Genomic DNA, 113051 nt, shown 5'->3' with positions numbered 1-113051 from the left:
AACCGCCGCTGGGCGAGCCGGGCGGGTCGCCGCTCACCGGTGAGATGCGCGCGTTGGTCGGCGCCGGCAAGCACTCCGAGGCGGCCGCGCACTTTCTGGCCGCGATCGGGGTGCCCGAGGAGTACGCGACGCCCGAGCCCGGGCTGGTCGCGGTCGCGCCGACGCTCGTCTACGACTGCGTGCTCGGCGACCAGACCTCGTTAGAGCTGATCGGACGCGTCAACACGAAAACGCTGGTCATCGACAGCGAGGGCACCACCGGGCCGCTGCCGGGCTGGGCGGTGGCGATCGTCGGGGCGCTGCCCGACGGTCGCCACCTCAGCCTGCCCGGCAGTTGGCACGGCGTCGACGATGCCGATCTGACCGGGGCGTTGCGCGCGTTCTACGCCCAGAGCTGACCGTCGAGCGCCTCTTCGGCCTCCGCGAGGGTGCCGCCGTAGGCGCCGGTCGTCAGGTACTTCCAGCCGCCGTCGGCGATCACGAAGGCGACGTCCGCGCGGGTGCCCTCCTTGACCGCCTGGTGTGCGACGGCCAACGCCGCGTGCAGGATCGCGCCGCTGGAGAAACCCGCGAAGATGCCTTCGACCTCGACGAGCTGCCGGGTACGCAGCACCGCGTCCTGGGTGCCGACGGAGAACCGGCGGGTCAGCACCGAGGCGTCGTAGAGCTCCGGCACGTAGCCCTCGTCGATGTTGCGCAGCCCGTAGACCAGCTCGCCGTAGCGCGGCTCGGCGGCGATGATCTCGATGCCGGGCACTTTCTCGCGCAGGTAGCGGCCGGTGCCCATGAGCGTGCCCGTCGTGCCCAGGCCCGCGACGAAGTGCGTGATCGTCGGCAGGTCCCGGAGCAGCTCCGGGCCCGTGGTCTCGTAGTGGGCACGGGCGTTGTCGGGGTTGCCGTACTGGAAGAGCATCACCCAGTCCGGGTGTTCGGCGGCGATCTGCTTCGCCTTCGCCACCGCCTGGTTGGAGCCGCCGGCGGCCGGCGAGAAGATGATCTCCGCGCCGTACATCCGGAGCAGTTGGGCGCGCTCGGCGGAGACGTTCTCCGGCATCACGCAGACCAACCGGTAGCCACGCAGCTTGGCGACCATGGCCAGGGAGATGCCGGTGTTGCCGCTGGTGGGCTCCAGGATCGTGTCGCCCGGGCGGAGCCGGCCGGCGCGTTCGGCCTCGCGGACCATGAACAGCGCCGCCCGGTCCTTGATGCTCCCGGTCGGGTTGCGATCTTCGAGCTTGGCCCACAGCCGGACCGGCGGCGCGCCTTCCGGCACCGCCGGGGACAGCCTGGGCAGGCCGACCAGCGGGGTGTCACCCGCCGCTTCGAGCAGGCTCTCGTACCGCGACATTGGCGGTCGCCCCTAGCGGACGGGCGCCGTCGAGCGGCCGAGCATGGCGGCCGCGGCGGCGAACCCGAAGGCACCACCCGCGACGGCGGGCAGGATCGTCACGTTGTCGCCGTCATTGAGCTTGGCGTCGAGCGAGCCGAGGAAGCGCACGTCTTCGTCGTTGACGTAGATGTTGACGAAGCGGTGCAGGCCGCCCTGCTCGGTGATCAGCCGGCCACGCAGGCCCGAGTACTTGCTGTCGAGGTCGGTCAGCAGCGCGCTCAGCGTGTCGCCGGCGCCCTCGACGGACTTCGCGCCGCCGGTGTACGTGCGCAGGATGGTGGGGATGCGGACTTCGATAGCCATGATCAGTGCTCCTGGGAAGAACGAGAAGAACGACGGACGGATGGTCGGACGGCAGCGGGGGTCAGCGGCCGGGCGAACACTCGTAGTCGACCGTCGTCGGGCTCTGCCCGAACATGTATGACTGGACGGCGTGCGGATCCACGGTGGGCTCAACGATCCGGACCGGCTCTTCGGTTACGACACCGTCGACGATGCGGTAGGAGCGCAGCTCTTCCGAATCCGGCTCGCGCGTCGAGACCAGTAGGTAGTGGGCGCCGGGCTCGCCTGCGAAGGAGACGTCGGTGCGCGACGGGTAGGCCTCGGTCGCGGTGTGCGAGTGGTAGATGACGACCGGCTCTTCGTCGTTGTCGTCCATCTCGCGCCAGACCCGGAGCTGCTCCATCGAGTCGAACTCGTAGAACGTCATCGACCGGGCCGCGTTGTCCATGGGGATGAGGCGGACCGGCTTGTCGCTGCCCGCCGGGCCGGCGACCACGCCGCACGCCTCGTCGGGATGGTCGCGGCGTGCGTGGGCGATGATCGCGTCGATGATCGACCGGTCGATGCTCAGCACGTACCCAAGCTTACCGTCTGCGTGGCCTGTGCCGGGACGTGGTCGCGGTCACGATGGTCACTCCGTGAGTGCGGTGAGCAACGATTCCTGGAGATATCCCAGGTACGCGTAAACGGAGAGCTGGAAGACCCGGGAGGACGAGGGGTCGGACAGCACCGCGTCGTCGAGCTCCTCGCCGAGGTCGGTCTCGGCGCTGATGTCGAGCCGGACGCCCATCGCCAGCCGGGCGTCGTTGAGCGCCCGCAGCCAGGCCTCGGCGGCCTCCTCGTCGAGCCGGACCTCACCGCCGGAGCTGCTGGGCAGCGCGGCCAGGATGGCGCCGGCCGCGTCGATCTTGCCCGTCTTGAGGTCGCCCTCGGTGAAGCGCCGGAACTCGGCCGAGTCGTCGCTGTTGGTCGGGTAGACGTCGGGGAAGAGCCGGTCGACCACCGGGTCGCCGTGGTCGAACCCGTCGGTCAGCAGGCCGACGACCTCGGTCGCGACCTTTCGCAGCACCCGAACCTCGTCGGGGGCGAAGGTCGCCACACAGTGTTTTCCATAGCGCCGGAACATGGGTCAGGGCTGCTCGACCGTCGCCCACAGGCCGTAACCGTGCAGGCACGACGCGTCGTATTCCATCCGCTCGCGGGCACCGTGCGAAACCGCGGCGCGGCCCTTGTTGTGCACATCGAGCATGAGGGACTGGGCCTTGTCGAAGGTGTAGCCGAACTGCTTCTGGAACACCCAGGTCACATAGGTCATCAGGTTGACCGGGTCATCGTGGACAACAGTGATCCACGGACGGTCGGTTGCCGGCAGGGTCTCGACGTCCGGCGACTGCACGGGAGTCGTCTGCGGGGCTGCCACACCGCCATCGTACGAGCAAATCGACGCACCGACGACCGCCACATGCGCCCCAATAGCCCTCATCTGTCGTGGGCTGCGGAAAGGCGCTGTTTCATGACTGGGGCCGGGCTGCGTCGGGCCCAGGTGCCGCCTGGCCGCACGGTGGCTTTACCCGGATACAACACCGGTATCCGGGCAAAGCCACCGCACACCCAGACAACACCTGAACTCCGCCTCGCCTCGACCCCAGTCATGAAACAGCGCCTATGCCAGCAAAATCCCGTGGTCGATCGCTTCCGCGAGCACCCCGTTGAGCGCCCGGTGGGTCGCGTCGAGGCGGCGGGAGACCTCGCGGAGGAGCTCGAGCTCGACTCCGCGGATCGACCGCTGCGCCCAGGAGCGGGCCCGGTTGGTGTCGGCGGCGCCGGCCGTGCGCCACTGCCCGTAGCAGCCGCCGGCCAGCCCGACGCCCACCGACGGGAGGATCGTGCGGCCGACCTCGACCGGGTAGGCCGCCAGCCCGGCCACCGCGCCGCCGCCGGCGACCGTGGCCACCCCGGCGGTGCTCGTGATCAGCAGGACCTTGTCGAGGTCGCGGGCGTTGCGGTCGTCGGCGAGCGCGCGGCGGACGCCCGCCGCCACCCGGCGCCGGACGCCCTCGTCGGGCTCGGCGCCGAAGACCTGGGTGACCGACTCCTTGAGCAGGTGGTCGACGGTCGCGTCGCACTCGGCGACGGCCTTGAGCGACAGCGCGTGCATCTCGCGGTCGAGCGTCTCGGGCAGCCCGGCCGGGCCGGTGCCGAAGACGATCTCCTGGACGCAGCGCAGGTGGATGTTGGCGAGTTCGATGGCCAGGCGCTGCCGGACGAGCTGCGTCTCGGTGCGCGCGGCCGTCTCTAGTCGCTCGGCCCAGTCGGACTCGTGGATGCCCTCGGCGACCCGGACGGTGCGCATCGCGTTCGGCGGCACCGGCGGGTTGCTGCTGGCGCGACTCATGCCCTCGTCGGCCGCCCACTCGGTGAGCGCGCGGCGCAGGAAGGCGGTGTCGCCGGCGGCCGGGTCGACCGCGAACCAGGGCGCGTCGGCCAGCGCCGGGATGGCGGTGGCGATCGCGAGCCGCTGCGCCTCGACCGCACCGGCGGCCGGGTCGTCGTCGCCGAGGCCGGGCGCGATCTCGCCCAGCGCGAGCAGGTCGAGCTCGTCGAGCGCGTCGGTGCTGAGAGCGGGCGCCGCGGCGAACCAGGTGCCGTCGGCGCGCGGCGTGACGACGAAGAAGACCGCGGCGTTGGTGTGCGCGACCTCGCCGAGGATGTCGAGCTCGAAGCGGCCGGGCAGTTGGCCGGCGCTCAGCACGTACATCACCGCGCCGCCGCGCTCGACGGCGTCGTGCAGGACCCGGCTGCCGGCGACGCCGAGGGTCTCGGTGTCGGGGGCGTCGACGAGGGCGAAGTGGCGCAGCAGCGGGTCGGGCAGGGTGAGCTCGACCCGGCGCGGCGGGCGGGCCGCGGCCGGCTCGTCGACCGGCGCGATCGTGCGGAACGGGTGTGCCTTGCGCGCGCCGGGCAGGTAGGAGCAGATGTCCTTGCCGTGGCCGTGGTGGACCACGAGGTAGCTGGCGGCCGGCACGTCGAGCAGCGGGCCGACGGAGCCGACCAGAGCGGCGACCACGTCGCTGCGGCCGCTGCCGCGGGCACCGAGGGCCACGACGGCCATCGGCTCGTCCGGGATCGGCTCGAGCTCGGGACCACCCATCCGGCCGGCGCGCCGCTGCAGCGGCAGGGAGATGACCTCTGCCCCGGTCAGCCGATCGAGCGTGTCTGAGCCCATGCCTGCGCCTCCTGGTCCGACTGCGCGCGGGCGATCACCGTCCGCGTTCCATTGAGCACCGGAACGCTATGCGAACCGCCACCTAACATGACAGGTGCGCCACTACTCAATGCCGACTTCGCGGGCTACTCAACTTCAACCCGTTACGGGGAGTACCCATCGCCATTACTCTCTATATGCTGCGGTGATGAGTCCGTGGAGATTTGTCGGCCGTGCCGCAGAGCTCAACCGTCTCATCTCGACCGCCACTGACGGAAGTGGAAGAGGCCTCATATTTAGTGGCAGTGCGGGCATCGGCAAGAGCCGCCTGCTCCGCGAGGGAGTCTCCCAGCTTCCCACTGATCGACTGGCCGTCTGGACCGCCTCGGCCAACATCGCGACCGCCTCGCTTCCGTTCGGCGGGCTGGCCCAGGTGCTGCCCACCGACCAGCCACCGGGCCTGACCGCGGCGGGCCTGTTGCGCTGGGCCGTCGAGGCGCTCAACCAGCAGGCCGCCGGTCGCCCGATCGTGCTCGCGATCGACGACGCACACCTGCTCGACCCGTCGTCGGCCGCGCTGGTCTACCTGATGGCCCGCGACGAGGGCGCGACCGTGCTGGCCACCTTGCGCAGCGGCGAGCAGTTCCCGCACCCGATCCGCGCACTGTGGACCGACGACCTGGTCGAGCTGGTCGAGATCGAGCCGATGTCCGTCGACGACACCAACCTGCTGCTCGTGCAGATGCTCGAGGGCAACGTCGACAACGCCAGCGCGGATCGGCTGTGGCGCCTTTCCGAGGGCAACGCCCTGCTGCTCCGCGAGCTCGTGCTGGCGGCCAAGCAGGCGGGCGAGTTCACCAAGTCGTTCGGTGTGCACCGGTGGACGGGCCGGCTCGAGCTCGCACCCAGCCTGACCGACCTGATCGACACCCGGATCGGGCAGCTCACGCCGGGCGTACGCACGGTGGTCGAGCTCGCCGCGCTCGGCGAGCCGATCGGCATCGACCTGCTGATCAAGGCGACCGACGCGGCCGATGTCGAGATCGCCGAGGAGCGCCAGCTGATCCGGGTGGTCGAGAGCGACCGCCGGTCGAACGTCCGGCTCTCCCACCCGCTCTACGGCGAGGTGGTCCGCCGGCGCTGCCCCGTGACCCGCAAGCGCCGGCTCGAGGCACAGCTCGCCGACCTGGTCGAAGACGTCGGCGCCCGGCGCCGCGACGACCTGATGCGGGTCGCGGTCTGGCGGCTCGATTCGGGCACCGCGCAGGACCCGATGCAGCTGCTGATGGCCGGCGCGCAGGCGTTCGCCGGTTTCGACGTGCCGCTGGCCACGCGGCTGGCCCGGGCCGCACTCGACGCGGGTGGCGGGTTCGGCGCGGCCGAGCTGCTCGCCACGATGATGATGTTCGGCGACCAGCCCGCCGAGGCGCTCACCGTGCTCGACTCTGTCGACGAGCACGCCACGTCCAACCACCTCCGGGCGCGCTGGCTCGTGGTCCGCGGCCTCGTCCGCAACTGGGGCCTTTCCCGCGAGTCGACGCCCGACGAGCTGGCCGTCGAGGCCAAGGCCCTGCCCGACCCGGCCGACCAGGCCCGGGTCCGGTCGTTCGAGGCGATCATGCGGCTGCACAAGCTGGAGACGGCCGAGGCGCTGCGGATCGCCCGCTCGATCCTCGACCGCCCGGCCGCGCCGGTCTCCGCCCGCGGCCTCGCGCAGTGCATGATCGCCCACCTCCAGGCGGCGCAGGGTGAGGCGCGGGCCAGCGAGCGCGCGGTGGCCAGCGTGCAGGCCGACGCGCCGCTGTGGCGCACCGACATGCCCTACCTCCAGCTCGCCCTCGAGCTGGCCCGCGGCACCCGGCTGGCGATCGCCGGTGACCTGGCCGGCATCGACGCGATCGTCGCCGACGAGTTCGCCGACCTGGCCGACGCCGGCGACTTCCGGCTCGGCTCCGGCTACCTGGCGATCCTGCGTGCCCAGGCGGCCCGCCTGCGCGGCCAGACCAGCGAGGCGCTGCGCACCAGCCTGCAGGCCTGCGCGGCGCTGGCGACCAGCCGGATCTACGCCGGGCTGGCCCACGCCGAGCGGGCCCAGGCACACGCGCTGCGCGGCGAGGCCGACGAGGCCCGCGCGGCGATGGCCGACTCCGACGAGGCGCACTCGCCGATCATGGCGATCCTCTACCCGTGGCGCGAGCAGGCCCGGGCCGCCGTCCTCGCCGTCGGCGACGACCTGCCGGGCGCTGCCGACGTGCTCCGCGAGCTGGTCTGGCGGCTCCGCGGCGACGGCTTCGCGGGCCACGAGGTGCTGGCGCTGCACGACCTGGTCCGGTTGGGCCGGGCGGGCGAGGCACTGCGCTGGCCGGACGACCATGATCCGGGCCAGACCGTCGCGGACCGGCTCGCCGAGCTGGCCAGCACGCTCGACGGCGACCTGCCAGGCATCATGTCGGCGCACGCCCAGGCGGCCGCCCGCCGGTCCGGCTCCGACCTGATGATCGCCGCCGACTTCTTCAAGGCCAAGGGCCTCTGGGTGTACGCGGCCGAGGCGGCCGCCGGTGCCGCCGGCCGGTTCCGCGAGTCCCGGGCGGCCGACGCCACCAACGCCACGCGGCTGATGGGCGAGCTGCTCAGTCACTGCGACATGCTCCGTACCCCCGCGTTGGGGTTGTCCCGACCCGCCCTGACCGACCGCGAGCGACAGATCGCCCGGTTGGCGGCGTCCGGCGTGTCGAGCCGGGACATCGCCAGCGAGTTCTTCCTGTCGACGCGCACGGTCGAGAACCACCTCCAGCGCGTCTACGCGAAGCTCGGCGTCGCGGGCCGGGGCGAGCTCGGCCCCGCATTGCGGATGGTTCCCGACAGCTGACGGTGTCCGGCCTAGGGTGGTGGGATGACCATGGGCCACCCCGCCTTGCTGACCGACCACTACGAGCTGACGATGGTCAGTGCCGCGCTCAAGGACGGCACCGCCGACCGGCAGTCCGTCTTCGAGGTGTTCGCGCGGCGACTGCCACCGGGCCGGCGCTACGGCGTGGTCGCCGGCACCGGGCGGCTGATCGACCTGATCCGCGAGTTCCGGTTCTCCACCGAGGAGATCGACTACCTGCTGGAACGGTCGGTCGTCGACGAGCAGACGGCCGCCTGGCTCGCCGCTTTCCGCTTCCAGGGCGACATCGAGGGGTACGCCGAGGGCGAGCTGTTCTTCCCCGGCTCGCCGATCCTCACCGTCTCCGGGACGTTCGTCGAGTGCGTGATGTTGGAGACACTGGCCCTGTCGGTGCTCAACCACGACAGCGCGATCGCGGCGGCGGCGGCCCGCATGGTCACCGCTGCCCGCGGCCGGGCGCTGATCGAGATGGGCTCGCGCCGGGCGCACGAGGAGGCGGCGGTGGCCGCGACGCGGGCCGCGTACCTGGCCGGCTTCTCCTCCACCTCCAACCTGGCCGCCGGCATGCGGTACGGGATCCCGACCGCCGGCACCGCCGCGCACGCGTTCACGCTGCTGCACGACGACGAGGCCACGGCGTTCGCCGCACAGGTCGCTGCGCTGGGCAAGAGCACCACGCTGCTCGTCGACACCTACGACATCGCGCAGGGCATCCGCACCGCGATCGCGGTGGCCGGGCCCGACCTGCGGGCGATCCGGATCGACTCGGGCGACCTCTCCGTGCTGGCCCACCACTCCCGCGAGCTGCTCGACTCGCTGGGCGCCACCGAGACCAAGATCATCGTTTCCGGGGACCTCGACGAGTACTCGATCGCCGCGCTCGCCGCCGAGCCCGTCGACATCTACGGCGCCGGCACGTCCGTGGTCACCGGCTCGGGCGCGCCGACCGCCGGCCTGGTCTACAAGCTGGTCGAGGTCGACGGGCGGCCGGTGGTGAAGCGCTCCGAACACAAGGCCACGATCGGCGGGCGCAAGACCGCGGTACGCCGCCACAAGCCGACCGGCACGGCCACCGAGGAGATCGTGGTCTCCCAGGGAGCGCCCGAGCAGCGCACCGGCGACCGGCTGCTCCAGCGCCCGTACGTCGTCGGCGGAGAGCCCGTCGACCTGCCGTCGCTGGCCGACTCCCGGGAGCACCTGCGGCAGGGATTGATCTCGATCCCGTGGGAGGGGCTCAAGCTGTCGGCGGGCGATCCGGCGGTCCCGGTCACTGTCGTACCCGCGAGTTAGTGTTCTGCTCATGACCCGCGCTCTGATCATCGTCGACACGCAGAACGACTTCTGCGAAGGTGGCACGCTGGCCGTGGCCGGTGGGGCAGGCGTGGCGTCCGAGATCACCCGCGCCCTGGCCGGCCAGCCCGACCGGTGGGCGCACGTGATCGCCACCAAGGACTTCCACGTCGACCCGGGCGCCCACTTCAGCGACCACCCCGACTACGTCACCACCTGGCCCACGCACACCGTGGCCGGCACGCCGGGCTCCGACTTCCACCCCAACCTGGCGACCGACCGCATCGAGGCCGTCTTCAAGAAGGGCCAGCACGCGGCCGCCTACAGCGGTTTCGAGGGCCACACCGACGACGGCGCCGGCATGGCGACCTGGCTGCACGACCGCGACGTCGACGAGGTCGAGGTGGTGGGTCTGGCCACCGACCACTGCGTCCGGGCGACCAGCCTCGACGCGGCCCGCCTGGGCTTCAAGACCACCGTGCTGCTCGACCTCACCGCCGGCGTCCTGCCGGAGACCACCGAGGTCGCGCTCGAGCGACTACGCGAGGCGGGCGTCACGCTCGTCGGCAGTCCCGTGCTCAAACCCGCGTGAGGCTCGCCCCCTACCGGTCCGTCCTGGCACTGCCCGGCGTCCGCCCGCTCATCCTCGTCGCCATCCTGGCCCGCATCCCGTCGGTCGCCGCGGCCGTGACCCTGACCCTGCACGTGGTCGAGGAGCTCCACCGGGGCTACTTCGCCGCGGGCCTGGTCGCCACCGCGTCCACGATCGGCGCGGCGGTCGGCGCACCGCTGCTCGGCCGCATGGTCGACCGGCGGGGCCTGCGCCCGGTGCTCGCGGTCTGCACGATCGCCGAGGGTGTGTGGTGGTCGGTGGCGGGCTCGTTGCCGTACCCGCTGCTGCTCGGGCTGGCCCTGGCCGCCGGGGTGCTGACGCTGCCGGTGTTCTCGGTGGTCCGACAGTCCCTGGCCGCGCTGGTGCCGCCCGACCGGCGCCGCCCGGCGTACGCCCTCGACTCGATGTCCGTCGAGCTGTCCTTCATGGTCGGCCCGGCGCTGGCCGTCCTGATGGCGACGACGGTGTCGCCGCACGCCACGATGTGGGCGATCGGCGCGGGCGTGGTGCTGGCGGGCAGCGCGCTTTTCGTCTTCAACCCACCGGTCCGCGCGGAGTCGGAGGTCGCTTCGGGCCCGGTGCCGCCGCGGCGGTCCTGGCTGACGCCGCGAATGATCGCGATCCTGGCCATCGCGGCCGCGACGACGCTGATGCTGGGCGGCACCGACGTGACGGTGGTCGCGGTCCTCCGCGAAGCCGACCAGATCAGCTGGACCGGCGTGGTGCTGGCCCTGTGGGGCGTCTACTCACTGATCGGCGGGTTCGTCTACGGGTCACTGAGCCGAGCGCCGTCGCTGGTGGTCCTGCTGGGTGCGTTGGGGCTTGGCACGGCGTTGGTCGCGCTGGCGGGTCCGCAGTGGTTCCTGCTGGCCTTGGTCCTGGTGCCCGCCGGGGCGTTGTGCGCCCCGACGCTGGCGGCCGCGGCCGACGCGGTCTCCCACCTGGCACCGCCATCGGTCCGCGGCGAGGCGATGGGGTTGCACGGCTCGGCGATCACGGTCGGGTTGGCACTGGGCGCTCCCTTGGCTGGGTGGGTCATCGACCTTTCGTCGCCGCGCTGGGGTTTCGTGGCCACGGGGGTCGTGGGGTTGCTGGTCGCCGTGGCCGTGCTGCCGGTCTATCTGTCGCGCCGCCGGCCACCGGCGTCCGGGGTGCCCGCGCAGCGGGGGGCCGAACCGGCGCTGGTCGTCGCGGAGTAAGGCCGGGCGGGCGTTCGCGTTTTGGATCGCTGCGTGGCCAGGGACTGGCACCGGCCACTACGGAGGCGCGGGTCGGGGCCGCACGGACCGGGACCGCACGGACCGGGACCGCACGAGCCGCACGGACCGGGACCGCAAGGGCCGCACGGACCGGGACCGCACGGACCGGGACCGCACGGACCGGGACCGCACGAGCCGCACGGGCCGGGACCGCACAAGTCGCACGGCGTCTTGTGTTCCGGGTCGGTCAGGCCGACGAGACCAATCAACCACCGCTTCCGCGAAGGCCGGCTACACCAGCGCGAAGGCCACGCCGTTGGCCTGCGGATCGGCGATGACGCGCGCGGCCAGCAACGAGACCGGCGCCGCCGCGGGTCTGGGTGCGCGGGCCGGTGTTCGAAACGGCACACAACGCACGGCGGAGGAACGTTACGGGTTCGGTAGTAGAGCAGGCGGCCTGCTGACTACGCAGGTTTCGAGTCAGCCGTTGCTCTGTCTTGGTCCGGGTGGTCGGTCGCCGGGCGGCGGGAGACGGCGCGGAACTTCGCCGGCGGCATGCCGAAGCGGACCACGAAGGCCTGCCGCAACGCTTCGACCGAGCCGAAGCCCGTGCGGGCCGCCACCTCGGGCATCGGGAGGTCGGTCGAGTCAAGCAACCGCGCCGCCGCGTCGACGCGGGCCGCGCGGACGAAGCGGGCCGGTGGGTCGCCTAGCGCGCGCAGGAACAGCCTGGTCAGATGGCGGGCGCTCACCCCGACCGCGTCGGCCAGGCGCGCCGTGGACAGGTCCGTGTCCAGGTGGCTGACCACGTGGTCGACGGCTCGGCGGACCAGGTCGTTCTCGGGGGCGGGCGGGGCCACGTACACGCTCATCTGTGCCTGGTTGCCCGGTCTTTGCAGGTACGTGACCAGGTCTCGGGCGACCTGGCGCGACAACTCGGGGCCGTGGTCCTCCTCGACGAACGCCAGCGTCAGGTCCAGGCCGCTGGTGACGCCGGCGGCGGTGGCCATGCGGCCCTCGCGGATGAAGATCGGTGCGGGGTCGACGCGGACGTCGCGATAGCGGCTCGCCAGTCGCGGCGCGAACCGCCAGTGGGTGGTCGCGCGGTGACCGTCCAGCAGGCCGGTCGCGGCGAGGACCGTCGCGCCGGTGCAGACCGACGCGATCCGGCGGCTCTCCCGGGCCAGCCGGCGCACGTGGGCGACCACCAGGGCGTTGTCCGCCGCCGCCTCGTGGCCGAAACCGCCCGAGACGATCACGGTGTCCAGCGGGCCGGTTAGTCGCTCCAGGGCCAGCTCCGCCTGCAGCACCAGGCCGCTGTCGCAGCGGATCGGGTGGCCGCCGGGGGTGGCCAGCGAGACGCGATAGCCCGGTCGGAGCTGGCCGATCGCGTTGGCCAGCCCGAAGGTCGACGTGACGCAGGCGATGTCGAGCAGCTCGGCACCGTCGTACCCGACCATCACGATGTGACGAGGCTCCATATCCCTGACCTTAGGCCGCCGATCCCAGGGAATCGGACCTGTCGATCGCGTACCGTTTCCGCCGCGCGGGCCCGCTGGCACGGTCGGGGTCATGACTTCCACGACGACCGACCAGAACCCGTCGCTGCTGCGGTGGCTGGCCCGGCGATGGCCCACCCTGGCCGCGATCCCGTTGGTCGCGGTGACGCTGTACGGCCTCGACGACGTACGCGGCCTGGCTTTCCTGCTCGTCCTCTGTCCGCTCGCCTATCTGGTGCCCGCATCGTTCAGCCGTCCGGGCATCACCTGGCCGGCCGTGCTGATCGGCGCCGTCGCGGTCGGGCCGTTGCGGATCTTCGAGCTGAACGTGGCGTACGCGCTGCTGGTCGCGTCCGTCGTCTTCGTGGTGCTGGGTACCGTGCGGCGGGCGCCCGGCTTCGGCCTTCAGGTGGTCGCCGCCGTGCTGTTCGCCGCCGTGGCGGTGATCGCCATCGAGGCCGGATCGCTGGTGTTCGGAGGGGTGCTGATCTCGCTCGGGCTGCTCGCGCACGCGGCCTGGGACGCCTATCACCACAGGGTCAACAGAGTCGTGCCTCGCTCGTACGCCGAATGGTGTTTCGTCGTTGACGTGATCCTCGGTGTTGCGGCGATCGTGCTGATCGTCTGAACGAAAGAAGCGGCGCGCCGACCCGTGTCTGGGCCTGCGCGCCGCTTCTTTCGTTCGAGCGCTAGCTAGCGGTCGACGTTGCTCGCGGTGTCTTCCTGGTAGCTGGCGCCGCCGTCGGACTCGGTGGTCAGCGGTTTGGCGCCGCCTTCCGGCGGGCCGGCTACCGAGCGGCCGGCGGCTAGCTCCGGGAACTTCAGGTCGAACGCGGGGCGCTCGGACCGGATCCGCGGCATCTTGTCGAAGTTGCGCAGCGGCGGCGGGGACGAGGTCGCCCACTCCAGCGAGTTGCCGTAGCCCCACGGGTCGTCGGCCAGCACGACCGGCCCGGCCTTGTAGGACTTCCAGATGTTGTAGAGGAACGGCAGCGTCGAGATGCCCAGGACGAAGGCGCCGATCGTGGAGATCTCGTTGAGCGTGGTGAAGCCGTCGTCCGGCCGGTAGTCCGCGTACCGCCGGGGCATGCCTTCCGCGCCCAGCCAGTGCTGCACCAGGAAGGTGGTGTGGAAGCCGATGAACGTCAGCCAGAAGTGGATCTTGCCCAGGCGCTCGTCGAGCATGCGGCCGAACATCTTCGGGAACCAGAAGTAGATGCCCGAGTAGACGGCGAACACGATCGTGCCGAAGAGCACGTAGTGGAAGTGCGCGACGACGAAGTACGTGTCGGAGACGTGGAAGTCGATCGGCGGGCTGGCGAGCAGGACGCCGGTGAGACCGCCGAAGAGGAACGTCACCAGGAAGCCGATCGCGAACAGCATCGGAGTCTCGAAGCTGATCTGGCCGCGCCACATCGTGCCGATCCAGTTGAAGAACTTCATGCCCGTGGGTACGGCGATCAGGAAGCTCAGGAAGCTGAAGAACGGCAGCAGCACCTGGCCGGTCGCGAACATGTGGTGCGCCCACACGCTCATCGAAAGCGCCGCGATCGCGATGGTCGCGCCGACCAGGCCCTTGTAGCCGAAGACCGGCTTGCGGGAGAAGACCGGGATGACCTCGCTGATGATGCCGAAGAACGGCAGCGCGACGATATAGACCTCGGGATGGCCGAAGAACCAGAACAGATGCTGCCAGAGCATGGGTCCGCCGGTCGCCGCGTCGTACACGTGCGCACCGAGGATGCGGTCTGCCGCCAGCGCGAACAGCGCCGCCGCCAGCAGCGGGAAGACCATGATGACCAGCAGGCTGGTGACCAGGATGTTCCAGGTGAAGATCGGCATCCGGAACATCGTCATGCCCGGGGCACGCAGCGTCAGGATCGTGGTGATCATGTTGACACCACCGAGGATCGTGCCCAGACCGGAGATGGCCAGACCGACGATCCACATGTTGGCGCCGACACCCGGCGTGTGCTCGACACTGCTCAGCGGCGCGTAGGCGAACCAGCCGAAGTCAGCGGCGCCGCCCGGGGTGAAGAAGCCGCCGAGCGCGATCGAGCCGCCGAACGCGTACAGCCAGTAGGCGAAGCTGTTCAGGCGCGGGAACGAGACGTCCGGGGCGCCGATCTGCAACGGCACCACGAAGTTCGCGAACGCGAACACGATCGGCGTCGCGAAGAACAGCAGCATGATCGTGCCGTGCATCGTGAACAGCTGGTTGTACTGCTCCGGCGACAGGAACTGCATGCCGGGCCGAGCGAGCTCGGCGCGCATCAGCAGCGCCATCAACCCGCCGATGAGGAAGAACGCGAAGCTCGTGACCATGTACATGATCCCGATCTGCTTCGCATCGGTCGTGCGCAGCAGGCGCGCGAAGGCCGAGCCCTTCACCGGCTGGCGGACCGGCCAGGGCCGGGTCACGATCGGCTTCGGTGCAACGGTGGTCACCACAGGCCTCCGCAATCGTCGTTTGTGTCGGAGGCAGAATAGTCCTCGCATCTGCGGGTTCCCGCGCTGGGTGGTGAGAACCTCTCTTGACACCCGCGCTGGCCGGAGCGGGTCGGGGCTCCGTTAGGGACGCTTCCCGGGTTGCCCGGAAAGTCGGTCACGGAACGCGGGCGAAAGATCACAGATCTGACGCACCAGGGTGTACGGGGGCCTAGATCCGCGTCAGCTCGGCCTTGTCGGTGGCTGCCGTCTCGCGCGGGGCGGGTCGCTTCCCCTGGACCACGTGGACCGGGAACCGCCGTCGTCGACCAGCCTCGCACCGGAGCGCTGACTCGCGTCCAAGCGCCGGCTCACCTCCAACCCCGGCTCCCACCCAAGGGCTGGCTCGCGCCAGAGCGCCGGCTCGCATCCAAACCCCGGCTCGCATCCAAACCCCGGCTCGCATCCAAACCCCGGCTCGCGTCGGGTCGCTTGGTCCTTAGACCGGATCGACCAGGAGGCGGTAGTGCTCCCGGAAGATGCGGCCGCCTCGGCCGCGGAGAAGCGGGTCGCGCAGGGCCGGCGTGACGTCGCGGGTGCGGTCGCGGTCGCGGGTGCGGTCCAGGACCCATTTCGTGCGGGGGCGGCGGCGGCTCTCGTAGCGGCGGAGTGCCTCGGGCACCGACCCCGCGTTGCCGAGTGCCTCGGCCAGGACCACCGCGTCTTCGAGCGCCATGGCCGCGCCCTCGGACAGGGTCGGCGACGTGGCGTGCGCGGCGTCGCCGACGAGGAGCGCCGGGCCACGCGACCAGCACGCGATCTCGACCTCGTCGGTAAGCGCGACCTGCACCTTGTCGACCGCGTCGAGGATGTCCGGCACCGGCGGGCCGAAGTCGGCGAACACCTCGCGGAGCCGCGCCAGCGGGTCGGCCGGTGCGCTCGTGCCGGGCTCGTCGGCGTAGAGATAGAGGCGTCCGTCACCCATCGGCATGACGATGAAGGCCGAACGAAGGCCGAGCAGGGCGGTCCACTCGGCGATCGCGGGCCCACCGGAGACGACGCTGCGGTAGACGACCTGGCCGACCGGGCGGGCCGGCCCGCCTAACGCGGCGAGGGCGCGCACCGCCGACTTGCGGCCGTCCGCGCCGACCACCAGGTCGTACGACGAGATCGAGCCGTCACCGAACGTGGCGCGCGCGGAGCCGTCGGTGTCGACGTCGAGGCGGGCCAGGGGGGTGTCGTAGCGGACCTCACCGTCGACGGACGCGAGCAGCACGCGCTGCAGTTCGCCGCGAGACAGGGCACGGCACTCGCCCACGCCCGCCCAGAGCTTGCCGAGGTCGACCTCGCAGAGCTCGCTGCCGCTCTCGTCGAGGAAGCGTTGTCGCTCGACCACGTCACCGAGTGGCTGGACCGGGTCTTCGAGGCCGAGGTCACGCAGGGCCCGCGCGGCGTTGCCCGGCAGGAAGATCCCGGCGCCGGGAACGGTGGTGGCGGGCAGCTTCTCGACGACGTCGGGGCGGTAGCCAGCCAGGCGGAGCGCCCGGGCCACAGCGAGACCAGCGATGCCGGCGCCGACGACGAGGACGCGCAGCGTAGACGGGAGCATGTGGACGAAGCCTCCGAGGCGGTCGAGGGGCCACCCAATGAAGCCAGAACATTACTCGCTGTCGGGACCTCTATCTATCCCCTTGGACGTAGACTAGTGTCGATGGAAGCGCTCCCATCTCCTCCCTCGTCCCCGGAAGGAGCAGCATGCGCAGACTTGTCCGCGCCGCCGTGACCGTCGCTCTGGTCGCGACCGCCGCGCTGGTCGTGGCGTCGCCGGCCCAGGCCGACACGCTGATCTGCGAGCAGTACGGATCGACCACCATCCAGGGCCGGTACGTGGTGCAGAACAACCGCTGGGGCTCCAGCGCTCAGCAGTGCGTCAACGTCACCGACACCGGCTTCAGCATCACCACCCAGCAGGGCTCGGCGGCCACGAACGGCGCGCCGCTGTCGTACCCGTCGGTGTTCCTGGGCTGCCACTACACCAACTGCTCGCCCGGAACGAACCTGCCGATGCAGGTCAGCCGGATCAGCAGCGCCACCTCGTCGATCAACTACGTGTTTGCCGGCGGCACCTACAACGCGTCGTACGACATCTGGCTCGACCCTTCCCCCCGCACCGACGGGGTCAACCAGATGGAAATCATGATCTGGTTCAACCGGCAGGGCCCGATCCAGCCGATCGGCGGCCCGGTCGGCTCGGCGACGGTGGGCGGCCGGACGTGGGAGGTCTGGCAGGGCAGCAACGGAGCAAACAACGTCCTGTCGTACGTGGCACCGTCGCCGATCAATTCGTGGAACTTCAGCGTGCTGGACTTCATCGCCGACGTGCGGTCGCGCGGGGCGATCACCAATTCGTGGTACCTGACCAGCATCCAGGCGGGCTTCGAACCGTGGAACGGCGGCGTCGGGCTCGGCGTGAGCGCGTTCTCGGCCGCGGTGAACGGCGGCGGCACCGGGCCGGGCCCGGACTCACAGGCGCCGACGACACCGGGCCAGCCGACCGCGGGCACCGTCACCGCGTCGAGCGTCGCGCTCTCGTGGGCAGCGTCCACCGACAACGTCGGCGTCACCGGGTACGACGTCTATCGCCAGCAGGGCACCGGCACGGCGACGCTGGCCGGCAGCACGTCCGGCACGTCTTTCACGGCGAGCGGGCTCTCCGCGAGCACGACCTACACCTTCACCGTGCGCGCCCGTGACGCCGCCGGCAACGTCTCCGCCACGTCGCCCGGCCGCACCGCGACCACCCTGGCGGGATCCGGTGGAGGCGGCTCCGGTTGCCGCGTCCGCTACGCGGCCAACCCGTGGAGCAACGGCTTCACCGCGGACGTAACGGTGACCAACACCGGCACGAGCACCGTGAACGGCTGGACGCTGACCTACAACCTCCCCTCCGGCCAGACGATCACGAACAGCTGGAACGCCACCGTGACCACGAACGGGTCGGCGGTGACCGCGCGCAACCTGACCTGGAACGGAACCCTGGCCCCCGGGGCGAGCACCACCTTCGGTTATCAGGGCACACACGGCGGCGGTTATGTGTCTCCGTCTTCGTTCGCGCTCAATGGCTCAGCCTGCGCCGTGGGTTAGCCGATCGATAGTGCCGGTCGCGGGCGCGCCGTCGTGGTGGACACCGCCACGGCGAGCCGCGCCCGAGACCGGCGCGGCAAACCGCGCCCGGGACCGGCACCACAAAACGCCGCCCAAGACCAGCGCGGCAGCGCTCCCCGAAACCCGCGCGGCGAACTCGGCCCAAGACCGGCGCCACGAATTGCCGCCCAAGCCGGCGCCATCAACGCCGCCGAAGACCAGCGCCGCAAACGCCGCCCCGATGCGAGCACGCAACCCCGCCCGAGGCCAGCGCGGCGAACTCGGCCCAAACTGCGCCGCTGCGCCGCCCAGGACCGGCCCCGCTCGTACCGCCCGGGACCGGTGTCGCGAACGCCGCTCGTTGCCGGTGCGGCGGACATTCCTTAGCTGATCTGTCCGCGTCAGACCCGAATCACGGCATCCTCCCCATCCGGTTGCGCCGCGGGTTATCCCGTGGCGGCGTGGTAGGCCTCGGTCAGCCAGGCGCGGACCTGGTCGTCGACGTCGCGGACGGCGGTTAGGGCCACCACGTTTGCCACCAGGTCGGCGGACTTCGGCAGTATGCGACGTATCCGTGCGTCGTCGATCGAATGCGGCAGCACCAGCATCAGGTCGACGGCCCGGGCGCGCGGGCGGACCTCCGCCAGCGTGCGCTCGGTCTTGAGGAAGACGCCGACCTTCACGGCGTCGGTGTGGACGGGCCCGAGCTCTTCGGTGTGCGCCAGGATGGCGTCGAAGATCTGACGCCATTCGGGCCGGTGTGGGGCGAAGGTCTCGTCGATCGTGCCGGCCGGCACACACACGTGCGACTGGTTGGCGGGGCCGAACTCGCGCTCACACGACGGACAGGTCCACCTGCTCATCGCCGTTCACCTCCCGGCGGGCCAGGGCCACCGCGACGCCGTCGAGCAGCAGGCGTAGGCCCGACTCGAAGACCGCCTCGATGTCGTAGTCGAAGCCCTGCTCGGCGACGAAGCGCAGACCGGCGGACCGCTCCGGTGGAGCCGCGCCGAGGACGGCCTCGATCTCGCCGCCGTGGATGTCGGCCCACTCGTCGTTGGTGACGCCGGTGTCGGCGCGAGCCCGTAGCTCGGAATCGAGGCTCATGGCACTGGATCGCACATGGCCGAAGACCGATAGGTGGATGTGCATCATCTCGTCGACGCCGAACCCCAGTGTGTGCAAGGTGTCGAGACTCCACTCCGAATAGGGCAGCAGGTTGGGTAGCAGCTGCGGACGCGTCAGCGACAACGGGTCGGCGGCCCACGGGTGCGCGGCGAACGCCCGCCACATCTGGCGCGCCGCCGCTTCCAGCCGGTCGCGCCAGTGCTCAGGGCGGTCGGCGGGCAGCGGCGCCTCGCCGAAAACGGCATCGATCATGGCGAGGATCAGCTCGTCTTTGCCCGGGACGTGCCGGTAGAGGGACATCGTGGCCACGCCCAGATCGGCGGCCACCCGCCGCATCGTCAACATCGACAGGCCCTCGGCATCGGCGATCGCGACGGCCGAGCGGACGACCCGTTCGCGACTGAGCTCCCCGTCGGCTGACCGGCGCAGCCGCGGTGCGGCCGGACCATGGAAACCGCCGGCGTGCGGCGGGACCTCGGGCTGGACGACCATCTCGACGGGCGGAGCACTGCGCTCGATGACGACACTGCCGGCGCCCGACCTGGTCTCCACCAGCCCGGCGTCGCGTAGCGCGCCGATCACCTTGGTCGCCGTCGCCATCGCCACGCCCCAGTCGCGAGTGATCTCGCGCGTCGACGGGATGCGGTCGCCGGGCGCGAGGTCGCCGCGAGCTATGCGCTCCCGGATCTCGGCCGCGATCCGCCGGTAGGGCGCTTCTTCCACCATGACCCTCGATCCTCCTTTGCACTAGTGCGTGATGAGCGTACCACCGGCGTGGCTAGTGCGCTATACAACGTACGCATCCCGATGTACGTTGTACGCAGCACATCGCGACCGGGAGGCACCGACATGAACGTCCTCATCTCAGGAGCAGGCATCGGCGGGCTCGCACTGGCCCACTGGCTCGGCCGGCACGGCATCGACGCGACCGTCGTCGAGCGCGCGCCCGCCCTTCGCTCGGGCGGCCAGGCCATCGACATCCGCGGCGCCGCGCGCACCGTCGTCGAGCGGATGGGCATTCTCGATGCCATCCGGGCCAAACACACCGGCACCCACGGCATCATGTACGTCGATCGTCGCGGCGCCCCGGTCGCGCGCATGTCGGGCGACGACTTCGGCGACTCCGGCGGAGTGGTGGCCGAGATCGAGATCCTTCGCGACGACCTGGTCCGCATCCTGCACGACGCCGCACCCGCGGCCGAATACCTCTTCGACGACCACATCACCGCACTGCACGACGGCGCCGACGGCATCACCGCCACGTTTCACCGGGCGCCGCCGCGCACCTTCGACGCGGTGGTCGGCGCCGACGGCCTGCGCTCCGGCGTACGCGCGCTCGCCTTCCGCCACAACCGCCAGCCCGTACGCGACCTCGGGATGTACGTGTCCTACTTCCCCGCGCACACCTCGCTCGACCTGGCCGGCTGGGAGGTGATGTACAACCTCCCGGCGGGCAACGGGGTCGGCGGGCGCGTGCTGCTGCTCTATCCCGTCGGCAACGACGGCGAGGTGCGCGCGATGTTCTCCTGGTGGGCGCCGGCGCTCGGCCACGACCGCCGCGACCAGGTGGAGCAGAAGGCGTTGCTGGCGCAGGTGTTCGCCGACGAGGGCTGGGAGATCCCACACCTCTTGGACCAGATGTGGCGAGCCGACGACTTCTACTTCAGCCGCTCCGCCGCCGCCCAACTCGACCACTGGTCACAGGGGCGCGCAACCCTGCTCGGCGACGCCGCGTTCGCCGGCTCGATCGGCATGGGCACGAGCATGGCCCTGGTCGGTGCCTACGTGCTGGCCGGCGAGCTCGCCACGGCGGCAGACCCGATCGCGGCGTTCCGCGCCTACGAGTCGGGCATGCGCGACTACGTCACCCGCAACCTCAAGCGCCCACCCGGCGGCGACCGTGGCTTCGCGCCGGGCTCCCGCGCCGGCATCTGGATGCGCAACCAGGTCATCCGCACGATGACCAAGCTCCCGGGAAAGGCCGCACTCACCGGCAACCTACAGTCGGCGGCCAACGCCATCACGCTGAACGACTACCCCATGACCCGAGACCCAATGAAGACGCAATGACGCACCGGGGCCGGAGGTCAGAGGGTCTGCCGCGACTGCGTGGCCCGACCGGGCACCCACACGACAGCCGACACGGCGCGACGCCGCCATGCCCGGTCCGCGCAGCGTGCAGCGCGGACCGGGCGGAGGCCAGCGCTGCCGGCGCCGCAGCCCAGGCGGGCCGGAGGGCGGCCCGTTCCGCGGACCCACGCGCAGGCCAGCGTCGCGCGCTCCGCAGACCCCGACGGAGGCCAGGCCAACACGCTTCGCAGACGTCGGGGCGGCGCGCCGCAGACCGAGGCGGTGGTCAGCGTGGCCCAGTGCGCGGACCCGCGCGGAGGCCAGCTGGCGCGCTCCGCGGTCCTGGACCGAGGCAAGGCCGGCACGCTCCGCGGACCCAGGCGCAGGCCGACGTCCTGCGCTGGACGGACCCGGGCGCGGGTCGGGGTGGCGAGGTTACTGGCCCATCGCGTCGATGGCGGCGATCTCTTCGTCGGAGAGCTCGAAGCCGAAGACGTCCGCGTTCGATCGGATGCGGGCTGGCGTCACCGACTTCGGGATGCACACGATTCCATGTTGGATGTGCCAGCGGACGACTACCTGGGCCGGGGAGACGCGGTGGGTTTCGGCGATGCGGTTGAGCACCGGGTCGCCCAGGCGGGTGGTTTTGAATGGGCTGTAGCCCTCGAGCACTACGCCGCGCTCGTGGTGACCCTGGACTTCCGCGGTGTCCCAGAGTCTCGGGCCCCATTTGATCTGGTTGACCGCCGGCGCTTCGCCCGTTGCGGCGATCAGTTCGTCGATCTGGGCCAGCGAGTAGTTGCTGACCCCGATCGCGCGGGTTTGGCCGGCGTCGCGGATCTCGATCATGCGGTGCCAGGTGTCGACCAGGCCGCCGCGGGATGGTGGCCAGTGGATGAGCCAGAGGTCCAGTTGGTCGACGCCGAGCATCTGGCGGCTCTCGTCGATCGTGCGTTGTTCTCGGCCGACCCGCTCGGCGGGGAGTTTTGTGGTGATGAAGATGTCCTCGCGCGGCACGCCGCTGTCGGCGATCGCTCGGCCGACCAGGTCCTCGTTGCCGTACGCGGTGGCTGTGTCGATCATCCGATATCCGGCCTCGATCGCCACGGTCACGGCCCGGTGCGCGCTTTCTCCGTGTGCCTGCCACGTGCCGAAGCCGAGCAGCGGCATCCGTACGTCGCCGGGCAGCGTGACGGTTGGTTGCGCGGTCGATGAGCTCATGAGCTTCCCTACCCGTTCATCAGGTTGGCATGCCGTCCGCGGCGATGCGCGGCGCCGGGTCATCCCCGACAATATGACCATGGCCGACCGGCTGGACGAATACCGGCGCAAGCGTGATGCGGGACGCACCCCTGAACCCGTGCCGGCGAAAGCACCACGGCAGTCGGGTCCGGGCAACCGGTTCGTCATCCAGCAGCACCATGCTCGGGCGCTGCACTGGGATCTGCGGCTCGAGCGCGACGGCGTGCTGGTGTCCTGGGCCGTGCCCCGCGGGTTACCTCGCGACCAGGTGCGCAACCACCTCGCCGTGCACACCGAAGACCACCCGATGGAGTACCTCGACTTCCACGGCGACATCCCGGCCGGCGAGTACGGCGGTGGGCGGATGACGGTGTTCGACACCGGCACGTACGAGACGGAGAAGTGGAAGCCGGACGAGGTCATGTTCACGCTGCGCGGCCAGCGGGCGTCGGGGCGCTACGTGCTGTTCCGCACCGCGCGGCCCGAGCCCGGCAAGCGCGAAGAGTGGATGATCCGCCGCATGTCGCCGCCGGCCGACGCGTGGGAGCCGTTGCCCGACCTGGTCCGGCCCTCCCGGCCGACTCCCGCCGACGCGCTTCCCACACCTGACGACGACTGGGCCTTCGAGATGTGGTGGGACGGCACGCGCGCGGTCGCCTACGTCTCCGGTGGGCGGGTGCGCCTCACCTCGATCTCCGACCAGGACATCAGTGCCAGCTACCCGGCGGTCCGCGAGCTCGGGGCGGCCCTGGCACCCACCGAGGCGGTGCTCGACGGTGAGATCGTCGCGTTCGACCGGCAGGGCCGGGTCCGACCTGCCCCGAAGACCGTCAACGGACGCCGACCACCGCCGGGGCTGGTCGTCAGCTACCTCGTCTACGACCTGCTCTGGCTGGAGGGACGGCACACGACCGACCTGCCGTACGCCCAGCGGCGCGAACTGCTCGACGGCCTGGCGCTGTCCGGCCCGGCCTGGCAGACGCCCCCGACCTTCCACGGCGGCGGCGAGTTCGCCCTCGCCGCCGCCCAGGAACAGGGCCTGCCCGGTGTCATCGCCAAACGCTTAAACGCCGGCTACACACCAGGCCGCCGCACCAACGACTGGCTACGCGTCGACACCGGCTAGAGACCGCCGACGCCGACTACCGCGGCCCGCGAGCCACGACCGGCGACGCCGACTACCGCGGCCGGCGAGCCACGGCCGCCGGCGCGGATGACCGCCGACCGCCGCTAAACCGTCGACACCAGGGACCGTCGACTCGAAATGACCGCCGACGGCCAGCTAGCGAAGCTGAACGCCTACGCCGGTGGTTCGTCCTGGCCGCTTTCCTCCAGCCGGTCGGCCTCCTCCTTCGTCCGATGGATCGCGTCCGCGGCGTGCTCCGGTGGGCCGTACACCGTGTAGAGCACCAAGGGGTTGGGGCCGGTGTTGACGAAGTTGTGCTTGGTGCCGGCGGGCACGAAGACCAGATCGCCGGGGTTGACTGCCTTCTTCTCGCCGGCCACCCGCGCCTCGCCCACGCCGCTGACGAAGGTCAACAGCTGGTCGGTGGTCTCGTGCACCTCCTCACCGATCTCCCCGTTCGGCGGGATGGTCATGATGACGAGCTGTGTGTGCTTGCCCGTGGCCAGTACCCGGCGGAAGTCGGGGCTCTGGTCGGCCACCGCGGCTATCGTGAAGTGCTCCATGCCCCATCCATACCCGTTCGATTAATGGCGCGAACGAGGTTTGGCGCATCCATTCACCGGGCAGTCGACTTCCTAACCAGGTCCCTGTCGATGTACCGCTCGCGGGCTGCATCGGTGGGAGACGGTCAAGACTCCCGACCGCGGCGGGCATCGGCGCCGCGGTGCGGGAGTTTTAACGTCCGCCGTTCGGCTCATGGACCCTCGTCGTTCCCCGCGCTTCACTACAGCAGGGGCGCAATGATGCGATGACCAGCAGGGGCGAGGTCGGCAACCGGCCGGCGGCGGGCACCGGCCCGGCCGGTCGGCACGCGCGCGTCATCGAGATCGAGCGCGACACCGACTGGCAGCCGCCCGAACCACGCCCCTGGCGCACGCGCACCCGGGTGGCCGCGGCCGCCGCCGTGGGGTGCGCCGTCGCCGCGACCGTCTACTTCGCCGGCGTCGTGCGGCCCGACTCCCTCGAACCCGTCTTCGTGCGGGCAGGTACGGCCGAGGCGATGGCGCTGGACAGCGGCCGCGCCTACGTCTCCGGCAACAACACGGTGCGCGCCTACCGGCTCAGCGACGGCACGCAGCTCTGGTCGCGGCGGGTCGTCGGCCTCGCGTCGCTCTTCGTCCTCGCGGGTGACCGGCTCGGCATCGCCACCGTCGACGTCGGTCAGCGCCCCACGGTGGAGGTGCTCGACGCCGCGACCGGCGCGGTCCGCTGGCAACGGCAGACCCGCTTCGTCGGCCGCACCGGCGACGTGCTCGTCGTCAACGGGCCCATGGACGGTGACGCGATACCGCTGCGCGGGCTGGCGGTCGCCGACGGCACCCCACTCTGGACGGTCGAGATGGAGCCGACCGCGGTGGTCGCCGGCGTGGCCGGGCCGTTGCACTCCGACCAGGTCGAGGTGGTGGCGGACCGGCTCCGGATACGCGACCTGAACAGCGGCAAGATCGTCGCCGAGGTGCCGCGGCAGACCACCGCGGCGACGGTCAGCGCCACCGTCGCCGGCAATACCGCGATCGTTGTCGACGACGAGAACATGATCTCCGCGTACGACGCGGGTGACGGCCGGCGGCTCTGGCGTCGGCCCATCCCCCTCATCGGGATCTTCTCCGGGTTCGGCGACTGCGGCCGCTACGTCTGCCACCTCAACGACCGGGGCACGGTCGCGCTGGACCGGCTGACCGGCCGGCAGGCCTGGAAGGTCGGCGAGCGTTACGTGTCGGTGCCGGTCGACGACCAGCACATGTTCGTCGCGGAGACATTCGTGGGCTTCGACGGACCAGGCGCGGTGGTCCTCGATCCCCGCAACGGCCAGGTCCGCGCGAACCCGGCGCCGTGGCGGCCGCTCGGCGTCATCGACGGTTCGGAACTTCTGGTCTGGCGGTACGACGGCCCGCGCCAACAGCTCATCGGGCTGTTCGACGCGCGCACGGCGCGTACCCGCGTGATCGGTCGTTCCGAGGACTGGACCACGTCCCCGAACTGTGTGACGAGCGTCGCACACGTGTTGTGCGCGGGCCCTTTCAGCTTCGGCGTCTGGCCGCGCTGACCCCCGGACAGGTGAAAACGGGCCTGTCCCTCAAAGGAAGGACAAAGTGGAGACACCGGGCTCCTGCCTGCAATTATCGCATTTCCCGTGTCTTCCCCTCTGGAGCGTCATGAACAGCCAGTCGCTGGCGGCCGAGTTCGCGAACCGTACGTCCGGCTTCTGGTCCTACATGACTCGCGAGGCCCTGGCCGACTGGGTGGTCCGGGCCGATGGCGAACCGCAGCCGTTCGGCGCACTCCCGTCCGCGGGACCACGGCTGCCGGGCCTGATCCGGGCGATCAACGACGCCGACGCGAAGAGCCTGCGCGAGGTCGCCCTCGGCATCGCCGGCATCATCATCCGCACCACGATCCCGGCCGCCGCCGAGTCCGCGGGTCAGCACTGGCTGCTCACCCCGTACGCGAATGGCGCCGAACGCTGGTTCCGGCTGACCGTCGGCATGTGCTGGGCGGCCGAAATCAGCTACTTCGACGACGGCCGGATCACCACCATCTTCCGGATGGCCGACACCCCGGTCAGCCGGGCTCTCGCCGAGGGCTCGCTGCGCGCCGAGGACCTCAACAAGTTCGGCATCACCCGGCGCACCGACGGGCTGCGCACGTTCGCCGAGGACGCGACCGTCTACCACTGCCCCGACATCGACGGCCTGCTGTGGTTCCTCGACCAGCCCGCGGTCGGCGAGGCGATCCGGCTGATGAACGCCCGCCTGGTCGCCACCGGCCAGTTCGCGTGGCAGAAGAGCTACGACCCGGAACTGGCCGAGGAAGCCTGGGCCGCGGCCGAGGCGCTGTCCCTGCCCGACCCGGCGGACCTGGCCATTCCAGCCCTGGACGAGACGCACGGGTACGGGAGCCGCGAGGCGCTAGGAGCGTTCCCGGAGTGGCAGGCCGCCGGCGCGGAAGCGCACGAGGCCGCCCGGGACGAGCGCGACCGCCTGCTCGTCCTGCTGATGACCAAGCTCAACGACATCGACATCAAGCCGTTCCAGCCCACCCGCCCCCGGGCCGACCTGGCCTGGCGCACCCCGGACGGCCGGTTGCACGTCGTGGAGGCCCGCACCACGCTGGGTCCGAGCGAGACCGACCGGCTGCGGCTGGGTCTCGGCCAGATCCTCGACTACCGGCACCGCCTCGACGCCGACGGCCGCACCCAGGCGTACCTGCTGGTCACGAAGCTCGAAGACCGGGCCTGGCACGAGATCTGCGCGGCCGCGAACGTCCGCCTTCTGGTCGCCACCGAAAGCGACACCTGGCGGCTCGACTAGCGTCACCCCTCATGGACCAGGACCTGGCGGCCCTGGAACGCCAAGAGCGAGCGGGGCACGTTGATCTACTCGACGGACGACGAGACCCGCGAGTATCTCGCGGGTCTCGTGCGTGCCGTGCGGTCGGCCGACGTGCGTTACGCGTCCGGCCTGTAGTCGCCGCGGCTGGTGGCGTCCACGAAGGACTGCCAGGCCGTGCGGCTGAAGGTTAGGACGGGGCCGGTCTTGTCTTTCGAGTCGCGGACGCCGATCTCGCTGTCCAGCGTTGCCCATTCGACGCATCCGCCGTTGGCACCGCTATAAGTCGACTTCGTCCAGGTGACTGCTTCGTCACTCATTGTACAACTCCTCCGAGAGCGCCCGGATTGCGCGAGTCGATTGTGCACGGTCGTACGCTCGCTCGGAAGCGCTTCGCCAGATTGACTCGTACATATCCACCTCTCGGGTCTTGTCGAGGTAGAGAGCGCCGGTCGGGCCGTCGCTGTAGACCGTTGGTGGCTCGGGATCGCGGCCGCGTTGTTCGGGGAAGTCGAGAATGGCGAAACCGCCCGTCGATGCCCAATGGTGTAGACCGACGGAGAGCGGCAGATAACGCACGGTGACATTTGGCCGCTCATTCGCCTCGGCGAGATACCGAATCTGCCCGACCATCGCCTCGCGGTCCTGGATCGGGCGACGCAACACCGCCTCGCTCAGGATGACCTCCAGCGACGGCGCCGCGGGCACGCGCCGGACCAGCAGGTTCTGCCGCTCCATCCGGACCGCCAACCGCTTTTCCTGCTCCTCCGGCCCCAACTCCGGATGGTCCAGGGCGATCACCTCACGCGTATAGGCCTTCGTCTGCAAAAGGCCCGGCACGATGTCGGTCTGCAGATAGCGAATCCGGCTCGCCGCCGACTCCAGGCCGACGTACAACTCGAACCAACTCGGCAGTGCGTCCCCGTACGACTGCCACCAGCCCTTCGATTTGGTTTCGCGGGCGAGCGCCACCAGCGCTGTCGTCAGATCGTCGGACGCACCGTAAAGCTCGCACATCGCCTTGACGTCGAGGGCGCGCATGCCTACTGTTCCGTTTTCGATGCGCCAGATTCGGGGCGTCGACCATTCCAATGCGTCCGCCGCCGCTTTGACCGTGACCTGGGCCTCTTCGCGAGCCCTTCTCAGATATCGGCCGAGTTGCCGGCGTGGAACGGTCGAACCGTGGTCTTCGGTCGGCATGTTCGTTCCTCCCCGACACAGCGATTCCGTAGTGGACACCAGCAGATCATTGCGTCTTCGTACCGCGTGGGCGGAATTCTGCTCCGCAACATTGCGTTTGGGAAGGCTCAAGCCCAACATTCAACACATGACCAGTCGGAAGCGGCGAAATCCACCGGCGGGCCGGGGGCAATCATGATCGACGCTGGCAATGTGATCGAATGCCCGCCGGGCACCTGGAAGTTCACCGGTTCACCGCACACCTTGTTCCTCCGCGTGGAAAAGGTGCGCGACGACCTGTCGGGCTTCTACGACGGCGAGGTCTGGCTCGAAGGCCAGCAGCTGGCCCGCGACGGCACGCCGCTCGGCCGGCTTCAGGCGCTGGTCACCGTGGAACGGATCCGGGTGCTCCAGCCATAGCGGGAGCGAAAGCCACGGCGCCCCGGCGGCGGAACAGCATCAGCGACAGCCCTGCGGCGCCGATGGCCAGCAGCCCGGCCACGTACCAGGCCAGGTCGTAGTTGCCGAGCTGGTCGCGCACGATGCCCGCCGCCGACGCCGCCACCGCGGCGCCGATCTGGTGTGACGCGAACACCCAGCCGAACACGACGGCGCCGCGATCGCCGAAGTACTCGCGGCACAGCGCCACCGTCGGCGGCACCGTCGCGACCCAGTCCAGCCCGTAGAACAGGATGAACACCACCATCGACGGGCGCACGACGTCGCCGAACAGCGCCGGCAGCAGCAGCAGCGAGCCGCCGCGCAGCGCGTAGTAGGCGCCGAGCAGGATCCGGCTGTCGAACCGGTCGGTCAGCCAACCCGAGGCGATCGTGCCGGCGATGTCGAACAGGCCGACCAGCGCGAGCAGCGACGCGGCGGTCGTCTCGGTCATGCCGTGGTCGTGCGCCGCCGGGATGAAGTGGGTACCGACGAGGCCGTTGGTGGTCGCGCCACAGATCGCGAAGCCCCCGGCGAGCAGCCAGAACGCGCGGGTCCGGGACGCGTCGCGCAGCGCACCGAGCGCGCGCCGGGCGGCGCCGCCGGCCGGCACCGGCGGCACGACCTCGGTCGCGCCGTAGGCGGGCAGCCCGAGGTCGCTCGGGTGGTCACGCAACAGCCACAGCACCAGGGGTACGACGGTCAGCGCGGCGCCGGCGACCACCAGCGAGGCGGTACGCCAGCTCGACTGCTCGATCAGGTACGCGAGGACCGGCAGAAAGATCAACTGGCCGGTCGCACCGCCGGCGGTGAGCACGCCGGTGACCAGGCCCCGGCGCTTGACGAACCAACGGCCGGTGACCGTGGCCACGAACGCCAGCGCCATCGAGCCCGTGCCGACGCCGACCAGCACGCCCCAGAGCAGGATCAGCTCGAAACTGGTGCGCATGAACACCGTCAGCCCGCTGCCCAGCGAGACCAGCACCAGCGCGGCCGCGACCACCCGGCGGATGCCGAACCGGTCCATCAGCGCGGCCGCGAACGGCGCGGTGAGGCCGAAGAGCAGCAGGTTGACCGACACGGCGGCGGAGATCGTCGCCAGCTGCCAGCCGAACTCCTCGTGCAGCGGGTGGAGCATGACGCTGGGCGTGGCCCGGAACCCGGCCGCGCCGATCAACGCGACGAAGGCGACGGCGGCCACGAGCCAGGCAGGATGAACGAGACGGCGCACGAGAAAGAGCATGAGCGATCCCGGGTACGCTCCGCGAGTGGCCCGACAGCCATCATGCGCAATAATTCGGCCATGACCCATCGCATCGCCGTCCTCGCCGTCGACCACGTGGTCGGCCTCGACCTCGGCACCCCCGCGCAGGTCTTCGGCACCGCCCGCGACGACGCCGGCCAGCACTTCTACGAGGTGGGCATGTGCACCGCGGGTGGGCGGCCGGTCCGCTGCACCGCCGGCTACACCGTGCACCCCGACCACGACCTGGCGCTGACCGAGACGGCCGACACGGTGATCGTGCCCGGCATCCATGACGGGCCGGCGCTGACGTCCGGCACCCTGGATCCCGAGATCACCGACGCGCTCCGGGCGGCCCACGCCCGCGGTGCCCGGGTCATGTCGATCTGCACCGGCTCGTTCGTGCTGGCCGCCGCCGGCTTGCTCGACGGACGCAAGGCCACCACGCATTGGGCGTACGCGGATCGGTTCCGCCGTTTCCACCCCGCCGTCGACCTGGACCCGGACGTGCTGTTCGTCGACGACGGCGACATCCTCACCTCGGCCGGGGTGGCCGCCGGGATCGACCTCTGCCTGCACGTGATCCGCCGGGACCACGGCTCGGCAGTGGCCAACACCGCCGCCCGGCGCTGCGTGGTGCCGCCCTGGCGCGACGGCGGCCAGGCGCAGTTCATCGAACGGCCGCTGCCGGCCGGCGACGGCGCGGCGTCCACGGCGGCGACCCGCTCCTGGACGCTCCAACGGCTCGACGAGCCGGTGACGCTGGCCGCGATGGCCGCGCACGCCAACATGAGTGTGCGGACGTTCACCCGGCGGTTCCGCGAGGAGACCGGGTTGAGCCCGGCCCGCTGGCTGTTGCAGCAGCGCACCGACCACGCGCGGCGGCTCCTGGAGACCACGGTGCTGGCCGTCGACCAGGTGGCCCGGCACGCCGGCTTCGGCACGGCAGCGGCGTTGCGGCAACAACTGCACGCGGCGATCGGTGTGTCCCCGACCACGTACCGTCGCACGTTCCGCCATCCCACTGGCGAGAGAGTGCCACGATAGGCGACTATGCCTGCCATGCAACCGCAGGAGCGACCGGGCGGCCGGGTGTACGGCGGCCCCGGCTACGGCGACCCGACCGCGCCGGCCAGTGCGGCCCCCGAACCCACCAGCGGCGGAGCCGTCTACGGCGGCCCCACCAGCAGCGGCCCCACGAGCGGCGGCCCGACCTACGGCACCCCGAGCAGCCCGGGGCCCACGTACGGCAGCCCGACCAGTGGCGGCCCGGTCTACGACAGCGCCATGGGCAGCGGCCCGACCTACGGCAGCCCCACGAGCGGCGGACCCACCTACGGCACCCCGACCAGCCCCGGGCCCGCCTACGGCAGCCCCACCAGTGGCGCGCCTAACTACGGCACACCCACCAGTGGCGGGCCGACTTACGGCTCCCCCACCAGCGGCGGACCCACCTACGGCAGCCCCACCAGCGGCGGACCCACTTACGGCGGGTCAGGCCCGACCTACGGCGGACCTCCGGCCGGCGGCCCGGTCTACGGCGGCGGAGCTAGCGGCGGCGGCCGGTCCGCCCGCGGCGGCCGCCCCGGCACCCCGCCGCCCGCCCGCGACCCGATGATGATCGGCGCGGTGGCGATCGGTGCCATCGGAATCCTCCTCGGCATCCTGTTCGCGACCGGCGTCTTCGCCAGCGACGACGCACCGCCACCACCGGCGACCCCACCGGCCACCGCGCCGGCCTCGCCGCCCCCGACCACCGCCGGCGGCTAAGCGGCGAGGCCGCCCCGGCAGCAGGGGGCGGTTACGCAGCCTGGATCCGCGACTACAAGGCGGCCAAGCCGCCCGACTCCGCGACCAGAGGACACGGGCCAAGCCGCGCGGCCCGCGTCACAAAGCGCTCAGGCCGCGCGGCAAAGCGCGAACCGCGCATCTCCGCGACCGCGGAGCGCACGCTGAGCCGTCCGGCTTCGCGACCACCAAGGGCGGTGCCAGACCGCGCGGCTCAGCCGTGCCGCACGGCGACCCGCAGCGGCGGCTAAGCCGCCCGGCTCCCCCGGCGGCCGCGGCGGGCGCGGATGTAGTCCGAGACGACGTACGCGCCGAGGTCGTCGGACGACGGGGTGAAGACCCGGCCTCCGCTGCGGCGGGCCACCGCGTCCACGAACCGGCGCAGTCCGGCGTCCTCGCCCAGCATGAACAGGTTGAGGGTGGCGCCGTACCGGGTCAGCCGGTCGACCTCCCGTACCGTCGCCGTGATCGTTTCTCGGGTCGGGGGCCACCGGAACACCGGATAGCCGTCCTCGTCCACGTGCGCGGTCGGCTCGCCGTCGGTGACCACGAGTACGACCGGCTCGGCGCCGGGGTGTTTGCGCAGGTGCCGGCCCGCCTGGCGGAGCGCGTCGTGCAGGTTGGTGCCCTGTTCGTAGTCGGGCTCGATCGCGGCCAGCTCCGCCTGCGACAGCGTCGCCGCCGAGCGGCCGAAACCGATGATCTGCAGGGCGTCCTGCGGGAACCGGGTCGCCACCAGGTGCGAGAGGGCCAGCGCGGTCTGCTTCATCGGGCCCCAGCGGCCCTCGGAGACCATGGAGAACGACAGGTCGACGCAGAGCGCCACCGCAGCCGAGGCGCGGCGCTCGGTCTCCACGACCTCGAAGTCCTCGACCTCCAGCGAGACCGGTACGCCCGCGCCGCGCCGGGCCACCGCCCGCGTCACCGTGCGGACGACGTCCAGCGGCTGCTCGTCGCCGTACTCCCAGGCCCGGGAGGCCCCGGTCACCTCCCCCGCCGCGCCGGCGGAGCGCAGGTCGTGCTGCCCGCGCGGGCCGGCCGTGAGGTCGGCGAACACCCGGCGCAGAGCGGTGCCGCCGAGCCGGCGCAACGCCTTCGGCGAGAACGTCAGACCCTCGGCGGTACGCGTGACCCACCCCTGCCGCCGCATCTCGCGCTCGAGCTCCTGCAGCCGGCGCACGTCGTCGGCCGCCGAGCGCCCAAGAGCCCGCGACACCGCTTCAACGTCGACGTCGTCGAGGGTCGCGCCCGGATGCTCCTGGCCGAGCTGGTCGATCAGGTCGTCCAGCTCGCCGATCTCCTCCAGCGCACCGGTCGCCTCGCCGTACCCGAGCGGCTCCTCCCCCCGCATCTTCTCCCGGCGGTCCCAGGCCAGATCCGGGCGCAGCGCGCGCAGGTTGTCGTTGAGCGCGCCCATCTCGCGGGCCAGGTCGCCGTTGCCCAACGCCTGCTGCATCAGGGAGGCCAGCTCGTCGCGCTGCTGCGGCGACAACGACCGCATGAGCCGCTCGCCGGCCGCCGCCCGCCGCGCCAACGCGTCGACCAGCTCGTCGACAGTGGAAGGCTGCTCCGGGAAGTAGTCGCCGTGCCGGCGCATGAACTCCGCGAACTGGTCGGTCGTGTCCTCGCCCCGAGCGTGTGCGGCGAGCAGGGCGTTGAGGTCGCGCATCATCTCCGCGACGGCCTGCTGGGCGGCCGGGTCCTGGAGCGACTCGCGCATGCCACGGAACCGCTGCTCGACCACCTCACGCCGCAGCCCGTCGAGGATCTCCTGATAACGCTGCCGACCCTCTTCGCTGGCCCACTGGTAGTCGGACAGCTCCTCGACAGCCCGCGCGGTCGACCGGGGCAAATTGTCCAGAACCGCCTCGTTGAAGCGAGCCGCGTCGTCGTCCCGCGAAGCCAGCGCCTCCCGTTCCGCGGCCAGAGCCTGATCCAGCAGCTGCTGCGCCCGCGTCACCGCCCCGTCGAGCTGCCCCCGGCGCATCGCGTCCCGGCGCATCCGGCGCGCCCGCGCCTGAAGGTCGTCGAGGCCACCGACGGAGCCGGGACCGCGCCGCAACAGGTTGCGCAACGCCTCCCGCAGCGACCCGCCCTCCAAGACCTCGGCGCCGACATCATCGACGGCCGCGCGCACGTCGTAGGGCGGTGCCAACGGATCAGGACCGCCCGACCACGCCCCATACCGGTTGCGCTTCATTCGCGGCTGCCGTACATCGTGCGTCCCTCGCCGCTGACCTTGGACATCCGGCGGGTCAGGTGCAGCCCCTCGAGTACGAACTCGACGCCGGCGGCCGCCTCGCCGCGGGTCGGCGCGTCGCCCAGACCCAGCCGGTCGAGCACCTTGGCCAGCCCGGGCAGCGTGCCGACCTGGCGGAGGATCTCGTCGGCCGGCACCAGCTCGCCGGTCTCCACGATCTCGCCCTCGGCGACCAGGTTGACGAAGCTCGACAGGTCGAGCCCGGCCAGCCGGGCGCGGAACGTCTCGGCGGTCGCGGTGCGCAGCAGGTGGCCGAGGATCTCGATCTCCCGGCCCTCCTCGCCGCTCTCGAACTCGACCTTGCCGCGCAGCGTGCTGGTCACCGACTCGGCGTCGCCGATCCGGGCCACCGCCTCGTCCGCACCGAGGCCGAGCAGGCCGGAGCGGCGCAGCGCGGCGGCGGCGACCGTCTCGGCCGCCGCGATCGGGAACCGCGCGGAGACACCGGACCGGGCGTCGACCGACGGCGACTCACGGACCGCACGGGCGAACCGAACCACGACCTCGAGCACGTGATCGGGTACGGCGGCCACCAGCGCGGCCTCCTGGCGGACCAGGTCGAGCTCGAGGTCGAGCTCCAGCGGGTAGTGCGTGCGGATCTCGGCACCGAACCGGTCCTTGAGCGGCGTGATGATCCGCCCACGGTTGGTGTAGTCCTCGGGGTTGGCACTGGCCACCAGCAGCACGTCGAGGGGCAGCCGGAGCTGGTAGCCGCGGATCTGGATGTCCCGCTCCTCCAGCACGTTGAGCAGGCTCACCTGGATCCGCTCGGCGAGGTCGGGCAGCTCGTTGACGGCGAAGATGCCCCGGTTGGTGCGCGGCACGAGTCCGAAGTGGATGGTCTCGGGGTCACCGAGGGTGCGGCCTTGGGCGACCCGGATCGGGTCGACGTCGCCGACCAGGTCACCGACGCTGGTGTCCGGCGTGGCCAGCTTCTCGCCGTAGCGCATCGAGCGGTGCAGCCAGGCGACCGGTGCCTCGTCGCCGGATTCGGCGGCAGCGCGGCGGGACGACGGGGTCAATGGATGCAGCGGGTGTTCGTTGAGCTCCGAGCCGGGAATCACCGGGGTCCACTCGTCGAGCAGGTCCACCAGCGACCGGATCAACCGGGTCTTGCCCTGGCCGCGCTCGCCCAGCAGCACCATGTCGTGACCGGCCAGAATGGCCCGCTCGACCTCGGGCAGCACCGTCTGGTCGTAGCCGACGATGCCGGGAAAACGGGATTGGCCGGTGCGCATCCGCTCCAGCAGGTTGGCCCGGAGCTCTTCCTTGACCGTCCGATACGTGTAGCCGGCGGCCCGCAACTCCCCGACCGTGCGAGGCAGGTTCTCTGTCACCCGACCGACGCTATCTCGCGATCGTGTCGCGGCGTTTTCGCTCCGAGCGAACACCGGCTGGACACCGCGCGACGCGTGTAACTAGTGTGACGAATATGAGTCCTTACCTTGACGCATCGGCCTGGCAGGAGAGTTGGGACCGCCAACAAGAGGCGTTCCTCCCGGACCGCGAGGAGCGGTTCACCGCGATGCTGGACATCGTCGAGGCCGTCGCCGGCCCGGCGCCCCGGGTGCTCGACCTGGCCGGCGGCACGGGTTCGATCTCGCTGCGGACGCTCCGCCGCTTCCCCCGGGGCACCACCACCCTGGTCGACATCGACCCGGTGCTGCTCACCATCGCCCGCGCGAGCCTCGACGACCGCACGGCGATCGTGACCACGGACCTGCGCGACCCGGCCTGGACCGGGGCCCTGCCGCACGACGGCTATGACGCCGTGTTGAGCGCCACCGCCCTGCACTGGCTCGACGAGGACCGCCTGGCCGCCCTCTACGGCGAGATCGCCCACGTGCTCCGGCCCGGCGGCGTGGTGATCAACGCCGACCACATGCCCGACGAGGGGCTGCCCGGCCTCAGCAAGACCCTGCGCGACCGGGCCCGCGAGCGCCGCAACGCCCGCTATGCCGCCGGCGCCGCCACGTCCTGGCCGGGCTGGTGGGACCTGGTGAGCAGGGACGAGGTCCTGGCGGCGCCGTACGCCGAGCGCAAGAAGATCTTCTCCAGCACGGAGCACCACGACTGGACCCCGCCGGCGACCTGGCACGAGGCCGTTCTGCGCGAGGCGGGTTTCACCGAGGTAGGCCTGGCCTGGCGCGGCGGCACCGACGCCGCCGTGGTCGCGGTCCGCTAGGGGATCGCGCGGGTACGCTGCCGGGCCGCCTCGTACAGCACGATCGTGGCGGCCGCGGCCGCGTTGAGCGACGAGGCCGCGCCGCCGATCGGGATCCGCACCATCGCGTCGGCGGCCTGCCGCCAGGCGCTGCTCAGCCCCTGCGTCTCGTTGCCGACCAGCAGCAGGGTCGGCCCGCGCAGGTCGGCGTCGGCCACGTCGACCGTGGCCCGCTCGTCGGTGCCGACCTTCCGCAGGGGCGCCGCCCAGTCCAGCACGTCCGCGGCCCCGCCCATCCGCACCACCGGCAACGCGAAGATCGATCCGGTGCTGGCCCGCACCGCCCGCGGGTCGTACGGGTCGGCCGCGTGCCCGCTGACGATCAGCCCCTCGGCACCGAAGGCGTCCGCCGACCGGATCAGCGTGCCGAGGTTGCCGGGCGAGGTCGGCCGGTCGAACACCACGTAGAGCGGCGCGCCCGCCCGGTCCGGGACGTGGTGGCCCAGCCGGTCCAGCCGGTCCGGCGGCAGCCCGACCACGGCGACGAGCTCCGCCTCCTCCTTCTCACCCAGCTCGGCCAGCAGCGAAGGATCCATCTCGACCGGCTCGGGCACCTTGTCGAGTAGCGCCGCCGCCCACTCGGAGAGCCGGCGCCCGGCCGGGAAGATCAACTGCCGGACCTCCCAGCCGTGCTCGACCGCGAGGCTGATCGGGCGTACCCCCTGCACCAGGAACTCACCCGCCCGGTGCCGCTTGCTCCGGTTGGTCAGCAGCGCCAGCCACTGCTGGAACGTCGCGTTCCGCGTCGTGATCTTCACGCGTCCACCTCATTCCGCACGGCGCTGTGTTTACCATCGTCGGACTCGGAGAGGTGGCGAAGTGGGTATTCCGGAGCGTGCGCGCGTCGTGGTGATCGGCGGTGGGGTGATCGGCACGTCGGTCGCGTACCACCTGGCCGCGGCCGGCTGGACCGACGTCGTGCTGCTCGAACGGGACAAACTGACCTCGGGCACCACCTGGCACGCGGCCGGGCTCATGGTCACCTTCGGCTCGCTGTCGGAGACCTCGACCGAGATGCGCAAATACACCCGCGACCTGTACGCCCGGCTGGAGGCCGAGACCGGCCAGGCGACCGGGCTCAAGCAGGTCGGGTTCATCGAGGTGGCCGCCGACGCGGACCGGCTCGAGGAATATCGCCGGGTCTCCGCCTTCAACCGCTACTGCGGCATCGACGTGCAGGAGATCAGCCCCGGCGAGGTCAAGGAGCTGTTCCCGCTCGCCAACACCGCCGACCTGCTGGCCGGTTTCTACGTCGCCGACGACGGCCGGGCCAACCCCGTCGACGTCGCGATGGCCCTGGCCAAGGGCGCCCGGCTGCGCGGGGCGACGATCATCGAGGGCGTTCCGGTCACCGGCGTGCTGCGCGACGGCAAGACCGTGACCGGGGTACGCACGCCGCAGGGCGACATCGAGGCCGAGTACGTCGTCAACTGCGCCGGCATGTGGGCGCGCCAGCTCGGCGAGCAGGCCGGCGTGAACATCCCGCTGCAGGCCGCCGAGCACTACTACCTGATCACCGAGCCGATCGACGGCGTGTCCGGCGACCTGCCGGTGCTGGAGGACCCGTCGTCGTACGGCTACTACCGCGAGGAGGGCGCCGGCCTGATGGTCGGGCTCTTCGAGGCGGAGTGCGCGCCGTGGCACGTCGACCGGGTGCCGGAGACGTTCTCGTTCGGCACGATCCCGCCCGACTGGGACCGGATGGCGCCCTATCTCGAAAAGGCGATGGCCCGCGTGCCAATCACCGGCGAGGTGGGCGTGCGTACCTTCTTCTGCGGCCCCGAGTCGTTCACCCCGGACCTCTCGCCGGTCTTCGGCGAGGCGCCCGAGTTGCGCAACTACTTCGTCGCGGCCGGGCTCAACTCGATCGGCATCCTGACCGGCGGCGGGATCGGCCGGGCGCTGGCCCAGTGGATCGTCGACGGACGGCCGGACGTGGACGTGACGGGAATGAACATCGACCGCCTGGAGCGCTATCAGTCCACACCGGACTATCGCGCGACGCGTACCGTCGAGTCATTGGGCAAGGTCTACGCCACCCACTTCCCCGGCCTGTCGATGAAGACCGCGCGCGGCGCGAAGCTCTCGCCCGTCCATGCGCGACTGGTCGAGCAACGCGCCTACTTCCGCGACGTGAGCGGTTGGGAAGGCGCCGACTGGTACGCGCCGGAAGGCCTTGAGGCGCGCGTCGAAAAGCTGTCCTGGGGCCGGCAGAACTGGTTCCCCTACTGGGCCGACGAGCACCGGGCCGCCCGCGAGGGCGTGATCCTGATGGACATGTCGTTCATGTCCAAATACCTGGTGCAGGGCGACGAGGCGGGCGCCGCGCTCGACCACCTCTCGGCCGGGGCGGTCAACGGCGAAACGGGCCGGATCACGTACACCCAGTGGCTCAACGAGGGCGGCACCCTGGAAGCCGACCTCACCGTCACGAAGCTGGCAGACGACCGGTTCTGGGTGGTCGCCTCGGACACGGCCCACCGGCACGCGCTGTCCATGATGGAGCGGGCGTTCGCCGGCCGGCACGCCTTCGTCACGGACGTCACCGGCGGCTATGCCCAGCTCAACATCCAGGGGCCGCGCTCGCGCGAGTTGCTCCAGTCGGTGACCAGTGCCGACCTGTCCAACGAGGTGTTCCCGTTCCGCACCGCGCGCGAGATCGACCTCGGCTTCGCGCGGGTGCTGTGCGTCCGGATCACCTACCTGGGTGAGCTCGGCTACGAGCTCTACATCCCGGCGGAGCAGGCCAACCACGTGTACGACCGGCTGACCGCGGCCGGCGCGGCGGTGGGTCTGCGGCACGCCGGCCTGAAGGCGTTGTCCAGTCTGCGGATGGAGAAGGGCTACCGGGACTACGGCCACGACATCGACAACACGGACTCGGTGCTGGAGGCCGGCCTCGGCTTCGCGGTCGCCCTGGACAAGCCGGGCGGCTTCGTCGGCCGCGACGCGGTGCTGGCCCGCAAGGCCGCCGGCCCGCTGAGCCGCCGGCTGGTCCAGGTGCTGCTGACCGACCCGGAACCGCTGATGTTCCACGGCGAGATCGTCCGCCGCGACGGTGTCCCGGTGGGCTACATCCGGGCGGCCTCGTACGGCTTCACCCTGGGCGGCGCGGTCGGCCTGGCGATGCTGGACCGCCCGGACGGCGCGGCCCTGGACCAGGCGTGGCTGGACAGCGGCGAGTGGACGGTCGAGGTAGCCGACCGCATCGCCCCGGCCCGCTGCTCCCTACGCCCCCTCTACGACCCGAAGAACACCCGCATCCACCTGTAGGGCGGCAAGGCGGGCGGCGGCCTCGGCGGCGTCGCCCGCCAGGAGTGCGGTGCGGTCGAGCCTGGCCTCGACCGCCGACCGCAACTCAGGGACCGCGATCAGTAGCCCACCCGCCAACACGATCGGACCGTCGCCCGGTGGCAGCGCGAGCAGGGTCGCGGCCAGCCGGTCGGCTCCGTCTTCGAGGATCGTGGCAGCAGCGGGGTCACCAAGACGGACTGCCTCGAAGACCAAGGGGGCCAGGGCGGCCATCTTGTCGCGGGCCAGGGCGTAGAAGGCGCTGACGAAGCCTTCCGGGCCGGTGCCGCCGACCGCGGCGTGCACCGAAGAGACCAGGGCGCCGCCGGTGCCGGCGTGCAGGGCGTGTGCCGTGTGCCGGGCCGCAGCCACGCCGAACCAGAAGCCCGAGCCCTCGTCGCCGAGCAGCCAGCCGATGCCGTCGACCCTCCGGCCGACCGTCCAGTCAACGATCTCGCAGGCGATGGCGCCCGTGCCCGCGATCAGCACCGATCCGGTCGGCACGTCACCCGCGCCCGAGGCGTAGGCCACCACGGCGTCGCCGACCGTGCGCAACGGCACCGGCACGCCGGTCGAAGACCATGCCGACGCGTAGGCCGCAGCGCCCTCCGCCGTGGTCAGCCGGCTGTAGCCGGCCACACCGACCACCGCACCGACCACGTCCGTGGGGTCGAGCCCGGCGAGGGCATCACGCACCGCACCGACCAGGGCGGCCGCCGCCTCGGCCGGTGGGCGGGCGACCGGGTTGCCTGGCCCACCGCGGCCGCGGCCGACCACCGCACCGTCCAGTGTGGTCACCACGACGCGGGTGCTCGTGCCGCCGCAGTCCCCGCCGATCACCAACGTCACGAGACACATGCTGCGCGACCCGCGCCGTCAAGACAAGAGTCTATGTCAAACATCTTGACGCGAGTGCCTCAGTGACAATAATTTTGTTCATCACCGAGCGACAGCGAAAGGAATGACCGCATGGCCGAGACCGGGCTGCTGGGCCGGGTGCGCACCGAGCTGCCGACGCTCCCCGACGCCCTCCAGCGGGTGGCCGAGCAGATCCTCGGCGAACCCGAGGAGACGGCGCGGACGACGATCGTCGACCTCGCCGAGCGTGCCGGCACGTCGACCGCGACCATCACCCGGTTCTGCCGGTTGTTCGGCTACCGGGGCTACGCCGAGCTGCGGGTCGCGGTCGCCACCGAGACCGGCCGCGCGGCACAGGCCCGCTGGGACACCGACATCGACCACGAGATCACCCCGGACGCGCCGCTGGACCGGGTGCTCGACGTGGTCGCCAGCGCGGACGCCCGGGCCATCCAGGACACCGCGGGCCGGGTCGACCTGGCCGCGGTCGAGCGGGTCGCGGCCGCGGTCGCCACGGCGCAGCGGGTCGAGCTGTTCGGCCTGGGGAGCTCCGGCAACGCCGCCCGGGAGATGGCGTTCCGGCTCGAGCGGATCCGGGTGCCCTGCTGGCACCGCTCCGACCCGCACACCGCGCTGACCAACGCCGCGTTGCTCGGGCCGGGCGACGTCGCGATCGGGCTGTCGCACAGCGGCCGGACCCGCGAGGTGATCGAGGTGCTCAGCGAGGCGGCCGACCACGGCGCGCTCACCGTGGCGATCACCTCGTTCCCGCGGTCGCCGCTGTCCGAGGTCGCCGATGTCGTGATGACCACCGCCGTGCAGGAGACCACGTTCCGGCTCGCCGCCCTGTCGGCGTTGCACAGCCAACTGCTCGTGCTCGACCTGATCTACGTCGCCGTCGCGCAACGCACCTACGAACGCACCACCGAGGCGTTCGAGGTGACCGCCCGCGCGGTCGACGCGCACCGCCTGCCCCGCAAGCGCACCAGAACACCGGAGGGATCATGACGATCGGCGCCGAAAGCTATCTCGCGGCCGTCCAGGCCGCGATCGACCAGGTCGCGACCACCCAGGGCGACGCGGTACGCCAAGCCGCCGACCTCGTCACCGAAGCGCTGCGGGCCGGCGGGGTGGTGCAGGCGTTCGGTGCCGGCCATTCCGAGGCGCTGGCGATGGAGATCGCGGGCCGGGCCGGCGGCCTGGTGCCCAGCAACAAGATCGCGCTGCGCGACCTGGTGCTGTTCGGCGGTGCCGACCCGGCCGTGCTGAACGACCCGTTCCTGGAGCGCGACCCGACGGTGGCCCGGCGCCTCTACGAGCTCGCGCCGGTCAAGCCCGACGACATCTTCGTGATCGCCTCGAACTCCGGCATCAACGGCGTGGTGGTCGAGCTGGCCCGGCTGGTCAAGGAGAACGGGCACCGCCTGATCGCGGTCACGTCGCTGGCCCACACCATGGTGGTCGAGCCCAAGCACCCGTCCGGAGCACGGCTGGCCGACCTGGCCGACGTGGTGCTCGACAATGCCGCGCCGTTCGGTGACGCGGCGATCCAACTAGGCGACACCCAGGTCAGGACCGGCGCGATCTCCTCGGTCACCGGCGCGCTGCTAGCGCAACAGCTCGTGTGCGAGGTGGTCGCCCGGATCGTCGCGGCGGGCGAAACGCCACCGATCTACATCTCGTACAACGTGCCCGGCGGCGACGAACACAACAGACAGCTTGAAGCGCGGTACGCCGGGCGCATCCGGCGTACCGCCTCTTAACCAGGAAGGTGAGGACACGCCAATGAACCCCTCTTCCCAGCTCAGACGGTACCCGACCCGGCGCGCCGTGCTGGGTGCGGCGGTGGCCGGTGCGGCCCTGCCGGTGCTCGGCGGATGCGTCACCGGAGGGAACGACGACGCGAACGAAGCCGCCGCGGGGACGAAGACCGCGGACAACCCGCTCGGCGTGCCCGACAAGACCCCGCTCGAGGTGGTCATCTTCAAGGGCGGCTACGGCGACGAGTACGCGGTGAACGCGGAGTCGCTCTACCAGCAGCGCCACCGGGGCGCCACCGTCGACCACAAGGGCATCCAGAAGGTCGGCGAGGCGCTGCAGCCGAGGTTCGTCGCCGACACCCCGCCCGACGTGGTCGACAACACCGGCGCCGGCCGGCTCGACCTGGCGACGCTCGTCGGAGCCGGCAAGCTGAGCGACCTGGCCGATCTGCTCGACGCACCCTCGCTCGACGACCCGGCCAAGAAGGTCCGCGACACGCTGCTGCCGGGCGTGGTCGACGACGGCACGTTCGACGACAAGGTCCAGACGCTCAACTTCACGTACACCGTCTGGGGTCTCTGGTATTCGAAGCCGTTGTTCGACAAGAACGGCTGGACGTTCCCGACCACCTGGGACGCGATGCTGGCACTCTGCGACCAGATCAAGAAGTCCGGCGTCGCGCCGTGGACCTACCAGGGGAAGTACCCGGAATACCTGAACGACCCGCTGCTCGCGATGGCGGCCAAGGCGGGCGGGCCCGACCTGGTCAAGGCCGTCGACAACCTCGAACCCAACGCCTGGAAGCAGCCGGGCCTGGTCGACGCCGCCACCGCGATCGCCGAGCTGGCCGGCAAGGGCTACATCCTGTCCGGCAGCGAGGCGCTGTCGCACACCGAGGCGCAGGCGGCATGGTCGCAGAGCCAGGTCGCGATCATCCCTTGTGGATCGTGGCTGGAGGCCGAGCAGAAGGGCATCACGCCCGCCGGGTTCGACATGGTGATGGCGCCGGCGCCCGCGCTCTCGGGGAGCGACAAGCTGCCACAGACCGCGCTCCAGGCCGCCAGCAGCGAGTCGTTCATCGTGCCGGCCAAGGCCAAGAACCCGCGCGGCGGCCTCGAGTTCCTGCGCATCCTGTTCTCCACCACCGCGGCCAAGCGGTTCGCCGAGCTCAACAGCACGATGCCGAGCGTGGCCGGCGCGCTGGAAGGGCTGACCCTGAGCAGCGGCCTGGGTTCGGTGAAGACGGCGGTCGACGCGGCCGGCCCCAACACCTTCACCTACCGGTTCCGGACCTGGTACGCGCCGCTCGCCAAGGCCGTCGACGACGCCACCGGCGAGCTCGCCACCCGGCGGATCACGCCGGCGCAGTGGTCCGACCGGGTGCAGAAGGCGGCCGACGCCGTCGCCACCGACACCGCGGTCAAGAAGTACCAGCGGTAGCGATGTCCCACGACCGGCACGGCCGATACCGCTTCCTCGCGGGCGCGATCCTGCCCGCGCTGGCGTTGTACGCGGTGTTCGTGCTCTCCCCGTACGCGCAGGCGTTCTATCTGTCGCTGACCGACTGGACCGGCGTGTCCGGCCAGGTGAACTTCGTCGGTCTCGACAACTTCACCCGCCTCGTGGGCGATCCGCTGTTCCTGGCGGCGTTGCGCAACAACGGGTTGATGCTCCTCGTCGTGCCGGTGGTCACCATCGCGCTCGGGCTGCTGCTGGCGGTCCTGGTCACGTTCGGGGGGCGCCGCGGTTCGGCGATCCGTGGCGCCTCGACCTACCAGACCGCGTACTTCTTCCCGCAGCTGTTGTCCCTGCCGATCATCGCGCTGCTCTGGCAGTTCGTGTACCACCCCAACGACGGGCTGCTCAACGGCCTCCTCCGCGGGATCGGACTGGGCGGCCTGGCCCGCACCTGGCTCGGCGACCCGCACCTCGCGCTGTGGGCGGTGATGGCGGTGCTGGTCTGGTCGTCGGTCGGCTTCTACATGGTGCTGTTCGCGGCCGCGATGGCGGCGATACCCACCGAGATCATCGAGGCTGCGGTGCTGGACGGGGCAGGCAAGCTGGCCACCCTGTGGCGGATCGTGCTGCCGCTGCTGCGCGACACCGTGCAGGTGGCCTTCGTCTACCTCGGCGTGCTCGCGCTCGACGGGTTCGCGGTCGTGCAGGTGATGACCGTGGGCCCGGGCGGTCCCGACAACGCCACCGAGGTGATCGGGTTGGGGCTCTACCGCAACGCGTTCACGTTCTCCAAGTTCGGCTACGCGGCCGCGATGGGCGTGGCCCTGTTCTTCCTCACCCTCACCCTCGCCGTGCTGGCGATGCGGGCGGGCCGGCGCGACAAGGTGGAGCTGGCATGAGGCGCGCGCACGCGTTCTTGGTCGCCTGGGCGGCGGTGGTCACGCTTCCCCTGCTCTGGGCCGTGGTCAGCTCGCTCAAGACCGATCGGGAGATCCTCACCTCGCCCTGGTCGCTCCCGGCGACGCCGCACTTCGACAACTGGTCGCGAGCCTGGAACCAGGCGGAGATCGGGCGGTACTTCGGCAACAGCGCGCTCGTGGTCGGCGGCGCGCTGCTGCTGACCATGTTGTTCGGGGCCACCACCGCGTACGCCCTGGCCCGCTATCCGTTCCGTGGCAACAGGTTGCTCTACTTCGGGTTCGTCGCCGGCATGCTGTTCCCGGTGTTCCTGGCCCTGGTGCCGCTGTTCTTCGTGGTCAAGCAGCTCGGCCTGCTCGGCACGTACCCCGGGCTGATCCTGGTCTACACCGCGTACGCGTTGCCGTTCACCATCTTCTTCCTGCACGCGTTCTTCCGCACGCTGCCCACGGCACTGGCCGAGGCCGCGTTCCTCGACGGCTGCTCGCACTGGGGTGTGTTCTTCCGGGTGATGCTCCCGCTGGCCCGCCCCGGCCTCGTCACCGTCGCCATCTTCAACTTCCTGGGCCTGTGGAACCAGTACCTGCTGCCGCTGGTGCTCAACCCGGACCCGGACCGCTACGTCCTGGCCCAAGGGCTCGCCGCGCTGTCGGTGAGCCAGGGCTACCGCTCCGACTGGAGCGGCCTGTTCGCCGGCCTGACCATCGCGATGCTCCCGGTGCTGGCCGCCTACGTCATCTTCCAACGGCAGATCAGATCCGGCCTGACCGCGGGGGCGGTCAGGTAACGCCCCGGCTCAACCCGCGCGCAACGCAGCGCGTACCCCCTTGTTCGCTTCTGTCCTTTGAGGAGGAAGCTCATGTCCCGTGTCCCCAAACTGCTAGGGGCAGCCGCGGCGGCCAGCCTGTTGGTGGCTGGCATCGCCGCCGTCAGCGCCGCCGGACCCGCCGCCGCCGCACCGTGCGGCGCGCTGTTCGACGACTTCACCTACTCGTCGTCGAGCGACCCGGCGATCGCCGCCCGCAACTGGACCGTCCGCACCAACACCGGCGGCCCCGGCGTGCCCGGCGCCGCCTGGCCGGCGTCGAACATCACCTTCCCGACCGTCGACGGCCAGAAGGTGCTCCAGCTCGCCGCCGCCACCGACGGCACGGCCGGCGGCACCTCGCATGCCGAGCTGTTCCATCAGCGCAAGTTCTTCGAAGGCACGTACGCCGCCCGCGTGAAGTTCGCCGACGCACCGGTGTCGGGCAACGACGGCGACCACCTGGTGGAGACGTTCTTCACCATCACCCCGCTGGAACGCGACCTCGACCCGAACTACGGCGAGATCGACTTCGAGTACCTGCCCAACGGCGGGTGGGGCGAGCAGGGCCCGATCTTCTACCAGACCACCTGGGAGACGTACCAGAACGAGCCCTGGCAGGCCGTCAACACCCACACCGAGCAGCGGCAGAGCTTCAACGGCTGGCACAACCTGCAGTTCAACGTCTCGGCCGGGCGGGTCAAGTACTACGTCGACGGCGTGCAGGTGGCCGACCACGGCGACCAGTACTACCCCGAGACCAACATGTCGATCAACTTCAACCTGTGGTTCATCGACCTGGCCACGCACACCGGCGGCCGCGCGGTCTACAACCAGCAGGTCGACTGGCTCTACTACGCGGGCAGCGAGGCGCTGACGCCGGCGCAGGTCGCCACCCGGGTGTCCGGGCTGCGCTCGGCCGGCACCGCGCACACGGACACGGTCGGCAACGGCACCTGCCCCACCAACCCACCGACCCAGAACCCGACGAACCCGCCCACGAATCCACCCACGCAGAACCCCACCAACCCGCCGACGCAGAACCCGGTCAACTGCTCCGGCGCGCCCGCCTGGAACTGGGGCACGGTCTACCTCGAAGGCCAGCGGGTGAAGCACCCGAACCGGCAGGGCCAGCTCCGGCTCTGGCAGGCCAACTGGTGGACGCAGGGCTCCGAGCCCGGTTGGACCGCGCAATGGCGGGACCTCGGCCCCTGCTGAGTACGCGATCATGGTGGTCATGACGACTGCCACGGTCTACGCGAAGTTCGCGGCGGGTGAGGCGCACGGCGTCTCACCCGCCTACGAACGGCTGTCCAACGCGGTCTCCACGGACGACGAGCTGCTCGCGCTGCTCGATCAGCTCCCGGAGGCCAAACGCCAGCCCAACCTGCTCTTCGGCGTCGTGCGCTGGCTGGGCGGCCCCGTCGAGGATCCCGAGACCTTCCGGGCGTACGTGTTGGCGAACTGGCCGACGATCGAGCCGGCGATGCGGTCCCGGGCGACGCAGACGAACGAAGCCGGCCGGTGTGCGGTGCTGCTGCCCGTGCTGGCCTCCCTGCCTCAGCCGCTCGCCCTGCTGGAGGTCGGCGCGTCGGCCGGGCTCTGCCTCTACCCGGACCGGTACGCCTACCGCTACGGCGACCAGGCGGTCGGCAACGGCGATCCGGTGCTGGACTGCGCCGCCACCGGCATCACCGTGCCGGCCGCGCTGCCGGAGGTGGTCTGGCGGGCCGGCCTCGACCTGAACCCGCTCGACGTGACCGATCCGGAGGACGTGGCCTGGCTCGACGCCTTGATCTGGCCGGAGCACCAGCACCGCCGCGACCGCCTGCGCGCCGCGGCCGCGGTGGCCGCCGCCGACCCGCCGCTGCTGGTCCGCGGCGACCTGGTCGACGACCTGCCGGCGCTGGCCGCCCAGGCGCCGGCGGACGCGACGTTGGTGGTCTTCCACAGCGCCGTTCTCTACCAGGTGCCCCGGCCGCGCCGCGAAGCGTTCGTCGACGTGGTGCGCGGGCTGCCCGGTCATTGGCTGGCCGTGGAGGAGCCCTGGGTGCTCGGCCTCGACGACCTGCCCGCGCCGCCGACCGACGGGTTCCACAACGTGCTCACCCTGGACGGCACGCCACTGGCCTACTCCCGCGGGCACGGCCAGGCGATGACCTGGTTCGGGGTCACACCCTGATCCGTACCCCCTGCGCGAACGCGCCGCTGTGCAGTTCGAGCGTGGTCGGGTCGGCGGCGGCCGGCAGCGACCAGGAGAGCTGCGCCAGCAGCCGGTGCCCGGGCACGACCGGTGCGTCGAACACGTCCCGGCCGCCGTTGAGGGCCCGGGTCGCCATCACGTCCGTCGACACGGGCGCCTCGCCGGCGACCGCCAGCCGTTGCAGCGACGGGTGCCAGTACTCGGGCGCCGCGCTGTGGTTGGTCATCCCGACGACCGCCGTGCAGCGCTGCCCGCCGCCCGCCGGTGCGCAGGTGAAGCTGTACGCCGTGAACTCGAACGCGTTCTCTCGCAGCGGTGTGCCGAGCGCGCCGGTGACCACCGGGCCCAGCCAGCCGGACGCGGGTGTGCGCTGCGCTCCGGCGGCCGTCGCGGCCAGCCTGGGCACCGCCAGTGCCGCGGCCAGCACGCCGAGCCCGACCAGCAGGACGATCGCGGTCAGCACGGCGACGCCGGCCCGGCCCTTGTCGCTGAGGGCCGCGACCCGACGCGCCGCGCGTGGCCAGCCGTACCGGGCGAACAGGACGGACGCGACGACCAGCAGCGTGGCGAGGGCCGGCAGCCACCAGAGCTGCCACCGGTTCTCCTGGCTCGCGGTCGCGCCCGGGTCCGCGGGCGTCCAGACCGACGCGGAGCAGTCGACCGGTTGGCCGGCCAGGCCGACGTAGGCGCACGCCGCACCGGAGATCGACGCACCCTGGGAAGGCGCGACCGTCGTGGTGAGCGTCGTGCTCTCGTACGGTCCAAGATGGACGGTCCAGACGAGCTCGCTCGGCGACCCCGGACCGGGCGAACCGCCCGGCCCGGGTGCCGGGCTCGTGGCCGTCACGCGGGCACCGTCCGGCACGCTCTGCCGGACCGTCAGGTCAGTGGGCGCCTCGGTGCGGTTGCGCACCACGACGCGATACTCGGCTTCCTGGCTGCCGTCGCTGGTCATCGCCACGTCCACCTGGCTGGCGTCGGGCTGGGCCGCGGCGGGCGCCGCCGTGAAGGGCAGCGTTGGTGCCAGGAGCGCGAGGGACAAGGCAGTACGAAGCATGGCCGATCTCCCCCCGTTTTCCACGGTAGGAAGATCACCAGGCCGTCCGGCGCGAACCCCGGATCCGGGCCCCGGACGCCGGGCCCGGGTTACTCTGCCAGCGTCTTCACGGCCGAGCGCTCGGCGCCGATCGGCTGGTAGCCCAGCCACTCGTTGATCGCCAGCATCGGCTTGTTGACCTCGTCGTTGCCGGTGTATCCCGCCGTGAACCCGGCGTCCCGTGCCGCCCGGAATGCGACCGATTTGGCGATCTTGGCCAGGCCCCGACCCCGGTAGGCACGCCGGGTGCCGGTGCCGGTCGACATGAACCGCCCGGACTCGCGGTCGGCGTAAAGATAGGTCATGGTCGCCGGCACGCCGTCGACCAGCACGACCAGGCTCAGGTCGTGGTCGACGTTGGGGTCGTGCCAGATGTCCTCGAACCAGTCGTCGTATTCGACCTTGTCGAACGGGGTGTCGGACGGCTCGTCGAGCATCGACTCACTGTCGACGGCGAACACCGCCTCCGGACCGATCTCCGCGAAGCTGGCGGTGGTGACGTCGGCCGGGATCGCCGGCGCCGGCGGCAGGTCGGCGAGCAGCAGCCGCTGGTAGCGGGCCTCGTGGTTGAGCGTGTAGCCGTGCTTCTCGACGAACCGCAGCGTGGCGGGCTCGTCGACGGCGTAGCCGACCACCTTGCGGCCACCGACCGAGCGCAGGTGCGCCTCGGCCGCTGCCAGCAGCGCGGTGCCGATGCCCCGGCCGCGGGCGTCCGGCCGCACGATGACCGCGGTGCCGGCCGCGCCCTCCTCCGAGGTCCAGATGTTGAGGTCGGCCCGGGCGAAGCCGGCCAGGCCGCGCTCGTCGTCGACCGCGAACAACGCGCCCTTGGCGTTGCGGGCCGAGAGCGCCCAGCCGTGCCGGAGCCCGGCCGGTGTGTTGACCTGCCAGGGGAAGACCTGGGCGCGGATCGCGAGAAGCGGAGCCGCGTCGTCGGGGGTGCCGGGCCGGACGGTCGTCATGCGACCTGTCTACCAGTGGGCGCAACCGGATTCCGAGGTGGCACGATCGCCGGCATGGACATCTCCGTCACCCTCGCACCGGTCGACGCCGACAACTGGCGCGCGGTCGCCGGGCTATCCGTGAGCCCGGCACAACGTGCCTGGGTCGCCGAGCCGGCGTACTACCTCGCGCTCTGCCACTACAGCCCGGTCGGTTGGCGCCCGCTGGCCATCACCACCACCGACGGCGGCGTCGTCGGCTTCCTGATGTGGGCCATCGACCCGGACGACGGCGCGGCCTGGCTCGGCGGCATCACGGTCGACGCCGCGCACCAGGGCAAGGGCTACGGGCGGGCGGCGGTCAGTGCGGCCCTGGCCGAGATCGACGCGCCGAGCTTCGCGCTCTCCTATCAGCCGGACAACACCGCGGCCCGCGCGTTGTACGCGAGCCTGGGCTTCGCGGAGACGGGCGAGCAGGAGGACGACGAAGTGGTCGCCCGCCGACCGAAGTAGCCGCTCAGTCCGAGGCGTCGTGGGCCAGTAGGGCCAACTGGATGCGGTTGGTCAGGTCCAGCTTCGTCAGCGCACTGGACAGGTGGGCCTTGACGGTGCCGACCGACATGTAGAGCCGCTCGGCGATGTCGCCGTTGGACAGCCCTTCGGCGACCGCCGCGGCCACCGCGCGCTCGCGCTCGGAGAGCACCGCCAGCCGTTCCCGGGCCCGGTCGCGGCGCGTGCTGCCGGCCCGGTCACCGCCGGCGGCCACGTGGTCGATCAGCGTGCGCGCGACGCTCGGCGAGAGCACCGGCTCGCCGGCCGCCGCGCGCCGCACCGCCTCGACGATCTGCTCCGGCGGTGTGTGCTTGAGCAGGAAGCCGGCCGCACCCGCGCGCAGCGCCTCGACCACCGTGGCGTCGGCGTCGAAGGTGGTGAGCACGATGACCGCCGGACCGCGGCCGAGCGCCCGGGTAGCCGTGATCCCGTCGACCACCGGCATCCGCACGTCCATCAGCACCACATCCGGCTGCGTGCGGCGCACCTGGTCCGGCACCGACGAACCGTCGACAGCCTCACCGACCACCTCGATGTCGGGCGCGCCACCGAGCATCAGCCGCAACCCGGCCCGCACCAGGGCGTCATCGTCGACGAGCAGCACCCGCACCGGTCGGCTCATGCCGGCCACGGTAGCCGGGTGACCAGTCGGAAGCTGCCCCCGTCCGGGCCGTGCTCCAGCGTGCCTCCGTCGAGGGCGACCCGCTCGGCGAGCCCCGCCAGCCCGACACCGGCGCCGGGTATGGCGCTTACCGGCGCACCGCCGACCGGCAACGGGTTGCGCACCACGGCCACCACGCCGTTGCCGGGCGTGCCGGTGACCGAGACCTCGACCGCCGTACCCGGTGCGTGCTTGCGGGCGTTCGTCAGTCCTTCTTGGACGGTGCGGTAGACGGTGCGCTGCACCGCGCCGCGCAGGCTCTCGGTCGGCTCGCACTCGACGGTGACGGTGACCCGCTGCCCCACCGCCTCCGCGTCGGCGACCAGCCGTTCGATGTCACCGATCTGGGGCTGCGGCGGCCCGACGTCGCCGGGATCCGGTGCCTCGTCACCGGTGCGCAGCACCGCCAGCACGTCACCGAGCTCCACCAGCGCGCGCCGGGCGTTGCCGTGGATGACGTCGATGGCGGCACCGACGTCGGAGGCGTCCAGTGGTCGCCCGGCACCGGCCTCGGCCTGGGCACTGCGGTAGGACAGCGCCCCGGCGTGCACCGAGATCAGCGAGATGCGGTGGGCGAGCGTGTCGTGCATCTCCCGGGCGATCCGCTCCCGTTCCGCCCGGCGCGCGTCGGCCAGCCGCCGGTCGTGGTCGCGCGCCGCCCATTCGGCGTCGCGGCGGAGGCTGACCACGACCTGCCGGCGGAACCGGATGGCCATCCCCGAGACCAGCGGTGTGACGAACATCAGGAACACGATCACCACCATCGCCTGCCACGCGACGTTCGGCGGCGGGTGAGCGAAGCTGAACCAGAGCGACGGCACCAGAAAGGCGTCCGCCACGAGCACCGCGGCTAGCCAGCCCTTGTGCACGGCGACGGTGAGCACGACGACCAGCGCGGCACCCAAGGTGCTGTCGCCGATCAGGTACGCCATGAAGACCACGCCGGCCACCACGAACGGGAACCGCCGCCGCCACCACAGCGCGACGCAGGCGGCGAGGCTGACGAACGGGTCGGCCGTGTGGAACCACTGCGGCACCGCGTCGCCGTAGTACGGCGCCCCGCCGGAGTCGGCCACCAGGAAGCCGAGCGCGAAGACGAACAGCGCCGCGTCGGCCACCCAGTCCCGGACGGTGCGCCGCCGGCGTGGCTCGTCGACCGAGACCCCGGCCAGCTCCGCGGGCAGCAGCCACCGCGGCGAACGGAAGGATTTCGGCCGGGTCGCGCTCATGCCGCGAGGGTACGACGCCCGCCGCGCGTCGCTCGACCAGTAATCCTGGCCGACCGGCCAAGCGCGCTAGCCGATGGATAGCTGCGCGGCTTGCGACCGTCCCCCACCCTGTGCGCATGGGGGAACTCGGACTGTTTCCACCTCGACACCGCGTCGCGCCCAAGGCCGTGCTCTGGTGGACGGTGCGCGACGTGATCAGCGCCGTCGTGCCGCTCGCCGCGGGGCTCGTCGTCTTCGCCTTCGTCGAGTCCTGGCGACCCTGGCTCGGCCCGCTGCTGGTGGCACTGGCCATTGTCGACGTCGTGCACGCCGCCGTCGTGCCCTCCCTGCGCTACCGGGTGCACCGGTGGGAGGCCACGGACGACGCGGTCTACGCCCTGTCCGGCTGGTTCGTCCGCGAGTGGCGCGTCGCGCCGCTGTCCCGCATCCAGACCGTCGACGCCACCCGCGGCCCGCTGCAACGGTGGCTCGGCCTGGCGACCGTGACCGTGACCACCGCGTCGGCGAGCGGGCCGGTCCAGCTGGTCGCGCTGCCAGACGCGGAGGCGACCGAGTTGGCGGCCCGACTCACCGCGATCGTCGGCCGCACGGCCGGTGACGCGACGTGACCTGGCAGCGGCTCGACCGCAAGGTGATCGCGGTCGACCTGGTGCGGGCCGCGGTCTCCCTGGTGCCGACGGCCATCGCGGCGGGCGTGCTGGGCCTGGACCCGGGCGATGCCTGGCCGGCGCTCGTGGTGGCGGTGGTCGGCGTGCTGCGGGCGGCGGCCGACCTGGCCCGCTGGGCCACGACCCGCTACCGGATCACCCCTGACCGGGTCGAGGTGCGCAGCGGGCTGTTCGTCCGCAACGAGCGCTGGATCGCCCGTGACCGGATCCGCAGCGTCGGCAGCGACGCGCGGCTGACCCACCGGCTGTTCGGGCTGCGGGTGGTCACCGTCGGCGCCGGGCTGACCGGTGTAGCCGGCGCGACGGCCGCCCTGCGGATCGACGCGGTGTCGGCGGCCACGGCACAGCGCCTGCACGAGATGCTCGACGCGACGGCCATACCGAGCGAGGAGCCGGACAAACCCACCGGCCACCTGTTGGCCCAGTTCGAGCCGCACTGGGTCCTCTACAACGTCCTCAGCATCTGGGTCGTCTTCGCTGGTGCGGGCCTGACCTGGGGCGGCTACTGGCTGGGCCGGCTGTTCGGCTACGACGCGCTCGACCACGCCCGCGACCTGGCCGGCGGCGCGCACACCGGGTGGCTCATCGCGCTCGGCGCCGTGGGTTTCCTCCTCCTCGGCTGCGGCGGGCTGGTCGTCGGTTTTTCGTCACGAGCCACTGGAACTTCCGGCTGAGCAGGAACGCCGTGCCCCGCGGCCCGGTCTCCGTCGCCCGCGCGGTCGCCGCCGAGATCCTGCGCACCGACGCGCTGACCCGGGCGCTGCGCCCGGCCCCGCCCGCCGCGCTGCGCCGCCGGTTGGTGCGGGCGCTGCTGTTGACCGCGATCGCTACGGCCGTCGCGGTCATCGCCGGCGGGCCGTCGTTCGCGTGGGTCTTCCCCGCCCTGCTGGTGGTCACCACGGCCGGCGCCGTCCTGGCGTACCGCAGCCTGGGCCAGGCCGTGCACGACGGCTATCTGGTGGTCCGCTCGGGCGTGGCCACCCGGCAGACGGCCGCGCTGCGCCGCGACGCGGTGATCGGCTGGCGGGTCAAGCAGTCGTTCTTCCAACGCCGGCTCGGGCTGGCCACGGTGATCGCGACGACTGCGGCCGGGCAGGGCGCCTACACCGCGTACGACCTCGCGGCCGGAGAGGTCGCGAGCCTAGTGGAGGGCGCCGGAGAGCAGGGCCAGCCCTTCCTCGATCGCGGGCGGGTCGAGGGTGGCGTACCCGAAGATCAGTCCCTCGGGACCGGGACCGAGCCGGTAACGACCGACGCCGCCGACGCCGACCCCGGCGGAGCGGCCGGCGGCGACGACCTCGTCCTCGGTGAGCCCGGGCGGCAGCCAGGCGACCAGGTGCAGGCCGGCCGCCACGCCGGCGGGGCGGAACCCGGGTAGGTGCCGAGCCAGACCGGCCAGCAGCGCGTCCCGTCGGCGCCGGTAGACGGGACGCATCCGGCGCAGGTGCCGGTCGAACTCGCCGTGCGCGAGGAAATCGGCCAGCGCGAGCTGGTCGACGGCGGACGAGCCCCGGTCCGCCCGCACCTTGGCCGCGGCGAGCTCGTCGACCAGCCAGGCCGGCGGGACGAGCCAGCCGATCCGCAGCCCGGGTGCGAGGGTCTTGCTCGCCGTGCCCGCGTAGACCACCCGGTCGGGCCCGAGGCCCTGCAGGGCTCCGACCGGCGCGCGGTCGTAGCGGTGCTCGGCGTCGTAGTCGTCCTCCACCACGACGGCGTCGTGCTCCCGGGCCCAGCGCAGCACCGCCGCCCGGGCCGGGGGCGGCAGCACGCCGCCGGTCGGCCACTGGTGTGACGGGGTCAGCACCAGCGCGTTCGCCGACACCCCGGCCAGGGCGGCGACGTCGACGCCGTCGGGGCCGACCGGCACCCCGACCACCTCGAGGCCGGCGGCTCGGGCGTGCTCCCGGGCGTCGTCGTCGGCCGACGGGTCCTCGACGGCGATCCGCCGGGCGCCGCGCCGGGCGAGCACCTGGACGACCAGCGCGATGCCCTGGGCGAAACCGCTGGTGACGACCACATTGGACGGTGCGGCGTTCGTGCCGCGCACGCGGTTGAGATAGTCGGCCAGGGCGAGCCGCAGCTCCGGCACACCGCCGCCGCTCGCGTAGCCGAACCGGTCGTCGGGCGCCTGGGTCAGCACCCGCCGCAGCGACCGCAGCCAGGCAGCGCGCGGGAAGTGCGCGACGTCGGCCCGGCCGTACCCGAAGTCGATCCGCACCTCGGGCGGCACCCGCACCGGCGCCTGGGGCGGCGCGGGCGACGGGCCCGCCGCGACAGTGGTGTATCCGCCGGGCCGGCTGCTGAGGTAGCCCTCGGCGACGAGTTGCTGGTAGGCCTCGACGACGATGCCACGGGACACGCCGAGGTCGGCCGCGAGCGTCCGGGTGGGCGGCACGGAGGCCCCCAACGGCAGCCGGCCCGAGCGGACTCCCTCGCGGATCGCCGTCTCGATCTGGCGGTGCAGCGCGACCGGGGCCGCCCGGTCGAGCGGAATCAGCAGGTCGCTCGCGGCGCCGGAATTGGTCCAGGATCCCACCATGGAATCGGAGCTTATTCTCAGTACCGATTCTTGGCACCGTGAGTGACATGACGACGACATCCCTCACCGGTCAGGTCCTCCACCCCAGCGACGCCGGCTACGACGAAGCCCGTTCCGTCTGGAACGCGATGGTCGACCGCCGGCCCGCCCTGATCGTGCGCTGCGGCACGGTCACCGACGTGGTCAACGCCGTCCGCCACGCCCGCGAGCGCGACCTGGAGATCGGTGTCCGGTGCGGTGGCCACAGCGTGCTCGGGCTCGCGGTGCCGGCTGACGGACTGATGATCGACCTGACGCCGATGGGCGGCGTGACCGTGGACCCGGGCACCCGCCGGGCCCGCGTGCAGGGCGGCGCCCTGCTCGGTGCGCTCGACCGGGCGGCCCAGCGCTTCGGCCTGGCCACCACGGCCGGCAACGTGTCACACACGGGCGTCGGCGGCCTCACCCTCGGCGGCGGCATGGGCTGGCTGGCCCGGCGGTACGGGCTGTCCTGCGACAACGTCGTGTCGTACGAGGTGGTCACCGCCGACGGAGCCGTGGTCACCGCGAGCCGCACCGAGCACCCGGAGCTGTTCTGGGGCCTGCGGGGCGGCGGAGGCAACTTCGGCATCGTGACCTCGTTCGAGTTCCAGCTCCACGAGGTCGGCACCCGAGCCCTGCTCGCCAGCTACCTGTTCGATCCGGCCGACGGTGCCGCGGTGCTGGAAGGCTGGCGGGAGCTCAGCGCTGCCGCGCCCCGGGAAGCCACCTACCAGGCCACGGTCGGCGCCGACGGGGTCGACGTCGGCTTCGTCTGGGTCGGCGACCCCGAGCGCGGGCGCCGGCTCACCCGGGAGCTGGCCGGGCTCGGTCGCGCCCGCCGGGAGACGGTGCGCGAGCTGTCCTATCTGGAGCTCCAGACGATCGACGACGCGGTCGACGGACACCATTTCCGCCGCTACTGGAAGGGCCTCTACCTCGACCGGCTGCCCGCCGAGGCGGCGGCCGCGCTGGTCGAGCGCGGCGGCGGCGCCGAGGCGCTGCGGCCGGCGATGTCGCTGCAGGCCTACGGCGGCGCGATCCAGGACGTGCCGGACGACGACGCGGCGTACGGCCAGCGCGGAACGCTCTTCGAGCTCGTCGCGGCGGCCCGCTGGGACGACCCTGCCGAAGACGCCGACCGGATGGCGGCCGCCCGGACCGCGGTCGCACCGCTGACGCCGTACTCCAGCGGGATGTATCTCAACACCCTCAGCGACGAGGGCGCCGCCGGCGTCCGGCGGGCCTTCCCCGCGGCGAAGCTGGCGCGGCTGGCCGCCCTGAAGCGGACCTGGGACCCGGCCAACGTCTTCCACCTGAACCAGAACATCGCCCCGGCCTGACGCGAATCCATCACTTGGCACTACCCGTCAATTCGGGATGACCGATCTTCGATCGAAACCGATAGATTCCCCGGAAACTCACAAGGTTCGATGGGGAGGATCACTTGTCCCGACTACGACGGATGACGCTGGGCGTCGTCGCCGCCCTGGCGATGGTGGCCACCGGCGCCGGCCCGGCCAGCGCTTCACCAGACCCGGTGCCGACCGGCCCCGACCAGATCGTCGGCGGCACGCCGGCCGCGGCGGGCGAGTTCCCGTGGATGGTGCGGCTGTCCATGGGCTGCGGTGGAGCGATGTACACGCCCAGCCTGGTGCTCACGGCCGCGCACTGCGTTGGCGCCACCGGCAACAACACGTCGATCACGGCGACCTGGGGCGTCATCGACCTGCAGGACCCGACCCGGACCACCCGCACCTCCAACTACGTCTACCGGGCCCCCGGCTACAACGGCAACGGCAAGGACTGGGCGCTGATCCGGCTGTCCAGCCCGATCACCGCCAGCCCCCTGTTGAAGATCGCCACCGACACCTCGCTGCACAACGGCTCGTTCACCGTGGCCGGCTGGGGCGCGGCCACGCAGGGCGGCGGCCAGCAGCGTTTCCTGCGCAAGGCGACGGTGCCGTTCATCAGCGACGCCACGTGCGCGGCGCAGGGCGGCAGCTACAGCGGCCTGATCGCCAACGAGGAGATCTGCGCCGGCATCCTGCCCGGCGGCGGCATCGACACCTGCCAAGGTGACTCCGGCGGCCCGATGTTCAAGCGGAACGCCAGCAACGAGTGGGTGCAGGTCGGCATCACGTCGTGGGGCATCGGCTGCGCCCAGCCGAACGCGCCCGGCGTCTACACCGAGGTGCGCTACTTCGCGGCCGACATCCTCGCGGCGGCGATCTCCCTGGGCGGTGGCCCGCCCGGTGGCGGCGTAGCGGTCGGCAACCCGGGCAACCGGTCCTCGACCGTCGGCACCGCGGTCTCCGCGACGCACACCGCATCCGGTGGCACCGCGCCGTACACCTGGTCCGCGACCGGCCTTCCCCCGGGCCTGTCGATCTCGTCGTCCACCGGCACCGTCACCGGCACCCCGACGACCGCCGGCTCCTACAGCGTCACGGTCACGGCGACCGCCTCGGCCGGCGGATCGGGCAGCACGTCCTACACCTGGACGGTCAACCCGGTCGGCAGTTGCGGCGCGATCACCAACGGCACCGACCTGACGATCCCGGACCTGTCCACGGTGGAGAGCACGATCACCGTGTCGGGGTGCTCCGGCAACGCCTCGAGCGCGTCGACGGCCGAGGTGCACATCGTGCACACGTACCGCGGTGACCTGGTCGTCACGCTGGTCGCCCCGGACGGCAGCCTCTACACGCTGGCCAACCGCACCGGTGGCAGCGCCGACAACATCGACCAGGTCTTCACGGTCAACCTGTCGAGCGAGGCCCGCAACGGCGCCTGGAAGCTGCGGGTACGCGACGCGGCGTCGGCCGACACCGGCTACCTCAACTCCTGGACGCTGACCCTCTGATCAACTTAAGATGGCAGGGTGACTGCCGGGTCGGCCCTTCTGACAGGGCCCGCTGAGATCGGTTACCCGGCCATCTCTTGATCGCGCCGCGGGCCCGCGGCCCGCCGGCGCACCTCCTCCACCGCTTTCGCAGGCGTGTTTCGAGAGGAGGTGAATTCCGACATGTCTGTTACCGACGCGGCCTGGTCCGCGTTCGTCGCCCGCTACGCGGTCGGCTCGGTCGTCCACGGCGACGTGGTGAGCGTCGTGCCGTTCGGCGCGTTCGTCCGCATCGGCGAGGTCGACGGCTTCGCGCCGCTGCGCGAGTGGCCGGCCCCGCTCGAGGAGGGCGCGATCGTCCCGGTGCGCATCGCCGCCATCGACCCGGACGCCCGGCGCTTCGCCGTGCATCCGGCGTGATCGAGGTTGTCCGGGGGTGGGCCCGCCCCCGGAAAAACCTCAGCTGCCCGGATAGCGGGTCGTCCACTCGTCGTCGGTGTGCAGGTCGGCCCCGTGCAGGAACTCGCTCGCCAGGTCGTCCGCCACGGCCGCGATCGTGGCCCGGCCCTCCAGGCGCGACACCCAGTCCGCCGGCAGGGCCGTTTCGCCGTGCCACGCGCCGAGCAGGTTGCCGGCGATCGCCGCGGTCGAGTCGCTGTCACCCGAGTGGTTGGCCGCGACCAGCAGCGCGCGCCGCACGTCGGTGGGGTGGGCCAGCGCCGCGTAGACGGCGATCGCCAGCGCCTCCTCGGCCACCCAGCCGCCGCCGAGCGTCTCCACCCGTTCCGGGGTCGCCGCCCGGTCCAGCGTCAGCGCCTGTTCCAGGGCCGCGGTGACCTCCTCGTGCTTCGGCCAGCGCCGGAGCAACTCCAGGGTTCCCTCGATCGCCGCGGCCAACCCCAGATCGGCGAGCACGAGCCGGTGCGTGATCGCCGCGAACGCGCCCGCCGCCAGATAGCCCGACGGATGTCCGTGGGTCTGCACCGCGCACTCGACCGCGGCACCGAACGCCTCCTCCACGGTCCATCGTGGATTCAGGCCGAACGGTGCCGACCGCATCACCGCGCCGCAGCCCTTGGAGTCCGGGTTCGCCGGGTCGGCGGGAGTGCCCATCCGCCCCGACTGCAGGCCCGAGAGGCAGGCGTTGCCAGGCGCGCGGCGGGCGTACAGGAACGCGTGACCGGCCAGCCAGCCGTCGGCGTCATCCGGCGGACCGGACCGGTGTTGGGTGTCGAGCCAACGCAGATAGGCCCGGTAGACGACAAGAGCGACATCCTTGCCGCGGACGTCCGCCCGGATCAGCCCTTCGGCGGTGAACAGCGTCATCTGCGTGTCGTCGGTGATCAGTGCGGGATCGCCGAGCAGGTCGACCAACCCGTCCGCGCCGAATCGTTCCCGAATCCGGTGCGTAGAAAGGAATTCCACCGGATTGCCCAGTGCGTCCCCGATCGCGCCGCCCAGCAGACACCCGCGTACCCGTGACCGATATGACATCCGATTGATCCTAGATATCGAGGTAGTTGCTGCCAGGCACGGAATTGACGCGGCGGTGGTAGCGTCTGCCCGGCTGGCCGCCCCCAGAGCGACCGGACCGTTACCGGGGAGGGTATGGATGGGACTCACCGCGGAGGAGAGCGGCCGGATCGCGGCGCTGCTCGACACCCATGCCGACAAGTTGACGGCGAGCTGGACCGACACGATCGCGGTCTCCCTGCGCGGCCGGCTGACCAGGGCCGAGCTGCTCAAGCAGGTGCAGGATCTGCACCGGGCGACCCTCGACGCACTGCGCTCCGGCGACTTCGACCTGGCCGCCGCCGGCTCGGGCGCCCTGCGCGCCGCGCTCGTCGACCTGTCGCGCAGCCGCGCCCGTCAAGGCTTCAGCGCCTCCGAGACGGCGATCACCGTGTTCGGCCTGAAGAAGGCGCTCTTCGACGTGGTCGACACGCGCGGAGCCGACCCGCAGGTGCTCGCGGACCTGATCGCGGCCGGGCTGATGATCGACGACCTGGGCCTGTTCACCTTCGAGACCTACGCCAAGACCCGCGAGGAGCTGATCGCCGACCAGGCCGAGCAGCTTCTGGAGCTGGCCACCCCGGTGGTCAAGCTGTGGGAGGGCGTCGTCGCGATCCCGCTGGTCGGCACGCTCGACTCGGCGCGCGCCCAGGTCGTCATGGAACGGCTGCTGGAAACCCTGGTCGAGACCAGCTCGCCGTACGCCATCATCGACATCACCGGTGTGCCCGCCGTCGACACCCAGGTCGCGCAGCACATCCTGAAGACCGTGGTGGCGGCCCGGCTGATGGGCGCCGAGTGCATCATCTCCGGCATCCGCCCGCAGATCGCGCAGACGATCGTCGCCCTCGGCATCGAGTTCGGCGACATCGCCACGAAGGCGACACTGGCCGACGCGCTGCGCCACGCCCTGCGCATGATCGAGGCGAGCCGCAAGGGCAGGAGCAACTGATGGAACGCGTCCCGGTCCTCAAGATCGGTGACATCCTGCTCGTCTCGATCCAGGTCGACATGCAGGACCAGACCGCGCTGGCGCTCCAGGAGGACCTCGCCGACCGGATCGTCGCGACCGGTTGCCACGGCGTGATCATCGACATCACCGCGCTCGACATCGTCGACTCGTTCGTCGGCCGGATGCTCTCCTCGATCGCCGCGATCTCCCGGGTGCTCGACGCGGAGACGGTGGTGGTCGGGATGCGGCCCGCCGTGGCGATCACGCTGGTCGAGCTCGGCCTCTCGCTGGACGGCATCCGCACCGCGCTGAACGTCGAGCGGGGCATGGAGCTGCTGGCCCAGTCCAGGGCGGACGAACCCGACCTGGGTCTCGACCTGGGTCTCGACCTGGCCGACCTCGACAGCTTCGGCCCGACGGCGACGCCGTGACGACGGACGTCGGGCTCGGCGAGCCGCAGGTCGTCACCATCGCCGCCGACGAGGACGTGGTCCGCGTGCGCCAGCTGGTGCGCACCGTCGCGGTCGCGGCGAAGCTGTCGCTGGTCGACCAGACCAAGCTGGTCACCGCCGCGAGCGAGCTGGCCCGCAACACTTTGGTGTACGGCGGGGGCGGCGGGGCCGAGGTGACCGTGGTCGACGGCGGCCGGCGCAGGGGCATCCGGATCGTGTTCAGCGACGACGGACCCGGCATCGCGGACCTCGACCTGGCCCTGACCGACGGCTACACCACCGGCGGCGGGCTCGGCCTCGGGCTCAGCGGAGCACGCCGGCTCGTCGACGAGTTCGACATCGACACGGCGGCCGGCCAGGGCACCCGGATCACCGTCACGAAATGGGCGCGGTAACGGTGACCCGCGACAGCGGGCTCGTCGACGGCGGACTCTGGTTCCGGCTCGAGGAGCCCAGCGCGGTCAGCGCGGTCCGCCACGCGGCACAGGATCTCGGCGCCGAGGTCGGGCTCGACGCCAACCAGGTCGGCGGGCTCGGCATCCTCGCCACGGAACTGGCGAGCAACCTCGTGAAGCACGCCGACGACGGTCGGTTGCTGGTGCGGCCGGTGCGCTCCGGCGACCTCGCGGGCGTCGAGCTGGTCGCGGTCGACGCCGGGCCCGGGATGGGCGACGTCACGCGGTCGGCCCGGGACGGCCACTCCACCGCCGGCACGCTGGGCATCGGTCTCGGCGCGATCGCCCGCCAGGCCGGCTGGCTCGACATGAGCTCGTTCGCGGGCCGCGGCACCGTCTCCGTCGCCCAGGTCTGGCCCGGTCCCGCCCCGGCCCCCGCCCGGGCGGCCGCCGTCAGCCGGGCGATGAGCGGCGAAGAGGTCTGCGGCGACGGTTACGCCACGCGCGCCGCCGACGGCCACACCCAGGTGCTGGTCTGCGACGGACTCGGGCACGGGCCGTTGGCGGCAGCCGCGACCGCTGCCGTGGTGCAGGCGTTCCACACCGCGCCGGCCGGGCCACCGGCAGCGGTGGTCGAGCATCTGCACCGCTCCGTGCGGCACACGAGGGGCGCCGCCGTCGCGGTCGCCCAACTCGACGACGAACAGGTCCGGTACGCCGGTCTCGGCAACGTCTCCGGCTTCCTCGTCGACGACACCACCCGGCGCGGCCTGGTCTCGCTGCCCGGCATCGCCGGACACCAGCGGCGCGCGGTCCGCGAGTTCAGCTATCCCGCGTCCCCGGGTGCCCTGCTGGTCATGCACTCCGACGGCGTGGTCGACCGGTGGAGCCTCGACGACTACCCCGGCCTGCGCGGACGTTCGCCGCAGGTGATCGCCGCCACCCTCGTACGCGATGCCGGCGTGCGCCGCGACGACGCGTGCGTGCTGGTGGCGAGGGCCGGCCGATGACAACCCGCCTGCAGCACCTCGCGCTGCGTTCCGAATCCGATGTGTTCGTGGCCCGCCAGCGAGCCCGCGAGGTGGCGGCGGCGGTCGGCCTGGAGCATCAGGACCAGGTGCGGCTCGCGACCGCGCTCAGCGAGGTCGGCCGCACCCTGTTCACCGACCACGGCGGACCAGCGGCGACCGCCGCCGAAGTGTGGTTTGCGGTCGACGATGGGAAACTTCAGGTGGAGGTCGTCGCGATCGGCCCGGGCCAGGCGGCGCAGCTGCCCAGTCTCGGCCGGCTGGTCGACAGCCTGACGATCGACGACGGACCGACGACGACGGTGGTGCGGATGAGCCGGCGGATCCCGGGCGGGGTGGAGCTGACGCCCGACCGCCTCGACCGCATCCGGGCCGATCTGGCCGCGTCCGCCCCGCGTACGCCGCTCGACGAGATGGCGGAGCAGAACGAGCAACTGCTCACCGCACTCGAGGAGACCCGCGCCCACCGCGACGACCTGGCCCGGCTCAACGCCGAGCTGGAAGAGACCAACCGCGGCGTACTGGCGCTCTACACCCAGCTCTCCGACGAGCTGGAGGAGACCAACCGCGGCGTGGTCGCGCTCTACGCCGAGCTGGACGAGCGGTCCGCGCAGCTCCGGGCGGCCAGCGAGGCGAAGACCCGGTTCCTGGCCAACGTCAGCCACGAGCTGCGCGCACCGGTCACTGCCGTGATCGGGCTGGCCCGGCTGCTGGACGACCCGGAGTCGGACCCGCTGACCGACGACCAGGCCCGCCAGGTGGCCCTGATCCGCAGCTCTTCCGACGACCTGCTGCGCCTGGTCAACGACCTGCTCGACCTGGCCAAGGCCGAGTCGGGCACGATCGAGCCGGACTGGTCCGATGTGGACCTGCGCCTGCTGTTCAGCCAACTGCGCGGCACCGTGCGGGCGATGGCCACCGGCGCCGTCGAGCTGGTCGTGAGCGACCCCGAGCCGCCCGCGACGATCCGCTCCGACGAGGTGCTGCTCGCCCAGGTGCTGCGCAACCTGCTGCACAACGGGCTCAAGTTCACCGCCGCCGGCGAGGTGCGGATGTCCGCCGAGCAGCACGGCGACGACTGGCTGATCCGGGTCGTCGACACCGGCGTCGGCATCCCTTCCGAGCTGCAGGACCGGATCTTCGAGGAGTTCTACCAGGTGCCCGGCCGATCGCCGACCGGGGCCAAGGGCACCGGCCTCGGGCTGCCGTACGCCCGCCGCCTGGTCACCCTGCTCGGCGGCGCCATGAGCGTGATCAGCGAGCCCGGGGCGGGCAGCACGTTCACCATCCAGCTGCCGGCTGCGAGACCCGATGGAACATCCTGAGTCCGCCACCGCGCTGGTCGTCGACGACAGCGACGCCAAGCGCTATCTGCTGGTCCGCTGGCTGACCCGGGCCGGGCTCACCGTGGTCGAGGCCGACAGCGGCGCGGCCGCGCTGGAGCGGATCGAGCACGGCGACATCGACCTGGTCGTGCTCGACGTGCGGCTCGGCGACATGAGCGGCTTCGAGGTGGCCGAGCGGATCAAGTCGCATCCGGCGCTGGCGGCGACCCCGGTCATCCACGTGTCGGCGCACGCCGTCGACGTCGCCGACCGGGCCCAGGGGCTGACCCGCGGCGCCGACGCGTACCTGGCCGAGCCGATCGAGCCCGACGAGCTGATCGCGACCGCGCACGCGGTGCTCCGCTACTACCGGGCCCGGCGACAGGCGGAGACGCTGGCCGCGGGACTGACCCGGCTGGCCGAGACGACGGTCGCGGTGAACTCGGCCCGCACCCTCACGGAGCTGTTGACCGCGGCCGCGCTCGGGGCGGCCGAGATCTTCGCCAGCGGCGCGGTGGTGGCCGCGGACACGGTCACCGCGGGCAGCTCCGCCGGCGACCGCCTGGTGGCCGCCGTCCCCGGCCCGGCGGGCACCCCGGTCATCCAGGAATGGCCCGCCGCGGCCGTCCTGGTGCCGGTCGGTGCCCTGGTCCGCAGCGACCCGCGGGACCAGTGGCCGCAACTCGACTGGCCGGGCGACGAGGTCGCGGTCGGCACCGCCCGGATCCGCGCCGACCGCCCGCCGCTGCACGTCGCCGTCCCCGCCGCGGCCCTGCGCGACCAGGCCGACGTGCTGCGGCTGCTGGTGCAGGCGGTGGCCGCCGCGGTCGAGGCACAGCGGACGTACGACGAGGAGCACCGGATCGCGCTCACCCTCCAGCGCAGCCTGTTGCCGCAACGGATTCCCGCGGTGCCGGGCTACGATCTCGCGGTCCGCTACGTGCCCGCCAGCGCCCAGACCGAGGTCGGCGGCGACTTCTACGAGCTGACGATGATCGGTGGGCAGTTGCTGGCCGCGATCGGCGACGTCACCGGCCACTCCCTCTACGCCGCCACGGTCATGGCCGAGCTGCGGCACGCGGTCCGGGCGTACGCGGTCGAGGGCCATCAACCGGCGGCCCTGCTGGCGCTGACCGACCGGTTGCTCCGCAAGCTGCTGCCGGGCGAGCTGGCCACCATCTGCGTGCTGATGCTCGACCCGGTGACCGGCCGGATCCGCCTGGCCAACGCCGGCCACCCGCCACCGGTGCTGGTCGTTGACGGCACGGCGACGTTCGTCGAGCACCCGGCACCGCTGCTCGGCATCGACGCGCCCCGCCCCGGCGACCTCGACCTGGTCCTCCCACCGGGCGGCACGCTCGTCCTCTACACGGACGGCCTGATCGAGCGCCGAACCCACGACATCGACCACGGCCTGGCCGAGCTCGCGACGGCCGCCATCGAGGTGAACCCGGACCTGGACCGCTACGCCGACCATCTGCTGGCCCTGGCCACTCCCCCGGTCGGCGACGACATCGCGGTGGTCGCCCTACACCGCCGCTGAGCGCCCCCCCCCAACAGGTAGGAGGCGCTCAGCGGAACGGCGCTAGCGCAGGCCGTTACGGATCGCGACGTGGATCAGCAGCCGGGGGTTGTCGGTGACGATGCCGTCGACGCCCAGGTCGATCACCCGCTGCATGACGGCCGGATCGTCCACGGTGTACGGCACGACCTTGAGCTTGTCGCGCCGCTGGAGCACCGGGACATCGGGGCCGAAGTAGTAGCTCGGGTCCTGGCGCAGGTACCAGTCGGAGTTGACGACCGTGCCCTGCGTCGGGTCGTGCACCTGCCAGTTGGCGGAGACCGTGCCGGCGCCCGCGGCGCGGACCAGCTTGCCGAGGTCGCGGTACTTCCACCAGTCCAGGCCGCCGGTCCACGGGCTCTTGACCGACTTGTCGCCGTAGACCGCCTGCAGCGAGCACTCGTCGGCGAGCGAGGCGCACTCGGCCGAGCCGTACTGCCAGACCAGGGCGACCGTCTCGATCTTCTGGTCGAGCTCGCGCGCCCGGATGATCGTGCGCCAGTCGAACGACTGGATCGTGACCCGGTCCTCGAAGCGGGCCTTCTGGATCGCCTTGACCAACTTGGCGGTGAACGGGCCGAACGCCTCGGTGTCGTTCGCGGTGGGGCTGATCTTGGTCTCGATGTTCATCCGGACGTCGGGCCGATCGCTGCCCTTGACGAGCGCGAACACCTCGTCGAGCGTCGGGATCCGGGCACCGGGCACGGCCACCTGGTCGGGCAGCTCGGGCAACGTCTTCGTGCCGCAGTCGATCGTCTTGATCTGGGCCAGGGTCAGGTCGTGCACGAGCTTGCCGACGTACGGGAACATCTTGTCGCGCGGCTTGACCGGTGCGGTGTCGACGCAGTGCGAGCCGTTGATCGTCCGGTCGTGCAGCACGACCAACTTGCCGTCCTTCGTGACGCCGGTGTCCAGCTCGAGCGTGGAGATCGCCTTGTTGGACAGCGCCTGGGCGAACGCCGGCAGGGTGTTCTCCGGCAGGTCGGCCCGGCCGCCGCGGTGCGCCTGCACGTCGAACGGCGACGCGTACGCCTTGGGCAGCTTGAACCGCAGTTGACCGAGCAGGGTGCGCAGCCGGTCCGGGTAGTCGGTGATGATGCCGTCGACGCCATCGTCGATCAGCTTGGTCATCGTGGGCACGTCGTCGACGGTCCACGGGATGACCTTGATGCCGTTCCTGTGCGCGTGGTCGACCATTGCCTTGGTGACGTACGGCTTGTAGTTGGCGTCGGTCACCTTGCCGTTCTGCGGGTCGCCGTGCACCGGCGAGAACGCGGAGGCCCCGAAGCTCTTGATCGCCTTGATCGGGTCGCCACCGAAGTCGTCAATGTCGAGCCCGCCCAGCCACGGCGACTTGCCGGGCTGCCCGGTCTGGTTCATCGCGGGGTTGCCCAGGGCGACCAGCGGCAAGCGCGGCTCGACCTGGCGCATCCGCATCAGCGAGCCCCAGTCGAAGCTCTGGATGGTGACCTGGCCGAGCAGGCCGGCGGCGCGCACCTCGCGGGCGGTCACCTGCACGAACTGTTCGCGTGGCGCGGTCTCGGACGGCGCGCCCGCCTCGACCTTGGTCTCGACGTTGAGCTTGACGTCGCGCGCCTGGTAGCGGTTGACCAGCGCGAAGACCTCGCTGAGCAGCGGCATCCGCGCACCCGGCACCACCACCTGGCCAGGGAAGTCGCGCTGGGCCAGGCTGCCGCAGTCGAGCGTGCGCACCTGGGCCAGCGACAGCGTGTTGATGTACTTCCCGATGTACGGGAACTTCGGGTCACCGGGGAACGCCGGCGCGGTGTCCGCGCACTTCGCACCAGTGGTCTTGCGGTCGTGGGTGACCACCGCCTGCCCGTCCTCGGTGATCTGCACATCGAGCTCCAGCGTGGAGACGCCGAGCTGGAGCGCGTTGCCGAACGATGCGAGGGTGTTCTCCACCCGCAGGCCGATGCCGCCGCGGTGCGCCTGCAGGTCGAAGGTCTTGGTGGGCTTGGCCGAAGCGGGGGCGGTGCCGGCGGTCAGACCGGCCACCCCGCTGAGGGCCACGGTGGCGGCGAGTGCCGTCACGGCACGTCGTTGCCATCGGGACATGGCGTATTCCTCCTGAGATCGGTGGTCCGCCGATCCTGGAGGCCGGTCACGGCCCGCGAGCGTGCAAGAGATGAACTTACGGGAATGTCTGGCGGATGAGTCGCCGCAGGTCTTCCATCGGGTCGTCCTTGCCCGCGGGGGATCTCGGCCCGGAGCACCGCCGGGTCGTTGCCGAGCTCGACGCCGGGTCGCACGCCGGGCGGGGCGATCCGGTCGAAGTTGACCAGGAACTGGCTGGCGGACTCCATCGCCGCCGACAGGTTGCCGTCCTCGAGCGTGGCCAACCGGTCCAGATCGGCATCGGGTACGGCGAGGGACAGCTCAACGGCCACACCCAGCGAGGGCACAACCGGATTAGTGGGGCTTTCCCTACCGTCGATACGCCCGCTCACGGCAATGACCCCGGGCCGGTGCGCGGGCGATCGTAAGAGGCACAACCCAAACGCGAAGGGGTGCCAGCCATGCAGCGCAGCAACTTCTCCCGTCGTTCGGTGCTCGCCGGTGCGGTCGGGCTGGCCGCCGGGGCGGCGGTCGGCACCGGGCGGGCCAGCGCGACGCCGCGGGAGCGGTCCGCCGCCGACCGGGTGACCGCCATCACGCACGTGACCGTCATCGACGCGACCGGTGCGCCCGCACAGCGGGACATGACGGTGCTGCTGCGCGACGGGCGCATTCTGGCCGTCGAGCCGAGCCGCCGCGTGGGCGTGCCACCCGGCGCGGACGTCATCGACGGGCGCGGCAAGTTCCTCATTCCGGGCCTGGCCAACATGCACAACCACACGTTCGACGGCGAGGCGATCGAGCCGCCGCTGAACATCGCCAACGGCATCACCACCGTCCGCGAGATGAGCGCCAACGCGGACGTCACCCGGTGGAACCACGAGGTTGAGGCGGGCACCCGGCTCGGACCCCGGTGGACCATCGGCAGCCCGATCGTCGACGGATCGCCGTCGCTGTGGGAGGGGCTCGGTGCGCCGTACATCGCGGTCGCCACGCCGGCGGAGGCGCGGGCCACCGTCCGCGCGCAGAAGGCCGCGGGCGCCGACTTCGTGAAGGTCTACACTCGACTGTCGCGCGCGTCGTTCTACGCGATCGCCGACGAGGCGCGCCGGCAACGGATTCCGTTCCTCGGGCACGTCTCCGACTTCGTGCAGCTGACCGAGGCCAGCGACGCCGGGCTGGCCAGCGTCGAACACCTCTTCCAGGTCTGGTACGACACGTCCAGCCGCGAGGACGAGCTGCGCCGCGCCATCACGTCGGTGCCGATCGCCGGCGGCGAATACAACGGCTGGCTCAACAAGATGCACCCGTACGAGTACGCCGCCGCCCGCAGTTTCGACCGGCACAAGGCGGCCGGCGTCTTCGCGCGGCTGGCCCGCAACGGCACCCGGGTCACCCCGACGCTGGTGCTGCACACGTTCACCGACCTGCCCGGCGACACACCCATGAACGATCCGCGCTATGCCTACGTCCCGGCCACCACGCAGGAGTTCTGGCAGTACGCCCTGGACATGATCTACCTGGACGGCCGTACGCCGGAACAGGACGCCCGTGGCCGGGAGATCTTCGAGCGCCGGCTGCGCCTCGTGCACGACCTCGACCGCGCCGGCGTGCCGCTGATGGCGGGCACCGACAACGGCACCGCCTACCTGGTGCCCGGCTTCAGCCTGCACGACGAGCTGGCCCGGCTGTCCCAGGCCGGCCTCTCGAACATGCGGGTGCTGCAGACCGCCACGCTGGAGCCGGCCCGCTACCTCGGCGCCCGCGACCGCGGCACGATCGAACGCGGCAACGTCGCCGACCTGGTGCTGCTGGACGCGGACCCGTTGCGCGACATCCGCAACACGACCCGGATCAACTCGGTCGTCGTCGGTGGCCGGGTGATCGACCCCGCGGCCCGCCAAGCGATGCTCGACAAGGTCCGGAAGGCGGCCGCGGCAGCGGTGCCCGGTTCCGCGGTGACCGCCGCCCGGTGCGCCTGCTGACCTATGCCGGCTCCTCGACGTGCGAGACCCGCCGGCCTTCGTACACGGCATTCTGGCCGGCGGGGAAGCAACCCAGGAGGAAATACCGGGTCCATAGGCTCCAGAGGAGATGCCACTGGTCCCCGGTGACGTCCGCCGCTTCCGCCGGCAGGCCCAGCTTCGCGGCCGCGTCGGCGGGGACGACGGTGTTGTGCGTGGACACCTCGTCGATCAGCGGCCGCTTGAGCGCGGCGGTCAGCTGGTCGATCAGGTCCTCACCGCGGCCGGTGCAGCAGCTGAGGGCTTCGCGGACGAGGCCCTCCGACCGTTGGATCGCGCTGCGGGCCTGCTCGACCATCAACAGGTTGACGTCGCTCAGCAGCGCGGCGAACAGCGGATAGGTGTCGGGGGCCGCCTTGATCCGCGCCTCGGCCTCCGCCACGGCCGCGACGATCTCGCGGGCGCTGACGAGGCTCCGCCTGATCTGGAACTGCGGGTCGACGGGACCCAGGTCGCCGGCGGGCCCCATCAGGATGCGATCCGCACCGAGACAGATCAGGGTCGCGGCGGATTTCGCCAGGTCGGGCACGATCACCGTGAGCTGGCTGCACCGGGTCCTGATGGACCGCACCATCCGCACCGCCGCCTCGCCGTCGCCGCCGGGCGAGGCGATCATCAGGTGCAGCGGCCGACCGACCTCCGCGTCGAACAACAACTCTTCGAGATAGGTGACGTTCGCCGCGAAAATGGCGTCGATCATAACGATCAGCGTTACGCCGTACCGGTCCTCGTATTCGCCGATCAGCGCCTGGCGGGCATAGCGTTCCGAATGTTGCGCGACAAAGAGCGGCGAACGGGACGGCTTGAGGCTTGCCGCAAGCTGAGGTCTTTGCCAAGTGTCAGTCATCTTCCTCCCCCATCACCTTCGTTGCCGACGATCCGTGCCATGTCCCCCGTACGGGGACCAGGCACCTCGGACAACGAGTCGGCCGATGCCGTGTTGCGCGCGATTTGTGCGACATCCCCATCGCGATGCGCGAGAATCATCCGAGCACGAACGGGCTACGCCGTTCGGGGGAGAACGCCACCTTCGCGGGTTCTGGATTTTGCGTGACCGTGCGCTTAGATTCGAGAGAGCCGCCGGCCCGATCGGGAGAGGCAAGCGCAAATGGACGCTTATGCCGTCATGTTGGCGACTCAGGCCGCGGCAGCGGTCATTTCCCAGATGCCCACGCACAATTGGCGAAAGACGAAAACGGCGGTTGTCCATCTGTTCGATCGCACGTCTGCCGGCGAGCGGGCCGCGATAACCGAGGAGCTGGACGAGATGCGCGAACAGCTTCTCCGCTCGGGCAACTCCATCGGCCTGAAATCGGGACTGCTTTTCGAATGCACAAGGAGGTTCGGCCAACTGTTGGAGGCCGACGACGCCGCCGCCGACGGGTTGCGGCAGATCCTGGACGACATCAGCGGCGAAAGCCCGGACGCCCCCTACGCGCTGCTGCACCGCGCGACCTACGGCCAGCACCTGGACGCCGAATCCACCGTTGCCGTGACCGGCTCGTTCAGCCAGTTCATCCGCGGCATCAACCGCGACGGCTGACCGCATGGACGCCCTCACCTGTTACGCGCTCGCGTCCGCGATCGGCGGAGCGGTCGGTGCGGCCGAACTGGCCAGCCGATACCGCGACGACCCCGGTCGTTCGCTGATCCGCCCGGCCGCCCTGCTCTACGTCCTCATCAACTGCGCGGCCAGCGCCTCCGCCCTCGCGATCATCCGCATCTTCGGCTGGACCTTCGGGCAGACGGGCCAGGCGCAGGATCTGGTGCGCGTGCTCGTCGGCGGGCTCGGCGCCGTGGCACTGTTCCGCACCAAGCTGTTCGCCGGCTCCGAGCGCGGGTCGACCGTCAACTGGAGCCCGAGCGGCCTGCTCGACCGGCTGCTCGCGATCAGCGACCGCCAGGTCGACCGGGCCCAGGCCAAACGCCGCAGCATGATCGCGAAGCGGATGATGCCGAAGGTCTCGTTCGACAAGGCTTACGGCGTCCTGCCCGCCTTCGCGCTCAACCTCCTGGAAGGCGCCTCGAAGGAAGAGCAGCAGCGCCTGTCCGCGGACGTCGTCGCGCTGGTCGACGACAAGACGCTGGACGACGCCGCGAAGGCCATGCTGCTCGGTGTCGCGGTGATGCGGGTGACCGGCGTCCATCTGTTCGTCCAGGCGATCGACGGCCTGGGGCCGATCATCGCCAACGACCCCGTCCCGCGACCCGACCGCCCGCCGCCCGAGGTCGACCCGGTCGCCGCCGTCGTCCGGCAGCCGGCGCCGCGCCCGTCCGCCTGACAGCTTCCCTGCCTGGGGTCATCCGTCCATTCGGATGACCCCTCGCTTGTGTGCCCGTGCCATCATCCTGAGGAACATTCATGGGGGTGGTTTCGACAGGTGGGCGACTTCATCGACACGGCGCTGGGCTTTCCATCCGTGGTGTTCACCGTCCTGCTCGCGGTCGTCGTCTGCTACTGGATCGTCGTGCTGGCGGGCGGTCTCGACACCGAGACCGACGGTGGGCTCGACGGCATTCTCGACCGGCTCGGGCTCGGTGGCACACCGGCCACCGTCGTGTTGTCCATTGTGGTGGCTGTTGCCTGGTTCGCGAGCCTGGTTGGCACGGTTCTGTTGCCCGACAACGCCTTCCTCGACATCCTGGTGCTGATCGCCAGCCTGGCCGTCGCCTGGGCGGCCGCGAACCAGCTCCGCCGCCCGCTGCGCCGGTTCTTCCCGACCGCGCCCGAGGCGTCCCGGCACGACTTCGTCGGTCGGGAATGCGTGATCCGCACCGGCCGGGTCGGCGTCGACTTCGGTCAGGCCGAGGTGCATGCCGCCGACGGATCGTCGGCCATCGTGCAGGTGCGCCAGACGGGCGCCGACACCTTCGCCCTCGGCACGCGGGCGGTCATCTACGACTACGACTCCGCCGGCGAGTTCTTCTGGGTCGTGCCGGCCGACCTCTCGAATCGATCGAAGGACCGTTGATGGACGTCATCTCGCTCGGGTTCCTCGTCCTCGTCGTGGTGCTCATAATCGTCCTCCTGGGCCTGCTGCTGTTGGTCAGCCGGCTGTTCCGGAAGGTCGAGCAGGGCAAGGCGCTGATCATCTCGAAGACCCGCAAGGTCGACGTCACCTTCACCGGCGCCGTGGTGCTGCCGGTGTTCCACAAGTCCGAGATCATGGACATCTCGGTGAAGACCATCGACATCGAGCGGTTCGGCAACGACGGCCTCATCTGTCAGGACAACATCCGGGCCGACATCAAAATCACCTTCTTCGTGCGCGTCAACAAGACCGCCGAAGACGTGGTGAAGGTGGCCCAGGCGATCGGCACCGCGCGCGCCAGCGACCAGGAGACGCTCCAGGAGCTGTTCAGCGCCAAGTTCTCCGAGGCGCTCAAGACGGTCGGCAAGCAGCTCGACTTCGTCGACCTCTACACCAAGCGCAACGAGTTCCGCGACCGCATCATCGCCGTCATCGGCACCGACCTCAATGGATACTCGCTCGAGGACGCCGCGATCGACGTGCTGGAGCAGACCCCGCTCGACCAGCTCGACCCCCGCAACATCCTCGACGCGCAGGGCATCCGGAAGATCACCGAGCTGACCGCCGCCGAGAACGTACGCACCAACGAGTTCCGGCGCAACGAGGAGAAGGAGATCACGCGGCAGAACGTCGACGCGAAGGAAGCCATCCTCGAACTGCAGCGGCGCCAGGCCGACGCGGAGATCAAGCAGAAGCGCGAGATCGACACCATCCGCGCCCGCGAGGAGGCCGAGACCGAGCTGGTCCGGGCCGAGCAACGGCTGCGCTACAACGCCGCGAACCTGCGCACCGACGAGCAGCTCGGCGTCCAGCGGGAGAACCAGGCGCGCGAGATCGCGGTCGCGGAGAAGAACCGGGAGCGGGTCATCGCGATCGAGACCGAGCGGATCGAGAAGGACCGCATGCTCGAGGTGATCGGCCGCGAACGCGAGACCGAGCTCTCGACGATCGCCAAGAACAAAGAGGTCGAGGCCGAGAAGCGGGCGATCGCCGAGGTCATCCGCGAGCGCATCGCCGTCGAGAAGACCGTCGCCGAGCAGGAGGAGCACATCAAGCGGCTCCGCGTGGTCGAAGAGGCCGAGCGGCTGCGCCAGTCGACCATCATCCAGGCCGAGGCGATGGCCCAGGAGAACCTGGTCAAGGACATCAAGGCGGCCGAGGCGGCGGAAACCGCGGCCAAGCACAAGGCGCGCGAGCAGCTCGTCCTGGCCGAGGCCCGGCAGCAGGCCGCCGAGCTGGACACCCGCGCGAAGATCCGGCTCGCCGAGGGCGCCCAGGCCGAGGCGGCCGCGACCGGGCTGGCCGACGTCCAGGTGCGCGAGCGCGACGCCGAGGCGATCGAGAAGGTCGGCCGGGCCGAAGCGGTGGTCGAGCGCGAGAAGGCGATCGCGGCGGCCGAGGGCATGCGCGAGAAGCTCAAGGGTGAGGCCGAGGGCCTGACCGAGAAGGCGGCCGCGATGGCCGCGCTCGACGACGCGACCCGCGAGCACGAGGAGTTCCGCCTGCGGCTGGAGGCCGAGAAGGAGATCCGGCTGGCCGGCATCGACGTGCAGCGGCAGGTGGCCGAGGCGCAGGCCGAGCTCATCGGCAAGGGGCTGGAGAAGGCCGACATCGACATCGTCGGTGGCGACAGCATCTTCTTCGACCGGCTCATCGGCGCGATCTCGACGGGCAAGAGCGTCGACGGCTTCGTCAGCAACTCGACGGTCGCCACCTCGCTGGCCGGCCCGTGGCTGGACGGCTCGTCCAGCTTCGCCGACGACCTGGGCAAGCTACTCGGCAAGGTGAACACCGCCGACATCACCAACCTGTCGCTGTCGGCCTTCCTGCTCCAGCAGATCAAGGCGGGTGGCAACGACGCCGGCAAACTGCGCGAGCTGCTGACGACCGCGGAGAAGCTCGGTGTCGCCGACGCGCCGCTGGCCGCGCTCAACTCGTCGGCCGCCCGTGGCTGAGGCAACCACCACGAGTCTGGACGCCGGCACCTACGAGGTGCTGAGCGCCCGGCTCGCGGCTAGGTCCGCCGAGCTGGCCAGCCGCGCGGAGGAGCTCAACGCCCGGCGGCTGGCCGAGTTCGGCAGCACCGAGCTCCGCCTGGTCGGCACCGACCGGGTCCGCACCGAGCACAACTGCGTGCCGCGCGACATCGTCCCGGCCGCCGGCGTGATGCTGTTCGGCTACAACGTGTTCCTCGGCCTCAAACCCGAGACCGCGGTCGGCGACGTGTTCTCGCTGCACCGGTTCCTGCGCGACGGCGACGCGTTCCGGTTCGACGACGTGCCCTCCGCCGAGGTGCCCGGGCTGCTCGACGACGAGACGTTCCAACGCGACTTCGCCGAGCTGTACCGCTACTACAAAGAGACCCGGCTGGCCACGCTGCGCGAGGTCGACGGGAAACTGCTCGCCGTGTTCCAGACCGGCCCGCGGCCCGAGGACATCCGCGTGCTGCGCTGGGCGCTGGCCGCCGACGGGTCCGTCGAATACGTCGACAACCGCGGCGAGCGGGACCACGTCTTCCCGCCCAGCCACGACCTGGAGTGGGTGGAGACCACCCGCGACGACCACGTGCTGGGCCGGCACCCGCACATCTCGATCGCGGGCGAGCTGTTCGTGGAGACGGTCGGAGGCGACCTCACCCTCAAGGTCGAGGACAACACCGAGTCCGGCGAGGGCATCTACGCGGAGCCCGTCGAGCAGCCGCTGCAGAGCCTGGCCGACGCCGACGTGCACTGGGCCCGGGTCGGCCCGCTGATCCTGCTGCGCGTCCGCCCGTACAAGGAAAGCGCCTGGCGCCATCTGGTCTTCAACACCCGGACCAAGGGCGTGGTCCGGCTCGACGGCATCGGGCAGTCCTGCCAGCGGCTGCCGGAGGACCACGGCATCATCTTCCCGGGCGGCTACTACCTGACCACCGGTGTGGTGAAGACGTTCGAGACCGACACCTCCGACCTGGTCTTCGAGCGCCTGATCCGGTCGCCCAACGGCGAGGACGTGCTGTTCGTCTTCCACGCCGTCGTCGAGGGACGCAGCCTTCTCCTGCCGTACAACGTGATCCGCAAAGAGGTCGCCACCCCGCTCGCCTGCCACGGCTACTCGCTGTTCGACGACGGCACGCTGGTGGTCTTCCGGGCCACCTCCGACGAGCCGACCCGCGTACATCCGATGCAGGTGTGGCAAACCCCGTTCCGGTCCGACGCGTACGCCGCCCGCCAGCCGGCCGGCACCGGCCCGCTGGCCCGGGTCGGCAACGCCGATCTCGTCCGCGGCATCTCCGACGCACTCTCGGTGGCCACGATGGTCGGCGAGATGCAGCCGTCGGTGCCGGTGTTCGAGGCGCTGATCGCCGCGTGCGTCCGGGTCTTCGACCACTACCACTGGCTGGGCGAGGCGGAGCTGTGCGACCTGCGCACCCCGCTCGCCGAGGTACGCGCGACCGCCGAGCAGGTGCTCGACGAGTACGAGCGGGTCCAGGCCCTCACCGCCGCCGCCGGCAAAGCGCTGGAGGGCGCCGCCGCCGACCTGGCCTCCCTGCTGCGCCGGGTCAACGGCGAGACGCCGGCCAGCACCGACGGCTGGATCACCCAGCTCGCCGACCTGCGCCGCGCCCAGGGACACCTGGAGACGCTGCGCGAGCTCCGCTACGTCGACCTGGCCCGGATCGACGCGCTGGGCGCGGAGCTGTCCGACCAGCTCGACGCCACGGCCCGGCGCGCGGTCGGGTTCCTGGAACGCCCCGACGCCTTCGCCAACTACCAGGCCGAGGTCGAGGGGCTCACCACCGAGGGCGCGCAGGTGCCCACCGTCGCCGCCGCCGGGCCCGTCGGCGAGCGGCTCACCGAGCAAGCCGACGCGCTGCGCCTGGTGACCGACGTGGTCGGCACGCTCGACATCGCCGACGCGACCGTGCGCACCGCGATCCTGGAACGGATCGGCGAGGTGCTCGGCGCGGTCAACCGGGCCCGGGCCACCCTCGACGCGCGCCGCCGCGAGCTGGCCGCCGTCGAGGGCCGGGCCGGCTTCGCGGCCGAGTTCGCCCTGCTCAACCAGGCGGTGACCGGCGCGCTGGCCGCCAGCGACACCCCCGAGGCGTGCGACGACCAGCTCGGTCGCCTGTTGCTCCAGGTGGAGGTCCTGGAGTCGCGTTACGGCGAGTTCGACGACTTCCTCACCGAGCTGTCGACCAAGCGCACCGACGTCTACGAGGCGTTCTCGGCCCGCAAGCAGGCGCTGGTCGACGACCGCTCGCGGCGGGCCGACCGGCTGGTCGAGTCGGCGGACCGGATCCTCACCAGCGTCCGCCGCCGGGCGTCCACGATGGACACGCTCGACGACGTCAACACGTACTTCGCCGGCGACCCGATGGTGGCCAAGCTCCGGTCGGTCGCCGACGAGCTGCGCGCGCTGGGCGACGCCGTACGCGGTGAAGAGCTGGACGGCCGGGTCAAGGCCACGCGACAGGAGGCCGGCCGGGCCCTGCGCGACCGCATCGACCTGTTCCGCGACGGCGGCGAGACGATCCAGCTCGGCCGGCACCGGTTCGCCGTCAACACCCAGGCGATCGAGCTGGCCCTAGTGCCGCACGACGGCGCCATGGCGGTGGCGGTCACCGGCACCGACTTCCGCGCGCCCGTCGACGACCCGCGATTCCTCACCACCAAGGAGTTCTGGGACCAGCCTCTGGTCTCGGAATCCCCGGAGGTCAGCCGCGCCGAGTTTCTCGCCACGTCGATCCTGGCCACCGCCGACCTCGACGCGCTGCACGCGGCCGCCGCCGGTGGCACGCTGGCCGACCTGGTGCGGCGGGCGGCCGAGGAGCGCATCGACGAGGGCTACGAGCGCGGGATCCACGACGCCGACGCGACCGCGATCCTGGACGCGCTGCTGCGCCTGCACACCGGCGCGGGCCTGCTGCGCTATCCGCCGGCGGCCCGGGCGGCGGCCCAGCTCTTCTGGGCCTACGGCGCTTCCGAGGCAAATAGGCCACTGTGGACCCGCCGCGCCGCCTCGCTCGCCCGCGCCCGCGCGGTCTTCGGCGGCTCGCCGGCGATTGACGACCTCCAGGCCGAGCTGACGGCCGCGATCACCGCCTTCACCGCCGCGCCCGGGCTGCCGGACCACCCGCTGGCCGGTGAGTATCTGTTCGAGGAGCTGGCGGCGGGCAACGGCTTCGGCACCAGCGCGGCTGCCCGGTCCCTGCTGGCCGGCTTCCGCAAGGCGCTGGGTCGCCCGCGCGCCCGCGAGCTCGACGAAGACCTGCGCGCGCTCGGCCCGGACCTGGCCGCCCGGCACCAGCTCGTCGAGGCGTGGTTGGCCGCATACGCCGGACAGACCGACTTTCTGGCCGAGGCGGTGGCGGTCGAGCTGTGCGACCTCCCGCGCTACGACTCGTCGGCCGAGCTGACGGCGACCGTCGAGGGCCTGCTCGGCACCCACCCCCGGATCACCGAGCGGCGGCTGACGTTGCGGCTGGACGAGGCGCTGGCCCGCACCGAGGAGTTCCGGACCAACCGGGTTCCGGCCTACCGGGCGTACCAGCGGCTCCGGGCCCAGGTCGCCGAGGACGCCGGCCGCCGGCTGCGGCTCGACGAGCACAAGCCGCGGGTGATGTCCGGCTTCGTGCGCAACCGCCTGCTCGACGAGGTCTACCTGCCGCTGATCGCCGACAACCTGGCCCGCCAGGTGGGCGCGGCCGGCGACGCCAAGCGCGTCGACCAGTCGGGCCTGCTGCTGCTGATCTCCCCGCCCGGCTACGGCAAGACCACGCTCATGGAATATGTGGCGAGCCGGCTCGGCCTGGTGTTCGTCAAGGTCAACGGCCCGGCCCTGGGCACGGCGGTGACGTCGGTCGACCCGGCGTCGGCACCGGACGCGACCGCGCGGCAGGAGGTCGAGAAGATCTCGTTCGCGCTGGAGATGGGCAGCAACGTGCTGCTCTACCTCGACGACATCCAGCACACCTCCCCGGAGCTGCTCCAGAAGTTCATCTCGCTGTGCGACGGGCAGCGCCGGATGGAAGGCGTTTGGGACGGCCGCACCCGCACCTACGACCTGCGCGGCAAGCGGTTCGCGGTGTGCATGGCCGGCAACCCGTACACCGAGTCCGGCCGGCGCTTCCGGGTGCCCGACATGCTGGCCAACCGCGCCGACGTCTGGAACCTGGGCGACGTGCTGTCGGGCCGGGACGAGCTGTTCGCGCTCAGCTACGTCGAGAACGCGCTGACCGCGAACCCGGTGCTGGCCCCGCTGTCCACGAGGGACAGAGGCGACGTCGAGCTGCTGGTGCGGATGGCCCGGGGCGACACCTCCGTGCTGCCCGACCAGCTCGCACATCCGTACCCGGCGGTCGAGCTCACCCAGATCCGCTCGGTGCTGGCCAAGCTGCTCCGCGTGCGCGACGTGGTGCTGTCGGTCAACCGGGCGTACATCGCCTCGGCCGGCCAGGACGACGCGGCGCGCACCGAGCCGCCGTTCCTGCTCCAGGGCTCGTACCGCAACATGAACAAGCTCGCCGAGCGCATCCTGCCGGTGATGAACGACGACGAGCTGGAGGCGGTCCTCGACGACCACTACGTCGGCGAGGCGCAGACCCTGGCCGCCGCGGCCGAGGCCAACCTGCTCAAGCTGGCCTCGCTGCGCGGACGGCTGACCTCCGACCAGGCGACCCGGTGGTCGGAGGTCAAGGCGGCGTACCTGCGGCAGCGCGCCCTCGGGGGCGCCGACGACGACCCGATGTCGCGCGCGGTCGGCGCCGTCGGCCTGGTCGCCGACCGCATCGGCGAAGTCGAAGCCGCGCTCAACCGGCTAGGCGACAAACCCTAACGCCAGACCTGCTCCGCCACCCGGCGGAAGTTGCCGCCCAGGATGCCCGTGACGGCGTCCGCCGGGTAGCCGCGGTCCAGCAGGGCCTGTTCCACCCGGAGCAGGTCCTCCGGCGGCATGATCTTGATCGGGCCGTAGCGCCGGTACGGCTCCGGGAACAGCTCCGGGTTCAGGGCCATCTCCCGGTTGAGGTCCTCGAGGTCGAAGGAGTAGTCCGAGGCGACGCCGACGTGGTCGGGGCCGATCAGGTCCACCGCGTAGTCGATGTGCCGCACCATCGCCTCCACGCTGGCGTCGTTCGGACCCAGGAAGACGCCGACGCCGGCGATGCCGACCACCCCGCCGGTCTCCGCGCACGCCCGGGCCTGGTCGTCGGTGATGTTGCGCTCGTGCTCCCACAGCGCCCGCATGCACGAGTGGCTGTAGACCATCGGGGCCTGGGTCACCGACGCCAGGTCGAGCCCCGTGCGGGTGCTGCAGTGCGAGCCGTCGACCACCATCCCGACCGCGTTCATCTCCCGGACCAGGTCCCGCCCGTACGCGGTGAGCCCCTCGTCGACCTCGTCCATGCAGCCCGAGCCGGCCGCGTTACGCAGGTTGTAGGTCGGCAACAGCGTGCGTACGCCGAGGTCGTAGAACTCCTTCACCCGCTCCAGCCGCCCACCGAGCGGCCCCGAGTCCTCCAGGTCGAAGGCCACGCCGATCTGCCCGGCGCGGGTCGCGTCGTCGATGTCGGCCACTCCGTGGACGAGCGTGAGCTGGTCGTGCTCGGTCACCCCGCGCCGCCAGGTGTGCAGGAGCTCGAAGACGAGCTCCGTGGAGTGCGGCGAGAAACCGACGTTCACCGACACGTACGCGCCGCCGGGCCGCTCGTAGCGGGTCAGCTCGTCGAGGTCGGCCTCGGGCACCAGCGGGAGGCAGCAGTGTTGCTCCCAGAGCAGCCGTTGATCCATCTCCGCATCATGCCTCAGCCGGCCGCGTTGAACCGACGCACCGCCAACGGCGCGAAGACCGCCGTCAGCAACGCGCAGCCGAGCAGCAGCCAGCCCAGGGACGCTCCGGGCGCCGTGCCGGCCATCAGCGCCCGGACCGCGCTGACCAGGTGGCTGACCGGGTTGACGTCGACGAACGCCTGGAGCCAACCGGGCAACGTCGCGGGCGTGGTGAAGATGTTGCTGAAGAACGACAGTGGGTAGAGCACCGCCTGGGTCAGGGCGAGCACCGCCCCGGGGGTCTTGATGGTGAGGGCCAGCAGCGTCCAGAGCCAGGAGAGGCTGACCGCGAACAGCAGCACGAGCAGCACCGCGCCCAGCACCCCGGCGACACCGCCGGCCGGCCGGAAGCCGAGCGCGAGCCCCAGCACGATCACCACGACCGAGGCCAGCGCATAGCGGACCAGGTCGCCGATCAGGGCGCCCGTCAGCACGGCACCGGGGCGGATCGACAGCGTGCGGAACCGGTCGTACACGCCGGTGGCGATGTCGACGCTGAGCGCGGCGCCGGTGGTGCCGGTGGTGACGAGCAGGGTCATCACCAGGATGCCGGGCACCAGATAGCCGATGTACGCGTCGATCGAGCCGCCGACCGCCCCGCCGAACAGGAAGCTGAAGATCAGCGTGAACACGACCGGGTGCACAGCGACGTCGAGGAGCTGGATGGGCGTCCGGCGGAACTTCTTGAGCGCGCGGCCACCGAACGCGAGCGTGGCGGTCATGCGACCTTCTCCTTCGTGGTCAGGGCGAGGAAGACCTCGTCGAGGGTGGGCTGGCCGAGGGCGAACTCGGCGACCTCGATGCCGGCCCAGGACAGCTCGGCCAGCGCCGCCGCCGCACCGCCGGCCGCCTCGGCCCGCGCGGTGAGCCCGGCCGGATCGCCGTCGACCGGCACCGCCGCGCCCAATGCCCGGGCCAGCAGGGCCAGCCCGGCCTCCCGATCCCCCGGGTCGCGCAACCGCACGTGCAGCGTGCCGCCGCCGATGGAGGACTTCAGCTCGCTGTTGGTGCCCGCGGCGACCAGCCGCCCGTGGTCGATGACGGCGATCCGGTCGGCGAGCTGGTCCGCCTCGTCCAGATACTGCGTGGTGAGCAGCACGGTGGCGCCGTCGGCGACGAGCCCGCGCACCACCCGCCACACCTCGCTCCGGCTGCGCGGGTCCAAGCCGGTCGTGGGCTCGTCGAGGAAGAGCAGGTCCGGCCGCACGACCAGGCCGGCGGCCAGGTCGAGCCGCCGGCGCATGCCGCCGGAGTAGGTCCGGACCAGCCGGTCGCCGTCGTCCGCCAGGTCGAAGGCGGCCAACAGCTCGTCGGCACGGGTCGCGGTGGCGGCCCGGGTCAGCTTGTGCAGCCGGCCGAGCAGGGTCAGGTTCTCGCGGCCGGTCAGCGTCTCGTCGACCGAGGCGTACTGGCCGGTCAGGCTGATCCGGCCGCGGACCGCGGCCGGCTCCGCGACCACGTCGTGGCCGAACACCCGCGCCTGGCCGGCGTCCGGGCGCAGCAACGTGGCCAGCATCCGGATCGTGGTGGTCTTGCCCGCCCCGTTCGGGCCGAGAAACCCGTAGACGGAGCCGGTCGGAACGGTCAGGTCGATGCCGTCGACCGCCCGGGTCGCGCCGAAGGCCTTGACCAGCCCCGACGCCTCGACAGCGTGCATGGTCGTCTCCCTATCCCTAGAGTCGGACTCTAGTGTTGCACTCTAGTTGGGATGCCCGTCAAGGTGTGCACCGGGAATGCGGGGGAAAGAGCAGGTCTAGCGCGCGGGAGGAGGCACGCCATGCAAGCCGAGGTAGGTGACCGACTCGTCGTCGAGGGCATCCACGTGGGTGATCCGCGGCGACTCGGTGAGATCGTCGAGGTGCGGCATTCCGACGGGAGCCCGCCGTACCTGGTCCGCTGGCCGGACGGCACCGAAGGGCTGGTGTTCCCGGGCACGGAGGCCCATGTGGAGCACCAGAAGAGCTGATCAGCCGCTGACCGCGGCCGCCAGCGGGGCAGGAGTCTCGTCGCGGTCGAGCTCGCGCCAGGTCCGCCGGAAGACCAGCGGGAGCAGGGTGACCCCCAGATAGAGAAACGCCGAGAGCAACAGTCCCGGCGTACGCCCCAGCGTGTCCAGCACCAGGCCGCCGAGCAGCCCACCCAGCGGTATCCCGGCCCAGGCGAGCGACCCGGTGAAGCCGAACACCCGGGCGTGCAGGTCAGGCGGCACCCGCTCGAACATCGCGCTGCTGATGATGGGGTTGATCGACGCCGACATCGCGCCGGCCCAGACGCAGATGCCGAGCAACAGGGGCAGGCTGGTGGTCAGCGCCATGCCGAACAGCAGCGGCGACCCGGCCAGCAGCAGCGAGAGCGCGAAGGTGGCGTAGCGCGGCAGGCGCGGCCCCAGCCAGGCGAACGCCATCGAACCCAGCACCGCGCCCAGGCCGTACGCGCCGGCGATCGTGCCCAGCAGCGACGGGTCGTCGAAGACCTGCTTGATCCAGGCCGGCACGTACACCGCCATCGTCGCCTGGTCGATCAGGTTGGCGAACAGCAGCAGCGCGGAGATGGCCAGCAGCAGGCGATCGGTGCGGACGTAGCGCAGCCCGACCCGCAACGACTCCAGGTAGCCGTCGGTGGTCTCCTGCCGCGGCGCGGACGGCACCGCGACCGCGATGAGCGCCGCCGCCAGCAGCGCGGAGGCGGCGTCCAGCAGCAGCACGTTCACCGCGCCCAGCAACGTGATCAGCAACCCGGCGGCCGGCGTGCCGAGCAGGAACGAGAGCCGCTCGACGCCGGCGTACAGCGAGGTCACCCGCTCCAGCGGCGCGCCGCTCGCGGCGACCAGGTCGGGCACCATCAGCCGCTTGGCCGCGTCCGTGATGCTCTGGACGGCGCCGAGCACGGCGACGATCACCAGCAGGGCGGCGAACGGCAGCCCGGCGCTATGGCTGAGCGCCGGCGCGGCGGCGAGGACGGCGGCACTGGCCAACCCACCGGCCACGGCGCAGCGCTTGCGGCCGAGCCGGTCGATCCACGGCGCACCCGCGATCTTCACCAGCACGTAGCAGCCGGTCTGCGCGAACGCGACCAGGCCGACCCGGGTCAGCGAGCCGCTGGAGTCGAGGACGAGCCAGGGCAGCGCCAGCATGGTCATCTTGTTGCCGGCCAGCGACGCGCCCTCGGCGACCAGGAACGCCACCAACGGTCGCCGCCTCACCTGCCCCATGAGTAACGACCCAACCGCCATCCCGCCGCGTACGCAACCTGTCGCGATTTCATTAGTTGACTCTAACTATTTGGTGATGGATAGTTGAAGCTAACTAATGGAGGTGCTTTGGTGGCTGCGAAGCGGAAGGTCGGCAACCTGCTGGCGCTGGCGGTGCTGTCCTACCTGACGATGGGGCCGAAGCACCCCTACGAGCTGTCGCGGACGCTGCGCGACAACGGCGACGACCGGAGCATCCGGTTCAACCACGGCTCGCTCTACATGGTGATCGCGCAGCTGGCCAAGGCCGGCTTCGTCGCCGAGCAGGAGACCACCCGTGCGGGCCAGCGTCCCGAGCGCACGGTCTACGCGATCACCGACGCCGGCCGTGCGGAGCTGCACGACTGGCTGCGCGAGCTCGTCGGCGAGCCCGACCACGAATACCCGCACTTCGTCGCCGCGCTCTCGCTGATCGCGGCGCTGCCACCCGACGAGGCGGTCGCCCTGCTCCGGCAGCGCCTGGTGCGCCTGGGTTCGCTGCGGTCGTCGACCCGAACGCTGGTCGACGGCGCCCTCGCATCGGGGCTGCATCCGCTGTTCCTCGTCGAGGAGGACTACCGCGCCGCGCTGCTCGACGCCGAAATCGCGTTCGTCGAGCGGTTCATCGGCCAGATCACCGATCCGGAGACGGGCTGGGGTCCGCAATGGGCCGCGTTCCACACAGGACAGAAGGGGTACGAGTCATGATTCGCACCGCACTGGTCATCGGTGGTGGCATCGCCGGGCCGGCCACCGCCATGGCGCTGCGCAAGGCCGGCATCGACGCCACCGTCTACGAGGCTGCTACTACACCGCGCGGCGGCGCGTTCCTCACGCTGGCGCCCAACGGGGTCGACGCGCTCCGGGTGCTCGACGCCGAGGAGTCCGCCCTCGCCAACGCCTTCCCGACCCCGGGCATCACGCTGCGCAGCACCACGGGCAAGGTGCTCGGCTCGTCCAGCACGGGCGGGTCGCGCAGCTTCACCCTCCGGCGCAGCGATCTCTACCGTGGCCTGTCTGCCTCGGCCGCTGAGCGCGACATCCCGGCGTTGACGGGCAAGCGGTTCGTGGGCCTCTCCGAGACCGCGACCGGCGTGGAGGCCTCGTTCGCCGACGGCACCACCGCGACGGCTGACGTGCTGATCGGCGCCGACGGCATCCACTCCGCGGTCCGCCGGGCCATCGAGCCGACCGCCCCGCCGCCGGCCTACGCCGGGCTGGTCGGCAACGGCGGCTTCGCCCCACCGGTCTCGGCGGTCACCGCTGCCCCGGGCCACTACGAGATGATCTTCGGCCGGCGGGCGTTCTTCGGCTACCTGGTCGCACCGGGCGACGAGATCTGGTGGTTCGCCAACGTGCCGCACCGCCCCGAACCGACCCGCGCCGAACTGGCCGCGGTCGACTGGCGGTCCCGGCTGCGCGAGCTGTTCGCCGACGACGAAGGGCCCGCACTCCCGATCATCGACGCCACGCCGGAGTTCGTGCCGATGGACCCCATCTCGTCGGTCCGTGGCCTGCGCTCCTGGCACTCCAACCGGGTCGTGCTGGTCGGCGACGCCGCACACGCTCCGACGCCGACCTCGGGCCAGGGCGCCTCACTGTCCATCGAGGATGGTCTGGTGCTGGCCAAGTGCCTGCGCGACCACGCGTCGCCGGCGGACGCGTTCGCCCGCTACGAGGCGGCCCGCCGCCCGCGCGTCGAAGCCATCATCAAGGCGGCCGCCCGCAGCAACAGCTCGAAGGCGGCGGGCCCGGTCGGCCGGGTGATCCGCGACGCGGTGCTACCCACGATCCTGCGCCTGGCCGCCAACAGCGCGGCCCAACGCAAGGTCTTCGACTACCACGTCGACTGGGCAACGGCGGCCTAAACCGCGTCCATCGCGGCGAGCAGGTCTCGGCAGGCCTGCTCGCAGGCGCGGCAGGCGTCCGCGCAGATGCCGCAGTGTTCGTGCATCTCGGCGTGCAAGCCGCACTCCTGGGCGCAGGCGGAGCAGGCGATGACGCAGGCCTGCAGCATCGCGCGGCCGATCGTCGCGTCGTAGCCGGTGTGCCGCGACAGCACGCGTGCAGTCGTCGCGCAGACGTCCGCGCAGTCGAGGTTCGTGCGGATGCACCTGACCAGCTCGGCCACGTCGGGCTCGCTCAGGCAGGCGTCCGCGCACGCGGTGCACGCCTCCGCGCAGTCGTCGAGGATGTCGATGGTGGCCGCCAACTGAATCCGATCCAGGCTGATCGCCTGCGGGTAGGTCTCCAGCATCGGCAGCGTGGACGTTGTCATGATCGCCTCCTGGACGCGTTCGGACACGTGCCGCATTCCCGCATCCGCCCAGGTCATACCTGGCGGCCAGGGTCAAGGGCGGGGCCGGCGCCCGAACGCGACCACCATCGCCAACGCCAGTCCGGCGATGCCGACGAGAATGCCCGCCGCCGCGGCGCTCACGGCCAACCCCAGCGCGAGGCCGCCGACGACGGCGACCGCGACGCAGATCGCCGCGGTTACCCACTGGGCGCGCGTCAGCGCCACCGAGCCTGGACGGATTGACCAGCGCTGCTTCGAACCCATGCCCGTCGATGTGCCCTGACGGCTCAGGTCTCAATCATCGGGTCGCGGCGGCCGCGCGTTCCATCAGGAGGTTGCGTTCCTGGCGGGTGGGTGCCAGGCCCGCCGCCCGTTCCAGCTCTTCGGCCGCCTCGGTTCGGCGGCCCAGGCGGAGCAGCAGGTCGCCGCGGATCGCGCCGTACAGGTGGTAGCGGCCCAGCCGCGGATCAGCGCCCAGCTCGTCGACCGCGTCCAGGGCCGCCTGTGGGCCGTCCACCTGCAGCAGGACGACCGCGCGGTTCAACCGCACGACCGGCGACGGGGCGAGCTGGGACAGGGCGTCGTACAAAGCCAGGATCGCCACCCAGTCGGTGTCGGCGAAGCTTGGCGCGCGAGCGTGGCAGGCGGCGATCGCGGCCTGCACCGTGTACGGACCGAGGGGCTTGCGCAGCCGGCGGGCGCGGGCCAGGGCGGTCAGGCCGTGTGCGATCAGCGTGCGGTCCCAGCGCGACCGGTCCTGGTCCTCCAGCAACACCGCCTCCCCCGACGGGCCGGTCCGGGCGGCGAACCGCGACGCCTGCAGCTCCATCAGGGCGACCAGACCGTGCACCTCGGGCTCGGCGGGCATCAACGCGGCCAACACCCGGCCGAAGCGCATCGCCTGCTCGGCCAGGTCGCGACGGATCCAGTCGTCGCCTGAGGTCGCCGCGTGGCCCTCGGTGAAGATCAGGTAGACGACCTCCAGCACGGCGCTGAGGCGGGCCGGCAGGTCGTCCGGGTCTGGCAGCGCGAACGGGACCTCGGCCTCGGCCAACGTGCGCTTGGCCCGGGAGATCCGCTGGCCGATCGTGGCCGACGGCAGCAGGAACGCGCGGCCGATCTCGTCGGTGCTCAAGCCGCCGACCATCCGCAGCGTCAGCGCAGCCCGGGACTCCTGGGCCAGCACCGGGTGGCAGGCCACGAACACCAGGGAGAGCAGCTCCTCGTCGGTCGCGGCGGCGGCGCCGGCCTCGTCGTCCACCGCCAGCAGGGCGTACTTCTGGTCGCGTACCCCCTCTCGACGAATCATGTCGATCGCCCGGCGGCGGGCCGTGGTGAGCAACCACCCGGCCGGCTCGTCCGGGACGCCGTCGCGCGGCCACTGTTCGAGCGCCGCCAGGTAGGCGTCCTGCGCGAAGTCCTCGGCCAGCCCGACGTCGTTGACGAGCCGGGTGAGGGAGGCGACCAGCCGCCCGGAATGCATCCGCCACACCGCTTCGACGGTCCGCCGTGCGTCCATGTCGCCCCTCCCCCCGCTCTTTCTCTAGCTGAGGTCCGCGAAGTCGGCCTCGTCGTAGTAGGGCCGGATCTCCAGCACCGCGCGCACGCCGAGGTCGGGGTCGCTCGGGCACTGCCGCGCCCACTCCACGGCCTCTTCCATCGAGCTGACCTGCCACACCCAGTACCCGGCGATGATCTCCTTGGACTCGGTGAACGGGCCGTCGACGACCGACGTCGTGCCGCCCTCGAAGACGATCTGCCGACCATCGGAGCTGGGCCGCAGCCCGCCGCCGTCCAGCATGATGCCGGCCTTGATCAGCTTGTCGTTGTACTCGCCCATCGTCTTCAGCATCTCCGCGGTCGGGGCGATCTTGCCCTCGTCGGCGCCGGTCCCCTTGATCATGACCATGACCTTCACGATGTTTCCTCCTGTGTCTCGGGCCGCCATCGCGACCCTCTTCTACCCGGTGGTCGAACGGGGAGACGCCGTTTTCGACAGCACCTCAGATTAATTTCGGGCTCCCTCCTGGGAGGGAGGCGCGGGCGGTCGGGCGCGACGGATACTGCCAGCGTGGTCGAGCAGGCGCGCCGGGCCGTCCGGCAGGTGACGGACGCCGCGTACCGCCTGCCGCCGCTGGTCATCGACTCGATCATCGCCCTGCTCTGCTATCTCGCGACGATCGCCTCGCCGGTGGTCGACGGCGAGGACACCTTCACCATGTACGTCTTCGCGGCGCTGAGCTCGCTGCCCCTGGCCTGGCGGCGCCGCTGGCCCGTCCCGGTCACCCTCGTCACCGGCTGCGCCACGGCGTTCCTCGCCGTCAACGACCTCATCAAAGAGGTCCCGTTCGGACAGCTCGTGGCCACCTACACGTTCGCGTCGCTGGCGAGCCCGGCCTGGCGGGCGTTCGGCATCGTCGGCACGATCGTCGGGTTGACCATCTCGCTGACGCCGAAGAACAGCATCCTGCCGGTGAGCGCCTCGGTGATCCTGTTCGGCGGCGCGTACGCGCTCGGCGCCATCGCCCGCTCCCGGCGCGGCCTGATCGCCAACCTGGAGGCCCGCGCCGAGCAGTTGGCCGCCGACTACGCCCAGGCCGCGGCCCGCGAACGCGAGCGGATCGCCCGCGACATGCACGACATCGTGGCCCACTCGGTGAGCCTGATCGTCGTGCAGGCCGAGGCCGGCCCGGTGGTGGTGCGCCGCGACCCGGCCCGGGCCGAGCAGGTGTTCGACGCGATCGCCGACGCCGGCCGGGACGCGCTCACCCAACTGCGGCGCACGCTGGGCGTGCTGCGGTCGGAGCCGGCCACCCGGACACCGCAACCCGGGCTCGACGCCATTCCGCCGCTGGTCGAGCAGGCCCGGGTGGCGGGCCTCGCGGTAACCCTCGACGAGGCCGGCGACCGGCGGCCGATCCCCGCGGACACCGCCGTCGCCGCGTACCGGGTCGTGCAGGAGGCACTGACCAATGTGGTCCGACATGCCCGCGCCGCCCGGGTCGAGGTGCTGCTGCGTTGGTCCGACCAGGCGCTGGTGCTGGAGGTCCGTGACGACGGCCGCGGCCCGAGCCGGCGGCCGGGCGGCACCGGCGGACACGGTCTGATCGGCATGCGGGAGCGGGTGGCCGCGTGCGGCGGGACGCTGCTGACCGGCGCCGCGACGGATGGCCCCGGGTTCCGGGTGCACGCTACGCTGCCCGTCGTGGAGTCGGTCGTAGTCCGTGGCTGAACCGATCCGCGTGCTCGTCGCCGACGACCAGGAGCTGGTCCGGGGCGGGTTCGCGCTCATCCTCGACGCCCAGCCCGACATCACCGTGGTCGGCGAGGCCGCCGACGGCGCGCAGGCGATCGACGCAGCGGCCCGGCTGCGTCCCGACGTGGTGCTGATGGACGTCCGGATGCCGCACGTCGACGGCATCGCGGCCACCGCCCGGATCTGCGCCGCGTCCGACACCCGAGTGCTCGTGCTGACCACCTTCGACCTCGACGAGTACGTCTACGACGCGCTGCGGGCCGGCGCGAGCGGCTTCCTGCTCAAAGACATGCGCCGCGACGACCTGGTCAACGCGGTGCGGGTGGTGGCCGGCGGCGAGGCCTTGCTGGCCCCGACGGTGACCCGGCGGCTGATCGCTGACGTGGTGGCGCGGGCCGCCGCCCCGCGCCGGGGCTTCGCTGACGCCCGGCTGGCCGCGCTCACCGCTCGGGAGACCGAGACGCTCAAGGCGGTCGCCCGCGGACTGTCCAACGCGGAGATCGCCGCCGAGTTCTACGTCACCGAGCACACCGTCAAGACGCACGTCAGCAACCTGCTCACGAAGCTCGCCCTGCGCGACCGGGTGCAGGCGGTAGTCCTCGCGTACGAGGCCGGACTGGTGGTTCCTCGCTCCGGCGAGTGAGCCGGAGTCCACTCCGGACGGCGATCCCCTTTTTTCGCGTTCGGCGTTGGATTTCGTCTATGACAACCTCACTCGCCCGCTTCTCCGTACGCCGTCCCGTCATCGTGCTGGTGATCTGGCTGGCCGTCGTCGCAGCCGGCTTCACCGTCGGTGTCGGCGTCTTCGAGCGCCTCGTCGGTGACGTCGGCGTGGTGCCCGGCAGCGAGTCGGACCGCGCTTCCGACCGACGCGACGCGCTGGCTCCGGCGCCCGAGGAGATCACCGCGATCGTCACCGGGATCTCCGCCACCGACCCCGCCGTGCTGGCCGCGGTCGACCGGGTCGGTGCGGACCTGGCGGCCATGCCGGGAGTGGCCGAGGTCAGTCCGCCGGTGGCCGCTCCGGACACCGGACGAGCGCTCCTGTTCACCGTCACGATGGACCTCGGCGACGACGCGGACGACGTCGCGGCGCAGGCCGCCTCCACCATCCGCGCCGGCCTTTCCGATGGCACCGTGACCGTGTCGGGCGGCTCGCTGAGCGAGGACGAGTTCAGCGAACAGGCGGCCAGCGACGTGGCCCGGGCTGAGATCTTCAGTACGCCGGTCATGCTGCTGCTCCTGCTGATCGTCTTCGGCGGCCTGCTCGCCGCCGGGCTGCCGCTGCTGATCGCGGTGGTCGGGGTCGGCGGCACGTTCGGCGTGCTGTTCGCGTTCAGCCAGGTGACCGACGTGTCCGTGTACTCGATCCAGATCGTCACGATGCTCGCCGTCGGCCTGGCCGTCGACTACGCGCTGCTGGTCGTCTACCGGTTCCGCGAGGAGCGGGCGGTGGACGCCGCGGTCGACGGCGCAGTGCTGCGGACGGCCGCGACCGCCGGGCGTACCGTGCTGTTCTCCGGCCTGACCGTCGCGGTCGCGCTGGCCGGGCTGACCGTCTTCCCGGACCCGTTCCTGCGCTCCATGGGCATTGCCGGCACGGCGGTCGTGGTGCTCGATCTGCTGGCCGCGCTGACCCTGCTGCCGGCCCTGCTCGCCCTGTTCGGCAAGCGGATCAAGCCGCGGGCGCCGCGCCCGGCCGGTGTCGGGGTGTTCGCCCGGCTCGCCCGGCTCGTGCAGCGCCGCCCGGCCGTGACCGCGTTGACGGTCCTCGTCGCCATGCTGTTCCTCGCGATCCCGGTGCTCGACATGCGGTTGTCCGGCGGCGATGCCCGCCTGCTGCCGGCGAGCACGCAAACCCGCGCCCTCTACGACGAGCTGGTCGTCCACTACCCCGACGAGGTCCGCCCGGACGAGGTCTCCGCCGTGGTCGCCGCCGCGCCCGACAGCCCCGCCGTCACCACCCTGCGGGATCGGATCCAGACCATGCCGGGCGTACGCGAGGTCGAGGTGCGCCCGATCGGCGACGAGTCGTTGGTCCAGGCGGACGTCGACCAGGAGCACCAGGACGCGGTGGCGACCGCCGTGCGCGATCTGCCCGTCGACAGCCTCGTCGGTGGCGACGCGGCCCGGCTCATCGACTACCGCGCCATGCTGGGCGAGCGGATGCCGTGGGCGATCGCGCTGGTGCTGCTCGGCACCCTGCTCCTGCTGTTCCTGTTCACCGGCTCGATCATCCTGCCGATCAAGGCGGTGCTGACCAACCTGCTCAGCATCGGCGCCGCCCTGGGCGCGGTCGTCTGGGTCTTCCAGTGGGGCAACCTGGGCCTGCCGGAGCTGGACGGCACGAACCTGACGGTGCCGGTCCTGGTCGCGGCGATCGCCTTCGGCCTGTCGGTCGACTACGAGGTGTTCCTGCTGTCGCGGATGCGCGAACGCTGGCTGGCCGGCGCCTCACCGGAGACCGCGGTCGCCGAGGGCCTGCAACTGACGGGCCGGATCGTGACCGCGGCGGCCCTGCTGCTGGCCATCGTCTTCGCCGGCTTCGTAGCGGGCGGCTTCGTCCCGATCCGCTCGGTAGGCCTGGGCCTGGTGCTGGCAGTCCTACTGGACGCGACGATCGTCCGCATGCTCCTGGTCCCGGCAACGATGACCCTGCTGGGCCGCTACAGCTGGTGGGCGCCGGCCTGGCTGGCCCGCCTCCACACCCGCTTCGGCGTCACGGAGTCCGCGCCCGAAGCGGCTCCCACGCCGTCGTTGGCGCTGACCCGCTGAACATCCGGTGCCGGGGTGCCCGCACACGGGGGCGGGCACCCCGGCACCGGTCACGTCGTCGGGCCCAACCGGTAGCGGCCGTCGGGGTCGCGGGCTATCCGCCCCCGCTCCTGACCGAACTCGAGGCCGTACCGCAAGCGGCTCTCGATCTTCTCGGTCAGCCGACGGTAGCCGAGCCGCTCGAGGGTCGCGCGCAGCAGATCCTGCTCGGCCCGTCGAGCGGATGCCAGCGCGTGACACACGGCGTTGACGATCTCTTCGGGTGCGATCTCGTCGAAGTCGCGGTCCGAGCTGTTGCGGGCCCGACGGAAGCCGCGCCAAGCCTCCGGATCCAATGTGGATGGCCAAGCGAACGTGCCGATCGGGTGTACCCGCAGCGTCCCCGGATCGACCAGGGCCAGCACCGAGGCCCGGCGGTCCGCGTTCGTCTTGTGCAGGTCGAAACACTTGAGGGTGAGCCGGGCCAGCCGGTGTTGCTCGACAGGGCCCTCGGTGGCGATCACCTCACGCAGGACGGCTCGGACGGCCGCTTGCACCCGCGCGCTGCTTCGCACAACGTCCAGGTCGGTCGTGTCACCCACCAGTGTCGGCTCGTACGGCTGGAAAGACATGGGTTCGACCGCGACCTCTGCGGGCGACTGAGTCGGGGTCGGCCCGCGCCGCTCGCTGACGATCGCGCGCACCTGCTCGCCGCTGAACGGGTCGGCTACGGGCGTGCTGGGTTCCGGCTGCTCCTCGGCTGCCGCTGCCTCCAAGGCAGCCCGGGCCGCCGCGGCCAGCTGTGCCTCGGCGGCCGTCCGCGCCTCCGCGGCCGCCCGGGCCTGCGCACCCACCGCGCGCTCGACCGCGGCGTCGACACGGTCGAGAATCGCGGCCCGGTCGCGGACCCACGCCGGCAGCCAGAAGCGCACCAGCTCCGGCCAACCCATGATGCCGCGCAGGTACGCGGGCGCGCTGTCGCGATCAGCGACGGTCGGGCGGGCGCTCCACTGCGGCCCATCGAGGATGACCGCGACCTGCCAACGCGGGGCGCCGGGGACGCGCACCGCGATGTCGACCGTGAAGTCGGACAGGCCGTGCCCGGTGATCACCTCGTGGCCACGCGTCCGGATCGCGGCGGCGACCTCTTCCCTGATCCGGTCCCGGCGCTGCCGGCGGGTCGACGACAGGTCACCCAGCCGGTCCACGCCGGACGCGGCCAGCTCGCAGTACGCCCGTAGATGGCGGGTGCCGATCGCCGTGGTCCTGGCGAGGTCGATGTCGCCGGGGTCGAACGACGAGAACAGCACGACCTGCCTGCGCGCCCGCGTGATGGCGACGTTAAGCCGTCGTTCGCCACCGGTCTGGCTGAGCGGACCGAAGTTGAGCGGCAACTTGCCCGTCTCCGGATTAGTGGAGAAGGCCAGCGAGAACAGGATCACGTCCCGCTCGTCGCCCTGCACGTTCTCGAGGTTCTTGACGAAGATGGGTTCGGTCTCGTCCTCGGACATGCGCTCCCGCACGAGCGGGTCCGTGCTGTCCTCGAGCAGGTCGAGGATGAGGTCGCGTTGCTGCACGTTGAAGGTCACGACGCCGATCGAGTCGGCGCGGGTCGCTGGTTCCCGCAGCCGGCGCACGATCTCCGCCACGACCTCCCGCGCCTCCACCGCGTTGGTGCGCGACTCACCTCGGTCGAACTGACCGTCGACGCGGCGCCAGCGCACACCGGCATCAGGATCGGCACCCGGCGAGGGAAGGCTCGAAAGCTTGTTGTCGTAGTAGTAGCGGTTGGAGAACGCGATCAGCGACTCGTCCCTACTCCGGTAGTGCCACGAGAGCCACCGCTGGGGCAGGCCGGACTCGACTGCCTCGCTCAGGATGCTGTCGAGGTCCTCGGGCACCGGACCGCTGTCGGGTGCGTCCTCCTCCTCTCCGTGGGAAGCCTGCATGACGGTGGTGGGCGGCATCTGCTTCGAGTCGCCGACCACCACCACCGAGGTGCCGCGCCCCATCGCGCCGATAGCCTCCGCCACCCGGATCTGCGACGCCTCGTCGAACACGACCAGGTCGAATCTGGCGGCGTCCGGCGCGAGGAAGTGCCCGGCCGAGGCCGGGCTGACCAGCACGCAGGGCGTCAGCGCGAGGACAATATCGGGGTAGGACTGGAACAGCTCCCGGAATGACCTGCCGCCCCGCTTGCGACGCAGTTCGGCGGTGAAGTCCGCGACGCGCCCACGACGTTCGTGCGGATTGAACGGCCGTCGCCGCACGAGGACCGACGGCAGGTGCTCCGGAAGCGCGGCACGAAGCCGGGCGGCGACCGTCTCGAACTGGTCGATGTGGGTGTCGTGCAACTGCGCGTCGAAGTACTCGACCTCACCGGCCCGCAGGCGTTCCGCGAGGGCCGTGGTCGCGACGCCGCGCCGGTACGCCTCCTCGGCCTCGTCAGGATCGATCACGCCACGCAGCAACTGCGTGCGGAACTCGGTCAACCCGGCCTCGGCGAGAACATCGGCGTGCGCGAGTGCGGCACCCCATCGTTGCACCGGAAGCAGACCGTCGGTTTTGAGTGCCGCGAGCCAGCTCGAGCCGTCTCGCTGCCAGGCCTCGTGCCAGCCGGATTCGCCCGCCCAGAAGGCGAACTCGGCGGGGCCGCAGTGCAGAGCGCCGCGCCACGCCTGCCATCCAGAGCGCAGCCGCTCCAGCAGTTCGAGGTCGGCGGGGCCGAATCCGGCTTCGAAGAGAGCCCACATCGCCGGATGCTCGCGCAGCAGAACCCGGCTGATCTCGGTTGCTTCACAGGCCTGGTGCAGCTGACGCTCCGCGTCCGGTGCCGTGGGCAGCCAACCGGCGGGCAGCCGAAGACCGCCGATGGCGCCGAGCTGCTGGTAGAGCGCACTCGCGTGACCCCGCGCCGCGACGAGCCGATCGAGAGTCCATTGTAGGTTCTCGGCCAGCACGGACGCGGCCGGTGCGAGCTGAGGCCGCAGCTTGTCGGCCACCTTCTCCAGCGCCTTGCGTTTGTTCAGCAGGCGCTTACCTGCCTGGTGCGCCTCGTCACGCCAGCTGTCCAGCTCCAGGGAACTGAAAAACCTCGGGCCGGAACGTGATGAACTCACCGGCGTACTCGCGCCGGAATCCGGCCAGGCTCGACACGTACCCGACGATCGCGTCGTCCCAGCCTGAGCCGGTCGCCCGCACGGTGGTGGGGCGGTCCGGCAACGCGCCACGGACAGCCAGGCGAGCGGCTGGCAGAAATCGCGCGACGTCTTCCGGGTTCGGCAGCTCCCGCACGAGCACGGCCAGCGCGGGCCGGTCACGCAGGCCGGTCCGCGTTTCTTCGAGATCCCGACCTAGCTGCACGAGCGCGTCGGGATGCAGTCCGTCGACGCTGCGGCGACCGCTGATCGCCCATGGATGGTCCCACCGCAGGCGCGCTGAGTGGCCCACCGCCGGGAACGAGCGCAGGTTTCGTTCCACCCGTTCGCGCAGCTCCTCCGCGACTGCGAGGTGGGGAACGGGCACCGCGGCGGTGATGCCTTCGCCGTAGGCGAGGGTGGCCTCGTACGCCGACCATGCGGTCATCCCGGCCCCGTTGGCCGAGTGAATCCGTCCCGGGTACGCCGACAACGGCGCCAGTCGGGAGCGATAGCCGGTCTCCACCGCGGTCCAGGTGGCGTCGTCGCCGGTGTCGTCCTGCTCCAACGCGTCGCGGAGCTGCTGTCGGATCGCATTGAGCGACTGCTTGCGACCGTGCAGGTCGAGCGCGAAGGAGTCCAGGCCGATCTGACCCAGACGCCGCTTCACCACATCGAGCGCGGCCTGCTTCTCCGCGACGAAGAGCACCGATTTTCCGGTCGTGACCGCCCGGGCGATCAGATTGGTGATCGTCTGCGACTTCCCGGTGCCCGGCGGACCTTCGAGAACGAAGGAATGACCTCGCTCAGCCAGCAGAATCGCCTGCATCTGCGAACCGTCGGCGGGGATGGGCAGGTGCAGGGCGCCTTCGTCGACCGGCGGATCCACGTCGTCACCGGCCGGATCGTCGAACGTGGCACCGGTGGTCTTCACCAGGTGGTTGACCACCGGGTTGGCGATGAAGGTCTGCCAGTGGTCGGTCAGGTCTCGCCACATCTGGAACGTGGAGAATTGCAAGAGCCGCAGGCTCGCCGTTTCGTCGATGCGGTAGTTGAGCCGATTCTCGACGAGCTGGTCGCGGATCGCGGCGAGCGTCTTCGGGATGTCGATGCCGTGCTCGTCGCGGATCGGCCGCTCCAGCTCGGAGATCTGGACGCGATGCTTGACCCGCAACCACTCCACCAAGCAGTAGTTCGGAGACGCGATCTCCGACCCGTCGATGGCCAGCGTGTAGCCCCGCCGTCCGGTGCCGCCCTCGATCCGGACCGGGAGCAGGAACAACGGAGCGTACGCGTCGTCGCCTGTGGTCTTTGGGTGCACCAGTGTGCCGAGGGTTAGGTACAGGTAGTTGCTGCCGGTCTCCTGCTCCATCGTGCGGGCGTCGCGTTGCAGACCGCGCATGGCGTTCCGGTAGCGCTGGGCGAGCACGTTGCCGTAGATGCGCTTGTCCGCCCGGAGCTCCCGGGTCAACATCTCCGGATCGAGGTCCTGCGCACGCCGGGCGCCGGCCAGCTCGTGGACGTGACTGAAGTCGTCCTGCGGCACGATCTCCAGCCGTTTGCCGCTGTGCACCAGGTCGTCGAGGCTCGCGAGCGCGCCGGCCGGCACGTGCAGATCCAGACCCTTGCCGCGCTTCGGCAGGTTGAGCAACGGGTTGCGCAGGCTCAGGTCGAGCAACGACCGCTTCCACCGCTGTACGCGCGCCGGCGACTCGTCGACCTGCTGCGGCGCGTCGTCGCCGGCGCGCTCGCGCTGCTCCAGCCGGAGCCTGGCGACCCCCGACGGCAGGTCGATCGAGCCCTGGCCGGCCACCGCGCGGCCGGTCGATACGGTGGGCTGCGCGGCTGTCTCGTCAGCCGACGGCATCGGCCGAATACCCGATCGGTGGGCCAGGTACACGTCGACCACGCCGAGCAGGTCGGCGGCCACACGGAAATGGCCCACCCCCGCCTCGACCGCAGCACCGAAGTCGAACGACTCGGCGCCGGGGCCGATCCCCGTCAGCTCGACCGGGACCGCTTTGCCGGACTCGACCATCGACACGAGCAGGTTTCCCTCGGTGACCACGGTCGAGTCCAAGCGGTCCTCGTCGAGGTGGAAGCCCGCGAAGGCGTGTCCCCGGGTCAGCCAGATCAACGGGCGAAGGCCGGCCTGCTCGAGACACGCCGCGTAGGTGACGGAGAGGTCCACGCAGTTGCCGAGCCGGCCGTCGAGAACACCGGCGGTCGTGCGGACCTTCTGCCCGGTGTTCTCGAACGACGCCGGAAGGCCCTGATAGTGGATCCCGATGCCGCGAAGGGCCTCGTACACCGCCCCGGCGATCCGCGCGGCGCGCTCCGGACCGGCCTGGTAGCCCTGGAGTGAGCCGGAACCGGTCCGGTCGAGAAGGATCTGCGCCGCCGACCGCAGGACGGCGGCCACCGCCTCGGTGTTCGGCTGCACGAACGCCGCGAGCGAGTCGTACAGCGCTGGGCTGTTGAACCACTCGTTGTGCGCCAGCACCGACGAGGGTGCCGACAACCGGACATCCGGCCGAGTCGGCTGGCTCACCGTCAACACGTAGTCGACCGGGAAGGCCTCGTCCGTGCCGCGCAGCCGCGCCATCCCCGGCCCGAACCCAGCGAAGTCGTCCCAGGCGATCTCCGCGCCCGGCCGCACGGGCACGGTGACGGAGCGTTCCCATGCCTCGCCGAGGGCACCGTCCGGGCCGTGTAGTTCCAGTCGCAGGTCAACGTCGCGCAGCGGTGCCTCGGTGCGATTGGTCAGAGCCACGTGGCGTACCAGCGGCACCCGGTTGTGCACCAGGGCGTAGTTGATGGCCGGTTGGACGAGCAGCTCGACCCGCAGCTCGCCGTCCTCGACCTCGAACCGCTCGAACACGCTGTATGGCATACCAATCCCTTCTGCCGCCCGGGGCAGGCACAGAACTACCAAGTCTCGCGTAGCCGCGCCCCGTTTCACCTCACCCATCCCGGTGACGGCGACCGAGGTTTGTTCATGATCACCGCACCGTCCGGCGTTTTCCCGGCCGTCCCGGGACCGGTGACTCTGCCGCCCGGGTCAAGGCGTGTCGGACGCTCGTGTCCACAAACCCCCAACGAAGGGACACGGCCGTGGACACCCGCAGACTCTCCCGCTTCACCGGCGCCGCCGTTCTGGTGCTCGGCCCGCTCGGGCTGATCGCCGGCACGTTGACCGAGCCGCATTTCGATCAGGACGCGCCCGCGGTCGACCAGCTTGCCGAGGTCTCCGGCACCGCGGTTCCGGCCGCCGCCGGGCGTACCCTCGTCGCGCTGTTGATCCTGCTCATGCCTGTCGCCGTGCTGTTCGCGGCGCGGCTTGCCCGGCGCGGCGCACCCCGCCTCGCGGCGATCGGCGGCACGCTCTCGTTTCTGGCGTGGTCGGCCGGGATCGCCAGCATCGGCGGTGTCGAGGCCGCCTACTGGTACGGGTCGCGGCTCGAGGACCGGGCCACCGTCGCGGCGCTGCTCGACGCGGTCAGCGCCGACGCCGTCTACAACACCCAACTGCTGGTGTTCGTGCTCGGCCATCTGATCGGCATGCTGGTCCTCGGCATCGGACTGTGGCGGTCGCGCGCCGTGCCGGCCTGGGTGGGCATCCTGTTCGGGCTGAGCCCGTTCCTGCACGCGGTCGCGATGGGCCTGGGTCCGGCCGTCGACGCGGTCGCCTACGGCCTGCTGCTGGTCGCGACGGCCGGTTGCGCGGTGACCCTGTGGCGCATGCCGGACGCCGAGTGGGACCTGCCGGCCCGCACCGCGGTGACGCCGGCGCCCGAACGGGTGGCGGCCTGACATGAGCACCGATCGGGCCGATTCCGTGGCCGGGCCGGGCGCCGGACAATCGGTGTCGATGGGCCGTGCGTGGATCAGCCGGGCGGCGGTCGTGGTGGCGGTGGCCGCCGCGGCCGCCGGTGTGCTGCTCGCCGCGCGTGGCCCCGTCCCGCCGTTGGACGCCTGGTTGACCGCCAGCGCCGCGCTCTACCTGCCGGTGGCCCTCGTGGGTGCGGCGATGGCCCGCCGCGCGCCGGCCAACCCCGTCGGCTGGATCTTCCTGGTCTCGGCCGTCGCCCTCCCGGTAGGCAACCTGCTGCACCTGATCGGCGGCTTGGCCAACGAGCTCGTCTACTCGGCGCTCTTCGTGCTCGGCGTCCCACTGGCCGCGCTGTTCGGCGTGCTGCTGTTCCCCGACGGCCGGCTCGGCTCGCGTCGGCGGCGGGTGCTCGCGTGGACGTACGGCGTCGCCCTGGCTCTGCTCCTGGTCTATGCCGTCGCCTCGCCGACGGTGCTCGACTCGGACACACCCAACCCGCTGTCGCTGGGCTCGTGGGTCTCCGCGCTCCTGATCGTCGTGCTGCTGCTGGGCCCGCTGATCGCGCTGGCCGCCTGGGCGTTGCTGCGCAAGGCCCGGGCGACCGGCGGCGACCAGGGCGCGGCGATGCGGCTGGCGGCGTACGCCGGATTCGGTTGTTCGGCAACGTTCTTCGCCTGCCTGGCCGTCGGCATGACCACCGGCGACACCGAGCAGATCTCGGTGCTGGAGAACTGCGGCCCGGTCGTGCTCGGGATCGCCGCCTGGGTCGGCATCGTGCGCTACGGCCTCTTCGACACGCGGGTCGTGGTCAGCCGCGCGCTCGTCTACGGGCTGCTGACCGCGGTGGTGCTGGCGGTCTATCTCGTGACCGCGTTCCTGATCGGCCAGCTCTGGGGCGGCGCGGTGGCCACCGCCGTCGCCGTGCTCGCCGCGCTCCCCCTGCGCGACGCGTTGCAAAGACGGATCAACCATCTCGTGTACGGCCTGCGCGACGAGCCCGCGTTCGCCCTGGCCCGGCTCGGCGAGCGCCTGGACGCGGCCGGAGCTCCGGTCGACGCCCTCGCCGCCGCGGCCCGGGTGGTGGCTGACGCCCTGCGACTGTCCTATGTGGTAATCGAGGTGTCCGGCGTCCCGGTGGCGACCCACGGTCGGCGCGGCCCGGAGCCGGTTCGCGAGCTGCCCCTGCTGTTCGCCGGCGAGACGATCGGCCGGTTGGTGTTGCAGAGCCGGCATCCGGAGTTCACCCGGGCCGACGAGGCGTTGCTGGCCAACCTGGCGCGGCAGGTGGCGGTGGTGGCGCACGCGGTGACGCTGGCCGACGCGCTGCGGCAGTCCCGGGAACGGCTGGTCACCGCCCGCGAGGAGGAACGCCGCCGGCTCCGTCGCGACCTGCACGACGGCCTGGGCCCGACGCTGGCCGGCATCGCGCTGGGCATCGACACGGTCCGCCGCGCCCTGCCCGGCGGCGCCTCCGCGGCCCACCTGGACGTACTCCGCGGCGAGGCCCAACGCGCGGTGACCGACATCCGGCGGATCGTGTACGACCTCCGCCCACCGGTCCTCGACGAGCTCGGCCTGGCCGGCGCGGTCCGCGAACATTCTCTGCGGCTGGGTTGCGCCACGGTCTCGGTGCCGGACCTGCCACCCTTGCCGGCGGCGGTGGAGGTGGCCGCGTACCGGATCGTCCTGGAAGCCCTGGCCAACGCCAGCCGCCACGCGCCCGGCGCGCCGATCACGGTCACGGTCTCGTCGGCGGACCGCCTGGTGCTGCGCATCGCCGACGAGGGGGCCGGCATCCCGGCGGGCTACCGCGCCGGCGTCGGCATCGCGTCGATGCGCGAACGGGCGGCCGAGGTGGGCGGCTCGTTCGAGATCGGCCCGGGTGCCGGGGGCGGCACGCTGGTGGTCGCGGACCTCCCGCTGACGGCGCCATGATCCGCGTCGTGGTCGCCGACGACCATCCGCTGTTCCGCGAGGGCCTGCGCGCCCTGATCCAGGACGCCCCGGGCCTGACCCTGGCGGGCGTGGCCGGCGACGGCGACGCGGTGGTCGCGGTGGCGCTGGCGGAGCGCCCGGACGTAGTCCTGATGGACCTACGCATGCCGGGCCTCAGCGGCGTCGAGGCCACCCGCCTCATCCTGCGCACCGCACCGTCGACGGCCATCCTCGTGGTCACGATGGTCGACGAGGACGACTCGGTCTTCGCGGCGATGCGCGCGGGCGCCCGCGGCTACGTCTTGAAGGGCGCGGACCCGACGGAGATCCTGCGCGCGATCCAGGCGGTCGCCAACGGCGAAGCCATCTTCGGCCCGGCCATCGCGGCCCGCCTGACCCGCTTCTTCGTCCCGGCCGCTGGGGTTGCCACGCCGTTCCCCGAGCTCACCACGCGGGAACGCGAGATCCTGACCCTGATGGCGACGGGCGCCCCGAACGCGACGATCGCGAGCCGGCTGGGCCTGACCGAGAAAACGGTCCGCAACAACGTCTCGAACGTCTTCGCCAAACTCCGGGTGGCAGACCGCGCGGCGGCCGTAGCCCGAGCCCGCGACGCGGGCCTCGGCCAGCCCTGACCCGTGCCAGAATTCCGCACGATGTCAGAGACGTACGACGTGTCGCCGCAGTCCCTGCGCGGGCTCATGGAGACCTACTGGGGACCGCGAGGCTGGCGGACGCCGAGCCGGCTGCCGGAGACACCGGCGGTCGAGCGCGCCATCGCGGCCGGCTTGATGTTCGCGGAGCCTTGGACGACGAGCCATGACGACCTCGTGGACCGCGCGGTCCGGGCCGCCGCCGCACTGTCCGCCGACGACGTCGGTCAGGCTTTCCTGGCGAGTCTGACCAGCCGCAGGCTCGACCTTCGATCCGCGCTCGGCAGCTACGCGGTGGCCCGGTTGCTGCCGTCCCACGCGTTCCAAGACCCGTTCGCCGGCGATCCGTGCCACATCTGCGGCCTTTATCCGGGCAAGCGGACGGTGGACGTGAACGTCTTGAACTTCGAGCGGTTCAAGTGGGGCGGGGTGCGCCGCGACGACCTCGAATACCTAGCGTTCGATCTGGAGCAGTTCACCCGCGCACCCAAACTCTCGCCCACCAGCGCGGACATCGAAGTAGGGAAGCACCTTCTCGAAGTCCTGAGAACCAGCACCGCCAAGACCACGTCCACGTCGGTGCTTCCCGCGCTGCGGATGGTGCCGGGAAACAAGGACGAACGCAGCGCGCTCGTGGAAATCCTCGGCGCGTGCGGCGTTCTGGAGACGCCCGACCACCACGGCTACGCCGAGAGCTACCTACCGTCCGACCAGCGCGAGCTGCCGGTGCGCCACCACGTCGACACCGCGTACCCCGCCTGCTGGTGGACCGGCGCCGACGGCGTCAACGATGCCAACCTCGCCCTGTTCCTGCCCCAACTCGCCACGTAGGGCCGCCGGAAGCCCGGCGGCTTCCAGCAGGTTCTGGTCGAGGTCGAGCAGCTCGCCCTGACGGAGTGGCCAGGGACCGCGTTCGGCGTAGCCCGTGACGCGGGCCTTGGGTGTGCTTACCTTCTTGGTGTGGCACACCCCATCATGTTCGATGAGGCCGATCCGGTGCTCGGCCGGGTGCGGGCGCTCGCGCTGGCCTTTCCGGACGCGGGCGAGAAGATCTCGCACGGTCGTCCCGCTTTCTTCACGACCAAGGTCTTCGCCTACTACGGGGGATCGGTGAAGGTCGAGGGCGCGTACCAGCAGCATGATCGTTCGGTTCTCGTGCTGGTCGATCCCGACGAGCGCACGGCGCTGCTGGCGGACAGCCGTTGCTACGTGCCGGCCTACCTCGGCGCCTACGGGTGGATCGGCGTAGACGTTGCCGATGACAGCGACTGGGATGAGATCAACGAACTGCTCGACGCGAGCTACCGGCGCACCGCCGGGCCCCGCAGGGTCGCCGTCCTCGACGCTCGGACCTGATCTTGATCGGGTGCGGGTCGCGACGAAGCGGCACCGCCCCCACAAGTCGGTGCCGCTTTGCGGTGAGTCGCGACGCTCGCCGCCCCCGTTGGGACCAGATTGGCGCACCGCGCATACCGGATCACTTACCGCCTGGGGTTTCGTCCGGTTGTGCAGCTCTATAAGGTCGGTCGGCGTGGAGTTTCGCCTGCTCGGTCCGGTCGAGGTCAGCGCTTGTGGGGGTCGTGTCGGGATCGGGCGGCGGCAGGAGCGGTGGGTTCTGGCCATCCTGCTGCTCGAGGCCGGTCAGGGCGTGCCCGTCGGCCGGTTGGTCGAGCTGATCTGGGAGGGCGAGCCGCCGCGTGGGGCGCGCGGGGTCGTGCAGACCTACATCTCCCGGTTGCGGGCCCTGCTCGGCGACGATGCCCGGATCGAGCTGGCCAACGGCTCCTACCGGATCGACGTCGACCCGAAGATGGTCGACGCGCACCGGTTCACCGCGCTGGTGGCCGAGGCCCGGGAGAGCGACGACCCGCACCACCGCGGCGAGCTGCTCCGCGACGCCCTCGCGCTCTGGCGGGGGCCGGCACTCGAAGACGTCGGACCCGGGCGGGAGCGGCTCGCCGCCCGGTTGGAGGAGGCCCGCCGGACCGCGCTCGACCTGCGGATCGCGGCCGACCTCGAGGCCGGGCGGCACGGCGAGCTGGTCGGTGAGCTGACCGAGCTGTGTGCCGCCGCGCCGCTGGACGAGCGGTTCGCCGGGCAGCTGATGACCGCTTTGTTCCGGGACGGGCGCCGGTCCGACGCGCTCGCCGCGTACGGGCGGATCCGTGATCGGGTTCGTGACGAGCTCGGCCTGGAGCCCGGCGAGGAGCTGCGCCAGCTGCACACCCGGATCCTGCGGGACGACCCGGCGCTGCGCCCGGCGCCGGCCGGCAAGCTGCCCGCGCAGCTTCCGGCCGCCGTGCCCGATTTCGTCGGGCGAGCCGCCTTGCTCGACCAGCTCGACGAGTTGCTGCGCGACGGCCGCACGACCGTGGTCGTCTCGGCGATCGACGGCGCCGGCGGGGTCGGCAAGACCGCGCTCGCCGTCCGCTGGGGGCACCGGGTCGCTGACCGGTTCCCGGACGGGCAGCTCTTCGTCAACCTTCGGGGGTACGAGACCGCGCCTCCCGTGCGGCCCATCGACGTGCTGGCCCGGTTCCTGCGCGCGCTCGGCGTACCCGGTGATCGCATTCCCCCGGACCCCGACGAGGCCGGCGCCCTGTTCCGCAGCGAGCTCGCCGGGCGGCGGGTGCTGATCGTGCTCGACAACGCCGCCACCGCCGAGCAGGTTCGCCCGCTGTTGCCCGGGGCGCCGGGCTGCGTGGTCGTGGTGACCAGCCGGGCTCAGCTCGGCGGGCTGACCGCCAGCCACGGCGCCCGGCGGCTCACCGTCGACCTGCTCACCGAGCCCGAGGCCTTGTCGCTGCTGAGCACGATCATCGGCGCCCGGCGGGTCGACGCCGAGCCGGCCGCCGCGACCGAGCTCGTGCGGGCCTGCGGCCTCCTGCCGCTCGCCGTGCGGATCGCGGCCGCGCAGCTCGACGCCGCGGGCTCGGCGAGCACGCTCGGCGACTATCTCCGCCTGCTCGACAAGGGCCCGCTCGACCGTCTGACGATCGAGGGCGACGAGCTGTCCGGTGTACGGAACACCTTCCGCGCCTCCTACGAACGCCTCGGCCCGCCGGAACGTGAGGTGTTCCGGCTGCTCGGCGCCGTGCCGGGCACCGACGTGGACGCCGCCGGGGCCGCCGCGCTCGTGGGCCTGTCCCGGGCGGAGGCCGCCGGCGCGCTCGACGGCCTGCGCAAGGCGCACCTGGTCACCACGCCGCGGCCGGGCCGGTTCGGCCTGCACGACCTGCTCCGCGCGTACGCGCGTGAGCTGACCGGCCCCGACGAAGCGGATGCGGCGGTCGGGCGCCTGCACGCCCACTACCTGGCGACCGCCGACGCGGCGGCGCGGCGGCTCTACCCGCACATGATCCGGCTTCCGCAGGGCGAGCTGCCGGCCGTGGCCGGCTTCGAGACGAACCCGGCCGCGCTGGCCTGGCTGGACGCCGAGCATCGCAACCTGCTCGCCGCGATCGGGCACGCCGCCACCGCCGGCCCGCCGCAGGTGTCCTGGCAGCTCACCGACGCCCTGCGCGGCTACTTCTGGCAGACCAGCCACACCGTCGACTGGCTCGCCGCGGTCAACGCCAGCCTCGCCGCCGCCGAGGCGGAGGGCGACCTGCAGGCCCAGGCCGCGATGCGCACCAGCATCGCGCTGGCCCGGCAGAGCCAGTTGGACCTGGCCGGGGCGGCGGCCGAGTTCGAGGCGGCCGCCGACCTCTCCGCCCAGGCCGGCTGGTCGCGCGGGCAGGCCGCGGCGGCCGGCAACCTCGGCGTGGTCCGCAAGAACCTGGGCGACTTCGCGGGTTCGGCGCGCAGCAGCGAGCGGGCGCTGGAGCTGCACCGGGCCGACGGCTACCGGCCCGGTGAGGCCAGCACGCTGATCACCCTCGGCGGGCTCTACCACGATCTCGGCGAGCTGCGCCGCGCCGCCGACTACTGCGTGACGGCGCTGGCCATGCACGAGGAGATCGGCTCGTCGATCGGGCAGCTGATCGCGCTGAACAACCTCGGCGCGGTCGAGCACCTGCTCGGCGAGCCGACCGCCGCCGACCGGTTCCGGGCCGCGATGGAGCTCCAGGCCGACGTGGCGAAGGTCTACTCGCAGGCCCACCTGCTCAGCGGGCTGGCGGCTGTGCAACGCGACCGGGGTGAGCTGGCCGAGGCCCTGGCCAACGCCGAGGCGGCCCTGGTCAAGGCCCGGGAGGCGGCCGACCCGATGGTCGAGGGCGACATCCTCTCGCTGCTCGGCACCGTGCACCACTGGCGCGGCGACCCGGAGCGCGCCATCGAGGAGCACCGACGCGGGCTGGCCATGCTGGGTGCCGGCAGCGAGTACGTGCGTACCCGGACCAACATCGGCCTCGCCGCGGCGTTGCGTGACACCGGCGACCTGGCTTCGGCGACCACGATCGCCACGGACGCGCTGGCGGACGCGTGGCGCGCCGGCCACCGGGTGCCGGCCGGAAACGCGCACCTCCTGCTCGGCAGCATCCACCTGCGCAACGGCGACATCGACGGGGCTGTCGACAGTGGACAGCGCGCGCTCACCCTGCACCGCCAGACCGGCCACCGGCTGGGCGAGGCGCGCTCCCTGCGACTGCTCGGCGACATCGCCCGCGCGAACGGCCTGGGCACGATCGCCCGCGAACAGTGGCACGCCGCGCTGGCGCTGCTCTCGGAACTCGGGAGCGGGGAAATCGCCGACGTGTTGAAGCGGAACTAGGCCCAGGCGCCCTCGTTGACTGCGGCGCGGTCCAGCAACGGCTCCCACCACGCGCGGTTCTCTTCGTACCAGGTGATGGTCTTGGTCAGGCCCTGCTCGAAGTCTATCGTCGGCTGCCAGCCGAGCTCACTGCGGATCAGGGTCGAGTCGAGCAGGTAGCGGCGGTCGTGGCCCGGTCGGTCCGGCACCGTCTCGATCAGGTCGCGGGGAAGGCCCAGTCGGTCCAAGATGGACACCGCCAGGTCCGCGACGCTTGCCTCGACACCCGATCCCACGTGGTACGTCGCACCCAGCCGGCCGTCGTGCAGCACCCGGTCGATCGCCGCGCAGTGGTCGTCGACGTGCAGCCATTCGCGGCGGTTGGCGCTGGAGCGGTAGACCGGCAGCGGGAGGCCGCGCAACGCCCGGGTGGTGAAGAGCGGGATCACCTTCTCCGGGAACTGGTACGGCCCGTAGTTGTTGGCGCAGACCGTGATGGTGACGGGCAGCCCGTACGTCTCGTGGTAGGCGCGCACCGCATGGTCGGCGCCGGCCTTGCTGGCGTTGTACGGGGTGCGCGGGCGGTACGGCGACTCCTCCGTGAACGCGCCGGGGTCGTCGAGCGCCAGGTCCCCGTACACCTCGCAGGTCGAGACGTGGTGGAAGCGCGCTCCGGCCCGCCGGGAGGCCTCCAGCAGGCGTTGGGTGCCGAGCACGTTGGTCGTGAAGAAGGCCTGCGGGTCCTGCACGGCCCGGCTGTTGTGGGACTCGGCGGCGAAGTTGACGACGGCGTCGACCCCGGTGAGGGCGTACGCGGCGTCGGCGATGTCGGCGTGCACGAACTCGACCCCATCCGGGACGCTGGCGCGGTTGCCGGCATAGGTGAGCGCGTCGAGCACCACGACCGTGTCGCTCGGATGGTGCCGCAGCCAGTAGCGCACGAAGTTGCTGCCGATGAACCCGGCAGCGCCGGTGACCAGCAGATGCACGAAGGTCCTCCCTATTGGACGGGCATGACGCCGGGTGGATCGGTGCCCGGGCCGCCCCGGAACTCCACCTCCAGGCGGAATCGGTGCCCGAGGTAGCGGTGCTCGGACAGGGCGAGTGGCGTGCCGTCGGCGCGCACCGCGAGCCGGCGGACCAGCAGCACGGGCGCCCCGGTGGTGGTCTCGAGACCCCGCGCGACGGACTCGGTGGCCGCGGTCGCGGCGATGCTCTGCCGCACGACGTCGATGTCGTGGCCCTGCCGGCGCAGGGTCTCCCAGACTCCGGGCTCCTCCGCGTCGGCGCGGCTGACCGGGCTGGCGAAGGCCAGCGGCACCCACTCCGTGACGACGTCGAGCGGGTTCCCGCCCGCGAGCCGGACGGCCCGCACCCGCAGCGCCTCGCCGCTGGTGCGCAGCAGGGTCGCCACGTCGGGCGGGACGGGCCGGTATTCGTAGCCGGTCACGGTGCGGGTCAGCGCGAGACCAGCGTCGGCGACCGCGGACCGGGCGTGCCGGAAGCTGCCCAGGGCCAGGGTCTGGCCGAACGAGGTGCCGGACCGCACGTACCACCCGGCGCCTTTGCGGGCGGCGATCAGGCCTTCGTCGCGCAACCGCTCGAGCGCCTTGCGCACCGTGACCCGGCTGACCTCGTGACGGCGACCAAGCTCGGCCTCGCTCTCCAGCGCACCGGAGGCCCCGAAGTCCCCGAGCGCGATGCGTTCACGCAGCTCAGCAGCGACGGCCTCGAACCGCGGACCTGTCATAGATTTGTATGCTACAGGAGCGACATCCCTACGCGGTGTACCGCGCGCTGCGTACCTCGGAGGTCTTCGCCAGCAGCTCGAACGGGGTCGTGACCGAGGCCGGGCGGGGTCCGACCCGGGTCAGCGGCTGCCGAGACCGGCGGACGGTGCGGCGGGCGAGTTCGCGCGGTCGCGGACGATAGAGCGGTCGAGCTTGACGATGTCCGGATTGATCAGTGGCATGGCAGCCACGCCGGCCGGCTCGACTCCGACGTCGTCCAGGGCGAACCACGCGTTCCGTCGGCGGGCGTCGCGCACGGCGTCCAGCAGCTTGACCGGTTGGCGCATCACGGCCTCCTCGGTCACCTCGACGACGACGTCGCGGCCCCGGGACAGTTCGGCGTAGGACCGGGCCACGTCAACTCGTGGGTGAGAACAGCGTCGAAGCCGGCTCGGTCGAGACCGTGAGCCGTCTTTCCAGGACCATTGCCGGGTGGGTAACGGCCCTACGCCGCGAGTTGGGGCAGGAACTTTGCGAGGTTGGCATCGTTGACGCCGTCGGCCCCGGTCCACCAGCAGGCGGGGTACGCGGTGTCGACGTGGTGGCGCGCCGGCAGTTCGCGTTCGTCGGACGGTATGTAGCTCTCGGCGTAGCCGGGGTGGTCGCGCGTCTCCAGAACGCCACACACACCGAGGATTTCCACGAGCGCGCTGCGTTCGTCTTTGTTTCCCGGCACCATCCGCAGCGTCGAAAGCACCGACGTGGAGGTGGTCTTGGTGCTGCTGGTTCGCAGGACTTCGAGAAGGTGCTTCCCGACTTCGATGTCCGCGCCCGTGGGATCGAGCTTCGGGGCGCGGGTGAACTGCTCCAGGTCGAAGGCCAGGTATTCGAGGTCGTCGCGGCGCACGCCACCCCACTTGAACCGTTCGAAGTTCAAGACGTTCACGTCCACCGTCCTCTTGCCCGGATAAAGGCCGCAGAGGCGGCACGGATTGCCGGCAGATGGTTCTTGGAACGGGTGGGACGGCAGCAAGCGGGCCACCGCGTAACTGCCGAGCGCGGATCGAAGGTCGAGCCTGCGGCTGGTCAGACTGGCCAGGAATGCCTGACCAACCTCCCCGGCGGACAATGCGGCCGCGGCCGCGACCGCGCGTTCGACGAGGTCGTCGTGGCCGGTCGTCCAGGGCTCCGCGAACATCACGCCGGCCGCGAGGGCGCGCTCGACGGTTGGTGTTTTAGGTAGTTTGTTGGGCGTCCGCCAGCCGTGCGGTCCCCAGTAGGTCTCCAGGAGCCCGCGCAGTGCCTGCGGCGACACGTCGTACGTCTCGGACATGGGTCGAAATTCTGGCACGGTCAGCCAGGCGGGGTTTGGCGAAGACGGTCGAGGACGGCGACCCTGCGGGGCCCGGCGGTACGCCGGTAGCTCGCGTCGAGCAGTTCGTTGATCTCATCCCAGTCGCTGTCATCGGCAACGTCTACGCCGATCCACCCGTAGGCGCCGAGGTAGGCCGGCACGTAGCAACGGCTGTCCGCCAGCAGCGCCGTGCGCTCGTCGGGATCGACCAGCACGAGCACCGAGCGATCATGCTGCTGGTACGCGCCCTCGACCTTCACCGAACCCCCGTAGTAGGCGAAGACCTTGGTCGTGAAGAAAGCGGGACGACCGTGGGAGATCTTCTCGGTCGCGTCCGGAAAGGCCAGCGCGAGCGCCCGCACCCGGCCGAGCACCGGATCGGCCTCATCGAACATGATGGGGTGTGCCACACCAAGAAGGTAAGCACACACGAAGGCCCGCGCCGCGGGCTCGGGCTACGGCGGCCGGCCACCGGGAAGCGGCGGACGTGGCCACCGACGTCGACTGGCATGCGCCTCCAGAAGAACGCCACGTCGATCGCGACGAGGCCTCGAAATCGCGAACCGGTTCCGAAGGCCTTGCCCGGCGGGCAGCGCCAGGTGCCGTGCGCGACCTTAGCCCGCCCGAGTGGCTTCGTCGACGTCCGCAGCCGGCCGTGGGACTCGTGCTAATTCCGGTCCGTCCTGCGACGAGATCGCCGACGCGATCAAGCTCGACGACACCGGCTCGGCCGTCGTGGGCTCGTCCGTGGAGCGCAGCCGCGGCGGCGCGGGCATCCACGGCTTGAGCGACTGCAAAACCTGTTCGTAGAAGTCGTCGATCGCGGCGAGGACGGAATCGATGAAGGAGCCGCGGCCGGCGCCCCGCTTGGTTCCCGCCGATGTCACCTGCGTGATGCGGAACGCGCGAAGTTCCTTGGTGGGATCCACGATGAGCCTGGCCGGGTCCTCGCGTACCAGCCGCAACGGATCAACCGTTCCCTGACCGCGGGCGTGCATCGCGAACGCTTCGACCGTCACGGTGTCTGGTGCGTTCTTCAACTGGCGAACCACCCAGTTGACCCGCGTCGTCGGCCGGCCTTCTTTGGGCGCGTCGATGTCGACAGAGCAGATCACCTTCGCAGCTCTCAGGTCGGCGACGACCTGCAGCGGACCGACCGCCCCGGGGATGCGCAGCGCGGCGGTCATCGTGCCACTCGTCGTCAGCTGACCGGTCAGTACCTGCGTTCGCGATGCGGGCTCGGCCAACTCGCGCCGGGTCAGGGCTGGCACCACCTCGGTGCCGAGGCGGCGACCAAGCCGGAGACTCGCGTAACGAACCAGCGCGTCGAAGCGGCTTGCGATCTCGGAAACGACCGGATCGGTCGACCGCAGCGTGCCCGACGCGACTGCCTCCCGCACGGTCACCCACGCCGGACCCATGTCGGTGAACTCCATAGCGCCTGAACGTGGGTGCTCGAGATAGCGGATCAGCTCACCCAGAATCCACGCCTGGTCGGCGTCGGCGACGCCGCGGTACTCCTTCTGCATGACCGCCGCAGTGAGGATTTCGGTCCACGGAATGTGGTGCAGCACGACCTTCTTCAGCTTGCGCTTGTCGACCGGTGTGGGGTGTTGCCCTGGCATCGGCGGCATCTGATTGGAGATCGTGATCAGAGCGTCGAAGCCTTCCTCTCGCGCGATGTCGAGATACGACTCCAACTGCTCCGTCTGCAACTCATTGTTACCGGTCTTGACCTCGACCAGGGCCGTCCACTGGCGCTGACCGCGAGAGACCCGAAGCAGGCCATCCGGGAAATACTTCTTCCCACCGTGCTCGAACGGCACTTCGATGAAGGTCTGCACAGGCCCGGCCGGTGCACCGAGGGGTGCGGTCAGCGCTCGCCCGAACTCGCGTACGGCGCTCATGACCGCCAAGAGCGCGGAGGTCGCCCGGCGCTCCTGTTCTTCGGGCCCATTGATGCCGGACGTAGGAATCAGCCGAGCTCCCTGCCACGTTTCCTCGGTCATCGGTCACCCTTTCGACTTTGGCTGTCGGAAAGTTACACCCGCGTTAAATCAGAAAGTCGCTCGAATGAGCGGACGACCGATCAGTTCCACTCACCCATGTGGACGGATGTGGGACTAGTCGTGGTCGCCGAAAGGCTTTTCGATATTGCCCGTTCGCCGTACGGTTGGAGCCGTGAACCCGTCGCCGGTGGTGGTTGAGCGTCCGGTCATGTTTCAGGCCTGGCGTGATCTGACGTTTTTGCACTGGCGTTATCCGGCGGCGGACGTGCAAGCCGTGTTGCCCGACGGGCTGACTGTCGACACGTACGACGGGGACGCTTGGGTTGGGCTCGTGCCGTTCGTGATGGCCGGTGTTCGGGCGCCCTACGTGCCCGCGCTTCCCTGGCTCTCCCGGTTTCCCGAGACCAACGTCCGCACGTACGTCATCGGGCCCGATGGGCGGCCTGGGATCTGGTTCTTGTCCCTCGACGCCGCGCGGCTCGCGCCCGTTGTGGTCGCGCACCTCACCTACTCGCTGCCCTACGTGTGGTCCGCCATGTCCGTGCGGGTCGACGGGCCCGAGCACCGCTACCGCTGTCGGCGGCATCTCCAACCCGGTCGGCGCTGTGACGCCACCGTGCGGGTCGGTCAGCCGATTCCCGAGCCGGCGCCGCTCGAGGAGTTCCTCACCGCGCGGCATCGGCTCTACAGCGTGCGGTCGGGGCGGATGGTGGCCGCCGACGCCGAGCACGGTCCCTGGCCGCTGCGACAGGGCGAACTGCTCGACCTCGACCAGAACCTGCTGGAAGCCGGCGGGTTGGCCACGCCGACCGGTGGACCGCTCGTGCACACCTCAGCGGGCGTGCTGGTGCGGGTCAGTGGCTGGCGCGCGGTCAGGGACGGTTCGTGATCTGCTGCACCGCCCACGCGTTGCCGTCCGGGTCGGTGAAGTTGACGAAGCCCACGTTGTTGAGGTCGTCGCCCTCCTCGCGCGCACGCGGACCGCTGGCTCCGTAGACGACGATTTCCGAGACCTCGACGCCGCGCTCGACCAACTGGGCCCGGGCCGCGTCCAGGTCGTTGACCACCAGTTGCAGGCCCTTGAGCGACCCCGCCGGCATGTCGGGGACCGCGCCGTAGCCGATGACCACCGAGCAGCCGGAGCCCGGCGGGGTCAGCTGGACGATCCGGAAGCCCGGCCCGGCGGTGTCGTGGTCGACCGCGAACCCGAGCTTCGAAGCGTAGAACTCCTTGGCCCGGTCCACATCGGAAACCGGAACGATGACGACTTCCAGGGTCCAGTTCATGGAGGTCAGGCTAGCCGCCAGTGGTCGATGTCGCCGTCCGCCCGCCGCACCACACCGCCGCGCGCCAGGTGCGCCAGATGGGCATACGTCTCACCCACTGCCGAACGCCGGATCATTCCTTGCACCTGCGGCCACGGACGCGACCAGGTGAGCCGCGAGGCGAGTTCCCACGTGGTGGCACCAGGTGAGGCGGCGACCAGCCGGGTCACCTCGGCCAGCCGGTCCGCGTGGTGGGTGTGCAGCGCGGCTACGCGGTCGCGCAGGCCGGCGAACCGGTACTCATGTGCGGGCAGCACCTCGTCGGCCTCGAGTTCACCCGTGCGGGTGAGGGATTCGAGGAAGTCGCCCAGCGGGTCGGCGGTCTGTCCTGGGTGGAGGGTGATGTTCGGGCTGATCCTCGGCAACACGTGGTCGCCGGAGAGCAGCAGCCGCCGGCCCTCGTCGAAGAAGCAGAGATGGCCGGCGGTGTGGCCCGGCGTCCACACCGCGCGGATGCCGTCCAGCGGCCGCTCGCCGTCCTCGATCAGGCGGTCGGGCTCGGCCAGCGAGCGGAACCGGCGGGCGTCCTCGACCGAGCCGACCGTCTCGGCGATGTCCGCGTCGCTGCCGCCGCGGTTGCGTACCCAGGCAGAGATGTTGGCGACCCAGTCCCGCGGGTCACTGCGGCCCTTGATCGCCGCGGCGTCCAGGGCGTGCATGCCGATCCACGCGCCCGACGCCTCGCGCACCGAACCGGCCAGACCGTGGTGGTCGGCATGCCAGTGGGTGACCAGCACCGCACGCACGTCGGTGAGCGCGTAGCCACACGACGCCAGGCCGTCGACCAGCGCCGTCCAGGCGTCGT

General features: G+C 71.4%; 101 protein-coding genes and 1 pseudogene (2 of these 102 only partly in view). 55 read left to right on the top strand and 47 right to left on the bottom strand.

Annotated features, from left to right (window positions below; translation table 11 throughout):
• Positions 1-398 carry the 3' portion of an alpha/beta fold hydrolase gene (locus CHC05_RS06495; protein ID WP_089245681.1) on the top strand. 352 nt of this gene lie to the left of the window's left edge, so the window shows 398 of its 750 coding nt (coding positions 353-750); its start codon lies beyond the left edge, outside the window; the stop codon is at positions 396-398.
• Here CHC05_RS06495 and CHC05_RS06490 read toward each other — a convergent pair.
• The 6 genes from CHC05_RS06490 to CHC05_RS06465 all read right to left on the bottom strand — a co-directional run bounded on the left by CHC05_RS06490 (position 383) and on the right by CHC05_RS06465 (position 4898).
• Positions 383-1348, bottom strand: a complete 966-nt coding sequence (locus CHC05_RS06490; protein WP_089245679.1) for a PLP-dependent cysteine synthase family protein — start codon at positions 1346-1348, stop codon at positions 383-385. The two genes, CHC05_RS06495 and CHC05_RS06490, sit on opposite strands and share 16 nt — an antisense overlap.
• 12 nt (positions 1349-1360) lie before the next feature.
• Entirely contained in the window at positions 1361-1693 is a 333-nt protein-coding gene (locus CHC05_RS06485; protein ID WP_089245677.1) for a MoaD family protein, read from the bottom strand.
• A 61-nt stretch (positions 1694-1754) separates the two neighbouring features.
• Positions 1755-2246 (bottom strand): M67 family metallopeptidase, encoded by a 492-nt coding sequence (locus CHC05_RS06480; RefSeq protein WP_089245675.1) that lies wholly within the window; start codon positions 2244-2246, stop codon positions 1755-1757.
• A 57-nt stretch (positions 2247-2303) separates the two neighbouring features.
• Complete coding sequence (locus tag CHC05_RS06475; protein WP_089245673.1) at positions 2304-2798, bottom strand: DUF2017 domain-containing protein; 495 nt, start codon at positions 2796-2798, stop codon at positions 2304-2306.
• A 3-nt stretch (positions 2799-2801) separates the two neighbouring features.
• Positions 2802-3092, bottom strand: a complete 291-nt coding sequence (gene clpS / locus CHC05_RS06470; protein ID WP_089246162.1) for an ATP-dependent Clp protease adapter ClpS — start codon at positions 3090-3092, stop codon at positions 2802-2804.
• Positions 3093-3335: 243 nt separating this feature from the next.
• Positions 3336-4898 carry a hypothetical protein gene (locus CHC05_RS06465; protein WP_089245671.1) on the bottom strand — a complete coding sequence of 521 codons (1563 nt, stop codon included), beginning with the start codon at positions 4896-4898 and terminating at the stop codon, positions 3336-3338.
• Between the two features lie 187 nt (positions 4899-5085).
• Here CHC05_RS06465 and CHC05_RS06460 point away from each other — a divergent pair, with 187 nt between their 5' ends.
• Genes CHC05_RS06460 through CHC05_RS06445 form a run of 4 tightly spaced genes read left to right on the top strand, consistent with a single transcriptional unit; the run spans position 5086 to position 10869 of the window.
• Positions 5086-7746, top strand: coding sequence for a LuxR C-terminal-related transcriptional regulator (locus CHC05_RS06460; protein WP_089245669.1), 2661 nt, complete (start codon positions 5086-5088; stop codon positions 7744-7746).
• A gap of 24 nt (positions 7747-7770) precedes the next feature.
• Positions 7771-9057, top strand: a complete 1287-nt coding sequence (locus CHC05_RS06455) for a nicotinate phosphoribosyltransferase (protein WP_089245667.1) — start codon at positions 7771-7773, stop codon at positions 9055-9057.
• A gap of 10 nt (positions 9058-9067) precedes the next feature.
• Positions 9068-9649, top strand: coding sequence for an isochorismatase family protein (locus CHC05_RS06450; RefSeq protein WP_089245665.1), 582 nt, complete (start codon positions 9068-9070; stop codon positions 9647-9649).
• The gene (locus tag CHC05_RS06445) at positions 9646-10869 is read left to right on the top strand and encodes an MFS transporter (protein ID WP_089245663.1); all 1224 of its coding nucleotides are present in this window, start codon (positions 9646-9648) and stop codon (positions 10867-10869) included. Before CHC05_RS06450 ends, CHC05_RS06445 begins: the two co-directional genes overlap by 4 nt.
• A gap of 464 nt (positions 10870-11333) precedes the next feature.
• Here CHC05_RS06445 and CHC05_RS06435 read toward each other — a convergent pair whose 3' ends face one another.
• The gene (locus tag CHC05_RS06435; protein WP_089245659.1) at positions 11334-12350 is read right to left on the bottom strand and encodes a GlxA family transcriptional regulator; all 1017 of its coding nucleotides are present in this window, start codon (positions 12348-12350) and stop codon (positions 11334-11336) included.
• Positions 12351-12441: 91 nt separating this feature from the next.
• Here CHC05_RS06435 and CHC05_RS06430 point away from each other — a divergent pair, with 91 nt between their 5' ends.
• Positions 12442-12996 carry a hypothetical protein gene (locus CHC05_RS06430; RefSeq protein ID WP_089245657.1) on the top strand — a complete coding sequence of 185 codons (555 nt, stop codon included), beginning with the start codon at positions 12442-12444 and terminating at the stop codon, positions 12994-12996.
• A gap of 65 nt (positions 12997-13061) precedes the next feature.
• On the opposite strand, the gene ctaD is transcribed toward CHC05_RS06430, so the two are convergent.
• Together ctaD and CHC05_RS06420 are read right to left on the bottom strand one after the other, a co-directional pair.
• The gene (gene ctaD, locus CHC05_RS06425; RefSeq protein WP_089246160.1) at positions 13062-14816 is read right to left on the bottom strand and encodes an aa3-type cytochrome oxidase subunit I; all 1755 of its coding nucleotides are present in this window, start codon (positions 14814-14816) and stop codon (positions 13062-13064) included.
• A gap of 478 nt (positions 14817-15294) precedes the next feature.
• Complete coding sequence (locus tag CHC05_RS06420; protein WP_089245655.1) at positions 15295-16404, bottom strand: FAD-dependent monooxygenase; 1110 nt, start codon at positions 16402-16404, stop codon at positions 15295-15297.
• A gap of 146 nt (positions 16405-16550) precedes the next feature.
• On the opposite strand from CHC05_RS06420, the gene CHC05_RS06415 reads away from it, so the two are divergent.
• Positions 16551-17939: a GH12 family glycosyl hydrolase domain-containing protein gene (locus CHC05_RS06415; RefSeq protein WP_089245653.1), complete on the top strand. Its 1389-nt coding sequence runs from the start codon at positions 16551-16553 to the stop codon at positions 17937-17939.
• A 446-nt stretch (positions 17940-18385) separates the two neighbouring features.
• Here CHC05_RS06415 and CHC05_RS06410 read toward each other — a convergent pair whose 3' ends face one another.
• Together CHC05_RS06410 and CHC05_RS06405 are read right to left on the bottom strand one after the other, a co-directional pair.
• Positions 18386-18802 (bottom strand): DUF5655 domain-containing protein, encoded by a 417-nt coding sequence (locus CHC05_RS06410; protein WP_089245651.1) that lies wholly within the window; start codon positions 18800-18802, stop codon positions 18386-18388.
• A complete protein-coding gene (locus CHC05_RS06405; RefSeq protein ID WP_089245649.1) occupies positions 18774-19793 on the bottom strand; it encodes a GntR family transcriptional regulator in 1020 nt (339 codons plus the stop codon). Before CHC05_RS06405 ends, CHC05_RS06410 begins: the two co-directional genes overlap by 29 nt.
• Positions 19794-19916: 123 nt before the next feature.
• On the opposite strand from CHC05_RS06405, the gene CHC05_RS06400 reads away from it, so the two are divergent.
• Positions 19917-21137, top strand: coding sequence for an FAD-dependent monooxygenase (locus CHC05_RS06400; RefSeq protein ID WP_179266071.1), 1221 nt, complete (start codon positions 19917-19919; stop codon positions 21135-21137).
• A 435-nt stretch (positions 21138-21572) separates the two neighbouring features.
• On the opposite strand, the gene CHC05_RS06395 is transcribed toward CHC05_RS06400, so the two are convergent.
• Positions 21573-22358 (bottom strand): aldo/keto reductase, encoded by a 786-nt coding sequence (locus tag CHC05_RS06395; protein WP_245870676.1) that lies wholly within the window; start codon positions 22356-22358, stop codon positions 21573-21575.
• Positions 22359-22437: 79 nt separating this feature from the next.
• On the opposite strand from CHC05_RS06395, the gene CHC05_RS06390 reads away from it, so the two are divergent.
• Positions 22438-23505 (top strand): DNA polymerase ligase N-terminal domain-containing protein, encoded by a 1068-nt coding sequence (locus CHC05_RS06390; protein WP_089246156.1) that lies wholly within the window; start codon positions 22438-22440, stop codon positions 23503-23505.
• A 173-nt stretch (positions 23506-23678) separates the two neighbouring features.
• Here the strand turns inward: CHC05_RS06390 and CHC05_RS06385 are convergent, their stop codons facing one another.
• Positions 23679-24068 (bottom strand): cupin domain-containing protein, encoded by a 390-nt coding sequence (locus CHC05_RS06385; RefSeq protein WP_089245645.1) that lies wholly within the window; start codon positions 24066-24068, stop codon positions 23679-23681.
• Between the two features lie 245 nt (positions 24069-24313).
• Between CHC05_RS06385 and CHC05_RS06380 the strand changes: the two genes are divergently transcribed.
• Together CHC05_RS06380 and CHC05_RS06375 are read left to right on the top strand one after the other, a co-directional pair.
• Positions 24314-25612, top strand: coding sequence for an outer membrane protein assembly factor BamB family protein (locus CHC05_RS06380; protein ID WP_089245643.1), 1299 nt, complete (start codon positions 24314-24316; stop codon positions 25610-25612).
• A 109-nt stretch (positions 25613-25721) separates the two neighbouring features.
• Complete coding sequence (locus tag CHC05_RS06375; RefSeq protein ID WP_089245641.1) at positions 25722-26876, top strand: hypothetical protein; 1155 nt, start codon at positions 25722-25724, stop codon at positions 26874-26876.
• A 137-nt stretch (positions 26877-27013) separates the two neighbouring features.
• On the opposite strand, the gene CHC05_RS06370 is transcribed toward CHC05_RS06375, so the two are convergent.
• Together CHC05_RS06370 and CHC05_RS06365 are read right to left on the bottom strand one after the other, a co-directional pair.
• Positions 27014-27214, bottom strand: coding sequence for a DUF397 domain-containing protein (locus CHC05_RS06370; protein WP_089245639.1), 201 nt, complete (start codon positions 27212-27214; stop codon positions 27014-27016).
• On the bottom strand, positions 27207-28094 hold the full coding sequence (locus CHC05_RS06365; RefSeq protein WP_089245637.1) for a helix-turn-helix domain-containing protein: 888 nt from the start codon (positions 28092-28094) through the stop codon (positions 27207-27209). The genes CHC05_RS06370 and CHC05_RS06365 overlap by 8 nt, the downstream gene beginning before the upstream one ends.
• Positions 28095-28160: 66 nt before the next feature.
• On the opposite strand from CHC05_RS06365, the gene CHC05_RS40555 reads away from it, so the two are divergent.
• Entirely contained in the window at positions 28161-28493 is a 333-nt protein-coding gene (locus CHC05_RS40555; protein WP_144022496.1) for a hypothetical protein, read from the top strand.
• Here the strand turns inward: CHC05_RS40555 and CHC05_RS06355 are convergent.
• On the bottom strand, positions 28459-29742 hold the full coding sequence (locus CHC05_RS06355) for an MFS transporter (protein ID WP_425426709.1): 1284 nt from the start codon (positions 29740-29742) through the stop codon (positions 28459-28461). The two genes, CHC05_RS40555 and CHC05_RS06355, sit on opposite strands and share 35 nt — an antisense overlap.
• 54 nt (positions 29743-29796) lie before the next feature.
• Here CHC05_RS06355 and CHC05_RS06350 point away from each other — a divergent pair, with 54 nt between their 5' ends.
• A complete protein-coding gene (locus CHC05_RS06350; protein ID WP_089245631.1) occupies positions 29797-30801 on the top strand; it encodes a GlxA family transcriptional regulator in 1005 nt (334 codons plus the stop codon).
• A gap of 15 nt (positions 30802-30816) precedes the next feature.
• The gene (locus tag CHC05_RS42995) at positions 30817-31524 is read left to right on the top strand and encodes a hypothetical protein (protein WP_089245629.1); all 708 of its coding nucleotides are present in this window, start codon (positions 30817-30819) and stop codon (positions 31522-31524) included.
• Positions 31525-31789: 265 nt separating this feature from the next.
• Here CHC05_RS42995 and CHC05_RS06340 read toward each other — a convergent pair whose 3' ends face one another.
• A complete protein-coding gene (locus tag CHC05_RS06340; protein ID WP_089245627.1) occupies positions 31790-33742 on the bottom strand; it encodes a VWA domain-containing protein in 1953 nt (650 codons plus the stop codon).
• Positions 33739-35139 carry a sigma 54-interacting transcriptional regulator gene (locus CHC05_RS06335; protein ID WP_089245625.1) on the bottom strand — a complete coding sequence of 467 codons (1401 nt, stop codon included), beginning with the start codon at positions 35137-35139 and terminating at the stop codon, positions 33739-33741. Before CHC05_RS06335 ends, CHC05_RS06340 begins: the two co-directional genes overlap by 4 nt.
• Positions 35140-35234: 95 nt before the next feature.
• On the opposite strand from CHC05_RS06335, the gene CHC05_RS06330 reads away from it, so the two are divergent.
• Positions 35235-35987 carry a class I SAM-dependent methyltransferase gene (locus CHC05_RS06330; protein ID WP_089245623.1) on the top strand — a complete coding sequence of 251 codons (753 nt, stop codon included), beginning with the start codon at positions 35235-35237 and terminating at the stop codon, positions 35985-35987.
• Here CHC05_RS06330 and CHC05_RS06325 read toward each other — a convergent pair.
• Positions 35984-36784, bottom strand: coding sequence for a TrmH family RNA methyltransferase (locus CHC05_RS06325; RefSeq protein ID WP_089245621.1), 801 nt, complete (start codon positions 36782-36784; stop codon positions 35984-35986). The two genes, CHC05_RS06330 and CHC05_RS06325, sit on opposite strands and share 4 nt — an antisense overlap.
• Positions 36785-36845: 61 nt before the next feature.
• On the opposite strand from CHC05_RS06325, the gene CHC05_RS06320 reads away from it, so the two are divergent.
• The gene (locus CHC05_RS06320) at positions 36846-39299 is read left to right on the top strand and encodes a GcvT family protein (RefSeq protein WP_089245619.1); all 2454 of its coding nucleotides are present in this window, start codon (positions 36846-36848) and stop codon (positions 39297-39299) included.
• Here CHC05_RS06320 and CHC05_RS06315 read toward each other — a convergent pair.
• Positions 39255-40166 (bottom strand): N-acetylglucosamine kinase, encoded by a 912-nt coding sequence (locus CHC05_RS06315; protein ID WP_179266070.1) that lies wholly within the window; start codon positions 40164-40166, stop codon positions 39255-39257. The genes CHC05_RS06320 and CHC05_RS06315 overlap by 45 nt on opposite strands.
• Positions 40167-40286: 120 nt before the next feature.
• Here CHC05_RS06315 and CHC05_RS06310 point away from each other — a divergent pair, with 120 nt between their 5' ends.
• The 7 genes from CHC05_RS06310 to CHC05_RS06280 all read left to right on the top strand — a co-directional run bounded on the left by CHC05_RS06310 (position 40287) and on the right by CHC05_RS06280 (position 47299).
• Entirely contained in the window at positions 40287-41183 is an 897-nt protein-coding gene (locus tag CHC05_RS06310; RefSeq protein ID WP_089245616.1) for a MurR/RpiR family transcriptional regulator, read from the top strand.
• Positions 41180-41938 carry a sugar isomerase domain-containing protein gene (locus tag CHC05_RS06305; protein WP_089245614.1) on the top strand — a complete coding sequence of 253 codons (759 nt, stop codon included), beginning with the start codon at positions 41180-41182 and terminating at the stop codon, positions 41936-41938. The genes CHC05_RS06310 and CHC05_RS06305 overlap by 4 nt, the downstream gene beginning before the upstream one ends.
• Positions 41939-41960: 22 nt before the next feature.
• Complete coding sequence (ngcE, locus tag CHC05_RS06300; RefSeq protein ID WP_089245612.1) at positions 41961-43376, top strand: N-acetylglucosamine/diacetylchitobiose ABC transporter substrate-binding protein; 1416 nt, start codon at positions 41961-41963, stop codon at positions 43374-43376.
• Between the two features lie 2 nt (positions 43377-43378).
• Complete coding sequence (locus tag CHC05_RS06295; RefSeq protein WP_089245610.1) at positions 43379-44293, top strand: carbohydrate ABC transporter permease; 915 nt, start codon at positions 43379-43381, stop codon at positions 44291-44293.
• Positions 44290-45099, top strand: coding sequence for a carbohydrate ABC transporter permease (locus CHC05_RS06290; RefSeq protein ID WP_089245608.1), 810 nt, complete (start codon positions 44290-44292; stop codon positions 45097-45099). The genes CHC05_RS06295 and CHC05_RS06290 overlap by 4 nt, the downstream gene beginning before the upstream one ends.
• A gap of 72 nt (positions 45100-45171) precedes the next feature.
• Positions 45172-46335: a family 16 glycosylhydrolase gene (locus CHC05_RS06285; RefSeq protein ID WP_089245606.1), complete on the top strand. Its 1164-nt coding sequence runs from the start codon at positions 45172-45174 to the stop codon at positions 46333-46335.
• A 19-nt stretch (positions 46336-46354) separates the two neighbouring features.
• A complete protein-coding gene (locus CHC05_RS06280) occupies positions 46355-47299 on the top strand; it encodes a DUF2332 domain-containing protein (RefSeq protein WP_089245604.1) in 945 nt (314 codons plus the stop codon).
• Here CHC05_RS06280 and CHC05_RS06275 read toward each other — a convergent pair.
• Positions 47289-48377: a DUF4352 domain-containing protein gene (locus CHC05_RS06275; protein ID WP_144022495.1), complete on the bottom strand. Its 1089-nt coding sequence runs from the start codon at positions 48375-48377 to the stop codon at positions 47289-47291. The two genes, CHC05_RS06280 and CHC05_RS06275, sit on opposite strands and share 11 nt — an antisense overlap.
• 89 nt (positions 48378-48466) lie before the next feature.
• A complete protein-coding gene (locus tag CHC05_RS06270; RefSeq protein ID WP_089245600.1) occupies positions 48467-49378 on the bottom strand; it encodes a GNAT family N-acetyltransferase in 912 nt (303 codons plus the stop codon).
• Positions 49379-49432: 54 nt separating this feature from the next.
• Here CHC05_RS06270 and CHC05_RS06265 point away from each other — a divergent pair, with 54 nt between their 5' ends.
• A complete protein-coding gene (locus CHC05_RS06265) occupies positions 49433-49870 on the top strand; it encodes a GNAT family N-acetyltransferase (protein ID WP_089245598.1) in 438 nt (145 codons plus the stop codon).
• A 4-nt stretch (positions 49871-49874) separates the two neighbouring features.
• Here the strand turns inward: CHC05_RS06265 and CHC05_RS06260 are convergent, their stop codons facing one another.
• Both CHC05_RS06260 and CHC05_RS06255 read right to left on the bottom strand, forming a co-directional pair.
• Positions 49875-50531 (bottom strand): response regulator transcription factor, encoded by a 657-nt coding sequence (locus CHC05_RS06260; RefSeq protein WP_089246154.1) that lies wholly within the window; start codon positions 50529-50531, stop codon positions 49875-49877.
• Entirely contained in the window at positions 50528-51799 is a 1272-nt protein-coding gene (locus tag CHC05_RS06255; protein WP_089245596.1) for a sensor histidine kinase, read from the bottom strand. Before CHC05_RS06255 ends, CHC05_RS06260 begins: the two co-directional genes overlap by 4 nt.
• Before the next feature lie 116 nt (positions 51800-51915).
• Between CHC05_RS06255 and CHC05_RS06250 the strand changes: the two genes are divergently transcribed.
• The 3 genes and pseudogenes from CHC05_RS06250 to CHC05_RS43240 form a co-directional block, all read left to right on the top strand.
• A complete protein-coding gene (locus CHC05_RS06250) occupies positions 51916-52407 on the top strand; it encodes a PH domain-containing protein (protein ID WP_089246152.1) in 492 nt (163 codons plus the stop codon).
• Positions 52404-53141 carry a PH domain-containing protein gene (locus tag CHC05_RS41995; RefSeq protein ID WP_089245594.1) on the top strand — a complete coding sequence of 246 codons (738 nt, stop codon included), beginning with the start codon at positions 52404-52406 and terminating at the stop codon, positions 53139-53141. Before CHC05_RS06250 ends, CHC05_RS41995 begins: the two co-directional genes overlap by 4 nt.
• Positions 53045-53581: pseudogene (locus CHC05_RS43240) on the top strand (PH domain-containing protein); the annotation flags it as partial. The gene CHC05_RS41995 and the pseudogene CHC05_RS43240, both read left to right, overlap by 97 nt.
• Before the next feature lie 27 nt (positions 53582-53608).
• Here the strand turns inward: CHC05_RS43240 and pdxR are convergent.
• Positions 53609-55006: a MocR-like pyridoxine biosynthesis transcription factor PdxR gene (gene pdxR, locus CHC05_RS06235; protein WP_089245592.1), complete on the bottom strand. Its 1398-nt coding sequence runs from the start codon at positions 55004-55006 to the stop codon at positions 53609-53611.
• Positions 55007-55053: 47 nt separating this feature from the next.
• Between pdxR and CHC05_RS06230 the strand changes: the two genes are divergently transcribed.
• From CHC05_RS06230 to CHC05_RS06220, 3 genes are all read left to right on the top strand, one after another.
• On the top strand, positions 55054-56367 hold the full coding sequence (locus CHC05_RS06230) for an FAD-binding oxidoreductase (protein ID WP_089245590.1): 1314 nt from the start codon (positions 55054-55056) through the stop codon (positions 56365-56367).
• A gap of 104 nt (positions 56368-56471) precedes the next feature.
• Complete coding sequence (locus tag CHC05_RS06225) at positions 56472-57890, top strand: trypsin-like serine protease (RefSeq protein WP_245870674.1); 1419 nt, start codon at positions 56472-56474, stop codon at positions 57888-57890.
• 162 nt (positions 57891-58052) lie between these two features.
• On the top strand, positions 58053-58289 hold the full coding sequence (locus tag CHC05_RS06220) for a S1 RNA-binding domain-containing protein (protein ID WP_089245586.1): 237 nt from the start codon (positions 58053-58055) through the stop codon (positions 58287-58289).
• A gap of 39 nt (positions 58290-58328) precedes the next feature.
• Here CHC05_RS06220 and CHC05_RS06215 read toward each other — a convergent pair whose 3' ends face one another.
• Positions 58329-59363 (bottom strand): ADP-ribosylglycohydrolase family protein, encoded by a 1035-nt coding sequence (locus CHC05_RS06215; protein ID WP_089245584.1) that lies wholly within the window; start codon positions 59361-59363, stop codon positions 58329-58331.
• A 118-nt stretch (positions 59364-59481) separates the two neighbouring features.
• Here CHC05_RS06215 and CHC05_RS06210 point away from each other — a divergent pair, with 118 nt between their 5' ends.
• The 6 genes from CHC05_RS06210 to CHC05_RS06185 are packed head-to-tail and all read left to right on the top strand — an operon-like array spanning position 59482 to position 65076.
• Positions 59482-60333 carry an STAS domain-containing protein gene (locus CHC05_RS06210; RefSeq protein WP_089245582.1) on the top strand — a complete coding sequence of 284 codons (852 nt, stop codon included), beginning with the start codon at positions 59482-59484 and terminating at the stop codon, positions 60331-60333.
• On the top strand, positions 60333-60764 hold the full coding sequence (locus CHC05_RS06205) for an STAS domain-containing protein (protein WP_245870673.1): 432 nt from the start codon (positions 60333-60335) through the stop codon (positions 60762-60764). Before CHC05_RS06210 ends, CHC05_RS06205 begins: the two co-directional genes overlap by 1 nt.
• On the top strand, positions 60761-61180 hold the full coding sequence (locus CHC05_RS06200; protein WP_089245580.1) for an ATP-binding protein: 420 nt from the start codon (positions 60761-60763) through the stop codon (positions 61178-61180). The genes CHC05_RS06205 and CHC05_RS06200 overlap by 4 nt, the downstream gene beginning before the upstream one ends.
• Positions 61168-62190 (top strand): SpoIIE family protein phosphatase, encoded by a 1023-nt coding sequence (locus tag CHC05_RS06195; RefSeq protein ID WP_089245578.1) that lies wholly within the window; start codon positions 61168-61170, stop codon positions 62188-62190. The genes CHC05_RS06200 and CHC05_RS06195 overlap by 13 nt, the downstream gene beginning before the upstream one ends.
• Positions 62187-63533, top strand: coding sequence for a sensor histidine kinase (locus tag CHC05_RS06190; RefSeq protein WP_089246150.1), 1347 nt, complete (start codon positions 62187-62189; stop codon positions 63531-63533). The genes CHC05_RS06195 and CHC05_RS06190 overlap by 4 nt, the downstream gene beginning before the upstream one ends.
• Entirely contained in the window at positions 63520-65076 is a 1557-nt protein-coding gene (locus tag CHC05_RS06185) for a SpoIIE family protein phosphatase (RefSeq protein ID WP_089245576.1), read from the top strand. The genes CHC05_RS06190 and CHC05_RS06185 overlap by 14 nt, the downstream gene beginning before the upstream one ends.
• A 42-nt stretch (positions 65077-65118) precedes the next feature.
• Here the strand turns inward: CHC05_RS06185 and CHC05_RS41310 are convergent, their stop codons facing one another.
• Positions 65119-67149, bottom strand: a complete 2031-nt coding sequence (locus CHC05_RS41310; protein WP_245870672.1) for a glycerophosphodiester phosphodiesterase family protein — start codon at positions 67147-67149, stop codon at positions 65119-65121.
• A complete protein-coding gene (locus CHC05_RS40550; RefSeq protein ID WP_218824455.1) occupies positions 67146-67505 on the bottom strand; it encodes a hypothetical protein in 360 nt (119 codons plus the stop codon). Before CHC05_RS40550 ends, CHC05_RS41310 begins: the two co-directional genes overlap by 4 nt.
• 129 nt (positions 67506-67634) lie before the next feature.
• Here CHC05_RS40550 and CHC05_RS06175 point away from each other — a divergent pair, with 129 nt between their 5' ends.
• Positions 67635-69158, top strand: a complete 1524-nt coding sequence (locus CHC05_RS06175) for an amidohydrolase family protein (protein WP_144022493.1) — start codon at positions 67635-67637, stop codon at positions 69156-69158.
• 1 nt (position 69159) lies between these two features.
• Here CHC05_RS06175 and CHC05_RS06170 read toward each other — a convergent pair whose 3' ends face one another.
• A complete protein-coding gene (locus CHC05_RS06170; protein WP_218824454.1) occupies positions 69160-69897 on the bottom strand; it encodes an SDH family Clp fold serine proteinase in 738 nt (245 codons plus the stop codon).
• Between the two features lie 408 nt (positions 69898-70305).
• Here CHC05_RS06170 and CHC05_RS06165 point away from each other — a divergent pair, with 408 nt between their 5' ends.
• The 5 genes from CHC05_RS06165 to CHC05_RS06145 all read left to right on the top strand — a co-directional run bounded on the left by CHC05_RS06165 (position 70306) and on the right by CHC05_RS06145 (position 79048).
• Entirely contained in the window at positions 70306-70740 is a 435-nt protein-coding gene (locus tag CHC05_RS06165; protein ID WP_089245570.1) for a hypothetical protein, read from the top strand.
• A gap of 4 nt (positions 70741-70744) precedes the next feature.
• Positions 70745-71479 carry a hypothetical protein gene (locus tag CHC05_RS41305; RefSeq protein ID WP_089245568.1) on the top strand — a complete coding sequence of 245 codons (735 nt, stop codon included), beginning with the start codon at positions 70745-70747 and terminating at the stop codon, positions 71477-71479.
• Positions 71480-71578: 99 nt separating this feature from the next.
• Positions 71579-72169: a hypothetical protein gene (locus CHC05_RS06155; protein WP_089245566.1), complete on the top strand. Its 591-nt coding sequence runs from the start codon at positions 71579-71581 to the stop codon at positions 72167-72169.
• Complete coding sequence (locus tag CHC05_RS06150) at positions 72169-74184, top strand: flotillin family protein (protein ID WP_089245564.1); 2016 nt, start codon at positions 72169-72171, stop codon at positions 74182-74184. Before CHC05_RS06155 ends, CHC05_RS06150 begins: the two co-directional genes overlap by 1 nt.
• Positions 74177-79048: a DNA repair ATPase gene (locus CHC05_RS06145; protein ID WP_089245562.1), complete on the top strand. Its 4872-nt coding sequence runs from the start codon at positions 74177-74179 to the stop codon at positions 79046-79048. The genes CHC05_RS06150 and CHC05_RS06145 overlap by 8 nt, the downstream gene beginning before the upstream one ends.
• Here CHC05_RS06145 and CHC05_RS06140 read toward each other — a convergent pair.
• The 3 genes from CHC05_RS06140 to CHC05_RS06130 are packed head-to-tail and all read right to left on the bottom strand — an operon-like array spanning position 79045 to position 81697.
• Positions 79045-80001 carry a dipeptidase gene (locus CHC05_RS06140; RefSeq protein WP_089245560.1) on the bottom strand — a complete coding sequence of 319 codons (957 nt, stop codon included), beginning with the start codon at positions 79999-80001 and terminating at the stop codon, positions 79045-79047. The two genes, CHC05_RS06145 and CHC05_RS06140, sit on opposite strands and share 4 nt — an antisense overlap.
• 14 nt (positions 80002-80015) lie before the next feature.
• Positions 80016-80762, bottom strand: coding sequence for an ABC transporter permease (locus tag CHC05_RS06135; protein ID WP_089245558.1), 747 nt, complete (start codon positions 80760-80762; stop codon positions 80016-80018).
• A complete protein-coding gene (locus CHC05_RS06130; protein ID WP_089245556.1) occupies positions 80759-81697 on the bottom strand; it encodes an ATP-binding cassette domain-containing protein in 939 nt (312 codons plus the stop codon). Before CHC05_RS06130 ends, CHC05_RS06135 begins: the two co-directional genes overlap by 4 nt.
• 120 nt (positions 81698-81817) lie before the next feature.
• Between CHC05_RS06130 and CHC05_RS06125 the strand changes: the two genes are divergently transcribed.
• Positions 81818-82006 carry a DUF1918 domain-containing protein gene (locus CHC05_RS06125; RefSeq protein ID WP_089245554.1) on the top strand — a complete coding sequence of 63 codons (189 nt, stop codon included), beginning with the start codon at positions 81818-81820 and terminating at the stop codon, positions 82004-82006.
• Here CHC05_RS06125 and CHC05_RS06120 read toward each other — a convergent pair whose 3' ends face one another.
• Entirely contained in the window at positions 82007-83242 is a 1236-nt protein-coding gene (locus tag CHC05_RS06120; RefSeq protein WP_179266068.1) for an MFS transporter, read from the bottom strand.
• 120 nt (positions 83243-83362) lie between these two features.
• On the opposite strand from CHC05_RS06120, the gene CHC05_RS06115 reads away from it, so the two are divergent.
• Together CHC05_RS06115 and CHC05_RS06110 are read left to right on the top strand one after the other, a co-directional pair.
• Positions 83363-83977, top strand: coding sequence for a PadR family transcriptional regulator (locus tag CHC05_RS06115; RefSeq protein ID WP_089245550.1), 615 nt, complete (start codon positions 83363-83365; stop codon positions 83975-83977).
• Positions 83974-85137: an FAD-dependent monooxygenase gene (locus CHC05_RS06110; RefSeq protein ID WP_089245548.1), complete on the top strand. Its 1164-nt coding sequence runs from the start codon at positions 83974-83976 to the stop codon at positions 85135-85137. Before CHC05_RS06115 ends, CHC05_RS06110 begins: the two co-directional genes overlap by 4 nt.
• On the opposite strand, the gene CHC05_RS06105 is transcribed toward CHC05_RS06110, so the two are convergent.
• The 4 genes from CHC05_RS06105 to CHC05_RS06095 form a co-directional block, all read right to left on the bottom strand.
• Positions 85134-85547 (bottom strand): four-helix bundle copper-binding protein, encoded by a 414-nt coding sequence (locus CHC05_RS06105; protein ID WP_089246148.1) that lies wholly within the window; start codon positions 85545-85547, stop codon positions 85134-85136. The two genes, CHC05_RS06110 and CHC05_RS06105, sit on opposite strands and share 4 nt — an antisense overlap.
• 72 nt (positions 85548-85619) lie before the next feature.
• On the bottom strand, positions 85620-85832 hold the full coding sequence (locus CHC05_RS40540; protein ID WP_144022492.1) for a DUF4229 domain-containing protein: 213 nt from the start codon (positions 85830-85832) through the stop codon (positions 85620-85622).
• Positions 85833-85866: 34 nt separating this feature from the next.
• Entirely contained in the window at positions 85867-87087 is a 1221-nt protein-coding gene (locus tag CHC05_RS06100; protein WP_089245546.1) for an RNA polymerase sigma factor, read from the bottom strand.
• 24 nt (positions 87088-87111) lie between these two features.
• Entirely contained in the window at positions 87112-87477 is a 366-nt protein-coding gene (locus CHC05_RS06095) for a YciI family protein (RefSeq protein WP_245870696.1), read from the bottom strand.
• Between the two features lie 162 nt (positions 87478-87639).
• On the opposite strand from CHC05_RS06095, the gene CHC05_RS06090 reads away from it, so the two are divergent.
• The 3 genes from CHC05_RS06090 to CHC05_RS06080 are packed head-to-tail and all read left to right on the top strand — an operon-like array spanning position 87640 to position 91599.
• The gene (locus CHC05_RS06090) at positions 87640-88800 is read left to right on the top strand and encodes a sensor histidine kinase (RefSeq protein ID WP_089245542.1); all 1161 of its coding nucleotides are present in this window, start codon (positions 87640-87642) and stop codon (positions 88798-88800) included.
• On the top strand, positions 88793-89467 hold the full coding sequence (locus CHC05_RS06085) for a response regulator (protein ID WP_089245540.1): 675 nt from the start codon (positions 88793-88795) through the stop codon (positions 89465-89467). Before CHC05_RS06090 ends, CHC05_RS06085 begins: the two co-directional genes overlap by 8 nt.
• 59 nt (positions 89468-89526) lie before the next feature.
• Complete coding sequence (locus CHC05_RS06080) at positions 89527-91599, top strand: MMPL family transporter (protein ID WP_089245538.1); 2073 nt, start codon at positions 89527-89529, stop codon at positions 91597-91599.
• 50 nt (positions 91600-91649) lie between these two features.
• Here CHC05_RS06080 and CHC05_RS06075 read toward each other — a convergent pair whose 3' ends face one another.
• Both CHC05_RS06075 and CHC05_RS06070 read right to left on the bottom strand, forming a co-directional pair.
• A complete protein-coding gene (locus CHC05_RS06075; RefSeq protein ID WP_144022491.1) occupies positions 91650-94697 on the bottom strand; it encodes an AAA domain-containing protein in 3048 nt (1015 codons plus the stop codon).
• Positions 94636-97608, bottom strand: a complete 2973-nt coding sequence (locus CHC05_RS06070) for a DUF4011 domain-containing protein (protein WP_089245536.1) — start codon at positions 97606-97608, stop codon at positions 94636-94638. Before CHC05_RS06070 ends, CHC05_RS06075 begins: the two co-directional genes overlap by 62 nt.
• A 221-nt stretch (positions 97609-97829) precedes the next feature.
• On the opposite strand from CHC05_RS06070, the gene CHC05_RS06065 reads away from it, so the two are divergent.
• The 6 genes from CHC05_RS06065 (at position 97830) to CHC05_RS06040 (ending at position 105849) form a co-directional block, all read left to right on the top strand.
• Positions 97830-98528, top strand: a complete 699-nt coding sequence (locus tag CHC05_RS06065) for a hypothetical protein (RefSeq protein ID WP_089245534.1) — start codon at positions 97830-97832, stop codon at positions 98526-98528.
• A 58-nt stretch (positions 98529-98586) separates the two neighbouring features.
• Positions 98587-100482, top strand: a complete 1896-nt coding sequence (locus CHC05_RS06060; protein WP_179266067.1) for a sensor histidine kinase — start codon at positions 98587-98589, stop codon at positions 100480-100482.
• Entirely contained in the window at positions 100479-101117 is a 639-nt protein-coding gene (locus CHC05_RS06055) for a response regulator transcription factor (RefSeq protein ID WP_179266066.1), read from the top strand. The genes CHC05_RS06060 and CHC05_RS06055 overlap by 4 nt, the downstream gene beginning before the upstream one ends.
• A gap of 21 nt (positions 101118-101138) precedes the next feature.
• A complete protein-coding gene (locus CHC05_RS06050; protein ID WP_144022490.1) occupies positions 101139-101966 on the top strand; it encodes a hypothetical protein in 828 nt (275 codons plus the stop codon).
• A gap of 129 nt (positions 101967-102095) precedes the next feature.
• The gene (locus CHC05_RS06045; protein WP_218824453.1) at positions 102096-102491 is read left to right on the top strand and encodes an MmcQ/YjbR family DNA-binding protein; all 396 of its coding nucleotides are present in this window, start codon (positions 102096-102098) and stop codon (positions 102489-102491) included.
• Positions 102492-102666: 175 nt separating this feature from the next.
• Complete coding sequence (locus CHC05_RS06040; protein WP_179266065.1) at positions 102667-105849, top strand: AfsR/SARP family transcriptional regulator; 3183 nt, start codon at positions 102667-102669, stop codon at positions 105847-105849.
• Here CHC05_RS06040 and rfbB read toward each other — a convergent pair.
• From rfbB to CHC05_RS06010, 6 genes are all read right to left on the bottom strand, one after another.
• On the bottom strand, positions 105846-106817 hold the full coding sequence (rfbB, locus tag CHC05_RS06035; protein WP_089245524.1) for a dTDP-glucose 4,6-dehydratase: 972 nt from the start codon (positions 106815-106817) through the stop codon (positions 105846-105848). The two genes, CHC05_RS06040 and rfbB, sit on opposite strands and share 4 nt — an antisense overlap.
• A gap of 11 nt (positions 106818-106828) precedes the next feature.
• The gene (locus tag CHC05_RS06030; protein WP_089245522.1) at positions 106829-107578 is read right to left on the bottom strand and encodes a GntR family transcriptional regulator; all 750 of its coding nucleotides are present in this window, start codon (positions 107576-107578) and stop codon (positions 106829-106831) included.
• A gap of 120 nt (positions 107579-107698) precedes the next feature.
• A complete protein-coding gene (locus CHC05_RS06025) occupies positions 107699-107974 on the bottom strand; it encodes an EAL domain-containing protein (RefSeq protein WP_089245520.1) in 276 nt (91 codons plus the stop codon).
• Between the two features lie 89 nt (positions 107975-108063).
• Positions 108064-108891, bottom strand: coding sequence for a hypothetical protein (locus CHC05_RS06020; RefSeq protein ID WP_089245518.1), 828 nt, complete (start codon positions 108889-108891; stop codon positions 108064-108066).
• 20 nt (positions 108892-108911) lie between these two features.
• Complete coding sequence (locus CHC05_RS06015; RefSeq protein WP_218824452.1) at positions 108912-109322, bottom strand: MmcQ/YjbR family DNA-binding protein; 411 nt, start codon at positions 109320-109322, stop codon at positions 108912-108914.
• 204 nt (positions 109323-109526) lie between these two features.
• On the bottom strand, positions 109527-110921 hold the full coding sequence (locus CHC05_RS06010) for a stress response protein (RefSeq protein WP_089245514.1): 1395 nt from the start codon (positions 110919-110921) through the stop codon (positions 109527-109529).
• A 208-nt stretch (positions 110922-111129) separates the two neighbouring features.
• Between CHC05_RS06010 and CHC05_RS06005 the strand changes: the two genes are divergently transcribed.
• Entirely contained in the window at positions 111130-111810 is a 681-nt protein-coding gene (locus tag CHC05_RS06005) for a YqjF family protein (RefSeq protein ID WP_089246144.1), read from the top strand.
• On the opposite strand, the gene CHC05_RS06000 is transcribed toward CHC05_RS06005, so the two are convergent.
• Both CHC05_RS06000 and CHC05_RS05995 read right to left on the bottom strand, forming a co-directional pair.
• Positions 111794-112207 carry a VOC family protein gene (locus CHC05_RS06000; RefSeq protein WP_089245512.1) on the bottom strand — a complete coding sequence of 138 codons (414 nt, stop codon included), beginning with the start codon at positions 112205-112207 and terminating at the stop codon, positions 111794-111796. The genes CHC05_RS06005 and CHC05_RS06000 overlap by 17 nt on opposite strands.
• Before the next feature lie 5 nt (positions 112208-112212).
• On the bottom strand, positions 112213-113051 hold the 3' portion of the coding sequence (locus CHC05_RS05995) for an MBL fold metallo-hydrolase (RefSeq protein WP_089245510.1). Its footprint extends 190 nt past the window's final position; only the last 839 of its 1029 coding nucleotides appear in the window; its start codon lies off the right edge, out of view — the gene reads right to left on this strand; it ends in the stop codon at positions 112213-112215.

The sequence above is a fragment of the Asanoa hainanensis genome, assembly GCF_900188485.1.
Classification (GTDB): Bacteria; Actinomycetota; Actinomycetes; order Mycobacteriales; family Micromonosporaceae; genus Asanoa; species Asanoa hainanensis.
The sequence above is the reverse complement of the archived record's forward strand: the minus strand, read 5'-3'. Positions and strand labels throughout refer to the sequence as shown.

What these genes read in the sequence shown, in the direction of transcription:
- CHC05_RS06490 (WP_089245679.1), bottom strand. Translation starts at nt 1,348, where the DNA reads ATGTCGCGGTACGAGAGCCTGCTCGAAGCGGCGGGTGACACCCCGCTG.
- CHC05_RS06485 (WP_089245677.1), bottom strand. Translation starts at nt 1,693, where the DNA reads ATGGCTATCGAAGTCCGCATCCCCACCATCCTGCGCACGTACACCGGC.
- CHC05_RS06475 (WP_089245673.1), bottom strand. Translation starts at nt 2,798, where the DNA reads ATGTTCCGGCGCTATGGAAAACACTGTGTGGCGACCTTCGCCCCCGAC.
- CHC05_RS06465 (WP_089245671.1), bottom strand. Translation starts at nt 4,898, where the DNA reads ATGGGCTCAGACACGCTCGATCGGCTGACCGGGGCAGAGGTCATCTCC.
- CHC05_RS06460 (WP_089245669.1), top strand. Translation starts at nt 5,086, where the DNA reads ATGAGTCCGTGGAGATTTGTCGGCCGTGCCGCAGAGCTCAACCGTCTC.
- CHC05_RS06455 (WP_089245667.1), top strand. Translation starts at nt 7,771, where the DNA reads ATGACCATGGGCCACCCCGCCTTGCTGACCGACCACTACGAGCTGACG.
- CHC05_RS06450 (WP_089245665.1), top strand. Translation starts at nt 9,068, where the DNA reads ATGACCCGCGCTCTGATCATCGTCGACACGCAGAACGACTTCTGCGAA.
- CHC05_RS06435 (WP_089245659.1), bottom strand. Translation starts at nt 12,350, where the DNA reads ATGGAGCCTCGTCACATCGTGATGGTCGGGTACGACGGTGCCGAGCTG.
- CHC05_RS06430 (WP_089245657.1), top strand. Translation starts at nt 12,442, where the DNA reads ATGACTTCCACGACGACCGACCAGAACCCGTCGCTGCTGCGGTGGCTG.
- CHC05_RS06420 (WP_089245655.1), bottom strand. Translation starts at nt 16,404, where the DNA reads ATGCTCCCGTCTACGCTGCGCGTCCTCGTCGTCGGCGCCGGCATCGCT.
- CHC05_RS06415 (WP_089245653.1), top strand. Translation starts at nt 16,551, where the DNA reads ATGCGCAGACTTGTCCGCGCCGCCGTGACCGTCGCTCTGGTCGCGACC.
- CHC05_RS06410 (WP_089245651.1), bottom strand. Translation starts at nt 18,802, where the DNA reads ATGAGCAGGTGGACCTGTCCGTCGTGTGAGCGCGAGTTCGGCCCCGCC.
- CHC05_RS06405 (WP_089245649.1), bottom strand. Translation starts at nt 19,793, where the DNA reads ATGGTGGAAGAAGCGCCCTACCGGCGGATCGCGGCCGAGATCCGGGAG.
- CHC05_RS06400 (WP_179266071.1), top strand. Translation starts at nt 19,917, where the DNA reads ATGAACGTCCTCATCTCAGGAGCAGGCATCGGCGGGCTCGCACTGGCC.
- CHC05_RS06395 (WP_245870676.1), bottom strand. Translation starts at nt 22,358, where the DNA reads ATGAGCTCATCGACCGCGCAACCAACCGTCACGCTGCCCGGCGACGTA.
- CHC05_RS06390 (WP_089246156.1), top strand. Translation starts at nt 22,438, where the DNA reads ATGGCCGACCGGCTGGACGAATACCGGCGCAAGCGTGATGCGGGACGC.
- CHC05_RS06385 (WP_089245645.1), bottom strand. Translation starts at nt 24,068, where the DNA reads ATGGAGCACTTCACGATAGCCGCGGTGGCCGACCAGAGCCCCGACTTC.
- CHC05_RS06380 (WP_089245643.1), top strand. Translation starts at nt 24,314, where the DNA reads ATGACCAGCAGGGGCGAGGTCGGCAACCGGCCGGCGGCGGGCACCGGC.
- CHC05_RS06375 (WP_089245641.1), top strand. Translation starts at nt 25,722, where the DNA reads ATGAACAGCCAGTCGCTGGCGGCCGAGTTCGCGAACCGTACGTCCGGC.
- CHC05_RS06370 (WP_089245639.1), bottom strand. Translation starts at nt 27,214, where the DNA reads ATGAGTGACGAAGCAGTCACCTGGACGAAGTCGACTTATAGCGGTGCC.
- CHC05_RS06365 (WP_089245637.1), bottom strand. Translation starts at nt 28,094, where the DNA reads ATGCCGACCGAAGACCACGGTTCGACCGTTCCACGCCGGCAACTCGGC.
- CHC05_RS06350 (WP_089245631.1), top strand. Translation starts at nt 29,797, where the DNA reads ATGCGCAATAATTCGGCCATGACCCATCGCATCGCCGTCCTCGCCGTC.
- CHC05_RS42995 (WP_089245629.1), top strand. Translation starts at nt 30,817, where the DNA reads ATGCAACCGCAGGAGCGACCGGGCGGCCGGGTGTACGGCGGCCCCGGC.
- CHC05_RS06340 (WP_089245627.1), bottom strand. Translation starts at nt 33,742, where the DNA reads ATGAAGCGCAACCGGTATGGGGCGTGGTCGGGCGGTCCTGATCCGTTG.
- CHC05_RS06330 (WP_089245623.1), top strand. Translation starts at nt 35,235, where the DNA reads ATGAGTCCTTACCTTGACGCATCGGCCTGGCAGGAGAGTTGGGACCGC.
- CHC05_RS06310 (WP_089245616.1), top strand. Translation starts at nt 40,287, where the DNA reads ATGGCCGAGACCGGGCTGCTGGGCCGGGTGCGCACCGAGCTGCCGACG.
- CHC05_RS06305 (WP_089245614.1), top strand. Translation starts at nt 41,180, where the DNA reads ATGACGATCGGCGCCGAAAGCTATCTCGCGGCCGTCCAGGCCGCGATC.
- ngcE (WP_089245612.1), top strand. Translation starts at nt 41,961, where the DNA reads ATGAACCCCTCTTCCCAGCTCAGACGGTACCCGACCCGGCGCGCCGTG.
- CHC05_RS06295 (WP_089245610.1), top strand. Translation starts at nt 43,379, where the DNA reads ATGTCCCACGACCGGCACGGCCGATACCGCTTCCTCGCGGGCGCGATC.
- CHC05_RS06290 (WP_089245608.1), top strand. Translation starts at nt 44,290, where the DNA reads ATGAGGCGCGCGCACGCGTTCTTGGTCGCCTGGGCGGCGGTGGTCACG.
- CHC05_RS06285 (WP_089245606.1), top strand. Translation starts at nt 45,172, where the DNA reads ATGTCCCGTGTCCCCAAACTGCTAGGGGCAGCCGCGGCGGCCAGCCTG.
- CHC05_RS06280 (WP_089245604.1), top strand. Translation starts at nt 46,355, where the DNA reads ATGACGACTGCCACGGTCTACGCGAAGTTCGCGGCGGGTGAGGCGCAC.
- CHC05_RS06275 (WP_144022495.1), bottom strand. Translation starts at nt 48,377, where the DNA reads ATGCTTCGTACTGCCTTGTCCCTCGCGCTCCTGGCACCAACGCTGCCC.
- CHC05_RS06270 (WP_089245600.1), bottom strand. Translation starts at nt 49,378, where the DNA reads ATGACGACCGTCCGGCCCGGCACCCCCGACGACGCGGCTCCGCTTCTC.
- CHC05_RS06265 (WP_089245598.1), top strand. Translation starts at nt 49,433, where the DNA reads ATGGACATCTCCGTCACCCTCGCACCGGTCGACGCCGACAACTGGCGC.
- CHC05_RS06260 (WP_089246154.1), bottom strand. Translation starts at nt 50,531, where the DNA reads ATGAGCCGACCGGTGCGGGTGCTGCTCGTCGACGATGACGCCCTGGTG.
- CHC05_RS06255 (WP_089245596.1), bottom strand. Translation starts at nt 51,799, where the DNA reads ATGAGCGCGACCCGGCCGAAATCCTTCCGTTCGCCGCGGTGGCTGCTG.
- CHC05_RS06250 (WP_089246152.1), top strand. Translation starts at nt 51,916, where the DNA reads ATGGGGGAACTCGGACTGTTTCCACCTCGACACCGCGTCGCGCCCAAG.
- pdxR (WP_089245592.1), bottom strand. Translation starts at nt 55,006, where the DNA reads ATGGTGGGATCCTGGACCAATTCCGGCGCCGCGAGCGACCTGCTGATT.
- CHC05_RS06230 (WP_089245590.1), top strand. Translation starts at nt 55,054, where the DNA reads ATGACGACGACATCCCTCACCGGTCAGGTCCTCCACCCCAGCGACGCC.
- CHC05_RS06220 (WP_089245586.1), top strand. Translation starts at nt 58,053, where the DNA reads ATGTCTGTTACCGACGCGGCCTGGTCCGCGTTCGTCGCCCGCTACGCG.
- CHC05_RS06215 (WP_089245584.1), bottom strand. Translation starts at nt 59,363, where the DNA reads ATGTCATATCGGTCACGGGTACGCGGGTGTCTGCTGGGCGGCGCGATC.
- CHC05_RS06210 (WP_089245582.1), top strand. Translation starts at nt 59,482, where the DNA reads ATGGGACTCACCGCGGAGGAGAGCGGCCGGATCGCGGCGCTGCTCGAC.
- CHC05_RS06205 (WP_245870673.1), top strand. Translation starts at nt 60,333, where the DNA reads ATGGAACGCGTCCCGGTCCTCAAGATCGGTGACATCCTGCTCGTCTCG.
- CHC05_RS06195 (WP_089245578.1), top strand. Translation starts at nt 61,168, where the DNA reads ATGGGCGCGGTAACGGTGACCCGCGACAGCGGGCTCGTCGACGGCGGA.
- CHC05_RS06190 (WP_089246150.1), top strand. Translation starts at nt 62,187, where the DNA reads ATGACAACCCGCCTGCAGCACCTCGCGCTGCGTTCCGAATCCGATGTG.
- CHC05_RS06185 (WP_089245576.1), top strand. Translation starts at nt 63,520, where the DNA reads ATGGAACATCCTGAGTCCGCCACCGCGCTGGTCGTCGACGACAGCGAC.
- CHC05_RS06175 (WP_144022493.1), top strand. Translation starts at nt 67,635, where the DNA reads ATGCAGCGCAGCAACTTCTCCCGTCGTTCGGTGCTCGCCGGTGCGGTC.
- CHC05_RS06170 (WP_218824454.1), bottom strand. Translation starts at nt 69,897, where the DNA reads ATGATCGACGCCATTTTCGCGGCGAACGTCACCTATCTCGAAGAGTTG.
- CHC05_RS06165 (WP_089245570.1), top strand. Translation starts at nt 70,306, where the DNA reads ATGGACGCTTATGCCGTCATGTTGGCGACTCAGGCCGCGGCAGCGGTC.
- CHC05_RS41305 (WP_089245568.1), top strand. Translation starts at nt 70,745, where the DNA reads ATGGACGCCCTCACCTGTTACGCGCTCGCGTCCGCGATCGGCGGAGCG.
- CHC05_RS06150 (WP_089245564.1), top strand. Translation starts at nt 72,169, where the DNA reads ATGGACGTCATCTCGCTCGGGTTCCTCGTCCTCGTCGTGGTGCTCATA.
- CHC05_RS06140 (WP_089245560.1), bottom strand. Translation starts at nt 80,001, where the DNA reads ATGGATCAACGGCTGCTCTGGGAGCAACACTGCTGCCTCCCGCTGGTG.
- CHC05_RS06135 (WP_089245558.1), bottom strand. Translation starts at nt 80,762, where the DNA reads ATGACCGCCACGCTCGCGTTCGGTGGCCGCGCGCTCAAGAAGTTCCGC.
- CHC05_RS06130 (WP_089245556.1), bottom strand. Translation starts at nt 81,697, where the DNA reads ATGCACGCTGTCGAGGCGTCGGGGCTGGTCAAGGCCTTCGGCGCGACC.
- CHC05_RS06125 (WP_089245554.1), top strand. Translation starts at nt 81,818, where the DNA reads ATGCAAGCCGAGGTAGGTGACCGACTCGTCGTCGAGGGCATCCACGTG.
- CHC05_RS06110 (WP_089245548.1), top strand. Translation starts at nt 83,974, where the DNA reads ATGATTCGCACCGCACTGGTCATCGGTGGTGGCATCGCCGGGCCGGCC.
- CHC05_RS06105 (WP_089246148.1), bottom strand. Translation starts at nt 85,547, where the DNA reads ATGACAACGTCCACGCTGCCGATGCTGGAGACCTACCCGCAGGCGATC.
- CHC05_RS40540 (WP_144022492.1), bottom strand. Translation starts at nt 85,832, where the DNA reads ATGGGTTCGAAGCAGCGCTGGTCAATCCGTCCAGGCTCGGTGGCGCTG.
- CHC05_RS06100 (WP_089245546.1), bottom strand. Translation starts at nt 87,087, where the DNA reads ATGGACGCACGGCGGACCGTCGAAGCGGTGTGGCGGATGCATTCCGGG.
- CHC05_RS06095 (WP_245870696.1), bottom strand. Translation starts at nt 87,477, where the DNA reads ATGGTCATGATCAAGGGGACCGGCGCCGACGAGGGCAAGATCGCCCCG.
- CHC05_RS06080 (WP_089245538.1), top strand. Translation starts at nt 89,527, where the DNA reads ATGACAACCTCACTCGCCCGCTTCTCCGTACGCCGTCCCGTCATCGTG.
- CHC05_RS06070 (WP_089245536.1), bottom strand. Translation starts at nt 97,608, where the DNA reads ATGCCATACAGCGTGTTCGAGCGGTTCGAGGTCGAGGACGGCGAGCTG.
- CHC05_RS06060 (WP_179266067.1), top strand. Translation starts at nt 98,587, where the DNA reads ATGGGCCGTGCGTGGATCAGCCGGGCGGCGGTCGTGGTGGCGGTGGCC.
- CHC05_RS06055 (WP_179266066.1), top strand. Translation starts at nt 100,479, where the DNA reads ATGATCCGCGTCGTGGTCGCCGACGACCATCCGCTGTTCCGCGAGGGC.
- CHC05_RS06050 (WP_144022490.1), top strand. Translation starts at nt 101,139, where the DNA reads ATGTCAGAGACGTACGACGTGTCGCCGCAGTCCCTGCGCGGGCTCATG.
- CHC05_RS06030 (WP_089245522.1), bottom strand. Translation starts at nt 107,578, where the DNA reads ATGACAGGTCCGCGGTTCGAGGCCGTCGCTGCTGAGCTGCGTGAACGC.
- CHC05_RS06020 (WP_089245518.1), bottom strand. Translation starts at nt 108,891, where the DNA reads ATGTCCGAGACGTACGACGTGTCGCCGCAGGCACTGCGCGGGCTCCTG.
- CHC05_RS06010 (WP_089245514.1), bottom strand. Translation starts at nt 110,921, where the DNA reads ATGACCGAGGAAACGTGGCAGGGAGCTCGGCTGATTCCTACGTCCGGC.
- CHC05_RS06005 (WP_089246144.1), top strand. Translation starts at nt 111,130, where the DNA reads ATGTTTCAGGCCTGGCGTGATCTGACGTTTTTGCACTGGCGTTATCCG.
- CHC05_RS06000 (WP_089245512.1), bottom strand. Translation starts at nt 112,207, where the DNA reads ATGAACTGGACCCTGGAAGTCGTCATCGTTCCGGTTTCCGATGTGGAC.